At 70.2% G+C, this 93,907-nt stretch carries 53 protein-coding genes; 18 read left to right on the top strand and 35 right to left on the bottom strand.

Annotated features, from left to right (window positions below; genetic code table 11):
• Nucleotides 1-56 precede the first annotated feature (56 nt).
• From ABZ420_RS15160 to ABZ420_RS15145, 4 genes are read right to left on the bottom strand one after another with little or no spacing between them, the layout of a single operon-like run.
• Nucleotides 57-542 (bottom strand): MaoC family dehydratase, encoded by a 486-nt coding sequence (locus ABZ420_RS15160; protein ID WP_357122269.1) that lies wholly within the window; start codon nt 540-542, stop codon nt 57-59.
• On the bottom strand, nt 539-1,699 hold the full coding sequence (locus ABZ420_RS15155) for an acyl-CoA dehydrogenase family protein (RefSeq protein WP_357122266.1): 1,161 nt from the start codon (nt 1,697-1,699) through the stop codon (nt 539-541). The genes ABZ420_RS15160 and ABZ420_RS15155 overlap by 4 nt, the downstream gene beginning before the upstream one ends.
• Nucleotides 1,696-3,741 (bottom strand): biotin carboxylase N-terminal domain-containing protein, encoded by a 2,046-nt coding sequence (locus ABZ420_RS15150; RefSeq protein WP_357122263.1) that lies wholly within the window; start codon nt 3,739-3,741, stop codon nt 1,696-1,698. The genes ABZ420_RS15155 and ABZ420_RS15150 overlap by 4 nt, the downstream gene beginning before the upstream one ends.
• A gap of 5 nt (nt 3,742-3,746) precedes the next feature.
• A complete protein-coding gene (locus ABZ420_RS15145; RefSeq protein ID WP_357122260.1) occupies nt 3,747-5,345 on the bottom strand; it encodes a carboxyl transferase domain-containing protein in 1,599 nt (532 codons plus the stop codon).
• Between the two features lie 93 nt (nt 5,346-5,438).
• On the opposite strand from ABZ420_RS15145, the gene ABZ420_RS15140 reads away from it, so the two are divergent.
• On the top strand, nt 5,439-6,032 hold the full coding sequence (locus ABZ420_RS15140) for a TetR/AcrR family transcriptional regulator (RefSeq protein WP_357122257.1): 594 nt from the start codon (nt 5,439-5,441) through the stop codon (nt 6,030-6,032).
• An 8-nt stretch (nt 6,033-6,040) separates the two neighbouring features.
• Here the strand turns inward: ABZ420_RS15140 and ABZ420_RS15135 are convergent, their stop codons facing one another.
• Together ABZ420_RS15135 and ABZ420_RS15130 are read right to left on the bottom strand one after the other, a co-directional pair.
• Entirely contained in the window at nt 6,041-6,787 is a 747-nt protein-coding gene (locus ABZ420_RS15135) for a 3-hydroxybutyrate dehydrogenase (protein ID WP_357122254.1), read from the bottom strand.
• Nucleotides 6,784-8,169 (bottom strand): MFS transporter, encoded by a 1,386-nt coding sequence (locus ABZ420_RS15130; protein ID WP_357122251.1) that lies wholly within the window; start codon nt 8,167-8,169, stop codon nt 6,784-6,786. The genes ABZ420_RS15135 and ABZ420_RS15130 overlap by 4 nt, the downstream gene beginning before the upstream one ends.
• A 101-nt stretch (nt 8,170-8,270) precedes the next feature.
• Between ABZ420_RS15130 and ABZ420_RS15125 the strand changes: the two genes are divergently transcribed.
• Nucleotides 8,271-9,227: a LysR family transcriptional regulator gene (locus tag ABZ420_RS15125; protein ID WP_357122248.1), complete on the top strand. Its 957-nt coding sequence runs from the start codon at nt 8,271-8,273 to the stop codon at nt 9,225-9,227.
• Nucleotides 9,228-9,374: 147 nt separating this feature from the next.
• Here the strand turns inward: ABZ420_RS15125 and ABZ420_RS15120 are convergent, their stop codons facing one another.
• On the bottom strand, nt 9,375-10,139 hold the full coding sequence (locus ABZ420_RS15120) for a class I SAM-dependent methyltransferase (RefSeq protein WP_357122439.1): 765 nt from the start codon (nt 10,137-10,139) through the stop codon (nt 9,375-9,377).
• 133 nt (nt 10,140-10,272) lie between these two features.
• On the opposite strand from ABZ420_RS15120, the gene ABZ420_RS15115 reads away from it, so the two are divergent.
• A complete protein-coding gene (locus ABZ420_RS15115) occupies nt 10,273-10,875 on the top strand; it encodes a TetR/AcrR family transcriptional regulator (RefSeq protein ID WP_357122245.1) in 603 nt (200 codons plus the stop codon).
• A gap of 288 nt (nt 10,876-11,163) precedes the next feature.
• Here ABZ420_RS15115 and ABZ420_RS15110 read toward each other — a convergent pair whose 3' ends face one another.
• Together ABZ420_RS15110 and ABZ420_RS15105 are read right to left on the bottom strand one after the other, a co-directional pair.
• Nucleotides 11,164-11,751, bottom strand: a complete 588-nt coding sequence (locus ABZ420_RS15110; protein ID WP_357122242.1) for a hypothetical protein — start codon at nt 11,749-11,751, stop codon at nt 11,164-11,166.
• Between the two features lie 823 nt (nt 11,752-12,574).
• The gene (locus ABZ420_RS15105) at nt 12,575-13,891 is read right to left on the bottom strand and encodes a helix-turn-helix transcriptional regulator (RefSeq protein WP_357122239.1); all 1,317 of its coding nucleotides are present in this window, start codon (nt 13,889-13,891) and stop codon (nt 12,575-12,577) included.
• Between the two features lie 261 nt (nt 13,892-14,152).
• On the opposite strand from ABZ420_RS15105, the gene ABZ420_RS15100 reads away from it, so the two are divergent.
• The 3 genes from ABZ420_RS15100 (at nt 14,153) to ABZ420_RS15090 (ending at nt 16,220) form a co-directional block, all read left to right on the top strand.
• Nucleotides 14,153-14,500, top strand: a complete 348-nt coding sequence (locus ABZ420_RS15100; protein WP_357122236.1) for a hypothetical protein — start codon at nt 14,153-14,155, stop codon at nt 14,498-14,500.
• Nucleotides 14,501-14,880: 380 nt separating this feature from the next.
• Nucleotides 14,881-15,240 carry a hypothetical protein gene (locus tag ABZ420_RS15095; RefSeq protein ID WP_357122234.1) on the top strand — a complete coding sequence of 120 codons (360 nt, stop codon included), beginning with the start codon at nt 14,881-14,883 and terminating at the stop codon, nt 15,238-15,240.
• On the top strand, nt 15,237-16,220 hold the full coding sequence (locus ABZ420_RS15090) for a hypothetical protein (RefSeq protein WP_357122231.1): 984 nt from the start codon (nt 15,237-15,239) through the stop codon (nt 16,218-16,220). The genes ABZ420_RS15095 and ABZ420_RS15090 overlap by 4 nt, the downstream gene beginning before the upstream one ends.
• Nucleotides 16,221-16,296: 76 nt before the next feature.
• On the opposite strand, the gene ABZ420_RS15085 is transcribed toward ABZ420_RS15090, so the two are convergent.
• A complete protein-coding gene (locus tag ABZ420_RS15085) occupies nt 16,297-16,773 on the bottom strand; it encodes a hypothetical protein (protein ID WP_357122228.1) in 477 nt (158 codons plus the stop codon).
• A gap of 415 nt (nt 16,774-17,188) precedes the next feature.
• Between ABZ420_RS15085 and ABZ420_RS15080 the strand changes: the two genes are divergently transcribed.
• From ABZ420_RS15080 to ABZ420_RS15065, 4 genes are all read left to right on the top strand, one after another.
• Nucleotides 17,189-17,614, top strand: coding sequence for a PPOX class F420-dependent oxidoreductase (locus ABZ420_RS15080; RefSeq protein ID WP_040870050.1), 426 nt, complete (start codon nt 17,189-17,191; stop codon nt 17,612-17,614).
• A 46-nt stretch (nt 17,615-17,660) separates the two neighbouring features.
• Nucleotides 17,661-18,419 carry a precorrin-4 C(11)-methyltransferase gene (cobM, locus tag ABZ420_RS15075; RefSeq protein ID WP_357122225.1) on the top strand — a complete coding sequence of 253 codons (759 nt, stop codon included), beginning with the start codon at nt 17,661-17,663 and terminating at the stop codon, nt 18,417-18,419.
• Nucleotides 18,420-19,021: 602 nt separating this feature from the next.
• A complete protein-coding gene (locus ABZ420_RS15070) occupies nt 19,022-62,785 on the top strand; it encodes a non-ribosomal peptide synthase/polyketide synthase (protein ID WP_357122222.1) in 43,764 nt (14,587 codons plus the stop codon).
• Nucleotides 62,786-62,969: 184 nt separating this feature from the next.
• Nucleotides 62,970-63,569, top strand: coding sequence for a Uma2 family endonuclease (locus tag ABZ420_RS15065; protein WP_357122219.1), 600 nt, complete (start codon nt 62,970-62,972; stop codon nt 63,567-63,569).
• A gap of 143 nt (nt 63,570-63,712) precedes the next feature.
• Here the strand turns inward: ABZ420_RS15065 and ABZ420_RS15060 are convergent, their stop codons facing one another.
• Together ABZ420_RS15060 and ABZ420_RS15055 are read right to left on the bottom strand one after the other, a co-directional pair.
• On the bottom strand, nt 63,713-64,138 hold the full coding sequence (locus ABZ420_RS15060) for a DUF1772 domain-containing protein (protein ID WP_357122216.1): 426 nt from the start codon (nt 64,136-64,138) through the stop codon (nt 63,713-63,715).
• Nucleotides 64,135-64,692 (bottom strand): peroxiredoxin-like family protein, encoded by a 558-nt coding sequence (locus ABZ420_RS15055; protein WP_357122214.1) that lies wholly within the window; start codon nt 64,690-64,692, stop codon nt 64,135-64,137. Before ABZ420_RS15055 ends, ABZ420_RS15060 begins: the two co-directional genes overlap by 4 nt.
• Before the next feature lie 71 nt (nt 64,693-64,763).
• On the opposite strand from ABZ420_RS15055, the gene ABZ420_RS15050 reads away from it, so the two are divergent.
• Nucleotides 64,764-65,375 (top strand): TetR/AcrR family transcriptional regulator C-terminal domain-containing protein, encoded by a 612-nt coding sequence (locus ABZ420_RS15050; protein WP_357122212.1) that lies wholly within the window; start codon nt 64,764-64,766, stop codon nt 65,373-65,375.
• 15 nt (nt 65,376-65,390) lie between these two features.
• Here the strand turns inward: ABZ420_RS15050 and ABZ420_RS15045 are convergent, their stop codons facing one another.
• Nucleotides 65,391-66,527: a GDSL-type esterase/lipase family protein gene (locus tag ABZ420_RS15045; RefSeq protein WP_357122210.1), complete on the bottom strand. Its 1,137-nt coding sequence runs from the start codon at nt 66,525-66,527 to the stop codon at nt 65,391-65,393.
• Nucleotides 66,528-66,634: 107 nt separating this feature from the next.
• Here ABZ420_RS15045 and ABZ420_RS15040 point away from each other — a divergent pair, with 107 nt between their 5' ends.
• Nucleotides 66,635-67,108 carry a MarR family transcriptional regulator gene (locus ABZ420_RS15040; protein WP_357122209.1) on the top strand — a complete coding sequence of 158 codons (474 nt, stop codon included), beginning with the start codon at nt 66,635-66,637 and terminating at the stop codon, nt 67,106-67,108.
• A gap of 3 nt (nt 67,109-67,111) precedes the next feature.
• Here the strand turns inward: ABZ420_RS15040 and ABZ420_RS15035 are convergent, their stop codons facing one another.
• From ABZ420_RS15035 to ABZ420_RS15000, 8 genes are all read right to left on the bottom strand, one after another.
• Nucleotides 67,112-67,249, bottom strand: a complete 138-nt coding sequence (locus ABZ420_RS15035; RefSeq protein ID WP_357122206.1) for a hypothetical protein — start codon at nt 67,247-67,249, stop codon at nt 67,112-67,114.
• Nucleotides 67,246-68,022: an SDR family oxidoreductase gene (locus tag ABZ420_RS15030; RefSeq protein ID WP_357122203.1), complete on the bottom strand. Its 777-nt coding sequence runs from the start codon at nt 68,020-68,022 to the stop codon at nt 67,246-67,248. Before ABZ420_RS15030 ends, ABZ420_RS15035 begins: the two co-directional genes overlap by 4 nt.
• Nucleotides 68,023-68,117: 95 nt before the next feature.
• A complete protein-coding gene (locus tag ABZ420_RS15025; RefSeq protein ID WP_357122200.1) occupies nt 68,118-68,213 on the bottom strand; it encodes a CGNR zinc finger domain-containing protein in 96 nt (31 codons plus the stop codon).
• A 73-nt stretch (nt 68,214-68,286) separates the two neighbouring features.
• Nucleotides 68,287-69,237, bottom strand: a complete 951-nt coding sequence (locus ABZ420_RS15020; RefSeq protein ID WP_357122197.1) for a YafY family protein — start codon at nt 69,235-69,237, stop codon at nt 68,287-68,289.
• A 21-nt stretch (nt 69,238-69,258) separates the two neighbouring features.
• Entirely contained in the window at nt 69,259-71,271 is a 2,013-nt protein-coding gene (locus ABZ420_RS15015; protein ID WP_357122436.1) for a 5-oxoprolinase/urea amidolyase family protein, read from the bottom strand.
• A 56-nt stretch (nt 71,272-71,327) separates the two neighbouring features.
• A complete protein-coding gene (locus tag ABZ420_RS15010) occupies nt 71,328-71,942 on the bottom strand; it encodes an urea amidolyase associated protein UAAP2 (RefSeq protein ID WP_357122194.1) in 615 nt (204 codons plus the stop codon).
• On the bottom strand, nt 71,939-72,691 hold the full coding sequence (locus ABZ420_RS15005; protein WP_357122191.1) for a DUF1989 domain-containing protein: 753 nt from the start codon (nt 72,689-72,691) through the stop codon (nt 71,939-71,941). The genes ABZ420_RS15010 and ABZ420_RS15005 overlap by 4 nt, the downstream gene beginning before the upstream one ends.
• A gap of 84 nt (nt 72,692-72,775) precedes the next feature.
• A complete protein-coding gene (locus ABZ420_RS15000) occupies nt 72,776-74,311 on the bottom strand; it encodes an amino acid permease (RefSeq protein ID WP_357122188.1) in 1,536 nt (511 codons plus the stop codon).
• Between the two features lie 221 nt (nt 74,312-74,532).
• On the opposite strand from ABZ420_RS15000, the gene ABZ420_RS14995 reads away from it, so the two are divergent.
• Nucleotides 74,533-75,207: a helix-turn-helix domain-containing protein gene (locus ABZ420_RS14995; RefSeq protein WP_357122185.1), complete on the top strand. Its 675-nt coding sequence runs from the start codon at nt 74,533-74,535 to the stop codon at nt 75,205-75,207.
• Nucleotides 75,208-75,210: 3 nt separating this feature from the next.
• Here ABZ420_RS14995 and ABZ420_RS14990 read toward each other — a convergent pair whose 3' ends face one another.
• From ABZ420_RS14990 to ABZ420_RS14960, 7 genes are all read right to left on the bottom strand, one after another.
• Entirely contained in the window at nt 75,211-76,944 is a 1,734-nt protein-coding gene (locus ABZ420_RS14990) for a TerD family protein (protein ID WP_357122433.1), read from the bottom strand.
• Between the two features lie 266 nt (nt 76,945-77,210).
• A complete protein-coding gene (locus tag ABZ420_RS14985) occupies nt 77,211-77,741 on the bottom strand; it encodes a hypothetical protein (RefSeq protein ID WP_040869942.1) in 531 nt (176 codons plus the stop codon).
• A gap of 101 nt (nt 77,742-77,842) precedes the next feature.
• A complete protein-coding gene (locus tag ABZ420_RS14980; RefSeq protein ID WP_357122182.1) occupies nt 77,843-78,643 on the bottom strand; it encodes a family 1 encapsulin nanocompartment shell protein in 801 nt (266 codons plus the stop codon).
• Entirely contained in the window at nt 78,640-79,692 is a 1,053-nt protein-coding gene (locus ABZ420_RS14975) for a Dyp-type peroxidase (RefSeq protein ID WP_357122179.1), read from the bottom strand. The genes ABZ420_RS14980 and ABZ420_RS14975 overlap by 4 nt, the downstream gene beginning before the upstream one ends.
• A gap of 55 nt (nt 79,693-79,747) precedes the next feature.
• Nucleotides 79,748-80,074, bottom strand: coding sequence for a cupin domain-containing protein (locus tag ABZ420_RS14970; protein WP_040869925.1), 327 nt, complete (start codon nt 80,072-80,074; stop codon nt 79,748-79,750).
• 198 nt (nt 80,075-80,272) lie between these two features.
• Nucleotides 80,273-80,776: a dihydrofolate reductase gene (locus ABZ420_RS14965; RefSeq protein WP_357122176.1), complete on the bottom strand. Its 504-nt coding sequence runs from the start codon at nt 80,774-80,776 to the stop codon at nt 80,273-80,275.
• Entirely contained in the window at nt 80,773-81,600 is an 828-nt protein-coding gene (locus ABZ420_RS14960; protein ID WP_357122173.1) for a thymidylate synthase, read from the bottom strand. Before ABZ420_RS14960 ends, ABZ420_RS14965 begins: the two co-directional genes overlap by 4 nt.
• A gap of 108 nt (nt 81,601-81,708) precedes the next feature.
• On the opposite strand from ABZ420_RS14960, the gene cobF reads away from it, so the two are divergent.
• Together cobF and ABZ420_RS14950 are read left to right on the top strand one after the other, a co-directional pair.
• Nucleotides 81,709-82,452, top strand: coding sequence for a precorrin-6A synthase (deacetylating) (gene cobF / locus ABZ420_RS14955; RefSeq protein WP_357122170.1), 744 nt, complete (start codon nt 81,709-81,711; stop codon nt 82,450-82,452).
• 54 nt (nt 82,453-82,506) lie between these two features.
• Entirely contained in the window at nt 82,507-83,376 is an 870-nt protein-coding gene (locus ABZ420_RS14950) for a DNA-formamidopyrimidine glycosylase family protein (protein ID WP_063052939.1), read from the top strand.
• Between the two features lie 9 nt (nt 83,377-83,385).
• Here ABZ420_RS14950 and ABZ420_RS14945 read toward each other — a convergent pair whose 3' ends face one another.
• Genes ABZ420_RS14945 through ABZ420_RS14930 form a run of 4 tightly spaced genes read right to left on the bottom strand, consistent with a single transcriptional unit; the run spans nt 83,386 to nt 87,979 of the window.
• Nucleotides 83,386-84,894: a carboxylesterase/lipase family protein gene (locus ABZ420_RS14945; RefSeq protein WP_357122167.1), complete on the bottom strand. Its 1,509-nt coding sequence runs from the start codon at nt 84,892-84,894 to the stop codon at nt 83,386-83,388.
• 13 nt (nt 84,895-84,907) lie between these two features.
• Entirely contained in the window at nt 84,908-86,344 is a 1,437-nt protein-coding gene (locus ABZ420_RS14940; RefSeq protein WP_357122164.1) for an NAD(P)/FAD-dependent oxidoreductase, read from the bottom strand.
• Nucleotides 86,345-86,352: 8 nt separating this feature from the next.
• The gene (locus ABZ420_RS14935; RefSeq protein ID WP_063052940.1) at nt 86,353-86,598 is read right to left on the bottom strand and encodes a DUF2630 family protein; all 246 of its coding nucleotides are present in this window, start codon (nt 86,596-86,598) and stop codon (nt 86,353-86,355) included.
• A 10-nt stretch (nt 86,599-86,608) separates the two neighbouring features.
• Complete coding sequence (locus tag ABZ420_RS14930) at nt 86,609-87,979, bottom strand: PLP-dependent aminotransferase family protein (RefSeq protein ID WP_357122161.1); 1,371 nt, start codon at nt 87,977-87,979, stop codon at nt 86,609-86,611.
• A gap of 82 nt (nt 87,980-88,061) precedes the next feature.
• Here ABZ420_RS14930 and ABZ420_RS14925 point away from each other — a divergent pair, with 82 nt between their 5' ends.
• Nucleotides 88,062-88,736, top strand: a complete 675-nt coding sequence (locus ABZ420_RS14925; RefSeq protein WP_357122158.1) for a pyridoxamine 5'-phosphate oxidase family protein — start codon at nt 88,062-88,064, stop codon at nt 88,734-88,736.
• Nucleotides 88,737-88,971: 235 nt separating this feature from the next.
• Here ABZ420_RS14925 and ABZ420_RS14920 read toward each other — a convergent pair whose 3' ends face one another.
• The 3 genes from ABZ420_RS14920 to ABZ420_RS14910 form a co-directional block, all read right to left on the bottom strand.
• Nucleotides 88,972-89,691, bottom strand: coding sequence for an MspA family porin (locus tag ABZ420_RS14920; protein WP_357122155.1), 720 nt, complete (start codon nt 89,689-89,691; stop codon nt 88,972-88,974).
• A gap of 435 nt (nt 89,692-90,126) precedes the next feature.
• A complete protein-coding gene (locus ABZ420_RS14915) occupies nt 90,127-91,368 on the bottom strand; it encodes a hypothetical protein (protein WP_357122430.1) in 1,242 nt (413 codons plus the stop codon).
• 5 nt (nt 91,369-91,373) lie between these two features.
• Complete coding sequence (locus ABZ420_RS14910; protein WP_357122152.1) at nt 91,374-92,135, bottom strand: crotonase/enoyl-CoA hydratase family protein; 762 nt, start codon at nt 92,133-92,135, stop codon at nt 91,374-91,376.
• A 65-nt stretch (nt 92,136-92,200) separates the two neighbouring features.
• On the opposite strand from ABZ420_RS14910, the gene ABZ420_RS14905 reads away from it, so the two are divergent.
• Both ABZ420_RS14905 and ABZ420_RS14900 read left to right on the top strand, forming a co-directional pair.
• Nucleotides 92,201-92,851 (top strand): TetR family transcriptional regulator, encoded by a 651-nt coding sequence (locus ABZ420_RS14905; RefSeq protein WP_357122149.1) that lies wholly within the window; start codon nt 92,201-92,203, stop codon nt 92,849-92,851.
• Nucleotides 92,838-93,907 (top strand): acyl-CoA dehydrogenase family protein (locus ABZ420_RS14900; protein WP_357122146.1); only part of this gene is annotated, 1,070 nt, incomplete at its 3' end. The genes ABZ420_RS14905 and ABZ420_RS14900, both read left to right, overlap by 14 nt.

Here is a 93,907-nt window from a genome sequence, read left to right as displayed (position 1 = left end):
GGCGTGAGCGGGGGCCTGCGTGGTTACGCTGCGCTGCCGCCTCCGGCCCTGACCGCTCACGCCGAGCCCTCCGGGGCTTTGCGGACGAGCGTCTTGCGGACGGCCGTGGCGATGACGTCGCCGTGCTGGTTGCGCCCGGTGTGCGCGAAGGTCACGATGCCCTCGCCCGGACGGCTCTTGGACTCGCGCTTGTCGGTGACCACGGTCTCGGCGTACATGGTGTCGCCGTGGAACACCGGCTTGGGGAACGCGACCTCGGAGAAGCCGAGGTTGGCCACGATGGTGCCCTGGGTCAGTTGCGCCACCGACAGCCCGATCAAGGTGGACAGCGTGAACATCGAGTTCACCAGCCGCTGATTGAACGGCGGCAGTTGGTCGCTGAACGCCGCGTCCAGGTGCAACGCCTGGGTGTTCATGGTCAGCGTGGTGAACAGGACGTTGTCCGCCTCGGTGATGGTGCGGCCGGGGCGGTGCTCGTAGACGACCTCGGTGTCGAACTCCTCGAACCACAGGCCGCGTTGCACGATCGTGCGCCGGGTCACAGGCCCAGCTCCCGTCCGATCAGCATCAGCTGCACCTCCGTCGTCCCTTCGCCGATTTCCAGGATCTTGCTGTCGCGATAGTGCCGGGCCACCGCGTATTCGTTCATGAACCCGTAGCCGCCGAAGATCTGCGTCGCGTCGCGGGCGTTGTCCATGGCGGCCTCGCTGGCCACCAGCTTCGCGATGGACGCCTGCTTCTTGAACGGCTTGCCCGTCAGCATCAGCGCCGCCGCGTCGTAATAGGCGGTCCGGGCGGCGTGCGCCCGCGCTTCCATCCTGGCGATCTTGAACGCGATGGCCTGGTTACGCCCGATCACTTGGCCGAACGCCTCGCGCTCCTTGGCGTAGCGCACACTCTCGTCCACACAACCTTGCGCGGCCCCGACCGAGAGCGCGGCGATGGCGATGCGCCCCTCGTCGAGGATGCGCAGGAAGTTCGCGTAGCCGCGCCCGCGCTCGCCGAGCAGGTTCTCCTCGGGCACGCGCACGTCGGTGAAGCTCAGCGGATGGGTGTCGGAGGCGTTCCAGCCGACCTTGTTGTACGCGGGCTCGGCGACGAAACCGGGCGTGTCGGTGGGCACCAGGATGGTGGAGATCTCCTTCTTGCCGCCGGTATGCCCGGTCACCGCGGTCACCGTGACGAGCTTGGTGATGTCGGTGCCGGAGTTGGTGATGAACTGCTTGCTGCCGTTGATGATCCACTCGCCGCCGTCGGCGACCGCGGTGGTCCTGGTGCCGCCCGCGTCGCTGCCCGCGCCCGGTTCGGTGAGCCCGAACGCGGCCAGGTTGCGGCCGCTGGTCAGCTGCGGCAGCCATTCCAGCTTCTGCTTGTCGTTGCCGAAGCGGTAGATCGGCATCGCGCCGAGCGAGACCCCCGCCTCCAGCGTGATCGCGACGCTCTGGTCGACCTTGCCGAGTTCCTCCAGCGCCAGGCACAGCGCGAAGTAATCGCCGCCCATGCCGCCGTACTCCTCGGGGAACGGCAGGCCGAACAGGCCCATCTCGGCCATGCCCGCGACCACCTCGTACGGGAAGGTGTGGTTCGCGTCGTGCTCGGCCGCCACCGGAGCGACCACCGACCGCGCGAAGTCTCGCACGGTCAGCGCGAGATCCCGGTACTCCTCCGGCAGCGTGCCGGTGGACAGGAAGTCGGTCATGTGGGGATTCCTTCTCGTTCGGCGTGATTCGTTTCGGCCTGCGCGACGACGCGCGCGAGCACCTGGTCCAGGCGCACCTGCGCGCCCGGCTCGACCAGTAGTTCGACGGTTCCGGCGACCGGCGCGGTGAGCGAGTGCTCCATCTTCATCGCCTCCACGATGACCACCGGATCGCCCGCGGCGACCGCGGCGCCCGATGCGACCGGTACCGCGATCACCGAACCCGGCATGGGGGAGCGGATCTCGGCGTCGCCCACGTGTTCGTCGCCGCCGCGCACGTTGACCTCGGCCACCTCGCGCAGCGCCGCGATACCGGACGGTCCGGCCACCCACAGCAGGCCGTCCTGCTCTGCGACCCGGTAGGTGCGGCGCAGGCCGTCCAGCGTGAGGGTGAGCACTCCGGCGGAACGATCACCGGTGAATTCGGCTGTCAGCGACCGGGTTTCACCATTGTCACCGACTCGAACCGCGCCGTCGCCGGGCGTACCGAAGAGATGGACGTGCTCGACCCGCTCCCCGCCCGCGAGCCGGATCGGTGTGGGCGCGTCGGCTCCGATTCGCCAGCCGGACGGGATCTCCCAGGGATCGCGCGGCGTGGCGGGCCAGCGGCGCAGCCAATGCCGGGCAGCGGCGGCGGCGAACTCGTCGTCGCCGACGGAAGCGGGACGGAAGTCGGCCACCCGCCGGTCCAGCAGGCCGGTGTCCAGTCGTCCCTCGACCACGTCCGGATCGGCCAGCAGGAAGCGCAGGAACTCGATATTGCTGGTCACCCCGAGCAGCACGGTGTCGGCCAGCGCCCGATCGAGTTTCGCGAGCGCGGCGGTCCGGTCGGCGGCATGCGCGATGACCTTCGACAGCATCGGGTCGTAGTCGCTGCCGACGCGCGTGCCGATCCGCAGACCGGAATCGACCCGGACACCGGGGCCCTCCGGCTCGTCGAGGTCGAGCACCGTGCCGCCGGTCGGCAGGAACCCGCGTCCGGGATCCTCGGCGTACACCCTGGCCTCGATCGCGTGCCCGACCATGCGGATGTCGTCCTGCGCCACCGCCAGCTTCTGCCCGGCCGCCACCCGGACCTGGCATTCCACCAGGTCGACGCCGGTGACCAGTTCGGTGACCGGATGCTCCACCTGTAGGCGGGTGTTCATCTCCATGAAGAAGAACTCGTCGGGGCGGTCGGCGGAGACGATGAACTCCACGGTGCCCGCGCCCACGTAGTCCACGCTGCGCGCGGTGTTGCAGGCGGCGGCGCCGATCCTGGCCCTGGTGGCCGCGTCCAGCAGCGGCGAGGGCGCTTCCTCGATCACCTTCTGGTGGCGGCGCTGCAAACTGCATTCGCGCTCGCCCAGGTGCAGCACGTTGCCGAACTGGTCGGCGAGCACCTGCACTTCGATATGCCGCGGCCGGGTGACGAAACGCTCCAGGAACAGCGTGTCGTCACCGAACGCGGCGGCCGCCTCGCGCCGGGCGCTGCGCAGCGCCTCCGGCAGCCGGGCCGGATCGTCCACCCGGCGCATGCCCTTGCCTCCACCGCCCGCCGACGGCTTGACCAGGACGGGATAGCCGACTTCGGCGGCCGCGGCGATCAGGTCGTCGTCGGTCAGGCCGGGCGTGGCGATGCCGGGCACCACCGGGACGCCGAACGCGGCAACGGTGTTCTTCGCGGTGATCTTGTCGCCCATCACCTCGATGGCGCGGGCGGGTGGGCCGAGGAAGACGATGCCCGCCTCGGCCAGCGCCGCGGCGAAAGCGGCGTTCTCCGAGAGGAACCCGTAGCCGGGGTGAACCGCTTGCGCGCCTGCGCGCACGGCGGCGGCCACCACCCGGTCGATGGCGAGGTAGCTCTCCCTGGCGGGGGCCGGGCCGAGGCGCACCGCCGTGTCCGCTTCGCGGACGTGGCGGGCGTCGGCGTCGGCGTCGCTGTAGACGGCCACCGAGCGGATGCCCAGCGCGCGCAGCGTGCGGATCACCCGCACCGCGATCTCGCCGCGATTGGCGACGAGCACGGTGTCGAATCCGACGGGAACGGATTTGTTCAGCATCGCCATCACATCCGGAATACGCCGTAGGAAACGGGTTCGAGCGGGGCTTGCGCGCACACCGAGAGAGCGAGCCCGAGCACAGTCCTGGTGTCGGCGGGATCGATGACGCCGTCGTCCCACAACCGGGCGGTCGAGTAGTAGGGGTTGCCCTGGCTTTCGTACTGCTCCCGGATCGGGGCCTTGAACGCCTCCTCGTCCTCGGCCGACCAGGGCTGCCCGCTGCTGTCGAGCTGGTCACCGCGCACCGTCGACAACACCGACGCGGCCTGCTCGCCGCCCATCACCGAGATGCGGGCGTTCGGCCACATCCACAGGAACCGCGGCGAGTACGCGCGCCCGCACATCGAATAGTTGCCCGCGCCGTAGGAACCGCCGATGACGACGGTGAGCTTCGGCACGCGCGCGCAGGCCACCGCGGTGACCATCTTCGCGCCGTGCTTGGCGATGCCGCCCGCCTCGTAGTCGCGGCCGACCATAAAGCCGGTGATGTTCTGCAAGAACAACAGCGGGATGCTGCGCTTGTCGCACAGTTCGATGAAATGCGCGCCCTTCATGGCGGATTCGCTGAACAGCACGCCGTTGTTGGCGACGATGCCCACCGGATGCCCGTGGATGTGCGCGAACCCGGTGACCAGGGTTTTGCCGTAGCCGGCCTTGAACTCGTGGAAGCCGCTCTCGCCCTCCGGCGTCCCGTCGACCAGGCGGTAAATCACCTCACGCACGTCGTAGGGGGTGCGCAGATCCACCGGCACCACGTCGTAGAGCTCGGATTCCGGCGCGGCGGGCGCGATGACGGGCCGGACGTCCCACGGGACCGGCGTGCGTGGTCCGAGGGTGGCCACGATGCGGCGCACGATGCGCAGCGCGTCCTGGTCGTCCTCGGCCAAGTGGTCGGTGACGCCCGAGGTGCGCGAGTGCAACTCGCCGCCGCCGAGTTCCTCGGCCGTGACCACCTCACCGGTCGCGGCCTTCACCAGCGGCGGGCCGCCGAGGAAGATGGTGCCCTGGTTGCGCACGATCACGGCCTCGTCGCTCATCGCGGGCACATAGGCGCCACCGGCGGTGCACGAGCCGAGCACCGCGGCGATCTGCGGGATGCCCTTGGCGCTCATGGTCGCCTGGTTGTAGAAGATGCGCCCGAAATGCTCGCGGTCGGGGAATACTTCGTCCTGGTGCGGCAGGTAGGCGCCGCCGGAGTCGACCAGGTACACACACGGCAAGCGGTTCTGCGCCGCGATCTCCTGCGCGCGCAGATGCTTCTTCACCGTCATCGGGTAGTACGTGCCGCCCTTGACCGTCGCGTCGTTGGCCACGATCACGCATTCCCGGCCGGACACCCGTCCGATCCCGGTGATGATCCCGGCGCCGGGGGAGTCGTCGCCGTACATCCCGGTCGCGGCAAGCGGGGAGAGTTCGAGGAACGGGCTTCCCGGGTCCAGCAGTTGGTCCACCCGCTGCCGGGGCAGCAATTTGCCCCGCGCGATATGGCGCTCGCGCGCCTTCGCGGGCCCGCCCAGCGCCGCGGCATCCAGCCGGGCGCGCAGGTCGTCGACCAGCGCCGCGTGCGCGGCCCGGTTTCCGACGGCCTCTTCGGTAACGGTCATCACGCCATCCTGTCGTCCAGTTAGTCGACGATAACTGGAATTCAGGTTAGTGTTGATTAACCGAGATGTCCAGGTCGGTGGAGAGGAACGCGTGTGACCAGTGCCGAACCCGTCGCGCCCACCCGTCGCGAGCAACTGAAGGCGCAACGCAGGGCGCAATTGCTGGAAGCCGGAGCGCGGTTGATCGCCGATCGCGGCTTCCTCGGCATGCGCTTGGACGACCTCGGCGCCGCCGTTGGCATCAGCGGTCCCGCGGTCTACCGGCACTTCCCGAACAAAGAGGCGCTGCTGGTGGAGCTGCTGGTCGGGGTGAGTCAGCGCCTGCTCGACGGCGGCAAGGCGGTGGTGGCGGGCATGAACTCCGCCGAGCTGGCGCTCGCCGGACTGGTCGATCACCACTTGGACTTCGCGCTCGGCGAACCGGAGCTGATCCGCATCCAGGATCGCGACCTGGACAACGTGCCCGCGCCGGCCCGCAGGGAGATCCGCCGCACCCAGCGCCAGTACGTGGAGATCTGGGTGGGCGTGCTGCGCGAGTTGCATCCGGAGCTACCCGAGGAGACGGCGCGGGTGCAGGCCCACGCCGTCTTCGGCCTGATCAACTCCACCCCGCACAGCGCGGGCGAGGCGACCGCCGCGCGGGCCCGGCCGGTGCTGCGCGGGATGGCGCTGACCGCGCTGGGCTGAGCGCGCCCTCATCGCGCGCTCCACCCGCCGTCCATCGTGTAGGCCGCGCCGGTGACCATGCTCGCCTCCGGCGAGGCGAGCCAGCCCACCAGCGACGCGACCTCCTCCGGCTCGACGAGGCGTTTGATCGCGCTCTCGGTGAGCAGGATCTTCTCCACCACCTCCTGCTCGGGCACGCCGTGCGCCTTGGCCTGGTCGGCGATCTGCTTGTCCACCAGCGGTGTTCGCACATAGCCCGGGTTGACGCAGTTGCTGGTCACGCCGTGCGGGCCGCCCTCGAGGGCGGTGACCTTCGACAGCCCCTCCAGGCCGTGTTTGGCCGTCACGTAGGCCACCTTGTACTCGGAGGCGCGCAGGCCGTGCACCGAGGAGATATTGACGATCCGTCCCCAGCCCTGCCGGTACATGTGCGGCAGCGCCGCGCGCACCAGCAGGAACGGGGCCTCGACCATCAGGGTGAGCAGATCGCGGAACCGCTGCGGCGCGAAGTCCTCGATCGGGCTGACGTGCTGCACCCCGGCGTTGTTCACCAGGATGTCGGTGTCGAGTTCCAGCTCTTCCAGCGACGCGACGTCGAGCAGATCCACCGCCCACGACTTGCCGCCCAGTTCCCTGGCCACCGCCTTCGCGCCGACATCGTCGACGTCGGCCACCGTCACCGTCGCGCCGCGCGCAGCGAGCACGCGGGCGCAGGCCGCGCCGATGCCGCTGGCGCCGCCGGTGACCAGGGCGCTGCGCCCCGCCAAATCGCTCATCGCACGGTCACTTCGGTCCGCGCGCCGAGGGTCTCGGCGTCGGCGTGATCGATGCTTTCCAAGGTCAGCCCCTTCGTCTCTCGTGCGGCGAGCACGGCGATCGCGCTGACGGTTGCGGCGCCCGCCAGGTACCAGGCGATCGGCACCGCGGAGTGATAGGTGTTCAGCAGCCGGACGGCGATGATCGGCGCGAGCGAACCGGCCACGATCGAGGTCACCTGATAGCCGAGGGATACGCCGGAATAGCGCATCCGGGTGGGGAACATCTCGGCCATGATCGCGGGCTGCCCGGCGTACATGAAGGCGTGGAAGATCAGGCCGATGATGATGGCGGACATGATGACCGCGTTGTGGCCGCTGTCCATCATCGGGAAGGCGAAGAAGCCCCAGGTGCCCGCGGTCAGCGCGCCGACCAGGTAGACCGGTCGCCTGCCGAAGCGGTCGGACAGGTTGCCCACCAGCGGGATCGTCACGAAGTGCACGGCGTGCGCGGCGAGCAGCCACCACAGGATCACTTGGGTGTCGGCGTGCACCTCGACCTTGAGATAGGTGATCGTGAAGGTGACCACCAGGTAGTACATGACGTTCTCGCCGAAGCGCAGCCCCATCGCGGTGAGCACGCCGCGCGGGTAGCGGCGCAGTACCTCGACCACGCTCAGCGAGGTCGCCTCGATCTGCTCGGCCTCCCGCTGCGCCGCGACGAAGATGGGCGCGTCGGTGATCTTCGTGCGGATGTAGTAGCCGACCAGCACCACCACCGCGGACAGCCAGAACGCCACCCGCCAGCCCCAGCCGAGGAACGCCTCGTCCGACAGCGTGGAGGTCAGCACCAGCAGCACCACAGTCGCCAGCAAGTTGCCCGCGGGCACACCCGCCTGCGGCCAGCTCGCCCAGAATCCGCGGCTGCGGCTCGGGCTGTGTTCGGCGACCAGCAGCACCGCTCCGCCCCACTCACCGCCGACCGCGAAACCTTGGATGAAGCGCAGGGCGACCAGCAGCGCGGGCGCCCAATAGCCGATCTGTCCGAAGGTGGGCAGGCAGCCCATCAGGAAGGTCGCGCTGCCCACCAGCACCAGGCTGAATTGCAGCAGTTTCTTACGGCCGTATTTGTCGCCGAAGTGCCCGAAGACCACGCCGCCGAGCGGACGCGCCGCGAAGCCGACCGCGTAGGTCACGAACGCGGCCAGGATGGCGTCCAAGTCGCTGGTGTCCTTGGCGAAGAACACCTTGCTGAACACCAACGTGGCGGCGGTGCCGTAGAGGAAGAACTCGTACCACTCCACGATCGTGCCCGCCATCGACGCGGCCACTACGCGGCGCAAGCCGCTGGTCGTCGCGCCCGAATCCGCCGCCGCTGTCGTTGCGGCGCTGTGCTCCCTCATCGCACTTCTCCTTCGTGCCAGGGGCCACACTTCGTTCTCGATGTGACGGCTCCCACAATGCTTGGCTGCACCGAGTATTAGTGCAGACGAATCGCGCCGCAATGACCATTTGTGCAGTGCCTCTCTGCAAAGATGCAGATATGCGCCCGGCGTCGCCTGGTCGTCCCAGTGCCGACGACCTCCTCGTACTCCTGGCTGTGGGGCGGTCGGGCCGATTCGTCACGGCCGCCGAAGAACTCGGCATCAACCACACCACCATCTCCCGGCGCATCGCCGCGCTGGAGCAGACGCTCGGCGGCCGAGTTTTAACCAGGGTGACCGGTGGCTGGGAACTGACGGATCTCGGCAGGGCGGCCCTTGCCGCGGCCGAGGCGGTGGAGTCGGCGGTGAAATCGCTGGCCGCGGACGCCGGCGGCGACCGGGCGCTGGAGGGCGTGGTCCGGGTCTCGGCGACCGACGGCTTCAGCGCCTACATCGCCGCGCCCGCCGCCGCGGAGGTGCAGCGGCGGCATCCGAAGATCTCGGTCGAGATCGTGGCGACCACCCGGCGCGCGTCGCAGCAGCGTTCGGGCCTGGACTTGGAGATAGTCGTGGGGGAGCCGCAGGTGCACCGCGCCACCGCCACGCATCTGGCCGACTACTGCCTCGGCCTGTACGGCTCCCACGAATACCTGCGCGAACACGGCGCGCCCGCCACCATCGACGATCTGGCGCGGTATCCGCTGGTGTACTTCATCGATTCCATGCTGCAAGTCGACGATCTCGACCTGGCCTCCAGCTTCGTACCGGCGATGCGCGAATCGGTCACCTCCACCAACGTTTTCGTGCATGTGGAAGCCACCCGCGCCTCCGCCGGTCTGGGCCTGCTGCCCTGCTTCATGGCCGACCGTCACGCGGATCTGGTTCGCGTCCTCGCCGATTCGGTGACCGTCACGCTCGGCTACTGGCTCGTCGCCCGCACCGAAACCCTCCGCCGCCCGGAAGTGGCCGCCGTCGTCACGGCGATCCGCGCCATGGTGGCCGATCGGCGCGACACCCTGCTCGGCCGCCCGTGCTGAGACTCGCGGTGCGTAGTCGATCGGAAATGCTCGGCGTCGTCTCCCGCGTGCGCGGTTGGCGGCTACGCGGACGGGGCCGCCCACTGTGGTGCTCGCAATCCTTGGCCCGAGCCGCGAAGTAGCTTCGCGCGGGGCCGAACGCGGCCGTCAGCGAGTGCTTGCGCGTACGGCGGTCGCCGCCAGGGTGGTGTAGTCCATCGTGAAGGATCCGCCCAGAGAGTCGATGGCGGCGCCGACCGCGTCCAGTATCTCGGCCAGCGGATCATCACGCAGCCGGGTGAGGCTGCCTGTGGTGGGGAGCAACTCGAGCCACTGGTCGCGCGTATAGGACTGTTGCCAGTCGAACCGCCACTGCTCGGGATCTCCGAATTGTCCGGTCTCGCGGATCTGGTCGGCGAATTTCGCGTATCCCGCTTGGTAGAGCTCGAGGGGGCGACGGGCCGGTTGGCCGCTGAACGGGGAGTCCGGCGCGACCCGCCGGTAGGCGGCGGCGAACGGTTCCGCCACCTCGGCGGGTGGCTCGTACACGTGCCCGAAGATCGTCAGCCGTCCCCCTGGGCGCAGCACGGCTGCCGCCTTCGCGGCGCCGGTGACCGGGTCCACCCAATGCCACGACTGAGCGGCGACGACCGCATCGAACATCCGGTCGCCCGGCTGCCACGCCTCGAAGGTCGCCACCTCGACCCGTAGCCCGCGGGCTCGCGCGAAGTCGGCCATCCGCGCATCGGGTTCCACGCCGAGCACCGTGCATCCTGCCGCCTGGAATTGGCGACCGGCGATGCCGGTACCGCAACCCACGTCGAGCACGTCCGTCCCCGGAGTCTCGGCGAGGACTCGCGCCACCAATGCGTCGGGGTAGGCGGGCCGGGCCTGGTCGTAGCGCTGTGTGTCCACGCCGAACGACACGGCCATCTGCTGGAACTGTCCCGGCTGCGCTAGGGACGGTGCTGGTTGCTCCTGAGGCATTGTGGGCATATGCCCACCTTAGTGGGCGCATGCCCACTGAGCAATAATGCCGCTGGATAGACGCACGAAAGGAATGTGAGTGCCGACTGGGATGCACCTTCGCGACGCGCGGCAGCAACTGTTCGACGCCGCCGAGCGCGTGCTACTGCGCGACGGGCCGAACGGGCTGACCAGCCGGGCTGTCACCGACGAGGCGGGCTGCGCCAAAGGCGTTCTGCACCGGCACTTCACCGACTTCGACACATTCCTCACCGATCTTGTGCTCGATCGGGCCGCGCGGCTCGAAGCGCAGGCCGGTGCGCTACGCGCCTCCGCGGGCTCCGGCACGGTGGCCGCCAATCTGACCAGCGCTCTGACCATTCTGTTCGGCCCCGTTCCGCTGGCGATCATCCCGCTCATCACCTTCCGTGACGAACTGCGCGCCCGGCTGCGGCAAGCCAGGCCCGGCGGCGGCATGGCGATCCTCGCCGAGGCGACGACCGCGATCTCCACTTACCTGACCGACGAGCGCGAACGGGGCCGCATCGCAGCCGACGCGGACATCGACTCACTGACCCTCTCCCTGGTCGGTGGCGCCCACCTGTTGTTCACCGACCGCGAACCCGGCCCCCCGACTACATCGGCAGTCGAAAAGTTCGCCGCAGCAGTCATCTCCGACGCCGTGCAACGACGACCGGCCTGAGCCGACCCGCGTCGAGACAGCTGCCGATAAGCTCGCCGCGTTCACCTCGATTTCCGGTGCCGGGGTCGTCGGAGCCGAGAACCCGCTCAGAAAAGGACGACGGCATCAGCTTGGCCGGCGGCGTGAAGGATTCCGGCGGTCGGGGTCGCCGAGGCCATCCTGTACCCCGACACCCAGATGGGGCGCAAGATTCGGGCCAAGCAGGCCTAGCGCGTCCAAGCGCACCCAGACCGGCTGCGGCGGGTACGTTCACGAGACACCCTCGGCCGCGCGGCTTGCAAGAAGAAACTACGGCTGAGCTGGCCGGACTTCGCTTGCCTTGCGGTACTTTCCGTGTCCGCCTTCGCCGATGGACCATGTCACCGGCATGCCCGGGGTGATGAGTTGTTCGTCGCCTTTGTACTCCCACAGGCAGAACCACACGTCGCCGGAGTGGCTGGCAATGAGCCCGTCGGAATGGCGGGGCAGCCACCACCGGACGACACCGTCGAGGTCCGGATCGGGATCCTTCGCTGCCTCGACCTGCCCGAACGGTATCGAGCCGCCCTGTCCGCACCATCCGTCAAGGGTGGGCAGCAACGGCTGGTCCCCACCCGCAGGGTCGGCGGGCCAGATCTTCCCGCTGCGGGACAGGACGTCGTCGTGGATATGCCAGGCAAGCTCGCATGCCACACCGCTGGGCGTGAACTCGCCGGGGCTGGTGCCGACGAAGACGTTCAGTGCCGGGACGCTGAACTCGATCCACCAGGCCGGTGCAAAAGACATCCGGCGCCGATGCTCGGGGATCGTTTCATCGATGTGTACCTCGAAGCCGAGAGCCGACTCGATGTCGGCCGCCAGCAGGTCGGCGCCGGCTCTTGAAATCTCCTGATCCACGCCCTTATCTTCCCGCATAGGGGATGGTGCAACGGTTGATGGGGGTCACGTAGAGATTCTTGCCCGCGGCGTGTGAGGCGATCACCTGAATTTCGTCTCCTTCCTCGTAAACGTAACGTCCCCTCTGATACCGGGGGATCGTCATGTGGAAGTTGTCGTCTTTCATCTTCGAGTCCTGTTCGACGGGCTTGCCGTTGACCAGGATCTGGTAGTCGTATCTGCCGGGGATGTCGGAGATGTTGTTGAGGAACCTCGAAACGGTTCTGTCACAGGCTTAGACGGCAGCCCCCGCTGATCGGTTCCCGGTTTCGGAGAGATTTTCTCCGGCAATGCAGGCATCTGGATCGTCGCGCGTGACAACGTGACCCAGGAACTGGGTCGCACCGGCTCAAACCAACGCCACTCACGGCGTGAAACAGCGCCACTTTCCGCCGCGAGTCACATATTTGAGAGGTTTCCGCGTCTCGACCGGGTGTCTCGATACCAAGGTTCGAAGACCACCTCACCGGCCACAGTTGGACCTGACATCGGCGGTCGCGGAATCCGATCTCAAATGAGGTGTCGTAAAACGATCTTGGGCTCAAGGGGTGACTGCTGCAGAGTGTCTGCATTCGCGCAGCTTCCCGGCACCTGGGCACGTTCTCTGGCTTGTGGGCGTGCAACGACGACCGGCCTGAACCCGGCCCGCGTCGAGAACAGCTGCCGACGAGCTCGCCGCGCTCACCTCGATTTCAGGTGCTGGGTGGTCGGAGCCGAGAACCCGCTCAGAATCGGCACTGTGAGCTGCGGCGCTGGCCGAAACGGGCGGCGCGAGGCGTTCGGGTCATGCGATGCGGGTGAGGGTGTCGAATCGATGGCGGAAGTGTTCGGCGTCGTCGCTGCGTGTGTGGTTGGCGGCTGTGCGGACTGGGCGTAGTTCGGTCAGGAGGCGTGGTGAGTTGACCGGGCCTTCCAGGAGGGTGAGGGCGGTGTGGGCTTCGGTGATCGCGGAGGTGGTGTCGCCGAGGCCGGCGAGGGCGGCGGCGTAATAGGTGCGGTACGACGCTTCGTCGCGCGGGAAACAGCTCTCGTGGGCGACGCTGTCCCGACACAGCTCGGCCGCTCGCGCGTGGTGTCCGAGCATGCGGAGTCCGCGCGCCTCGTGGGCGCGCAGTTCGGCTTCGTTGACGTGCTCCAACCACGCCGGGTCGTCGGGGCTGTCGAGACCTCGGTCGGCTTCGCGCCAGACTCGCGCCATCGCGCGGTCGAATTCCCGTTCGTCACCGACGGCCGCGTACGCGGTTGCCTCCTCAGCGGCCTTCAGGGCGTTCATGCGAGCCGACGGTATGTTGCTGACGAGTTCGGTCGAGCGCCGGGCAAGGCGCACGGGCTCGGCGAACGAGGCTGGGGAGGAGGCGGCCAGATTCGCGAGGTCTCCGAGGGCGGCGGCCAACAAGGCGTTGTCGCCGCATTGTTCGGCCAGCAGAACCGATTCCGTCAGGTGCCGCCGAGCAATTCCCGGGTGATTACTGTCGCGAGCCAGCCAGGCAACGGTATTCGACAGCCACCCTGTGGCACTCAGCAATTCGGCACCTGTGCGGTGGCCGTACGACTTCGAGTCGAGTAACGGCCGCACGGAAGCGTATTGCCGCGATGCGTAGTCGAATGCTCCGCCGCCCCCGTGATGGTTGTCGTGCTCCCACAGCCGTTGCGTGAGCACACGGATATAAGTGACATGGCCGGTGCCGACTCGAATCGGTTCAGTCGCCCCGGTCGGCGGCATGGAGACGCCCGCCACCGCCGTAATCGTCGCTGCCAGGCCGAATTGTCTGCGGTCCACCTCATCGACTCCTTCGCCGCCCCTGTAGTCGATGGTCCCCGGATCGGGTGTCGCGAGCAAGAGCGGCAGCAGCGCGGAGCGGGGGATACCCAGTGCGTCGGCGGCGCGGACCAATTCGCGAATGTCGAAGATGGTTCCCACTTCGCCGCGTTCCACCCGGCCGGCGTGGGTGCGGTCCCAGTGCAGGAGGGCTCCGAAGTCGGCTTGGGATAGTCCCATTTCTTTGCGGACGAGGGCGAGGGCTTGTCCGGGCTGCCCTTCGGCGAGCAATTTGCGGAATCGCGGCGTTGTCCACACGCCGTCCATCTCGTGGTCGATCACTTTTCCGTCCCCCTGTTCCCGAAATCCGCTGTGATGAGCGAACTTTAAGCACGATTCCTAGGTGGGGAGGGGCAACGGCAGATATCGCACACTCGGCCTCGCGCGCTTGACAGCGTCGCGGTGCGCTTTCCGTTCCTCGAGGCTCTAGGGGCGCGCGCCGCCGGGGCGATGTCGTGTCGGAACGGCACTCCGGACGCGGTGAGCCGCGAACGGTGGCGAAAGCCCCCGGCGGCGGGCGCTCCCATCGAACGAGAGGTGAACATGAAGCCGAAAGTGGTCGGGTATCTGCGCCGCGACATCTCCGGGCGGCGCGCGCGCAGGCACGAAATGGAAATCCGGGCGCTGGCGAAGGCGTCGGGTTTCGATCTGGCGCGCACGCTGGTCGCCGGCCCGACCGCGCCCGCGTCGCTCGCGGCGCTGCTCACCGTGGTGCGTCGAGTCGGCGCGGTCGCGGTGCTCACTCCGGCGCTGAACCATGTGGAATTCCGTGCGGACGAGATCATGGCGGTGTGCGCGCTGATCACTCTCGAATCCCGGCACCTCCCGGCGCAGGGTCTCGGTCGGCGTCCGGCCGCGCCACCGCACCGTGGATTCCCGGGCCACGCGTGAGCGGAGGGGTCGACGCCATAGTCGCGACGAACTCCTCCGGCTCGGCAACCTGACTGCGCGCCGCGGGCTGCCTTGCTCGGCAGCATTGACGCACCGAAGATCGAATGACTGCTGGGCAATAGCGGGTCAGTAGCTTTGATGTCGCCGTGCTGTAGCTCGCTCATGTCGCACTCGACGACATGGCGCCCTCGCTGGAGTCGCTCATCACACCCGGGTGGAACCGGGGTGCATCTGGAAAGGGGGCGATCCACTCGCCGTGAATTCCTCCCCGTGCGGTAGTAGGTTGCTTCCATGAGACGTCAACTCCGCTCCCGAGGCGCCGCTCGGGTCGGAGGTTGTGCCGCTGCCGGGCGGCTTGTCGCAGGTGAAGATGAGGGTTCATGGCCGAGTGCACGCCGAGTTCGGTGGCGATCTACGACGTCGGTGATTCGCGACCACGCCGAGTAGCCGAATTCCGATTGGATACCGGTGGCGGCGTGACGCTCACCGTGACCGACCGCGACGGATGCTTGTTCGCCGAAAGGTTGTATGAGCGCGGTGTCAAGGTCTTCGACCCGCCCGCGCGGGTGATGCCGACCGAAGGCCCGCCTTTCCTGCGTGCGTTGCTCGAGGCGCCGCCGACGAGTTACTACCGCGTCGTAGACGAAAGCCCGGAGGACGCGGCGCGGCCTGGCCGCACACCGTGGTCCGCGAACCCGGCACCGGGTTCGGATGGCGCCTCGGCGCCGTCCGCGCGGTGAGAGACGTTGTCACCCCTCTACTTCGCAACATCACCCAACGCCTGACCAGAACCCTCGATCTGGGGGCGCGGACGGCAGCGGGAACCTATCGGCGCACAAGCAGCACGCTGGACCTCGGTGCTCGCGAGTTCCGGGATGCCGACGAGCGATCGTCGCATCTGCTGGAAGAAGCGCGCACCCGGACACAAGTGCACCCGGCGCAGGCGGCTCGGCAGCGAACGTGGGATTACCAGCCCGGTGCGGCCGAATCCGCTATGCGTGCCCGCAGGCTGACCACTGATGTCGGGTTCGACGACGAGATGAGTGCAGTCGTAGCGAAAAGCTCCACCACGGTACGGAGGATGCGTTCGGACGACGGCGAAGTGAACATCTACAAACCGATCCATGGTGAGCAGTACGACGCGGGATTGCCTTTCATTCATGCTCCCGGTGCGTTGACGAGTCGCGAGATCGCGGCATATCGAGTCGATGAACTACTCGGTTTCGGCAGGGTGCCACCGACCGCTCGGACGGACGGTGTGATCGGACCCGACGGCAGGGCCTCCGGGCCGGGCATGGTCCAGCAGTTCGTCGAGTCCAAGCCCGCGCGGGCGGTCGGCGACTACCCGAAAGTCCAGCAACAGCAGGTCGCGGTACTCGACTACGTGATCGGTGCGCTCGATCGCCATCCCGGCAACTATCGCACCGTCGAACGCGACGGGCAGCTCGAAGTGGTCGCGATCGATCACGGTCGATCGTTTCCCCTGTCTACTCGACCGCTGGAAATCAATATCGATTCCGACTTCGCCATGGCACAGAAGGGCGTGCGACTCGAGGGTGATGTGCTGCGCGGGGTTCAGGGCGTCGATATGGACCGCTTCCGGGCGGCGCTCGGCGACGCCGGTCTCCACGACAACGCCGTCAATGGCGCGGTGGCACGGCTGGAGAAGATACGAGAACTCGGCATGATCCCCGCCGATGCCAGGGTGCTGTCTCCCTGATCCGGGCACCGGCGGCGGAGTATCTCTCCGGAGCGCTCGGTCTCCTCGCCCATCCGGCGCGGGGACGCCGTACGGATCACCCGGCCTGTGGATGCGGACGCAAGTCGATCGTGTTGCTTGCCCGTGCCCACACCTCCTGCACGTCGAACTCGGGGGCCTGCCACGAGTCGGTTGCGACGCGGACCCGGCCGCGCCATTTCCGCATGATGTCGGTGTGCACCGGCCAGCGCACGAATCGACGCATGTCCTGCTCGGTTTTCCACACCGAGATCGAGCCGCCGCGCGCCTCCGACGGCCTACCCCACAGCCACAGGCCGACCGCGCCGTGCATCACGGGCCAGGTCCGGCCCAGCCGCATCCCGGTTTTGTAGATCTCCTGAACCTCCTCCTCGGAGGAGGCGAGGAAGTCGGTCACGCTGACGAACACCGGACCCGGAGTGTCGTGTCGCGGCCCGGCTTGCCAGGGCATCAGCACGGTCCCCGCGGAAAACGGCTGTTCGCCGGTGCCGCTGGACCGGTCGTCGGTTTGATGATCGGAAGAGTTAATAAGCATTTGCAGATGATATGCGGTTGCGTACGAAATTGCCAATGGGTTCGCCCCGATGGGCATCCGCGGTGGGAATGTCAGGTGCGGGGAGCCCGGTCGGTGCGCGAGTACCGCGTTCCGGTCGGAGCGGATTCGGTGGTGAGCCGTCCGTCGGCCATGCGATAGACCGCGCTCATCCGGGCGTGACACACGCTCAGAATGGAGTGGGATTGGGGGATTTGTGCGTGCTGGCCGAGCGTCAAAGTTTCGAGATGCGCTCGCGGATACCGGCTACCATTTGGACACTCGATGACGGACTACGCGCCTACAGCCCGCTGGACGGGACCGACTGACAGCGCGGCCTTGGGATGGCGCTGGGATGCGTGAGCGTTTCGGCGATTCGTCGCGTGCTCGGTAATCGGCCGCGACCTAGGGTGAGCGGATGGCCTCTCTCTCCGATCCCGCAGTGCGCGACTTCCTGTCCCATGGCACCCGTACCGGCAAGGTGGCGTTCGTGGCCGCCGACGGCAGTCCGATGGTGACGCCGGTGTGGTTCGTCATCGACGGGGACGAGCTGGTCTTCAACACCGGCAGGTCCACCGCGAAGGGCAAGGCGTTCGCCAGGGACGGGCGCGTCTCGGTGTGTGTGGACCTGGAGGAGCCGCCCTACGCGTCGGTCCAGTTGCGCGGCACGGTCACGCTCTCGGAAGACCCCGACGAACTGCTGCGCACCGCCACCGAGATCGGCGGCCGCTACATGGGGGCGGACCGCGCCGAGGAGTTCGGCAAGCGCAACGGCGTCCCCGGCGAACTCGTCGTCCGCCTGCGGCCCGACAAGGTGATCGCCCACTTCGACGCCACCGCCTGAGCGGCCGGACCCTGGGCGGTGTGCGGCGGTCAATACACTCGCGCGCATGACCGTGCACTTCATCGGGGCCGGGCCGGGCGCGGCCGATCTGCTGACGGTGCGCGCGGTCGAGTTGCTGCGCGCGTCGCCGGTGTGCCTGTACGCCGGGACCTATCTCGATCCCGGCGTGCTGGCGTACTGCGCGCCGGACGCCGAGCTGGTCGACACCCAGCACCTCGATCTCGACCAGATCATCGAGCGTCTGGTGCGCGCGGACCGTGCGGGTCAGGACGTGGCTCGTCTGTGCTCGGGTGACCCGTCGCTGTATTCGGCGCTGACCGAGCAGACCCGCAGGCTCGACGCGCACGGGGTGCCGTGGGATGTCACGCCGGGCGTGCCCGCCTATGCCGCCGCGGCGGCGGTGCTCGGCGCGGAGCTGACGGTGCCTGAACTGGTGCAGTCGGTGGTGCTGACCCGCACCCAGGCCCGCTCCACCGCGATGCCCGAGTCCGAAGCGCTGGCGAACTTCGCCGCGACCGGCGCCACGCTCGCGCTGCACTTGGCCATCACCCGCATCCGTCCGCTGGCCGTCGAACTGGCCGCCGACTACGGATCGGACTGCCCGGCCGCCGTCGTCTACCGCGCCAGCCAACCCGAGCAACTGGTATTGCGCGGCACCCTGGCCGACATCGCCGACCAGGTCGAGGCCGCCGGACTGCGGCAGGCAGCGGTGATCCTGGTGGGCCGCGCACTCACACCAACGGTCTCGTGCGCCGAATCCCACCTCTACGACCCGGCGCGGATCCGTGGTCCGCGGCGCGGATAGCCGACCGCAGCGAGAGCAATCAGGAAACCGGTCCTCGACGACTCCGATGACTATTGCGATGCCGTCCTGGATCTGCGTGCGTGGATGGGACCAGCCGGGTCCAGTGCAGTCACCGCCGTCTGACCACCGGGCCGACTCGCAGCATGCCGTCGGCAGTCGTGATCGCCGCGATGATCTTGGTCTCCCGGCGCTCCTTTCGGTGGCTGCGGTGCTCTGCCGCCACGGCGCGAAAGTGCCGGACTGGCGCATCGGTGACCCTCTGTGAGGACCGCGACATCCTTCTGGCAAACCCGTGCGGCGCGTTTGCCTGCGGTGATGTCCAACGGCTATCAGCGATGGTTGGTCGGGTGCCGGAGGCGACGGTAGATTGATCCGGTGATTCGCAAAGAAGGTCCCGGCGGAGCCGGTCGGTGGGTTCTGGGCACGGTCGAGCCCATGTAACGAGCCCGGCCCGTTGGACAGATAGTTCAAATGAACATTTTTTGCCTGATTTGATGTGAGAACTCAACCTGGAGACGCAGGCGCCACGCTCGGATAGGTGCGCGTCCCCTCCGGGTGTGGTCGGGGAGCGCTTGCGTGGTGTTCCGGAAGCGAGGTTACGGTTGGACCGGCTGGATTTCGGCGGAAACGGCGAAACTGGTGGCGAACGGGCACACGCTGGTTCCGGGGTAGAACCCGGCCTGTCCGGCGCCTTCCCGTTGTCACCTGCTCAGCTGGGCATCTGGTACGCGCAGCACGTGGACCCGCAGGTGCCGGTCAACATCGCGCAGTACGTCGACCTGCGCGGCGAGCTGGATGTCGAGCTGCTCAACCGGGCCAGCATCAATGCCTCGCATGAGCTCGGCTCCGGCTTCCTGCGCATCGTCGAGCGCGACGGCGAGCCGTTGCAGTTCGTCGACCACTCGATCGCCGATTACGACCGGGTCGAGTACGTCGACCTGCGCGACGAGGACGACCCGGAAGCCGCCGCGCTGGCCTGGATGCGCGCCGAGTACAGCCGCCCGCTGGACCTGACCACCGACCGTCTGATCAAGGCCGCCGCGCTGCGCCTGGCCGACGATCACTGGTACTGGTACTCCCGCTCGCACCACATCGCGCTAGACGGCTTCGGCGCCATGACGAACGTCAACCGGATCGCCGAGCTGTACACCGCCTACGCCACCGGCGCCGAACCCGCGCCGTCCAAGGCGACCGATCTGCCCACGCTCTACGAGCAGGAGATCGCCTACCGGGACAGCACCCGCTTCGCCTCCGACAAGGAGTACTGGGCCCAGCGCGTGGCCGGGCTGGAGGAAGGCACCAGCCTGACCGGCCGTTCCGCGCCGCCGGCCGCGATCAACGGGATCGCCAGCGCCGCGCTGTCGGACGAGCAGAACGTTCAGCTGGAAGCGGCGGTCGCGCGGCACGATTCGTCGCCCGCCGGCCTGCTGCTGGCCGGTTTCGCCGCGTACCTGGCGCAGTGGAACGGCGTCGAGGACGTCATCCTCAGCCTGCCGGTGACCGCGCGCACCACCGCCGCGATGCGCCGCTCCGGCGGTGTGTCGTCGAACATCGTGCCGCTGCGGCTGCACGTCGGCCACGGCACCACGGTGTCCGAGCTGCTCAAGCAGGTCCAGGTCGAGGTCTCCGGCGCGCTGCGCCACCAGCGCTACCGGCACGAGGACATCCGTCGCGACGCGGCCGGTGACGGCGTGGTGACCACCGAGTTCTTCGGGCCGTGGGTCAACATCATGCTGTTCCACGACGAGATCGCGCTCGGGTCGGTCGTGGGTCAGATGCACGTGCTGTCCACCGGCAGCATCGAGGATCTGGGCGTCAACTTCTACCAGTCGGTCGCGGGCACCCGCTCGCACATCGACTTCGAGACCAACCCCAACCTCTACACCGAGGACGAGGCGTGCCGTCACCACGGCCGCTTCCTCGAGTTCTTCGACCGCTTCCTCGCGGCGGGCGTGGACGAGCGGGTGTGGAGCCTGCCGGTCGCCACCGCGGGCGAACGCGAGCGGACGCTGCTGGAGTGGAACGACTCCGAGCAGGACGTCCCGGAGACCACGCTCGCGGCGCTGCTGGACGCGCAGATCCCGCTGACCCCGGACAACATCGCGCTCGACTTCGAGGGCGCGACGCTCACCTACGCGGAGTTCGACGCCCGGGTCAACCGGCTGGCCCGCTTCCTGATCGCCGACGGCGTCGGCCCGGAGTCGCTGGTCGCGCTGGGCATGCGCCGCTCGCTGGAGCTGGTGATCGGCATGCACGCGGTGCTGAAGGCCGGTGGCGCGTACGTGCCGATCGATCCGGATCACCCGGCCGAGCGCACCGCCTACATCCTCGACAGCGCCGCGCCGGTGTGCGTGCTGACGCACTCGGCCGACGAGCTGGAACTGCCCGAGTCGGTGCGCCGGGTGGAGATCGACACCCTGGACACCTCGGCGTACGCGCCGGACCCGGTCACCGACGCCGACCGGCTCGCGCCGCTGCGGCCGGACAACACCGCCTACGTCATCTACACCTCGGGTTCGACCGGTCGCCCCAAGGGCGTGGCGGTCACCCACCACGCGATCGTCAACCAGCAGCTGTGGATGCTCGACGAGTACCGGCTGACCGCGGCGGACGTGTACCTGCAGAAGACCGCTACCACGTTCGACGTATCGCTGTGGGGCTACTTCCTGCCGCTGCTGGTGGGCGCGAAGCTGGTCATCGCGTCGCCGGACGGGCATCGCGACCCGCTGTACGTGGCGGAGATGATCTCCCGGCACGGGGTCACCGTGACCGACTTCGTCCCGTCCATGCTCACCGTGTTCGTCGCGCACGCCACCCCGGCCCAATGCGCCACGCTGCGCGCGGTTTTCGTGATCGGCGAGGCGCTGCCGCCGGAGACCGCCGCGGGCTTCCGCGCGATCACCGACGCGGGCCTGCACAACCTGTACGGTCCCACCGAGGCCGCGGTCTCGGTGACCTACTGGGAGGCGACGGCCGCCGACACGGTGACCGTGCCGATCGGTATCCCGGAGTGGAACGTCCAGGTGTACGTGCTGGATTCGCGGCTGCGCCCGGCGGCGATCGGCGCGCCGGGTGAGCTGTACCTCGGCGGGCGCCAGCTCGCCCGCGGCTACCGCGGCCGTCCCGACCTGACGTCGGACCGCTTCGTCGCCAACCCGCTGGCGGGGGGCGGGTCCGGGGTCGAAGCCGGAGCGCGGATGTACCGCACCGGCGACCTGGTGCGCTGGAACGACGCGGGCACGCTGGAATACATCGGCCGCACCGACTTCCAGGTGAAGTTCCGCGGCCAGCGCATCGAGCTGGGCGAGATCGAGACCGATCTGCTCGCCCATCGCGCGGTCAGCCAGGCTGTGGTGCTGGTGGTGGACACCGCCACCGGTCAGCAGCTGGTGGCCTACGTCGTTCCCGCGCCCGGCCACACCGTGGAACCGGTGGAGCTGACCAGGTTCGCCGCCGAGAAGCTGCCCAGCTACATGGTGCCCGCGTCGATCATGGTGCTGGACGCCTTCCCGCTCAACACCAGCGGCAAGCTGGACCGCAAGGCCCTTCCGGAGCCGGTGTTCAGCGCCGACGCCGGTGATTTCCGTGCCCCGCGCACCCAGGCCGAGCAGATCGTGGCGGGCATCTTCGCCGACGTGCTCAGCCAGGAGCGCGTCGGCATCGACGACAACTTCTTCGAGCTGGGCGGCAACTCGCTGGTCGCCACCCAGGTGGTGGCGCGCATCGGCGCCGCGTTCGGCGCCCAGATCGGGGTGCGCGCGCTGTTCGAGAGCCCGACCGTCGCCGGTATCGCGGCGCGTGCGGAGAACGCCGCTCCCGTAGGCGAATCGCGTCCGCCGCTGGTGGCCCAGCAGCTCCCCGAGCGGGTGCCGCTGTCGCTGGCGCAGCAGCGCATGTGGTTCATCAACCAGTTCGACCCCACCGTGCCGACCTACAACCTGCCGTTCGTGGTGCGGTTGCGCGGCCAGGTGGACCTGGCGGCGTTGCAGTCGGCGCTGCTGGACGTGGTCGAGCGGCAGCAGTCGCTGCGCACGATCTTCCCCGAGTCCGGTGACGGCGGCTACCAGCAGGTGCTTCCGGTCGACCAGGTCGATCTCGGCATCGAGGTGCAGCCGATCGACGAGGCCGAATTGCACGGCGCGCTGGCCGAATTCGCCGCGCGCGGCTTCGACGTCTCGCGGGAACTGCCGATCCGGGTGCGGGTGTTCGCGGTCACCGGCGGGCGCGGAAACGGCGTCGCCGACTACGCGGTGGCGTTCGTCGTGCACCACATCGCCGCCGACGGCTTCTCCTTCGGCCCGCTGGCCCGCGACGTGGCCGCCGCCTACCTGTCCCGCACCGCGGGACAGGCGCCGAGCTGGGCGCCGCTGCCGGTGCAGTACCAGGACTTCAGCGTGTGGCAGCGCGAGTTGCTCGGCGCGGAGTCCGACCCCGCGTCCATGGCTGCGCGCGAGATCGCCTACTGGCGCAGGGCTCTCGCGGGCCTGCCGGATCAGCTCGACCTGCCCGCGGACCGCCCGCGCCCGCCGGTGCAGAGCTTCCACGGCAGCCGGGTGAGCTTCGACATCGACGTCGAGCTGCACCGGCGTCTGGTCGCGCTGGCCCGCGCCCAAGGCGTCAGCCTGTTCATGGTCATGCACGCCTCGCTGGCCGTGCTGCTGGCCCGGTTGTCCGGCACCAGCGACATCGCGATCGGCACCCCGGTCGCCGGACGTGGCGAGCAGGCCCTCGACGACCTGATCGGCATGTTCGTCAACACCCTCGTGCTGCGTTCGGAAGTCGACGGCAGCGAGCCGTTCGCCGAATTCCTCGGCCGCACCAGGGAAACCGACCTCGCCGCGTTCGCGTTCGCGGACGTGCCCTTCGAGCGCCTGGTCGAGGTGCTCAACCCGACCCGTTCGCAGGCGCGCCACCCGCTGTTCCAGGTGATGCTGTCGTTCCAGGAGATGTCGCACGCGACCCTGGAACTGCCCGGCCTCTCGGTCACCGCCGACGAGCTCGAGGTCGACATCGCCAAGTTCGACCTGCAGTGGACGGTCACCGAGGAGCGGGGCGCCGACGGCGAGCCCGCGGGCATGGGCGCGGTCATCTCCTTCGCCACCGACCTGTTCGACGCGCCGACCGTCGCCGAGTTCGGCCGCCGCTACCAGCGCGTGCTGGAAGCGGCCGTCGCCGCGCCGGGAACCGCTGTGCGCGACATCCAGATCCTCGACGACGCCGAGCGCGCCCGGGTGCTGACCGAGTGGAACCACACCGGTCACGACGTGCCCGCCACCACCGTGCTCGAGCTGTTCGAGGAGCAGGTGCGGGGCAGGCCCGACGACCCGGCCGTCGTGTTCGACGGCGGCTCGCGCGGCGCGGACGAATTCGGCCTGCCGATCGAGCTGACCTACGCCGAGTTCGCCACGCGGGTCAACCGCTTGGCGCGCAAGCTGATCGACGCGGGCGTCGGCCCGGAAACGCTGGTCGCCGTCGGTATCCGCCGGTCGGTGGACATGCTGGTGGCGATCTACGCCACGCTGACCGCGGGCGGCGGCTACGTGCCGATCGATCCCGATCACCCGGCCGAGCGCACCGAATACGTGCTCGAAAGCTCTTCGCCGGTGTGCGTGCTCACCACCACCGCCGACAACGTCAGCGCCGCGGGCATCCCGGCGCTGACGCTGGACACGCTGGACCTGAGCGAATTCGGCGACGGGCCTGTCACCGACGCCGAGCGCCGCGCGCCGCTGCGGGCCACCAACACCGCGTACGTGCTGTACACCTCCGGCTCCACCGGACGCCCCAAGGGTGTCGCGGTCAGTCACGCGTCGGTGGTCAACCAGATCGCCTGGATCACCGGCGAGTACCGGATCGGCCCCGCCGACGTGATCCTGCAGAAGACGCCGGTCACCTTCGACGTGTCGGTGTGGGAGCTGTTCGGCACGCTGGCCGTCGGCGCCCGCATGTTGATCGCCGCGCCCGATGGCCACCGCGACCCGATCTACCTCTCGGAGATCATCGGACGGCACCGGGTCACCATGACCTCGTTCGTGCCGTCCATGCTCTCGGTGTTCGCCGGGGCCGCGTCCACGGCCGAATGCGCTTCGCTGCGTGCGGTTCTCGTCGCCGGTGAGGCGCTGCCGCCCGCGACCGTCACCGCGTTCCGGCAGTTCTCCACCGCCTCGGTGCACAACCTGTACGGCCCCACCGAGTTCACCGTGCACGCCACCGCCTGGCACCTCAACGAGGTCGCGCCCACGTCGGTGCCGATCGGCCGCCCGGTGTGGAACGCGCAGACCTATGTGCTGGACGAGGGCCTCGCGCCCGTTCCGGTCGGTGTGCCCGGCGAGCTGTATCTCGGCGGCGTGCAGACCGCCCGCGGCTACCACGGCCGCCCCGACCTGTCCGCCGAACGCTTCGTCGCCGACCCGTTCGGCGCGCCCGGCTCCCGCCTGTACCGCACCGGCGACCTGGTGCGCTGGGTGCAGCCGCGCGATCCCGAGGTGGGCAGCGCGGGCGTGCTGGAGTACATCGGCCGCACCGACTTCCAGGTGAAATTCCGCGGCCAGCGCATCGAGCTCGGCGAGATCGAGACAGCGCTGCTGGACCATCCGGCCGTCAACCAGGCCGTCGTGCTGGTGATGGAGACCGTCGCGGGCGACCAGCTGGTCGCCTATGTGGTCAGCACCGGTGGCCCGGTCGACATCGACAACATCAAGAACGCCCTGCACCGCACGCTGCCCGCGTACATGGTGCCCTCGGCGATCGTGGTGCTCGAGGCGTTCCCGCTGAACGCCTCCGGCAAGCTGGACCGCAAGGCGCTGCCCGCCCCGGTGTTCGAGGTGCGCGAATTCCGCGCTCCGACCACGCCGATCGAGGAGATCGTCGCGCAGATCTTCGGTGAGGTGCTCGGCATCTCCCGCGTCGGCGTGGACGACGACTTCTTCGAGCTCGGCGGCAACTCGCTGATCGCCACCCAGGTCGCCTCCCGCCTCGGCATCGCGCTGGACACCAGGGTGCCCGTGCGCATGCTGTTCGAGGCGTCCACCGTCGCGGCGCTGGCCGCGCGGGTGGAGTCGCACGCCGGTGACGGCGCGCGCAAGGCGCTGGTCGCCAGGAACCGTCCGGAGCAGGTGCCGTTGTCGCTGGCACAGCAGCGCATGTGGTTCCTGAACCGGTTCGACACCTCCTCGGCGGTCAACAACATCCCGGTCGCAATCCGGCTGTCCGGTGATCTGGACATCGCCGCGTTGCAGGTGGCGGTCATCGACGTGATCGACCGGCACGAGTCGCTGCGAACGGTGTTCCCGGAGACGAAGTCCGGCCCGGTGCAGGTGGTGCTGGACGCCGCGCAGATCGTGCCGGACCTGACCCCGGTGCCGGTGACCGAGCACAATCTGATCGATCACCTGGTCGAGCTGGCCTCGATGGCGTTCGACGTGACCAACGAAGTGCCGTTGCACGCCCGGCTGTTCGAGATCAGCGAGACCGAGTACGTGCTCGGCATGGTGGTGCACCACATCTCGGCCGACGGCTGGTCGATGGGCCCGCTGGCCCGCGACGTCATGGTGGCCTACGCCGCCCGCACGTCGTGGGAGGCGCCGGCTTGGTCGGCGCTGCCGGTGCAGTACGCCGACTACGCGCTGTGGCAGCGCGAGGTGCTCGGTTCCGAGGACGACCCGAGTTCGCTGATCTCCAACCAGATCCGCTACTGGACGCGTGAACTGGCCGATTTGCCCGACGAATTGACGCTGCCTTCGGACCGGCCGCGCCCGGCCGTCGCCTCCTACCGCGGCGGCACCTACCCGTTCGTGATCTCCGGCGAGACCCAGCGCGCCCTGATCGAGCTGGGCCGCAGGCACAACGCGTCGTTGTTCATGGTGCTGCACAGCGCGCTTGCGGTGCTGCTGGCCCGGGCCAGCGGCACCGGCGACATCGCGATCGGCACCCCGGTCGCCGGTCGCGGCGAGGCCGCGCTGGACGACCTGATCGGCATGTTCGTCAACACCCTCGTGCTGCGCACCGAGGTGGACGGCGCGACGAGCTTCGCCGATCTGCTCGCCCACGCCCGCGAGACCGACCTGCATGCGTTCGCGCACGCCGACGTGCCGTTCGAGCGGCTGGTCGAGGTGCTCAACCCGGCCCGTTCGCAGGCGCGTCACCCGCTGTTCCAGGTGATGCTGACCTTCCAGAACACCCGGCAGGCCAATCTGGAGCTGCCCGGTCTCTCGGTCAACGGCATCGACTACGACGCTCGGCTGGCCAAGTTCGACCTGCAGCTGACCCTCTCGGAGACCCAGGACGAACAGGGCGACTCGGCAGGCATGTCGGCCGAGTTCTCCTACGCGCTCGACCTTTTCGACGAGCCGACTGTCGCGGCGTTCGCCCGCCGCCTGGACCGCATCCTCGCGGCAGTGACCGCCGACCCGGACGTGCCGATCGGCGACATCGATCTGCTCGCGTCCGAGGAACGCGCGCGGGTGCTGGTCGACTGGAACGACACCGGGCACCCGGTGGACCAGCACGCGACGCTGGTCTCGCTGTTCGACGCGCAGGCGGCGGCAACGCCCGACGCGATCGCGCTGGACTTCGAAGGCGAGCGGCTGACCTACCGCCAGTTCCAGGAACGGGCCAACCGCATCGCCCGGCAGCTGATCGGCGCGGGCGTCGGCCCGGAATCGCTGGTGGCGCTGGCACTGCGGCGTTCCACCGAACTGGTCGTCGCGATGTACGCGGTGGTGCAGACCGGTGCGGCCTACCTGCCGCTGGACCCGGATCAGCCCGCCGACCGGGTCAACTACATCATCGAGACCGCGCGTCCGCGGATGATCCTCTACCGCTCGGCGGACGGCTTCGGCCTGGACCCGCAGCCGGAGGTCACCGCGCTGTCGGTGGAGGGCATCGAGGGCGTGCCCGGTTTCGCCGCGACCAGCGGCGCGCCGATCACCGACGCCGAACGCACCCGCCCGCTGCGGCCGGAGAACACCGCGTACGTGATCTTCACCTCCGGTTCCACCGGTCGCCCGAAGGGTGTGGCGGTCAGCCATGCCGCGATCGTCAACCGGCTGCTGTGGATGCAGCACGAGTACCCGATCGGCCGCGAGGACGCGGTGCTGCAGAAGACGCCCGCCACCTTCGACGTGTCGGTGTGGGAGTTCTTCTGGCCGTTGCAGACCGGGGCCAGGCTGGTCGTCGCGAAGCCGGACGGGCATCGCGACCCGGTGTACCTGTCCCGGATCATCGCCGACGAGCAGATCACCACGGCGCATTTCGTGCCGTCGATGCTCTCGGTCTTCGTCTCCACGCTGGGCAACGAGAACGGCGACGGGCTGCCCGTGCCGCGGCTGCGGCAGGTCTTCGCCTCCGGTGAGGCGCTGCCCGCGCAGACCGCGCAGCGTTTGCGCGAGCTCACCGGCGCCCGGCTGCACAACCTGTACGGCCCGACCGAGGCCGCCGTCGACGTGACGTACCACGAGGCGACCGAAGCCGACACGGTGTCGGTGCCGATCGGACGCCCGGTGTGGAACACCCGCGCCTTCGTGCTCGACAGCCGCCTGCACCCGGTCGCGCCGGGTGTCGCGGGTGAGCTGTATCTCGCGGGTGAGCAGCTGGCGCTCGGCTACCTGGGTCGCTCCGACCTGACCGCCGACCGGTTCGTGGCCAACCCCTACGGCGCCCCCGGCGACCGGATGTACCGCACCGGCGACCTGGTGGCCTGGACGGACAAGGGTGAGCTGGATTACCTGGGCCGCACCGACTTCCAGGTGAAGCTGCGCGGCCTGCGCATCGAGCTGGGCGAGATCGAGGCCGCGCTGCTGGCGCAGCCCGGGATCGCGCAGTCGGTGGTCGTGCTGCGCTCCGACGCGCACGCCGGCGATCAGCTGGTCGGCTACCTGGTTTGCGAACCGTATGTGGCCGTCGACATCGACGAGGTGAAGGCCGCGCTCGCCACGGCACTGCCGGGCTACATGATCCCGGCCGCGCTGGTCGTGCTGGACGCCTTCCCGGTCAACGCCTCCGGCAAGCTGGATCGCAGGGCGCTGCCCGCCCCGGTGTTCGAGGCCAGGATCTTCCGCGCGCCGTCGACGCCGATCGAGGAGATCGTCGCGGAGATCTTCGCCGACCTGCTCGGCGTGCCGCGCGTCGGCGTGGACGACGACTTCTTCGAACTCGGCGGCAACTCGCTGGTGGCCACCCAGGTGGTCGCCCGCCTCAGCGCGGCGCTGAACACCGAGGTCGGCGTGCGCGTGCTGTTCGAGGCCCCGACCGTGGCCACGCTGGCCGCCCGGGTCGAGTCGCACGCCGGAACCGGTGCGCGCCAGGCGCTCACGGCACAGGTGCGTCCCGAGCACCCGCCGCTGTCGCTCGCGCAGCAGCGCATGTGGTTCCTCAACCGCTTCGACGCCGACTCCGCCGCGAACAACATCCCGGCCGCGGTGCGGCTGGAAGGCGCGCTGGATCTGGACGCGCTGCGCGGCGCGATCGCCGACGTGGTGGCGCGGCACGAATCGCTGCGCACGATCTATCCGTCGCGTGACGGCGTGGCCTACCAGCGGGTGCTGAACGCCGCCAGGGCCATCCCCGAGCTGGACGTGGTCGAGGTGGCCGAGGGGCAGTTGCTCGGCGTGCTCTACGAATTCGTCGAGCGCGGCTTCGACGTGACCAGCCAGGCGCCGGTGCGCCTGCGCGCCTACCGGCTCGGTCCGGACGACTACGTCCTGGTCGTCGTGGTGCACCACATCGCGGCCGACGGCTTCTCCATGCGGCCGCTGGTGCGCGACCTGATGACCGCCTACGTGGCGCGTACCTCCGCGGCCCAGCCGGGCTGGCCGCCGCTGGCGGTCCAGTACGTGGACTTCGCGTTGTGGCAGCGCGACACGCTGGGCTCCGAGGACGACCCGACGTCGCTGATCTCCGAGCAGCTCGACTACTGGCGCGATGCGCTGGCCGGTCTGCCCGACGAACTGCGCCTGGCCGGTCGTCCGCGGCCCGCCGTCGCCTCCTACGGCGCGGGCACCTACCGGTTCCGCGTGCCGGGCGATCTCATCGAGGACCTGAACCGGGTCGCGCAGACGCACGGCGGCACGCTGTTCATGGTGGTGCACAGCGCCTTCGCAGCGTTGCTCGCACGGTTGAGCGGCTCCGACGACATCGCCGTCGGCATCCCGGTCGCCGGTCGCGGTGAGCAGGCGCTCGACGATCTGGTCGGCATGTTCGTCAACACCCTCGTGCTGCGCGCTCAGGTGGACACCGCCGAGTCGTTCGCCGACCTGCTCGCCCGCGTCCGCGAGCGCGACCTGCAGGCGTTCGCGCACGCCGACGTGCCGTTCGAGCGGCTGGTCGAGGTGCTCAACCCGGCCCGCTCGCAGGCGCGCCACCCGCTGTTCCAGGTGATGCTGTCGTTCCAGAACCTCGGCCGCACCGCGCTGGAGCTGCCCGGGCTCACCGTCTCCGAGCTGGGCATCGACCAGCCGACGGCGAAGTTCGACCTCCAGCTCACGCTGAGCGAGGTCCCCGGCGGCGAGGCGGCGATGGACGCCGAACTCGTCTACGCCACCGATCTGTTCGACGGCGTGTTCGCCGGTGCCTTCGCCGAGCGTTTCGTGCGGGTGCTGCGCGGGGTCGCGGCCGAGCCGTCGGTCACCGTCGGCGACATCGATCTGCTGGACGACGCCGAGCGGTCCTTGGTGATCGAGCGGTGGAACGCCACCGAGTTCCCGGTCGACGCCGCGCTCACCTCGCCGGTCGGCGACGCCGCCGCGACGCTGGTCTCGCTGTTCGAGGCGCAGGTCGCGCGCACCCCGGACAGTCCTGCGGTCACGTTCGAGGGGACGAGTCTGTCCTACGCCGAGTTCGCCCGCCGGGTGCACCGGTTGGCGCGCTGGCTCAAGGTCAACGGCGTCGGGCCGGAATCGTATGTGGCCCTCGGCATGCGCCGCTCGATCGACCTGGTGGTCGGCATGTACGCGGTGAACGCCGCGGGCGGCGCGTACGTGCCGCTGGATCCGGACCATCCGGCCGAGCGCATCGACTACATCCTCGAGACCGCGCGCCCGGTGTGCGTGCTGACCTCCGGCTCCGACCTGGAGACCACCGTCTCCAGGCAGGTGCGCATCGATCAGCTCGACCTGTCGGAATTCGCCGACGGCCCGCTGACCGACGCCGACCGGCACAAGCCGCTGCGTCCGGCCAACACCGCGTACGTGATCTTCACCTCCGGCTCGACCGGCCGCCCGAAGGGTGTGGCGGTCTCGCACGCCGCGATCGTCAACCGCCTGGTGTGGATGCACGCCGAGTACGGGTTGGCGGCCTACGACGTGGTGTTACAGAAGACGCCCGCGACCTTCGACGTGTCGGTGTGGGAGTTCTTCTGGCCGTTGCAGGTCGGCGCCCGGTTGGTGGTGGCGAAGCCGGACGGCCATCGCGATCCCGCGTACCTGGCGCGGCTGATCGTCGACGAGCAGGTCACCACGGTGCACTTCGTGCCGTCGATGCTGTCGGTGTTCGTGGCCGAGGAACGCGCGGCCGAATGTGTCAGCCTGCGTAACGTCTTCGCCTCCGGTGAGGCGCTGCCCGCGGTGACCGCGCAGAGGTTGCGCGAGCTGACCGGCGCGCGGTTGCACAACCTGTACGGCCCGACCGAGGCCGCGGTCGATGTCACCTTCCACGAGGTGACCGAGGACGACACGGTGTCGGTGCCGATCGGCGCCCCGGTGTTCAACACCCAGGTGTACGTGCTGGATTCGCGGCTGCGTCCGGTCCCGGTCGGTGTCCCCGGTGAGCTGTACCTCGCGGGCGCGCAGCTGGCGCACGGCTATGTCGGCCGTCCCGACCTGACCACCGAGCGTTTCGTGGCCAACCCGTTCGGCTACGCCGAGCGGATGTACCGCACCGGCGACCTGGTGGCCTGGACCGAAGACGGTGAGCTGGAGTACTTGGGCCGCACCGACTTCCAGGTGAAGGTGCGCGGTCTGCGCATCGAGCTGGGCGAGATCGAGTCGGCGCTCACGGCGCTGGAGTCGGTGGCGCAGGCGGTGGTCGTGGTGCGCACCGATGAGCGGACCGGTGACCAGCTGGTCGCGTACCTGGTGACCGACCCGGACCGGGTGGTTGACGTCGAGTCGGTCAAGGCCGAACTCGGCACGCGGCTGCCCGGGTACATGGTGCCCGCGGCCTACGTGGTGCTCGACGAGTTCCCGCTGAACGCCTCCGGCAAGCTGGACCGCAAGGCGCTGCCGGATCCGGTCTTCGAGGCCAAGGTGTTCCGCGCGCCCGCCACGCCGGTGCAGGAGATCGTGGCCGAGACCTTCGCCGAGGTACTCGGCGTGGAGCGGGTCGGCCTGGACGACGACTTCTTCGAGCTTGGCGGCAACTCGCTGGTCGCCACGCAGGTGGCGGCGCGGCTCGGCGAGGCGCTGAACACCCGGGTTCCGGTGCGCGCGCTGTTCGAGGTGTCGACCGTGGTCGCGCTGGCGGCGAAGGTGGAATCGGCCGCCGGAGAGGGCGGCCGGACGCCGCTGGCCGCGCGGGAGCGCCCCGAGCTGGTGCCGCTCTCGCTCGCCCAGCAGCGGATGTGGTTCCTCAACCGGTTCGACAACCGCACCGCGGTGAACAACATCCCGGTCACGCTGCGGCTGACCGGTGAGCTGGACATCGCCGCGCTCGGCGCGGCCATCGGCGACGTGCTCGCGCGGCACGAGGCGCTGCGGACGATCTACCCCGAGGTGGAGGGCACCGGCTACCAGCGGGTCCTGCCGGTGAGCGAGGTCGCCTTCGACCTGGTCGCCGAACCCGTCGGGGCGGACGAGCTGCCCGCGCGGATCGTCGAGCTGGCGAGCGCCGGTTTCGACGTGACCGCCGAGATCGGGTTCCGCGCGAGCCTGCTCGCGCTGTCGGCGACCGACCACGTGGCGGTGCTGGTCATGCACCACATCAGCGCGGACGGCTTCTCGCTGCGGCCGCTGCTGCGCGATGTCGTGCTGGCCTACACCGAGCGCGCCCGCGGCGAGGTGCCGTCCTGGGCCCCGCTCGAGGTGCAGTACGCCGACTACGCGCTGTGGCAGCGTGAGGTGCTCGGCGCCGAGGACGACGCGGATTCCGTCGCGGCCCGGCAGATCGCCTACTGGACCGAACAGCTGCGTGACCTGCCCGACCAGATCGAACTGCCCGCCGACCGGCCGAGGCCGGAGAGCGCCTCCAATGCCGGTGGCACGCACGATTTCTCGGTCGACGCGCAGGTGCACGAAGCGCTGTCGGAGCTGGCGCGCGCCCGTGGCGTGACGCTGTTCATGGTGGTGCACGCGGCGCTGGCGGTGTGGGCGGGCCGGTTGTCGGGCGGCACCGATGTCGCGATCGGCACCCCGATCGCGGGCCGCGGCGAACGCGCGCTCGACGACGTCGTCGGCATGTTCGTCAACACGCTCGTGCTGCGCAGCGAAGTCGATCCGGGCGCTCGCTTCGACGAACTGCTCGACCAGGTGCGCCGCACCGATCTGGCCGCCTTCGCCAACGCCGATGTGCCGTTCGAGCGGCTGGTCGATGTGCTCAGCCCGGTGCGCTCGCAGGCGCACCACCCGCTGTTCCAGGTCGCGCTGACCTTCGAGGCCGCCTCGGCGGCCGATCTCGGCACCGTCGCGCTGCCCGGCGGCCTCGACGTCGCCGCCGTCGAGTTCGACCCGGGCACAGCGAAATTCGACGTGCAGCTCACCGTGGGCGAGTCCGTCGATGGCGGGCTGACGCTGTCGTGGAACTACGCCACCGAACTGTTCGACCCGGAGACGGTGGCCGCGTTCGCCGACCGCTTCGTGCGCATCCTGCGTGGTGTCGCCGAGGATCCGCGGGTCGCCATCGGCGATATCGATCTGCTCGGCGAGGGCGAGCGGCTGGACGTGTCGCAGCGCTGGGTGTCCTCCGGCGCCCAGAGCGTCGCGGGCGCGTTCGCCGATCCGCACATCACGCTGGTCGGTTTGTTCGACGCGGCCGTCGCCGCGCATCCGAACCGGATCGCGGCCCGCTTCGGCGTGGAGACGCTGACCTACGCCGAGCTGGACCGGCGCGCGAATGTGCTGGCGCGCAGGCTGATCAGCGACGGCGCGGGACCGGAGACCCTGGTCGCGGTGATCCTGCCGCGGTCGCTGGACCTCGTGGTCGCGCTGCTGGCCGTGGTGAAGACCGGCGCGGGTTACGTGCCGGTCGACCCGACCTACCCGGCCGAGCGCATCGCCTACGTGCTCGCCGATTCCCGGCCCACCAGCGTGGTGCTCGACTCCACGGTGCAGGTCGAGGTGCCCGCCGGGCTGCCCGCCGTCGTACTGGACGGGTTCGCGGTGGAGACCGGCAACATCGAGGACGCCGACGACGCGCCGATCACCGACGCCGACCGCAACGCGGCGCTCACCCCGGACAACGTCGCGTACGTGATCTACACCTCCGGCTCGACCGGCCGCCCGAAGGGCGTCGCGGTGGCGCACCGCAATGTGGTGCGTTTGTTCGCGAACACCGACCGCGACTTCGGTTTCGGGCCCGAGGACACCTGGACGCTGTTCCACAGCTACGCGTTCGACTTCTCGGTGTGGGAGCTGTGGGGTCCGCTGCTGTTCGGCGGCACCCTCGTGGTGGTCGACTACTACACCTCGCGCTCGCCGGAGCAGTTCCTGGAACTGCTGCGCGCCGAACGCGTCACGGTGCTCAACCAGACCCCGTCCGCGTTCTACCAGCTGGCCGAGGCCGACCGGAACGCCGCGCCCGACGCCGCGCCGCTGGCGCTGCGGTATGTGGTGTTCGGCGGCGAGGCGCTGGAACTGCGCAGGCTGTCGGACTGGGTGGCGCGCCACGGCGACGGCACCGGTGCGTCCGTTGCCGGGCCGCTGCTGGTCAACATGTACGGCATCACCGAGACCACGGTGCACGTGTCCTACCGCGCGCTGGACGCCGCGACCATCGCCGCCGCCTCCGGCAGCGTGGTCGGCCGCGCGATCGCAGGCCTGCGGGTGTACGTGCTCGACAACCGGCTGCGTCCGGTGCCGGTCGGCGTCGCGGGCGAGATGTACGTGGCGGGCCCGCAGCTGGCTCGCGGCTACCTCGGCCGTCCCGACCTGTCGGCCACCCGCTTCGTCGCCGACCCGATGGGCGACACGCCGGGCGGGCGACTGTACCGCTCCGGCGACCTGGCGCGCTGGAACCGGTTCGGTGAGCTGGAGTACCTGGGCCGCGCCGACGACCAGGTGAAGGTGCGCGGCTTCCGCATCGAGCTCGGCGAGATCGAATCGGCGATCCTGGCCCAGCCCGGTATCGCGCAGGCCGCGGTCATCGTGCGCGAGGACCAGCCCGGCGATCAGCGGATCGTCGCGTACGTGGTGTCCGAGCCCGGCGCCGAGCCCGTGCTCGACGCGGTGCGCGACGGCGCGGCCGAGCAGCTGCCCGCCTACATGGTGCCCTCGGCCGTGGTGCGGCTGGAGTGGATCCCGCTGACCGTCAACGGCAAGCTGGACCGCCGTGCGCTGCCCGCCCCGACGGCGACCTCGCGCGCCTTCCGCGCGCCGGTCACCCCGGTGCAGGAAACCGTGGCCGCGGTGTTCGCCGACGTGCTCGGCTTGGAGCGGGTCGGCGTGGACGACGACTTCTTCGATCTGGGCGGCAACTCGCTGATCGCGACCAGGGTGGTCGCGCGCATCGGCGCCGCGCTCGGCGCGACCGTCGCCGTGCGCACGCTGTTCGAGGCCTCCACCGTGGAAGCGCTTGCCGCGCGGGTGGAATCGCACGCCGACGGCGCCGCCAGGAAGCGGCTGGTCGCGCGCGAGCGCGCGGCAGGCGAACTGGTGCCGCTGTCGTTCGCGCAGCAGCGCATGTGGTTCCTGAACAAGTACGACACCGCCTCGGCGGCCTACAACTTGCCGATCGCCATCCGGCTCACCGGCGCGCTGGACGTCGACGCACTGCACCTGGCGGTCGCCGACGTGGTGCGCAGGCACGAATCGCTGCGGACCCGCTACCCCGAGCACGGCGGCACCCCGGTCCAGGTGATCGTGCCCGCCGAGGACATCGTCCTGGATCTGCACCCCGTGCCGGTGCGGCAGGAGCGGCTGATCGAGACGGTGACCGAGTTCGTCACCACCGGATTCGACGTGGCCGAAGAGGTTCCGCTGCGCACCCGGCTGTACGCGGCCGGGCCGGATGAGCACGTGCTCGTCGTGGTGGTGCACCACATCGCCGCCGACGGCTTCTCGATGGGCCCGCTGACCCGCGATGTGATGGCCGCCTACACCGCGCGCAGCACCGGCAGCGCACCCGGCTGGGCTCCGCTGGCGGTGCAGTACGCCGACTTCGCGGTGTGGCAGCGCGAGATCCTCGGTTCCGAGGAGGATCCGGACTCGCTGCTGGCGAAGCAGGTCGCGTACTGGCGGCGCGCGCTCGACGACGTCCCCGACGAGCTGGCCCTGCCGACCGACCGCCCGCGTCCGGCCGTCGCCTCGCACCGCGGCGCGACGCTGCACCGCGAGTTGTCCGGCGACCTGGTCGCCGCGCTGGAGGAGGTCGCGCGGCAGCGCGGCGCGTCGCTGTTCATGGTGATGCACGGTGCGCTGGCGGTGCTGCTGTCGCGCCTGTCCGGCAGCGACGACGTCGCCGTCGGCACCCCGATCGCGGGCCGCGGCGAGGCCGCGCTCGACGACCTGGTCGGCATGTTCGTCAACACCCTGGTGCTGCGGACCGGCATCGAGCCCGGCGAGTCGTTCGCCGACCTGCTCGGCCGCGTGCGCCGCACCGACCTGGACGCCTACGGCAACGCCGACGTGCCGTTCGAGCGGCTGGTGGAACTGCTCGCGCCGGAGCGCTCACAGGCCCGCAACCCGCTGTTCCAGGTGATGCTGGCGTTCCAGAACCTGGAGCGCACCACCCTGGAGCTGCCCGGTCTCTCGGTGTCCGCGCTGGACCTGGAAGAGAACGTCGCGCGCTTCGACCTGCAATTCACCCTCGCCGAGCGCGGTGACACCGGTTCCGGCGCCATGGCGTTGGCGCTGACCTACGCCACCGAGCTGTTCGACGAGGCGACCGCGGCGGCCATCGTGGACCGCTGGGAACGCGTGCTCGCGGCGGTGGCGGCCGACGCGTCGGTCCCCGTCGGCGCGATCGACGTGCTCGACGCCGCCGAGCGGGCCGACCTGGTCGCGCGCACCGGCGCGCCCGCCACGCCCGCGCGGACGCTGCCGGACCTGATCGCCGAGGCCGCCGCCATCGATCCCGAGGCGCCCGCCGTGGTGTTCCAGGGGAGAAGTGTGTCCTACGGCGAGCTGGACGCGCGGTCCAACCGCCTGGCCCGCTTGCTGATCGAACGTGGCATCGGCACCGAGGACCTGGTGGCGGTCGCCGTGCCGCGCTCGGACGAGTCGTACTTCGCCGAATGGGCGGTGTCCAAGTCCGGCGGCGCGTTCGTGCCGATCGACCCCACCTACCCGGCCGACCGCATCGCGCACATGGTCACCGATTCGGGCTCCCCGATCGGTCTCACCGTGGCGTCGGTACGCGCCGAGCTGCCCGAGTCGGTCGAATGGCTGGTGCTCGACGAACTGGATCTCGACGGATTCGACGACGCCGCGGTCACCGACGCCGACCGGGCGCGCCCGGTGCGGCCGGAGCACCCCGCGTACGTCATCTACACCTCCGGCTCCACCGGTGTGCCCAAGGGCGTCGTGGTCACCCACGCCGGTCTCGCCAACTTCCGCGACGAGCAGAACGCCCGCTACGACGTCGATTCCGACACGCGCGCACTGCATTTCGCCTCGCCCAGCTTCGACGCCTCGATCCTGGAATTCCTGCTCGCGATCGGCCGCGGCGGCGCCCTGGTGGTCTGCCCGCCCGGCGTCTACGGCGGCGAGGAGCTGTCCGAGCTGATCCGCGCCGAGCGGGTCACCCACGCGTTCATCACCCCGTCGGTGCTCGCCTCGCTGGATTCGGCCGCGCTGGCCGGCATGCGGGTGATCGTGGCCGGTGGTGAAGCCGTGCCCGCCGATCTGGTCGCCAAATGGGGTGGCGCGCCCGACGGTTCGGGCCGCCGCTTCCACAACGGCTACGGCCCGACCGAGACCACGATCATGACCAACATCAGCGACGCGCTCGCGCCGGGCGACCGGGTCACCATCGGTGGCCCGACCCGCGGCATGCAGTCGCTGATCCTGGACGCCCAGTTGCGGCCCGTTCCGGTGGGTGTCGCGGGTGAGCTGTATCTGTCGGGCGTCCAGCTGGCGCGTGGCTACCACGCGCGGCCGGGCCTGTCGGCGGAGCGGTTCGTCGCCAACCCGTCGGTGCCCGGCGCACGGATGTACCGCACCGGTGACGTGGTCCGCTGGACCCGCACCGGCGAGGTGGAATATGTCGGGCGCTCCGACTTCCAGGTGAAGGTGCGCGGTTTCCGCATCGAGCTCGGCGAGATCGACGCCGCGCTGGCCTCGCACCAGACCGTCGACTTCGCGGTCACCGTCGGCCACAGGAGCGCCGCGGGCGCGGTGTCGCTGGTGTCGTACGTCGTCGCCGCGCAGGGACACTCGATCGACGTGGCGGCGCTGACCGCGCACGTCGAGGATCGCCTGCCCGCCTACATGGTGCCCTCGTCGATCATGGTGATCGACCACGTGCCGCTCACCCCGGTGGGCAAACTGGACCGCAAGGCGCTGCCGGAACCGGTGTTCGCCACCGAGGTCGTGTTCCGCGCGGCCCGCACCCCGGTCGAGCAGACCATCGCCGAGGTGTTCGCCGAGGTGCTCGGCGTGGAGCGGGTCGGCGTGGACGACTCGTTCTTCGCGCTCGGCGGCGACAGCATCGTCTCCATCCAGCTGGTCTCGCGGGCCAAGGCGCGCGGCGTGGTGTTCACCCCGCGGCACGTCTTCGAGCAGCGCACCGTGGCCGGGCTGGCGTCCGTCGCCGAGACCACCGAGGCGGCCGAGGCGTCGGCCACCACCCTGGCCGAGCCGCCCGGCGGCGGCATCGGCGCCATGCCGTTGACGCCGGTGGTGCGGTTCATGGCGGAGCGGCGCGGCTCGTTCGGGCGGTTCAATCAGACGCTGGCGCTGGAACTGCCGGTCGGCATCGACCGGGCGGGCATCGCCGCGACCGTCGGCGCGGTCATCGATCGGCACGACATGCTGCGCGCGAGCCTGCGCCGCGACGGCGACGACTGGGTCGTCGAGACCGCCGCGCCCGGCACCGTCGAGGTGGACGCGCTGATCGACCGCACCGAGTTCGCCGCGAACGCCACCGATGCCGAGTTGTTCGCGATCGCCTCGGCCGCGCTGGACGAGTCGCTGGATCGCCTCGATCCCGCCGCGGGCGTGGTCATCCGGTTCGTGTGGCTGGAACCCGATTCCGCCGAACGCGCCGGACGCCTGATCGTCGTCGCGCACCACTTGGTGGTGGACGGTGTCTCCTGGCGCATCCTGGTGCCGGACTTCGTGACGGCATGGGGTCAGCGCACCGCGGGGCAGACGCCCGAGCTGGTCGCTCCGGCCACCTCGATGCGCGCATGGGCGCATGCGCTGGAACGCGAGGCCGCCGGCCCCGAGCGAGTGGCCGAGCTGGACTACTGGCGTTCGGTGGTCGCCGCGGCCGATCCGCTGCTGACCGAACGTCCGATGGACCCGGCCATCGACACTTCCGGCGTCATCGAGAAACTGCCGGTCGAGGTGTCCGCCGAGGTCACCAAGGCCCTGCTCACCACGGTTCCGGCGCTGTTCCACGGCAGCGTGAACGACGGTCTGCTCACCGCGCTGGCGCTGGCCACCGCGAAGTGGCGGGCGCGGCGGGTGGCTGCCAGGGGCGAGGACTCGCTGCTGATCCGCCTGGAGGGCCACGGCCGCGAGGAAGACGTGGTGGCGGGCGCCGATCTGTCGCGCACCGTCGGCTGGTTCACCGCGATCTACCCCGTCCGGTTCGACCTGGCCGGCATCGACGTCGACGCCGCGTTCACCGGCGGACCCGCGCTGGGCGCGGCCGTCAAGGCGGTCAAGGAGCAGTTGCTCTCGGTGCCGGACAAGGGCATCGGCTATGGCTTGCTGCGCTACCTGAACGCCGAGACCGCCGCCGAGTTGCCGCGCGAACTGCCCGGCCAGGTGAGCTTCAACTACCTCGGCCGGATCTCCGAGGGTGACGTGCCGGAGTCGCTGCGCGGCTTCGGCTGGATCCCCGCGCCGGAACTCGGCGCGCTGGGCGGAGCCTACGACGCGGACATGCCCGCGATGGCGCCGCTGGACGTCAACGCGATCGTGGTCGGCGACAAGCTGACCGCCAACATCGGCTACCCGGCGACCCTGCTGTCGGCCGCCGACGTGCGCGAGTTCGGCGAGCTGTGGACCGCCGCGCTGGAAGCGGTGGCGCGCCATGCCAATTCGGCGGGCGCGGGCGGGCACACTCCGTCGGACTTCGCGCTGGTACGAAGCACACAGCGCGACATCGACAGCTGGGAGCGGCGCTTCCCGGCGCTGGCCGACGTCTGGCCGCTGTCGGCGCTGCAGGCCGGTCTGCTGTTCCACGCCCGCCTCGCGGCGAGCTCGGTGGACGTGTACACCGCCCAGGCGGTGCTGACGCTCACCGGCCGGGTGGACGCCGCCCGGTTGCGCGCGGCCGCACAGGCTTTGGTGGACCGCTACGAGAACCTGCGCACCGCGTTCGTCAGCGACCACGACGGCAACCCGGTGCAGATCGTGCTGGACAGCGTCCGGGTGGCGTGGGCCGAGCACGACCGGATCGAATCGGGTTCGGCCGACGACCTGATCGAGGCCGACCGCATGCGGCGGTTCGACCTGGCCGCACCGCCGCTGATCCGCTTCACGCTGATCCAGGTCGCGCCCGACCGCTGGCAGTTCGTGGTGTCCAACCACCACATCCTGCTCGACGGCTGGTCGATGCCGCTGCTCATGCGGGATCTGCTGATGCTCTACGCCGTGCACGCGGATACCGCCGCGCTGCCCGCCGTGCGCTCCTACCGCCACTTCCTGGACTGGACCCGGCAGCAGGACCACGCGGCGTCGCTGGCCGCGTGGGCGCACGCGCTGCGCGGTGTCGGCGAGCCGACCCTGCTGGCGCGGCCGGACGCCGGTCGCGAGATCACCTCGCTGTCCGGCGAGTACTTCTTCGAGCTGGACGAGGCGACCACCGCGCGGCTGACCGCGCTGGCCGGCTCGCTCGGCGTCACCCCGAACACCGTGCTGCAGACGGCGTGGGGCATGCTCGTCGGCCGGATGACCAGCCGCGACGACGTGCTGTTCGGCACCACCGTCTCCGGGCGTCCCGCCCAGCTGTCCGGCGTGGAGGCGATGGTCGGTCTGTTCATCAACACCGTGCCGGTGCGGGTGCGCTTCGATTCGTCGGAGTCCGTGCGCGATCTGCTGGTCCGCACCCAGGGCGAGCAGGCCGACCTGCTCGACCACCACTATGTGGGCCTGGCCGACATCCAGGCGGTCGCGGGCATCGGCGGACTGTTCGACACGCTCGTGGTGTTCGAGTCCTACCCGGTGGACGCCGCGGGCCTACAGGCGCAGGCCGCGGACATCGACGGCATGGCCGTGGTCGGCCTGGACGCGGCCGACGCCACGCACTACCCGCTGACCCTGATCGCGCAGCTGGATTCGCGGCTGCGGGTGCGCGCGGGCTACCTGCGCGACCTGTTCGACGAGCAGACGGTGCGCCGCATCGCCGACCGCCTGATCCGGGTGCTCACCGCGATCACCGCCGCGCCCGACGCGGTGGTCGGCGACATCGAGCTGCTCGACACCGCCGAGCGCGAACTCGTGCTGCGCGGCTGGAACGACACCGAATTCGATGTGGCCGCGGCGTTGTCGGGTCGCTCCGCGAGCTCCACCGTCGACGCGACCCTGGTCTCGATGTTCTACGACCAGGTCGAACGCACCCCCGACGCGACCGCGATCACGTTCGAGGGGACAAGTCTGTCCTACGCCGAGTTCTCCTGGCGGGTGAATCAGCTGGCGCGCTGGCTGATCGCTCGCGGTGTCGGCGCGGAATCGTATGTGGCGCTTGGTATGCGGCGCTCGATCGATCTGGTGGTCGGCATGTACGCCGTCGCCGTGGCCGGTGGCTCGTACGTGCCGCTGGACCCGGATCACCCGGCCGAGCGCACCGAATACATCCTCGGCACGGCCGATCCGGTGTGCGTGCTGACCTCCGGCAGCGATCTGGACATCGACACCGCGCAGGTGCGCATCGATCTGCTCGACCTGAAGGGGCTGTCGGAGGCTCCGGTCACCGACGCGGATCGTCGTGCGCCGCTGCGTCCTTCGAACACCGCGTATGTCATCTTCACGTCGGGTTCGACGGGTCGTCCGAAGGGCGTCGCCGTCTCACACGCCGCGATCGTCAACCGCCTGGTGTGGATGCAGACCGCCTACCAGTTGACCGGCGCTGATGTGGTGTTGCAGAAGACGCCTGCGACGTTCGATGTGTCGGTGTGGGAGTTCTTCTGGCCGTTGCAGATCGGTGCGCGTTTGGTCGTGGCGAAGCCAGACGGCCACCGCGATCCGGCCTACCTGGCCGAGGTCATCAGCGCCGAGAAGGTGACCGTCACCCACTTCGTGCCGTCGATGTTGGCGGTGTTCGTGGCGGATGCTGCTGCCGCACGGTGTGATTCGTTGCGGTTGGTGTTCGCTTCGGGTGAGGCGTTGCCGCCCAAGCCTGCGCATCGTTTGCGTGAGTTGACCGGTGCGGCGTTGCACAACCTCTACGGTCCGACCGAGGCGGCGGTCGACGTCACTTTCCACGAGGTCGTGGATGCTGATACCGAGTCGGTGCCGATCGGTGCTCCGGTGTTCAACACGCAGGTGTTCGTGTTGGATGCGCGCCTGCGTCCGGTGCCGGTGGGTGTGGCGGGTGAGTTGTATCTCGCGGGTGTGCAGCTCGCGCGGGGTTATGTCGCGCGTCCGGACCTGACGAGTGACCGGTTCGTGGCCAACCCCTACGGGGAGCCCGGTGCGCGGATGTATCGCACGGGTGACTTGGTGGCGTGGACCGAGCACGGTGAACTGGAGTACTTGGGCCGCACCGATTTCCAGGTGAAGTTGCGTGGTCTGCGTATCGAACTCGGTGAGATCGAGCAGGCGCTGACCGGCCTGGAGGAGGTCGCGCAGTCGGTCGTGGTCGTGCGCTCCGATGCGCACGCCGGTGATCAGCTCGTCGCGTACGTCATCCCGGCGCCGGACGCCGCGCTGGACACCGACCTGGTCCGCGAGGACCTGGGACGGCAGTTGCCCGCGTACATGGTGCCGTCGGTCGTGATCGTGCTCGACGAGTTCCCGCTCAACGCCTCCGGCAAGCTGGACCGCAAGGCGTTGCCCGCGCCGGTGTTCGAGGCCGCGGTGTTCCGCGCCCCCACCACGCCGGTCGAGGAGATCGTCGCCGCGACCTTCGCCGACGTGCTCGGCTTGGAGCGGGTCGGCCTGGACGACGACTTCTTCGCCCTCGGCGGCAACTCGCTGTCGGCTACCCAGGTCGCCGCGCGGCTGTCGGCCGCGCTGGACACCGACCTCGGTGTGCGCGAACTGTTCGAGGCGTCCACCGTGGTCGCGCTGGCGGCGCGCGCGGAGACCAAGGCGGGCGTCGGCGGCCGTGCGCCGCTGGCGCCGCAGCAGCGACCGGAGCTCGTTCCGCTGTCGCTGGCTCAGCAGCGCATGTGGTTCCTCAACCGCTTCGACCCCGACTCGGCGGTGGACAACATCCCGGCCGCGGTACGGCTGTCCGGCCTGCTCGACCGGCAGGCGCTGCAGATCGCCGTCGCCGACGTGCTGGCCCGCCACGAGTCGCTGCGCACGTTCTACCCCGAGGTGGACGGCGCGGCGCATCAGCAGACCGTGGCCACCGCGAAGGTCATCCCCGACCTCACGCCGGTCGACGTCACCGAAGCCGAACTGCCCGAGCAGCTCGCGCGGCTGATCGGCACGGCCTTCGACGTCACCGCCGAGGTGCCGTTCCGCGCCCGGCTGTTCGAGATCAGCCCCACCGAGCACGTGCTCGCCTTGGTGGTGCACCACATCTCGGCCGACGGTTTCTCCATGGGCCCGCTGACCCGCGACGTGATGACCGCCTACGGCGCCCGCGTCGACGGCGGCGAGCCCGCCTGGCGTCCGCTGGAGGTGCAGTACGCCGACTTCGCGCTGTGGCAGCGCCAGGTGCTCGGCGCCGAGGACGACCCGAGTTCGGTGATCTCCGAGCAGATCTCGTTCTGGTCGGACACCCTGCGCGGGCTGCCCGAGCAGCTGGATCTGCCCGCCGACCGGCCGCGCCCCGCGATCGCCTCCGGTCGTGGCGCCACGCACGTCTTCGAGATCGACGCCCAGACCCACGCTCAGCTCACCGAACTGGCCCGTACCAGGGGCGCGACGCTGTTCATGGTCGCGCACACCGCGCTGGCCGTGCTGCTGTCGCGGTTGTCCGGCGAGGACGACATCGCGATCGGCACGCCGGTCGCCGGTCGTGGCGAGCGCGCGCTCGACGATTTGATCGGCATGTTCGTCAACACCCTGGTGCTGCGGACCCCGATCGAGTCCGGTGCGACGTTCACCGAGCTGCTGCGTTCGGTGCGCGCCACCGACATCGCCGCGTTCGGGCACGCCGACCTGCCGTTCGAGCGGCTGGTGGAGATCCTGAACCCGGCGCGTTCGCAGGCGCGCCACCCGCTGTTCCAGGTGATGCTGTCGTTCCAGAACATGGGCCAGAACAGCCTGGAGCTGCCCGGTCTGACGGTGAGCGGTGTCGACCTGCCGATCGACGTCGCCAAGTTCGACCTGCAATTGGTGCTGTCCGAACGCGACGCCGAAACCTCGAGCGGCAACGGCGCGGGCATCGCCGCCGAACTGATCTACGCCACCGACCTGTTCGACCCGGCCACCATGGCCGAGTTCGGCCGCCGCTTCGGCCGGTTGCTGAAGGCCGTCGCTGCCGAACCGGACCGGCCGATCGGCGACATTGCGCTGCTGGACGAGCAGGAGACCGCGCAGGCGCTGCGCGGCTGGAACGACACCGCCCGCGACCTCGGCCCGGCGACCACGCTGGTCGATGAGTTCGCCGCGCAGGCCGCGGCCACGCCGGACGCGGTCGCCGTGGTCGACCCGGCCACCGGAACGGTTCTGACCTACGCCGAATTCGCCGCCCGGGTGCGGCGGCTCGCACGCCGCCTCATCGAGGCGGGCGTCGGCCCGGAGACGCTGGTCGCCCTGGGCATGCGCCGCTCGGTGGACCTGGTCGTGGCCGCCTACGCGGTGCACGCCGCGGGCGGCGGCTATGTGCCGCTGGACCTGGACCAGCCCGCCGACCGCGTGCACTACGTGCTCGACTCGGCCGACCCGGTCTGCGTGCTGACCACCGCGCGCGACGCGTTCGACGGCGCGGGCCGCGCGACGCTGGACATCGACGAGCTGGACCTGTCCGGTTACCCGGACGCACCCGTCACCGACGCCGAGCGCATCGCGCCGCTGCGCCCGCAGCACCCGGCGTACGTGATCTTCACCTCGGGTTCGACCGGACGTCCGAAGGGCGTCGCTGTGCCGCATTCGGCGGTCGTCAACCAGATCCGCTGGATCACCGGCGAATACGGCATCGGCTCGGGCGACGTGGTGCTGTTCAAGACCCCCGCCACCTTCGACGTGTCGGTGTGGGAGCTGTTCGGCCCGTTGAGCACCGGCGGGCGCATCGTGGTGGCGAGCCCGGACGGGCACCGCGACCCGCAGTACCTCGCCGAGGTGATCGCGGCCGAGCGGGTCACCATGACCTCGTTCGTGCCGTCCATGCTGAGCGTCTTCGCGGGCGCCATCGACCCGGCCGACGCCGACGCGCTCGCCTCGCTGCGGACGCTGTTCGTCGCCGGTGAGGCGTTCACAGCCGACGCGGTCGTCGCCATCCGGCGGGTGAGCGACGCCGCGCTGTACAACCTGTACGGCCCCACCGAGTTCACGGTGCACGCCACCCACGCACCCGTAGCCGACGAGGTGGACGGCGCTGTGCCGATCGGCCTTCCGGTGTGGAACGCGCAGGCGTACGTGCTGGACGCGCGCCTGCACCCGGTGCCGCCGAACGTCGCGGGCGAGCTGTACCTCGCGGGTGATCAGCTGGCGCGCGGTTACTTCGGTCGCGCGGATCTGACCGCCGACCGGTTCGTGGCCGACCCGTACGGGGAGCCCGGCGCGCGGATGTACCGCACCGGCGACCTGGTCACCCGGGACGCCACCGGGGCCATCGAGTACCTGGGCCGCACCGACTTCCAGGTGAAGCTGCGCGGTCTGCGCATCGAGCTCGGCGAGATCGAGACCGCGCTGACCGCCCACGAATCGGTCGCGCAGTCGGTCGCGCTGGTGCGCTCCGACGCGCACACCGGCGACCAACTGGTGGGTTACGTGGTGCCCGCGAACGGCGCCACGGTGGATGTCGAGGCGTTGCGGGCGCATCTGTCCGCGCACCTGCCGTCGTACATGGTGCCCGCCGCGATCGTCGTGCTCGACGCCATGCCGCTGAACCCGAACGGCAAGCTGGATCGGCGCGCGCTGCCCGAGCCCGTCTTCGAGGCACGGGAATTCCGCGCACCGTCGACTCCGGTGGAGGAGATCGTCGCCGATGTCTTCGCCGAAGTGCTCGGCCTGGCGCAGGCCGCCGAACGCGCGGTCGGCCTGGACGACGACTTCTTCGACCTGGGCGGCAACTCGCTGATCGCCACCCAGGTGGTGGCCAGGCTCGGCGCCGCGCTGGACACCCGCATCCCGGTCCGCACTTTGTTCGAGGCGCCGACCGTGGCCGCGCTGGCGGCCCGGGTGGAGACCCACCAGGGCACCGGCCGCCGTCGCGAGCTCGTCGCGGGCCCGCGCCCGTCCAAGATCCCGCTGTCGCTGGCTCAGCAGCGCATGTGGTTCCTGAACCGTTTCGACAACCAGACCGCGGTGAACAACATCCCGCTCGCGGTCCGGCTCACCGGAACGCTGGACACCGAGGCGCTGCGCCAGGCCGTCGCCGACGTGGTCGACCGGCACGAGGTGCTGCGCACCGTCTACCCGGAGACCGCCGACGGCCAGGGCGTGCAGGTGGTGCTGCCCGCCGGGCACAACGCCATCGATCTCGCCCCGATCGAGGTGTCCGAGGCCGAGATCTCCGACCGGATCAGCGAACTGGTGCTGACCGGCTTCGACGTCACCGCCGAGGTCCCGGTGCGTGCCGCGCTGTTCCGCATCGCGGGCTCGATGGACGGCTCGCAGCCCGACACCCACGTGCTGGTGTTCGTGGTGCACCACATCTCCGGTGACGGCTGGTCGGTGCGTCCGCTGGCGCGCGACGTGATGGTGGCCTACTCCGCGCGTTCGCGCGGCGAGGCGCCCGCCTGGGCTCCGTTGCCGGTGCAGTACGCCGACTACGCGCTGTGGCAGCGCGAGACGCTGGGCGCCGAAGGCGATCCCGCGTCGCTGATCGCCCAGCAGGTCGCGTTCTGGTCCGACTCCCTGGCCGGACTGCCGGATCAGCTGGACCTGCCGTCGGACCGCTCGCGTCCCGCGGTGGCGTCCAACCGCGGTGGCGTGTACGAGTTCTCGCTCGACGCGCAGCTGTTGCGCGAGCTGAACGCGCTGGCCCGCGCGAACGGCGCCAGCCTGTTCATGGTGGTGCACGCGGCGTTCGCCGCCCTGCTGGCCCGGTTGTCCGGCAGCGACGACATCGCCATCGGCACCGCGGTCGCGGGCCGCGGTGAAGCGGTGCTCGACGACGCGATCGGCATGTTCGTCAACACTCTGGTGCTGCGCAGCGCGGTCGATCCCGCGAAACCGTTCACCGAACTGCTGGCGAGCACCAAGGACACCGACCTCGCGGCGTTCGCGCACGCGGACCTGCCGTTCGAGCGGCTGGTGGAGATCCTGAACCCGGCGCGTTCGCAGGCACGCCACCCGCTGTTCCAGGTGATGCTGTCGTTCCAGAACACCGGGGAGGCCACCTTCGAGCTGCCCGGCCTGGAAGTGGCCGGTGTTCCGCTGGACGTGGTGACCGCGAAGTTCGACCTGCACCTCAACCTGGCCGACCGGTTCGACGCCGGGGGCGCCGCCGACGGTATGACCGCCGAATTCGCGTACGCGACCGACATGTTCGACGCCGACACCATCGCCGGTGTCGCGTCGCGACTGGTGCGGATGCTGACCGCGATCGCCGCGGACGCGTCCGTGACCATCGGCGACGTCGAGCTGCTCGACAGCGTCGAGCGCACCGAAGTGCTGGAGCGGTGGAACGACACGGCGCATCCGGTGGACCCGGCGGCCACGCTGGTGTCGATGTTCGCCGCGCAGCTGGCGCGGACCCCGGACGCGCCCGCGGTGACGTTCGAGGGGACGACTCTGTCCTACGCCGAGTTCGCCGGCCGGGTGAACCGCTTGGCGCGGCACTTGATCTCGTCGGGTGTCGGCCCGGATTCGATGGTCGCGCTGGGCATGCGCCGCTCGATCGACCTGGTGGTCGGCATGTACGCGGTGAGCGTCGCCGGTGGCGCGTACGTGCCGCTGGACCCGGACCACCCGGCCGACCGCACCCGCTACGTGCTCGAGACCGCGCGGCCGGTGTGCGTGCTCACCACCTCGCGCGACGGTTTCGACGCGGGCACGACCCCGGCTGTCGAGATCGATGTCGTCTCGCTGGCCGGCTACTCCGACGAGCCGCTGACCGACGCCGATCGCCGCGCGCCGTTGCGTCCGTCGAACACCGCCTACGTGATCTTCACCTCCGGTTCGACCGGCCGCCCGAAGGGTGTGGCGGTCTCGCACGCCGCGATCGTCAACCGCCTGGTGTGGATGCAGGACGAGTACGGCCTGGACGACACCGACGTGGTGTTGCAGAAGACCCCGGCCACCTTCGACGTGTCGGTGTGGGAGTTCTTCTGGCCCTTGCAGGTCGGCGCCCGCCTCGTGGTGGCCAAGCCCGACGGTCATCGCGACCCGGCCTACCTCGTGCAGGTCATCACCGGCGAGCAGGTCACCACGGCGCACTTCGTGCCGTCCATGCTGTCGGTGTTCGTGGCAGAGGAACGCGCCGACGAATGCACCAGCCTGCGCAATGTCTTCGCCTCCGGTGAGGCGCTGCCCGCCGCCACCGCGCAGCGGATGCAGGAACTCACCGGCGCCCGGCTGCACAACCTGTACGGCCCGACCGAGGCCGCGGTCGATGTCACCTTCCACGAGGTGACCGAGGACGACACGGTGTCGGTGCCGATCGGCGCCCCGGTGTTCAACACCCAGGTGTACGTGCTGGATTCGCGGCTGCACCCGGTGCCGGTGGGCGTCGCGGGTGAGCTGTACCTCGCGGGCGTGCAACTGGCCCGCGGCTATGTCGCGCGTCCGGATCTGACCTCCGACCGGTTCGTGGCCGACCCGTTCGGCGACGGCGAGCGGATGTACCGCACCGGCGACCTGGTGACCTGGACGGACAAGGGCGAGCTGGAGTATCTGGGCCGCACCGACTTCCAGGTGAAGCTGCGCGGTCTGCGCATCGAACTCGGCGAGATCGAGTCGGCGCTCACGGCCTTGGAATCGATCGCCCAGGCCGTGGTCGTGGTGCGCTCGGACGATCGGCTCGGCGACCAGCTGGTCGCCTACGTCATCGCGACCGCCGGTCGTTCGGTGGACATCGAGGGCGTGCGCGCGGAACTCGGCGGCGAGCTGCCCGCCTACATGGTGCCCTCGGCGTTCGTCGTGCTGGATGAGTTCCCGCTGAACGCCTCCGGCAAGCTGGACCGCAAGGCGCTGCCCGCGCCGGTGTTCGAGGCCAAGGTGTTCCGGGCCCCGTCCACCCCGATCGAGGAGATCGTGGCGGGCACCTTCGGCGACGTGCTCGGCGTCGCGCGGGTCGGCCTGGACGACGACTTCTTCGAACTCGGCGGCAACTCGCTGCTGGCCACCCAGGTGACCGCGCGGCTGGGCGCCGCGCTGGACACCAAGCTCGCGGTACGCGACCTGTTCGAGGCGTCCACCGTGCAGGCGCTGGCCACCCGGGTGGAGCACAACGCCGGGTCCGGCCGGGACCGGCCGCGCCTGGAGGCGGGGGAGCGCCCGGCGCGCATCCCGCTGTCGCCCGCTCAGCAGCGGTACTGGTTCCTCAACCAGTTCGACACGGCCACCTCGGCGGTGGACAACATCCCGCTGGCCGTCCGGCTGTCCGGCACGCTCGACGTGGCCGCGCTCGAGCAGGCCATCGGCGACGTGTTCGCCCGCCACGAGGTGCTGCGCACCACCTACCCGCGCTCGGCGGACGGTCCGCACCAGGTGATCCGTCCGGCGGACCGGTCGGCGGCGGCGCTCACCCCGATCGACGTGGCCGAGGAGGATCTGCTCGGCGCGGTCATCGGCTTCGCGCTGACCACCTTCGACGTCACCGTCGAGGTGCCGTTGGCGGTGGCGCTGTTCCGGATCAGCGCGGGTGGGAGTAGGGCGGGATCGGACGCGGGCGGGAGCAGGGCGGGATCGGACACAGCCGAGCACGTGCTCGCGTTCACCGTGCACCACGTCGCGGCCGACGGTTCGTCGATGGGCCCGCTGGCCCGTGACGTGATGGCCGCCTACGTGGCCCGCGTGCAGGGCGAGGCGCCGCAGTGGCAGCCGCTTCCGGTGCAGTACGCCGACTACGCGCTGTGGCAGCGCGCGGTGCTCGGATCCGAGGACGATCCGGAATCGCTGGCCGCCCGTCAGGTGGCGTACTGGACCACGGCATTGGCCGACCTGCCCGATCAGCTGGAGCTGCCCGCCGACCGGCCGCGCCCGCCCGCGCAGTCGTTCCAGGGCAAGGCGATCCGCTTCGAGATCGACCCGCAGCGGCACGCCCGCCTGCACGAGTTGGCGCGCGCGCACAACGCGTCGCTGTTCATGGTGGTGCACGCGGCGCTGGCGGTGCTGCTGTCGCGGCTGTCGGGCACCGACGACATCGCCGTGGGCACCCCGATCGCCGGTCGTGGCGAACGCGAACTCGACGACCTGATCGGCATGTTCGTCAACACCCTGGTGTTCCGCACCAGGGTGCGGCCCGCCGAGCGTTTCGCCGATCTGCTCGGCGACGTGAAGGAACGCGACCTGGAGGCGTTCGCCAACGCCGACGTGCCGTTCGAGCGTCTCGTCGAGGTGCTCAACCCGGTGCGCTCCACCGCGCGCAACCCGCTGTTCCAGGTGGGCCTGTCGTTCCAGAACCTGGCCGAGACCACCTTCGAGCTGCCCGGGCTCACCGTGAGCGCGGTCAACTTCGACTCGCAGCTGGCCAAGACCGACCTGCACGTCACGCTCTACGACCGGTACGCCGACGACGGCACGCCCGCCGAGATCATCACCGAATTCGGTTACGCCACCGACCTGTTCGACGAGAACACGGTGCAGGGCTTCGCCGACCGGTTCCTGCGGGTGCTCGACGCCGTGCTGACCGACGCCACCGTGCGGGTTGGCGAGATCGATCTGCTCGCGTCCGAGGAGAGCGAACGCATCCTCACGGCCTGGAACGCCACCGAATACGATCTCGACGCTCTGCTCGCCGCGCGTTCCGCGGGCTCCACGCGCACCGCGACGCTGGTCTCGCTGCTGGACGCCACGGTGGCGGCGACGCCCGCGGCCGTGGCGCTGGTCGCAGACGAGCCGACCGGCCGCAGGGAGCTGACCTACGCCGGGCTGGACGCGCGGGTCAACCGCCTGGCCCGGTACCTGATCGGCCGCGGCGTCGGCCCGGAGGACCGCGTCGCGCTGGCGATCCGCCGCTCCACCGATCTCGTGGTCGCGATGTACGCGGTCGCGAAGGCCGGTGCCGCGTACGTGCCGATCGATCCGGACCAGCCTGCGGAGCGGACCGATTACATCCTCGGCACCGCCGCGCCGGTGTGCGTGCTGACCACCGGCCGGGACGGCTTCCACACCGCCGCGGCCGACGTCGTGCCGATCGACGCGCTCGACCTCACCGAGTACACGGCCGCTCCGGTGACCGCCGACGAGCGCACCGGTGCGCTGACCCCGGCGAACACCGCGTACGTGATCTTCACCTCGGGTTCGACCGGCCAGCCGAAGGGCGTCGCGGTCCCGCACGCCGCGATCGTCAACCAGTTGCAGTGGGAGACCTCCGTCTTCGAGCTGGGCGCCGAGGACGCGGTGCTGCTGAAGACGGCGGCGACCTTCGACCTCTCGGTCTGGGAGTTCTGGTCGGCCGCGGTTTCCGGTGGCCGCCTGGTGATCTCGGCCGCCGACGGGCACCGCGATCCGGCCTATCTGAACGAACTGATGCGCGCCACCGGCGTCACCACCCTGCATGTGGTGCCGTCCATGCTGGACGCGTTGCTCACCGAATCCGGTGGCCGCCTGTCGGACTCGCTGCGCCGGGTGCTGGCCATCGGTGAGGCGCTGCCCGCCGCCACCGCCCAGCGGTTGCGCAGGCACAACGCCGCCGAACTGCACAACCTCTACGGCCCGACCGAGGCGGCGGTGTCGATCACCAGCCACCTGGTCACCGATGCCGACGAGGCGTCGGTGTCGATCGGCGCGCCGGAGTGGAACAGCCGGGTCTACGTGCTCGACTCCCGCCTGCGGCCGGTGCCGGTGGGCGTCTCGGGTGAGCTGTATCTGGCCGGTGCGCAGCTGGCGCGCGGCTACTTCGGCCGTCCCGATCTGACCGCCGACCGGTTCGTCGCCGACCCGTTCGGGGCGTCGGGCGACCGGATGTATCGCACCGGCGACCTGGTGGCCTGGAACGCCACCGGCGAGCTGGACTACCGGGGCCGCACCGACTTCCAGGTGAAGATCCGCGGTTTCCGCATCGAACTCGGCGAAATCGAGGCCGCGCTGCTGCGGCAGGACGCGGTGAGCGCGGCGGCCGTCGTCGCGCACAACGATCCGAGCATCGGCGACCGGCTGGTCGCCTATGTGGTGCCCCGGACGGGCGCGCTCGACAAGCGCGCGCTGCAATCCGCGCTGTCGGCCGAGCTGCCGTCGTACATGGTGCCGTCGATGCTGATCGAGCTGGACGCGTTGCCGCTCAACGCCAACGGCAAACTGGACCGCAAGGCGCTGCCGCGGCCCACCTTCGAGAAGGCGGTGTTCCGCGCTCCGGTCACGCCGATCGAGCAGATCGTGGCGAACACCTTCGCCGAAGTGCTGCGGATCTCCGATCGCGACGGTGATTCCAAGCGGCTCGGCCTGGACGACGACTTCTTCGCCTGGGGCGGCAACTCGCTGCTGGCCACGCAGGTCGCCGCCCGGCTGGGCGAGGCGCTCAACACCCGGGTGCCGGTGCGCCTGCTGTTCGAGGCGTCCACCGTGGCCGCGCTGGCGGTGCGGGTGGAGCAGCACGCCGATATGGGCGGTCGCCGCGCGCTGACGGCGGGCCCGCGGCCGGAGCACATTCCGCTGTCGCTGGCGCAGCAGCGCATGTGGTTCCTCAACCGGTTCGACACCGCCTCGGCGGCCTACAACGTGCCGATCGCGGTGCGGCTGTCGGGCGCGCTGGACGTGGCCGCGCTGCGTGCCGCCATTGCGGACCTGGTGAGCCGCCACGAGATCCTGCGGACGGTCTACCCGCAGACCGAGGCGGGCCCGGTGCAGGTCATCCTGCCGCCCGCCCAGGCCGTGCCGCGCCTCGAGGTGCGGGTGGTCGCGCCGTCGCAGATCGAGTCCGCCGTGGTGGCGCTGACCTCGACGATCTTCGACGTCACCACCGAGGTGCCGATGAAGGTCGCGCTGTTCCAGATCGCCGGAGAGGGCACGCAGGCCGGGCCGGACGGGTCGGTGGACTACGTGCTGGCCATGGTGGTGCACCACATCTCCGGTGACGGCTCCTCGGTCGGCCCGCTGACCAGGGACCTGATGATCGCCTACGCCGCGCGCGCGGCGGGCGAGGCGCCGAACTGGGCGCCGCTGCAGGTCCAGTACGCGGACTACAGCATCTGGCAGCGTGAACTGCTCGGTGACGAGGACGATCCGGAATCGCTGGCCGCCAAGCAGGTCGCCTACTGGCGCCAGGCGCTGGCCGAGCTGCCCGATCAGCTGGACCTGCCCTCGGACCGGCCGCGTCCGGCGGTGCAGTCCTTCGCAGGCGGCAAGGTCGAGCTGCGGGTGGACGCGCAGACCCACCAGGCGCTCATCGAGCTGGCCCGTACGGAGGGCGCGACGCTGTTCATGGTCGTGCACACCGCGCTGGCCGTGCTGCTGGCCCGACTGTCGGGCACCGACGACATCGCGATCGGCACGCCGATGGCGGGCCGTGGCGAAGCCGCGCTCGACGACCTGATCGGCATGTTCGTCAACACCCTGGTGTTCCGCACCCGGGTCGAGGCGGGCGAGGCGTTCACCGACCTGCTGGCCCGTCAGCGCGAGACCGACATCCAGGCGTTCGCCAACGCCGACGTGCCGTTCGAGCGCCTGGTCGAGGTGCTCAACCCGGTGCGTTCGACCGCCCGGCACCCGCTGTTCCAGGTGGGTCTGTCGTTCCAGAACCTGGCGCAGTCCGCGCTGGAACTGCCCGGCCTGAGCGTGTCCGGTCTGGACATCGACACCGAGCTGTCCCAGTTCGACCTGCACCTCATCGCGACCGACCGCTACGACGACGCGGGTGCTCCCGAGGGCATCACCGGGTTCTTCACCTACGCGACCGACATGTTCGATCGCGCGACGGTGCAGGGCTTCGTGGACCGGTTCGCGCGCCTGCTCGGCGAGATCGTCGCCGCCCCGCGCACTCCGGTCGGCGACCTCGAACTGCTCGACATCACCGAGCGGACCCAGCTGCTCACCGCGCGCAACGCGACCGAGCAGACGGTGGACAACTCGGCCACGCTGGTGTCCCTGCTGGACGCCACGGTGGCGGCCGGCCCGAAGGAAGTCGCGCTCGTCACCGAGGACGGCGAGTCGATCACCTACGGCGCGCTCGACGCCAGGGTGAACCGCGTTGCGCGGCATCTGATCTCGTTGGGTGTGGGTCCGGAGTCGCGGGTTGCCCTGGCGTTGCGTCGGTCGGTGGATCTGATCGTGGCGATGTACGCGGTGGCGAAGGCCGGTGGTGCGTATGTGCCGGTGGATCCGGACCAGGCCGCGGAGCGCACCAGCTACATCCTCGAGACGGCGGCACCGGTGTGCGTGTTGTCGAACGCGGAGGCGGAGTTCGAGACCGATGTCGCGCCGGTGGTGCGGATCGACGAATTGGACCTGTCCGGTGTCGACGCCACCACGGTGACCGATGCCGATCGCGTACAGCCGTTGCGTCCGGAGAACACCGCGTACGTCATCTTCACCTCCGGGTCGACGGGCCGTCCGAAGGGTGTCGCCGTTCCGCACGGTGCGATCGCCAACCAATTGCAGTGGAAGAGTGTCGAGTTCGGTCTCGATGCGGCTGATGCGATTTTGTTGAAGACGGCGGCGACGTTCGACTTGTCGGTGTGGGAGTTCTGGTCGGCGGCGGTGTGTGGTGGCCGTCTGGTCATCGCCTCCCCGGATGGTCATCGTGATCCGGCGTATCTGAACGAGTTGATGGCGCGCGAGTGGGTCACCACGTTGCATGTGGTGCCGTCGATGCTGGACGCGCTGCTGACGGCCGGTATGCCGAACTCGCTGTGGCGGGTGCTGGCGATCGGTGAGGCTCTGCCGGGTTCGGTGGCGCAGCGGTTCCTGCGGGAGAACCCGCGCACGGAACTGTTCAACCTCTACGGTCCGACCGAGGCGGCGGTGTCCATCACCAGCCACCGCGTCACCCTCGCCGACGAGACCTCCGTGTCGATCGGTGCGCCCGAATGGAACAGCCGGGTCTACGTCCTCGACGGCCGCTTGCGGCCCGTGCCGGACGGCGTCTCCGGTGAGTTGTACCTCGCTGGCGCGCAGTTGGCGCGTGGTTATTTCGGTCGTGCGGATTTGACGGCGGATCGGTTCGTGGCGAATCCGTTCGAGTCGGGTGCTCGGATGTATCGCACGGGTGACCTGGTCGCCTGGAACGGTCGCGGTGAGCTCGAGTACCGGGGTCGTACGGACTTCCAGGTGAAGATCCGTGGTTTCCGTATCGAGTTGGGTGAGATCGAGGCCGCGCTGCTCGCCCTGCCGGAGGTCGCCCAGACGGCGGTGATCGCGAAGTCCGATCCGAAGACCGGTGACCGTTTGGTGGCCTACCTCGTGGGCGGCGATGCCGAAGCCGGTATTGATGTGGCGCGGGTGAAGTCCGAGCTCACCGCCGGGTTGCCGTCGTACATGGTGCCATCGGCGTTCGTGGTCATGGACGCTTTGCCGTTGAACGTCAACGGCAAGTTGGATCGTAAGGCGTTGCCGGAGCCGGAGTTCGAGGTTCAGGCCTTCCGTGCGCCGTCGACTCCGATCGAGGAGATCGTGGCGTCGGTGTATGCCGAGGTGCTCGGTGTCGAGCGTGTCGGTGCGGATGACGATTTCTTCGCACTGGGCGGTAACTCTTTGCTGGCGACGCAGGTCGCGGCGCGTATCGGCGCGGCGTTGGACGCCCGCGTCCCGGTGCGTGTGCTGTTCGAGGCCTCCACCGTGGCCGGACTCGCCGCCAAGGCCGAGCAGCACGCGGGCGCCGGTGGCCGTCGCGAGCTGGTGGCCGGGCCGCGTCCGGAGCGGATTCCGCTGTCGCTGGCACAGCAGCGCATGTGGTTCCTCAACCAGTTCGACACCGCCTCGGCGGTGAACAACATCCCGGTGGCCGTGCGGCTCACCGGCGAACTGGACGTCGAAGCGCTGCAACTGGCGGTCGGGGATGTGGTGAGCAGGCACGAGACGCTGCGCACCGTCTACCCCGAACAGGACGGCACCGCGCATCAGGTGATCGTGCCCGCCGAACGGGCCGTGCCGAACCTGACGCCGGAAGCGGTCTCGCCCGGGGACATCCGGCACCGGATCATCGAGGTGATCTCCGCCGGATTCGACGTGACCACCGAGGTTCCGTTGCGGGCCAAGCTGTTCCGCGTGACGGACGCGGAATCCGAGACGTCGTACGTGCTCGTGTTCGTCGCGCACCACATCAGCGCGGACGGCTGGTCGATGGGCCCGCTGACCCGCGACGTGATGCTGGCCTACGCGGCCCGCTCGGCCGGGGTGGAACCGGGCTGGGCGCCGCTGCCGGTGCAGTACGCCGACTTCAGCCTGTGGCAGCGCGACGTGCTCGGCTCCGAGACCGACCCCGAGAGCCTGATCTCGCAGCAGGCCGAATACTGGCGCACCGCGCTGGCCGGGCTGCCCGACGAGCTCAACCTGCCCGCCGACCGGCCGCGTCCGACGACGCAGTCGTTCGCCGGTGGACGCGTGGTGTTCCCGATCTCCGGCGAGCTGCACCGCATGCTCACCGAGATCGCCAGACAGCAGAACGCGACGCTGTTCATGGTCGTGCACGCCGCGCTCGCGCTGTTCCTCGCGCGGATGTCCGGAACCGACGACATCGCCGTCGGCACGCCCATCGCGGGCCGTGGCGAAGCCGAGCTCGACGACGTGATCGGCATGTTCGTCAACACCCTGGTGCTGCGCTCGCACGTGGACGGCGATCTCACCTTCGACCAGTTCCTGACCCGCACCAAGGACGCCGATCTCCAGGCGTTCGCGCACGCGGACCTGCCCTTCGAGCGGCTGGTGGAACTGCTCAACCCCGAGCGCTCCACCGCCCGGCACCCGCTGTTCCAGGTGGCGCTGTCGTTCGAGAACCTGCCCGAGAGCAGCTTCGAGCTGCCCGGACTGCACGTGGGCGCGGTCGATTTCGACGTCGACACCGCCAAGTTCGACCTGTCGCTGACCATCCGCGAGGCAGGGGAGAACCCCGACGACGCGGGCATGTACGCGGAGTTCTCCTTCGCGCGCGACCTGTTCGACGACGAGACGGTGCGGGTGTTCGCCGAGCGCTTCACCAGGCTGCTCACCGCGATCACCACCGATCGCGAGACCCCGATCGGTGATCTGCCGCTGCTGGACACGGCCGAGTTCCACCTGCTCACGCACGTGCACGGCGAGGACGTCATGGCCACCGGCCTGCTGCCGGACCTGCTGCAGTACGGCGCGCGGCTGGACCCGGAGCAGATCGCGGTGCGCTACCAGGGCCGCTCGATCACCTACCGCGAACTGGACGAGTACTCCTCGCGCCTGGCGCGGGTGCTCATCTCGCGCGGTGTGGGACCGGAGCGCATCGTGGCGCTGTCGTTCCCGCGCTCCTACGAGATGGTCGCCGCGTTCTGGGCGGTGGCGAAGGCCGGCGGCGCGCACGTGCCGGTGGACCCGACCTACCCCGAAGACCGCATGCGGCACATGGTCAACGACTCCGGCGCCGTCATCGGCATCACCGCGAGCGAGTACGTCGACCGGCTGCCGCGCGACGTGGAGTGGCTGCGGATCGACGACCCGGCTCTCGGTGAGCTGATCGAGAACCAGTCCGCCGAGCAGGTCACCGACGCAGACCGGATCTCCTCGCTGGCCATGCGCCACCCGGCGTACGTCATCTACACCTCCGGTTCGACCGGTATGCCCAAGGGCGTCACCGTGACCCACGCGGGCATGGGCGGACTGGTCGGCGTCGCGGCGGATCTGTACCAGCTGGAATCGCACCACCGGTTCCTGCACATCTGCTCGCCGAGCTTCGACCCGTCGGTGCTCGAATGGCTGTGCGCCGCCTACACCGGCGCGACGCTGGTGGTCGTGCCCTCGACCGTCATCGGCGGCCCCGATCTGGCGGAGCTGCTGCGCACCGAGCGGGTGAGCCACACGATCATCACCCCGGCGGTGCTCGGCACGGTCGATCCGGAAGGCATGGAGGCGCTCGAGGTGGCCTCCGTCGGCGGTGACGTCACCACGCCGGAACTGCTGGCCAAGTGGTGGCCGGGCCGCAAGTACTTCAACGCCTACGGCCCGACCGAGACGACGATCATCTCGTCCTACGCCCAGCTCACCCCGGGCAGGCACATCACCATCGGCCGTCCGGTGCGCGGTATGTCCGCACTGGTGCTGGACAACCGGCTCAACCCGGTGCCCCCAGGCGTCGCGGGCGAGCTGTACCTGGCCGGTGGCGCGCTGGCGCGCGGCTACCACAACCGCCCCGACCTCACCGCGGAACGGTTCGTCGCCAACCCGTGGAGCGACGAGGGCGCGCGGATGTACCGCACCGGTGACGTGGTGCGCTGGTTCGCCGAACCCGGTGAGCGGGCGGGCAACGCCGCGCTGCCGTCGGTGCGCTGGGAGCTGGACTACGTGGGCCGCTCGGACTTCCAGGTGAAGATCCGCGGCTTCCGCATCGAGCTCGGCGAGATCGACACCGTGCTGGCGAGCAACGAGGACGTCGAGTACGCGATCACGATCGGCCGCAAGACCGAGGCGGGCGCGACGATTCTGGTGTCCTACGTGCTGGCCGCGCCCGGTCGCGAGATCGATACGGCCCGGTTGAGCGAGTACGCCTCGCGCATCCTGCCGCCGCACATGGTGCCGACGGCGATCGTGGTGATCGACGAGATCCCGCTGACCCCGGTCGGCAAGCTGGACCGCAAGGCGCTGCCCGAGCCGGAGCTGGCCCCGCGCGAATTCCGGGCGCCCGCCAGCGAGGTCGAGGCCGTCATCGCCGAGGTGTTCGCCGAGGTGCTCGGCGTCGAGCAGATCGGCTTGGACGACTCGTTCTTCGCTCTGGGCGGCGACAGCATCCTGTCCATCCAGCTGGTCTCCCGGGCCAAGGCGCGCGGTGTGCAGTTCACCCCGCGTGACGTGTTCGAGCGGCGCAGCGTGGCCTCGCTGGCCGAGATCGCCGCGCTCGGCGCGGGCGCCGAGCAGGTGAAGCTGGAGGAGCTGCCCGGCGGTGGTGTCGGCGAGATCCCGCTGACCCCGATCATGCGGCAGATCCTCGCGAGCGGCTCGTCGTACCAGCGGTTCTCGCAGACCATGGCGCTGCGGCTGCCCGACGGCATCGACCGGGAGACCCTGGTCGCCACCATCGCGGCGGTGTTCGACCACCACGACGTGCTCCGGTCTCGGCTGCGCCGGACCGGCACGGACTGGACGTTCGAGGCGCTGCCGCACGGCGCGGTGGACGTCGACGCCCTGGTGCGCCGCGTGGACCTGGCGGCCGACACCGACGAGGCCGAGCTGGCCCGGGTCGCCACCGAGGCGCTCGACGGGGCGATGGGCGGGCTCGATCCGGCGAATGCCGCGATGGCGCAGTTCGTCTGGTTCGCCTTCGAAGGGGAGCGGCGCGATGTGCTGCTCATCGTCGCGCACCACTTCGTGGTCGACGGCGTGTCCTGGCGCATCCTCATCCCGGATCTGGCGGTCGCCTGGTCGCAGCTGGTCGCCGGTCAGCCGGTGACGCTGCCCGCCAACGGCACCTCGATGCGGCGCTGGGCGCACAGCCTGGTGCAGGCAGCGAGCTCGCCGGAGCGGGTCGCGGAGCTGCCGTTCTGGCAGCAGGTCTCGGCCACCCCGGACCCGCTGCTGGGCGAGCGTCCGTTCGACCCGGCGGTGGACACGTTCGCCACCGTCGAGCGGGTCGAGGTCACCGTGCCCGCCGAGGTCACCGACGCGGTGCTCACCGCGATCCCGGGCCTGTACCGGGGCGGTGTGAACGACGGGCTGCTCTCGGCGCTCGCCATGGCCGTCGCCCGCTGGCGCAGCGACGGTTCGGACGCGGCGCTGATCAAGCTCGAAGGCCACGGTCGTGAAGAGGACGTCGTGCCGGGCGCGGACCTGTCGCGCACCGTCGGCTGGTTCACCTCGGCCTACCCGGTCCGGCTCGATCTGGCCGGCGCCGACCTCACCGACGCGTTCGCCGGTGGCGCCGCGCTCGGCGAGATCGTGAAGTCGATCAAGGAGCAGTTGCTCGCGGTGCCCGACAAGGGCCTCGGCTACGGCCTGCTGCGGCAGCTGAATCCGGAGACCGCGGCGGGTCTGGGATCGTCCGGGCAGATCAGCTTCAACTACCTGGGCCGGATGTCGGCCGGGGAGATCCCCGAGCAGCTCGCCGAGATCGGCTGGGTGCCGGTGGCCGACCTGGGTCAGCTGGATGTCGACATGGACCTCGACATGCCGGCCAACGCGACGATCGATATCAACGCGATCGTCACCGACTCCGACGAGGGGCCCAGCCTGGGCGCGTCGTTCGCCTTCCCGACCGGCCTGCTGCCCCGGGAACGGGTGCAGGAGTTCGCGCAGTTGTGGGTCGAGGCGCTCACCGCGCTGGCCACGCACGCGCGCCGGCCGGACGCGGGTGGCTACACGCCGTCGGACATGCCGCTGGTGCGGGTGGGTCAGCAGGACATCGAGCAGTGGGAACGGACCTACCCGGCGCTGACCGAGGTGTGGCCGCTCTCGCCGCTGCAGTCGGGTCTGCTGTTCCACGCGATGATGACCCAGTCCACCGTGGACGTGTACACCATGCAGGCCGTGGTGGACCTGGGCGGCGCGCTGGACGTGGCACGGCTGCGGGCGGCGGCTCAGGGCATCGTCGACCGGTACCCGAACCTGCGCACCGCGTTCGTCACCGACAACGACGGACAGGCCGTGCAGGTGGTGCTGGACCGGGTCGAGGCGCCGTGGCGCGAAGTGGATCTCACCGATCTGCCCGCCGACGAGCGGACCGCGGAGCTGCGCAGGCAGGTCGCGGCCGAGCAGGCGACGCACTTCGACATGGCCGTCCCGCCGCTGATCCGGTTCACGCTGCTGCGCAGCGACTCCGCGCAATGGCACCTGGCCATCACCACCCACCACATCCTGCTGGACGGCTGGTCGATGCCGCTGCTGATGCGGGACCTGCTGGTGCTGTACGCGGTGCGCGGCGACCAGACCGCGTTGCCGCGGGTGGCCTCCTACCGCAACTTCCTCGGCTGGCTGGCCGGGCGTGACCGGGACGCCTCGCTGCGCGCCTGGTCGGCGGCGCTGGAGGGCGTCAACGAACCCACCCAGCTCGCTCCGCAGCCGCGTGCGGCGGAGAACTACGAGATCGGCAAGGTGGTCACCGAACTCGACGCCGACCGCACCCGCCGAATCACCAAGCACGCCGCCGAACTCGGCGTCACGGTGAACACGCTGGTGCAGGCCGCCTGGGGCATTCTGCTCGGACGTCTCACCGGACGCGGCGACGTGGTGTTCGGCGCGACGGTGTCCGGCCGCCCTGCCGATCTGCCCGGTGTCGAGTCGATGGTGGGTCTGTTCATCAACACGCTGCCGGTGCGGCTGCGCATCGACGACCGCCAGAGCATCGGCGAACTGCTGGCCCGGCTACAGGGGGACCAGGCCGGTCTGCTCGAGCACCACTACGTGGGCCTCACCGACATCCAGCGGGTGGCGGGCACCGGGTCGCTGTTCGACACACTGCTGGTGTTCGAGTCGTATCCGATGGACAAGGAGGCGATCTCGGCCGCCAGCTCGATCGACGGCATGTCGGTGACCGGTGTCGGCGTCAACGACGCCACGCACTACCCGATGACGCTGCTGGTGATCGCGGAGTCCACCATCGAGCTGACGCTGAAGTACCTGGGCAGCCGGTTCACCGCCGAAGAGGTCGAGACCCTCGCCGAGCGGCTGGTGCGGGTGCTGGAGGCGCTGCTCGGCGATCCGGACGCGCTGGTCGGCGACATCGACATCCTCGACGAAGGCGAACGGGCGCGGCTGCTGGCCGAATCCGGCATCACCGCGACGGCGTCCACGCCGGAGCCGGTCGGCCGGGTCGGGGCGCGCACGGTGGCCAAGGTGCTCGCCGAGGTCGTGGAAGAGGACCCCGAAGCGCCCGCGCTGCTGGCCGGTGACGACGAGGTCGCCTACCACGTGCTGGATCGGCGCTCCTCCCAGTTGGCCCGGGTGCTCATCGATCGCGGTGCGGGACCGGGCGACGTCGTCGCGGTGACGCTGCCGCGTTCGGTGGACGCGGTGGTCGCCGCCTGGGCGGTCCAGAAGGCCGGTGCGGCATGCCTGTTCGCGGGCGATCTCACCGCCGAGCAGCTCACCGCGGCGGGCGCCGGATTCGGACTCACCGCGGAACCGATGGCCGACAGCGACATCCGCTGGGTAGCGCTCGCCGACGCCCAGGTGCGCCAGGACATCGCCGAGGCGGCCGCGCATCCGGTCTCCTACGCCGACCGGGTCCGCCCGCTCGGCGAGGAACACCCGGCCTTCGTCGTCGCCACGGCGGACGGGGCGGTCTCGATCACCCAGTCCGACGCGCTCGACGAAGCCGAACGGTTGCGCGAGGAACACGAGATCGACTTCGAGTCGACCACGTACACCACCGCCGCCTCCGGCCGCCCCGCTGTCCTGGAGTTCCTGACCTCCGCCACCGCGGGCGCCCTGTCCGTCGTCCCGACCGGCGACCTCGAAACCGACCTCACCGACGGCGAGGTCACCCACTGGTTCGCGGGCCCGGACGAATCGACCGACGCGGCCGGTGACGAGATCACCGTCGTGATCGCGGAGTAGAACGCGCCGTTCAGCTTCTCGACGGAAGCAGTGGCCCCCTCCCGGAATTGAGAGGGGGCCACTGCGCTAAGCGGAAGATCTGTACCGCGGGAATCGCCGAGCCAGGACAGTTTCCCGGTCCCTGGAGTGATCATCAGTCGAGTCCGTGGTCCGGGTTCCGGTCCGGACTGCAATGATGTCCGCTATGAGCGCTCCCGACGAGCAAAAGGTGCTGCGTGTGACGGCCGAGCAGTTCGCCGAAGGGGCGACCGCTGAGCTCGGTGACATCGAGATCGTCGACGGGCGCGTGGTTCGGCTGATGGCCCAGAGCCCCGTGCACAGTCGGGTGGTCCGGCGGCTGGCCGGGATGCTGGAGGCGGCCCGGCGCGACGGCGGCCCGTGCATGATCGTGGACTCCGACGTTGCCGCACGATTCGCTGACGCCGAATCCGCGGCGGCGGATAGGCGGTTGAACATCCGCTATCCCGACATCTGGATCCGGGACTGCGAACCCTACGACGTCAACACCGTGCGTGAACACATTTTGCTGGTGGTCGAGGTCACTTCCGAATCGACTATCGATGCCGATATCAACGACAAACGAATCCAATACGCGGCCGCAGGTATTCCTCGGTACCTGATCGTCCGGCTGGACCAAAAGGAAGAACGTATCGAAGAGATCGAGGAATACCGTCTCGACTGGTCCGGCCGCCGCTATCTCGCCCACACGGTCCATCGACGTGTATTGCTACTCGACGACCCGGTCGAAGCGACCATCCCATTCGATGTACTCGAACAGCCCTGACGACCCGTCCCTTCGGTCGTGAGTGGCACATGGCCGCGGCGAAGTGCGAGAAGCCCTTCCACCATGCGCCGCTCGCCGCGGTCAGTGAATTGTCGGAGAGGGCCGTGGTGGGAGCACGGTGGTCAGGACGACGAGGAGGAAAGCTAGTAGCGCGCAGGCCGTGCGGGTGAAGTGGAATGCTTCCCAGCGGCCGAGGATTTCGGCGTAGTCGGCGGGCGGGCCGGTGACGGCCATACCTTGATCTTCTGGTTGATCGGGACGTTGCCGAGGCGGGTGATGAGGAAGGCCGCGAACGCGAGCACGCTCGCGCCGCCTGCGAGCAGGCGTGCGCGACCGGTGGAGCGGGCGGCGAGTACCAGGGTGCTCAGGATGGTCAGGCCCATCAGCGATTGCATGACGACGCCGTTCACGCTCATCAGGGTGGTGTGGAAGGTGAAGCGCACATCCAAAGGGACTCGGCGGAACGCGTACACGACATTGACGGCCCCGTAACCGAACGCTCCGGCGAGCAGTCCAGCGGGAATCAACGCGAACACCCGGGCAAGCAACGGTCTTTCGGCAATCCTCACGCGTGACGCTCCGCCGGGACGAGCGCCAGCAGTTCGTCCACCGACCATTGGTCGTAGACGTGCGTGCCGTGCTTCGCGGCGAGCACGCGACCGTCGGGTGAGATCAGGAAATCGGCGGGCAGGCCGAGACTGCCGCCCTCCGGTGTGGTGGGCGGGGCGACCTGCCTGCGGCGCAGTGTCGCGTAAGCGTCGTGGGCGACGCCGCGCAGGATGGCGGGCCAGCCGCGCGGGTCGAGCAGCGCGCGGGGTGAGGTCTCGACGCCGAATTCGCGGTAGAGCTCGCGGTCCGGGTCGGCGATCACGTCGAGCGGCAATTCGGCGGTGTACTTGCGCAGTTCCTCCGCGCCGGAATGGAAGACGACCACTTCGCGGATGCCGGCGGCCGCGATCTCGTCCCGGCGGTTGACGATCGAACGCAGGTGCAGGTTGCACACCGGGCATCCGGCGAAGCGGCGGAACTGAAGGTGGATCAGGTCATCGGGATCCGGTATCCCGACTCGAGCACCGGAGATGGTGACCAGGGTGCGACCGGAGACGGTGGTCGGCAGCGACATGAGGGCTCCTCTCGTAGGTGTACTTCGTACGCCTACGACCAGTATGCGCGTAGCTTGTACGCTGTCAATCCGTGCCCCGTCCTCGCTCGCTGACCACCGCCGATCTCGCGGCGGCGGCCCTCGCCGTGCTCGATCGCGACGGGCTGTCCGCACTGACCATGCGCGCGGTGGCCCGGGAACTGGGCATGGCCACCATGGCCCTGTACCGCTATGTGCGCGACCGCGATGCGCTCGAGGTGCTGGTGGCCGACCACGTCTTCGCGTCGATCGACACGTCGCTCCCCGCCGGAAGCGGCTGGAAAGAGCGGGTGACGGTGCTACTCGAACATATCCGTGACGGGTTCTCGGCCCATCCGGCCGCCGTGCCGATCGTGCTGCGGCATCGGCAGTCGTCGGTGGAATCGCTGCGCGTGATGGAAGCGATGCTGGCGGTGCTCACCGAGGGCGGATTCACCGGACGCGCCCGCGTCATCGCCCAGCGCACGCTGGTCGCCTTCCTGATCGGCTACCTCCAGAACAAGCACTACGCGCCGCTGCCGGGGCAGGGGACGATCGTGATGGCCGAACTCCCCGCCGCGGACTATCCGCATCTGGCGCAGACCGCGGGCCAGGCCAAGGGCATGTCGGCCGACGACGAATTCCGAGGCGGCGTCGAGATCGTGCTGCGCGGCCTGGAGCCTTAGCGGGGGTGCGCCGCCTCAGCCGAAAAGGGCTGCCAAGTCCACGGTTTCGGCCATCGCCCGCGCCCCGGCGTCATTGAGGTGCATGCCGTCGCCGCTGTCGAATTCGGGGCGGATGAAGTCGGGCCGTGCCGGATCCTCGACCGCGCGCGCCACGTCGAACACCGAATCGAAGACATCGGTGCCGCGCAGCCATTCGTTCACGCGCCTGCGGGCCGGCTGCGCCTCGGCCACGTGCAGGCCTTCGTAGACGACGCCTGCGTAGGGGCCGATCGTGGCGGCGTGGACGGTGAGCCCCGCCGCGTGCGCACGCCGCGCCAGGGCGGTGAAGCCCGCGATCAGTTCGTCCGCGGTCGCGGGGGGTTGCCCGGTCATGCCGCCGAGACCGAGGTCGTTGATGCCGAAGTTGATCAGCACGCTGGTCACGCCGGGCACGCCGAGCGCGTCGCGGTCGAAGCGCGCCAGGCCCGCCTCGCCCACCCGGTCGAGCAGCAGCCGGTTTCCGGCGATGCCCTGGTTGACCACCCAACCTCGGTTCAGGCGCGTGTTGAGGACGTCCACCGATCGGCGATCGGCGCCCGGTGTGGTGCCGACGCCTTCGAACCAGGAATCGCCGAACGCCACGGCCACCGGCGTTTCCGCGGGCGCGAGCACGTCGACGCCGACCACGTAGAACCGTCCGGGAAACTCCTCGGCGGTCGCGAGCGCACTCTCGGAGACGGCGTTGCCGTCCGCGATGTAGGCGGTCTCCCCTGGTTGGTGCGAGAAGGTCGCCAGGCCGGTGGGCCCGGGCAGGTACAGGCTCAATGCCAGATCCGTGCCCGCCGAGACGGCGAGGTCCACCGGATCGCTGAACACTTCGCCGCCCGCCGGCACCACTACTTGCTCGGCGCCGCCGAACCGCAGCGCGGTGTCGGTCTCGGCGACGATCTCGCTGCCCGTCTTGCGCAGGGCGACTCGCGCCGCGCCGATCGTCAGCGGCGTCTTCCCGTAACGGTTGGTCAACCCGACCCGCACCCGCGCTCCGCCGCCCGCCAGGTGCAGTACTTGGCGCACCGTCTGGTCGGTGAACGCGTACGAGTCCGCGAACTTGATCGGCTCGTCCGGGTCGATCACGGCGGCGCGGAATCCGGCGATCCAAGCGGTGGACGACATGGGAACCTCCACTAGTTGCTGTGAGGAATATTGCGTATGCATATTTCTACAGATACCTATTCCTCGCGTCAACTATCCGCGAAGAAACCATCGGGTAGGTTTCGCCTATGGACGTGAACGAGCTGTTCGACGACCCGCGCCTGACAGCGATGGGTCTGCTGTTCGAGGCGCACAGCGGCGTGGTCGGCAAGCTGGAGCAGGTATGGAACGCGCACGGCTTGTCCGGACTGGATCTGAACGCCTTGATGCGGCTGAGCCGTTCGCCGGGGCGCAGGCTGCGCATGTCGGAACTGGCGGTGCAGACCGCGCTGTCCACCAGTGGTGTCACCCGGCTTGTCGATCGCCTGGCGCGCGGCGAGCTGGTGGAGCGGGAGCTGGATCCGGGGGATCGGCGCAGTGCGTACGCGGTGCTGACCGAGGCGGGCGCGGCGCGGCTGGCACAGGTGCTGCCGGACTATCTCGCCGCCGTCGACCGCTGGTTCGTCGGGTTGCTGACACCCGCGCAGCTGGCGGCGTTATCCGAGGCGCTGCGCGTCATCCGGGACGTCTCGAATCCCGAGGCCACGTTCCGGATGGACTGAGCATCACCGCGCGTTCGCGGCGAGCAGCCGTTCGAGGCCGTCCAGGATCAGTTCCGCGCCGAAGCCGAAATCGGCTATGCCGGAGTGCTTTCCGTCGATCACCAACTGGGCGAGTGCGAAGTGATCCAGCGGCCGGGTCACCCGGCCAGGACCGCGTCCCGGCGCTCGGTGAGGTAGTCCGACCAGGTCAGCTCGCCGACGTCGGCGCCATCGGTGACCAGGTTCTCGCCCGCGCGATAAACCCGGCCCGCTTTACCCGGCAACGGGATGGTCAGCAGCGCACGCCGCTTGCCGAGCACCGCCAGGTAGTCGCGGACCAGCTCGCGCATACCGAGTACTTCGGGTCCGACCAGATCCGGCACCCGGCCGGCGGGCGCGCCGACCGTCAGCTCCGCCAGCCGGGCCGCCACCTCACGCACGTGCACCGGCTGGAGGCGCACCCCGCCCAGGACCGGCAGCACCGGCGATTTCAGCATCGTGTCCACCAGTTGGGGCACGAAATCGTGGAACTGAGCGGCGCGCAGAGTGGTCCACGGGATACCCGACTCGGCGACAGCCTGTTCGGCGGCGAACTTCGCGCGGAAGTAGGTCAGCGGAAGCAGTTCGGCGGCGGTCACCGAGATGTAGACGATGTGCCCGACGCCCGCGGCGGCAGCGGCCCGCAACAGGTTCGCGGTGGCCACCTCGTCGCTCTTGGCGTCGCCCGCCAGGTGCAGGATGGTGTCGACGCCAGCCACCGCGGCCTCGATGCCCCTGTCGCGCAGCAGATCTCCGGTGACGAAGCGCACGCCGCCGTCCGGGCGATGATCGGTGCGGCTCAGCACGCGCACGTCGGCGCCGCGCTCGCGCAGCAGCGGCAGCACCTCGCGGCCCAGGGTTCCGGTGCCGCCGGTGACCAGGATCTTCGCGGTCATGACTGTCTCCGATCTCGTCCGTGCCGATGGGGCGTTCCCATCGCTTCACCGAGACGACGACGCGCGGGCGCGAATTGTGACACCGGTGGCCCGGATCACCCCCCCTGGCGGTCGCGGCGGACTTTGCTGAGGTTGCCGCAGCGGTCCATCGAGCACCAGCGGCGGCGGCCGCCCGAATTCGCCGCGATCACCGTCGCGCAGGTCGCGGGCTTCGCGGTGCCAGGCGCGGTCTGCGAGATCGAAGCCGTCCCGGCCTGAACCGCGTCAGCCGGCCGCCGCGCCGAGGCGGGCGGCGAGTTCGCGCAGGTGGGTGACGAGTTCCGGCGGTTCGTGCACCCGGAAGGGAAAGCCGAAGCCCGCGACGTAGATCGCGAGTTCGTCCAGCGAATCGGACCCGGTGCGGAGCACGCAGCTTTCGGCGTCCACCGCCTCGATCACTCCCACCGTCGGGGCGATTCGCTCGGCGGCCACTTCCGCCGCGACCCGCAGGGTGATGCGGGCGGCGTAGCGGTACGGCGCGGTCGTGACGCCACGGGAGAGGTAACCGGTCAGGTCGGCGTCGGGCGCCTCGCGCGGGATGAAGCGGGGGCCGGTCGGAATGCGGGGGAGCAGGCGGTCCACGCGGTAGGTGCGCCAATCCGCGCGATCGACGTCCCAGCCGACGAGATACCACCGCCTGCCCGTGTGGACCAGGCGATGCGGCTCGGTGGCGCGCACGGACGTGGCGCCGTCGTGGGTGCGGTAGTCGAAGCGCAGGCGGTGGTTGTCGCGGATGGCGGCCGCGACGGCGGTGAGAACATCCGGGTCGACCGTCGGGCCGCCCGCGGGCACGGTGACCGTCGCCGCTTGGAGCATGCTCACGCGGTAGCGCAGCCGTGCGGGCAGCACCTGCTCGAGCTTGGCGAGGGCGCGCAGCGAACTGTCCTCGATGCCCGCGATGGTGCCGCCCGCCGCGGTGCGCAGGCCGAGTGCCACGGCCACCGCCTCGTCGTCGTCCAGCAGCAGCGGCGGCAGCTTCGCGCCCGCGCCGAGCCGGTAACCCGCCACCCCGGGCGTCGCGTCCACCGGGTAGCCCAGTGTGCGGAGCTTGTCGATATCCCGGCGGACGGTGCGCACGTCCACGTCGAGTCGTTCGGCCAGTTCGGCGCCGGTCCAGTCGCGGGGGGATTGCAGCAGCGACAGCAGACGCAGCAGGCGGGCCGACGTTTCCAACATGGGGAGAAGTCTGCCCCACAGCTAGGGCAGCTTCTGTCCTGAATCCGTCAACTCTCCCGTCGAGCGCCAGGAGGTCCGTTCGGCGGTGAAGGCTTCCGCCTGCTTCGCGCGGAATTCCTCGATGGACGCTGCGTTCCCGGCCAGGAACGCCCGGTAGTCCGCGAGACGGAACTCGCCGTCCTCGGCGCGCACCCGCGCATTGCCCGCGGCGAAATCGGCGCGCAGATCGAGGAGTTCTTCCGCTTCGACCGGATACCAGCGAATGCGATCGAAATAGTGCAACAGCCAGGGAGTTTCGTCTCCTGACGCGGTGCGGTCCGCGCCAGGGGAAACCGCGGGCGCCGCGCCGGACCGGTGATTCCACACCTGCGTGGTGCGTCCGACGAACTGATAGCCGCCCGGCCCCTCCATTCCGTAGACGCACAGGTAGGCGCCGCCGATGCCGACCGCGTTCTCCGGCGTCCAGGTACGGGCGGGATTGTATTTCGTGGTGATCAGCCGGTGCCGGGGATCGGTGGGTGTGGCGACCGGTGCGCCGAGGTAGACGTCGCCGAGGCCGAGCACCAGGTACTCGGCCCCGAACACGGTGTCGTAGACGTCGGAGACGGAAGCAAGGCCGTTCATGCGGCGAATGAACTCGATGTTCCACGGACACCAGGGCGCGTCGGAGCGCACGCCGTGCATGTAGCGGGTGATCGCCTCGCGCGTGGACGGATCGTCCCAGGACAGCGGCAGATGGACGACCCGGCTCGGCACGACCAGCTGGTCGGCGGCGGGCAGGCGCGCTTCTGTCTCGGCGAGCAGGCCGAGCAGCGCGGGCACGGACAGGACGTGTGGATCGACCCGGATCTGCAACGAGCGGATGCCGGGGGTCAACTCGGTCACGCCGCGCACCCCGGCGGCGAGCAGGTGCTGGTGCAGGGCGTGCACGCGGGCGCGCAGGCCGAGATCCAAGGCCATGGCGCCGTATTCGACGAGCACGCCGTCGTCACCCGCGCGGCGGTAGGTCACCGCGGTCTCGTCGTCGACCTCGGCGCGGCGCAACACCCCGTCGTCGCCGTCGCCGCCCGCCGACAGCACGGTGGGCCACGCGGCCCGGCGCGCGCGCCCGAGTTCACGGATGGGGGCGGCGTGGTCACCGCGCACCGGCACGAACCGCACGCTGTCGCCGGGCGACAGCTGACCCAGCTTCCAGCGGTCGGCCGCCACGACGGTGACCGGGCAGACGAAACCGCCGAGACTCGGACCGTCCGGACCCAACAGGATGGGAGTGTCGCCCGTGAAGTCCAGCGCGCCGACCGAATACGGGGTGTCGTGGATGTTCGACGGATGCAGTCCCGCCTCGCCGCCGTCGGTGCGGGCCCATTCCGGCTTCGGCCCGAGCAGCCGGACGCCGGTGCGGTCGGAGTTGAAGTGCACTTCGTAGTCGGTGCCGACGACGGTCTCGAAGTCCGTACGGGTGAAGAACTCCGGCGCACCGTGCGGGCCCTCGGTGACCGCGAGTTCCCAGCGCCGGGTGAGCACGGGTTGTTCGTCCATCGCCACGCCCGCCGTGACCCGGCCGTGGTGCGCGCCCAGTGGCAGCGAGTCACCGGCGCGCAACGCGCCGCCGGTGCCGCCGCCGAAGCGGCCGAGCGTGAACGTGGCCGCGCTGCCGAGGTATTCGGGCACGTCGATGCCTCCCGCGATCAGCACGTAGCAGCGCATGCCCGGCCCACGCACCGCGCCGACGTCCAGTACGCCGCCCGCGGGCACCCGTACCGTCCGCCACTGCGGCACGGCGACGCCGTCCACGGTCACCTCCGCCGGGGCGCCGGTGACGCAGACCCAGGCCGGTGCGCCGAACCGCAGCGCGGGGCCGCCGAGGGTGCATTCCAGTCCGGCGGTGCCCTCGTCGTTACCGAGTGCTCGGTTCCCCAGCCGGAAGGACAGATCGTCCATCGGCCCCGACGGCGGCACGCCGACGTGCCAGTACCCGATCCGGCCCGGCCAGTCCTGCACGGTGGTGAGCATGCCGGGGCGAACCACGTCCATGCCGGGTCGCGGCGTCTCTGCCTGCGCCGACCCGGCCACCGGTAGCTCGGTGAGGGTCATCGCGACACCACCATGCGCACCGGAGTCGGGTCGAACCCGTTGCAGGGGTTGTTGATCTGCGGGCAATTCGACACCAGCACCAGCGTGTCGATCTCGGCGCGCAGCGTGACCCGCTTGCCCGGCGCGGACAGTCCGTCCACGATGCCCAGCGTGCCGTCCGCCTCGACCGGAACGTTCATGAACCAGTTGATGTTCGACACCAGGTCGCGTTTGCCCAGCCCCCAGCGCAAGGCCTCGGTGAGGAAGTTCTCCACGCAAGCGTGCTGGTGGCGGGTGTGCCTGCCGTAGCGCAGCGTGTTCGATTCCTGTGAGCAGGCGCCCGCGATGGTGTCGTGGTTGCCGACGTCGTCGGCCACGACGGTCATCAGCGTGGTGCCCGCGTCGGTGCGCAGTGCGCTGCCGGTGGTGAGGAAGATATTGCGCTGGGCGGCGACCGTGGCCTGCGCGCTGTAGCGGTCGGCGTGATCGGCCGCCGAGTACAGCAAGCAGTCCACCGCCTGGTTGCCGTGCAGATCGATGATCTCCAGGTGCTCGCCCGCGTGGACCACGGCCGACCACGGCGCGCGGGCGGGGACGGTCTCGTCGAGCACGATGACGCGGGCCGTGGTCATGCGGTTGCCTCCAGGGTCAGGCCGGCCGTCCAGGCTTGTTCGGTGTTCTGCACCGCCCGTCGGTATTCCGGGTCGTCGTTGACGGGTGTGGCGAGGTCTTCCGGCGCGGCCCAGGCGACGAAGTCGAGGTCCGTCGCGGGCCGGTCGTCCAGCGGGTGCGCGGAGTTGGCCACCAGCACGGTGACCGGCAGGTGCGTGAGCAGATCGACGGAGGAGCCCGCGCCCGCACTGCCGGTGGCGGTGAGCGCGCCGTCGTGCTCCACCCGCACGCCGCGGAAGAACGTGACCGTCGGCCCGATGTCGCGGGGCGCCAGCCCGTGTTTGGCGCCCGCGAGTCGCAGCAGATGGCGCGCTTCCGCGGTCGGCCCGCAGAGTGCGTCGTGGTGGCCGGAGGTGTCGTCGAGCACGGTCGCCAGCACGCGGCCCTGGTCCGACAGCAGCGGGTGACCGCCGCCCAGATACGCCTGCCACGGCACCTTGACCGTGTCGGCGACGTTCAGGCGCTCCCACGGCGCGTCGGTGCGCACCAGCAGCAGGTGCGCGCAGGCCGCGCCGTCCGGATCGGACAGGCGCACGCGGGTGCCACGCCCGAGGGCGATGTTCGTGTAGCCGCCCGGCGGAATTCGCTGCGCGAAGGTGAGTTCGTCGGCGGAGACGCCCGCGGGCAGCGCGGGCTTCGCGATCGTCGCCGCCGCGGCCTGCGCCCGTGCGTGCGCTCGCGCGCCGGAGGTGTCCGCAGTGGTTGTCACGATGAATTCCTCTCGGAGATCGGTTGTTCGAAACGGCGACCGGGTTGCGGCGGTGCCCGGCAGTGCACCGCCGCATCGGGGCGTTCAGGCCGGTTGCGGCGCGGGCTCGGCGCTCGCGAGACCGCGCGACCAACCGACCACGAAGCGATGCGTCAACACGCCGACGGCGAGCACCAGCAGCACGAAAAGCGGTGCGGCCCAGAGCATCCACCAGCCGCCGCCGTCCGGGGCGTAGACCTCCGCGCGAGGCCAGGCGAGATTCACGACCATCGCGATGCCCCAGACCACCGCGAGCGCGTTGATCGGAATACCGAACCGGCCCAGGCCGAACAGTCGAGCGTCGGTACCCGCGTCGGGCAGCCCGGTCCACCGGCGGATCAGCAACGGCACCGTCACCAGCAGGTAGGCCAGATACAGCGTGACGATGCAGACGCTCGCCAGCGTCGCGAAGATCGCGGCGTTGCCGAGATTGAGCGCCAGCAGGCCGATGCCGAGCGCGCCGATCACGACGGCGGGCAGCACCGGCGTGCCGTACCGCGGGTGCACCGCGGCGAGCTTCGTGGCGAACGGCAGCTTCCCGTCCCGCGCCATGGAGAACATCAGCCGCGAGCCCGCGGTCTGAATCGCCAGGGTGCACACGGTGATCGCGACCGCCACGCAGCCCAGCAGCACCTTGCCCGCCGGGCTGTCCAGCTTGGCGGTGAGCACATAGGCAAGGCCCTCGGAGGACAGCGCGCCGTCGGACAGGCTCGGTGCGGCCATCAGCGCGCCCAGCAGCATCAGCCCGCCGCCCAGCGCCGAGACCGACAGCGCGGTAAGGATGGTGCGCGGCGCGACCCGGCGCGGGTTCTTGGTCTCCTCGGAGAGCTCTCCCGCGGAATCGAACCCGACCATGACATAAGCCGCCATGAGCCCGGACACCAGGAAGGCAGCCCAGTAGGGACCCGGCGCGGCTTGATCGGTGTGCAGCACCACACCCGGTCCGCGCTCGGCGGTGGTGAAGAACAGCGCGATGATCGCGAGGACGCCGACGATCTCGACGGTGACGCCGATCGAATTGATCCGGGCCATCAGGTCGATGCCGAGAACGTTGATCAGCGTGGTCACCACGAGCAGGATGCTGCCCAGCAGTACGGCATTGGTCGCGCCGGACGGCGAGGTGAGCGCGGTGTCGGTGCCGACGAGCTGGAATCCGCTCCAGATCGATGGCAGCACCACCTGTAGGGCGATCGCCGCCGCCGCGGCGGTGACGATCTGCGCGATGATCATCATCCAGCCCGCGAACCAGCCGACGAGTTCGCCGCCGAGCCGTCGGGACCATTGGTAGATACACCCCGAGATCGGGTAGCGCGCGGCCAGTTCGGCGAAGTTGAGCGCGACGAGGAACTGTCCGGCGAACACGATCGGCCAGGTCCAGAAGAAGGCGGCTCCGCCGAACGAATAGCCGAAGCCGAAGAACTGGAAGATCGTAGTCAGGATCGAGACGAAGGAGAAACCTGCCGCGAACGAGGCGTAGCGCCCGAGTTTGCGGTGCAGGACGGGCTGGTAGCCGAACCGGGCGAGGTCGGCGCCGTCACCGGTGAGATCGGGGGGTGGGGGCGGGGCGAGCGTGGTGGCCATGGGCGGTCCTTCGGCGAGCGGCCAATAACTATCAGACGACAGTTTTGCGGCCGCGATCGCGCTTTCGGTGACCTGTGTGTATCGCTTCGGCGACCCCCGGTAACTTCTGGGTTGCCGTTATTTCTATCAAGTGACAGAAAACGCACCGGGCGCTGTTCCCGGCTCGTGCGTACCCCGGCCCGCACCGGAGCGTCCCCGCGCCGACCTGCCAGAATGGGCCGGTGGCAAACCTCGGTCCCGGACGTCCGCGCGTCGAACAGCGGCGCCGACGCGGATCGACGCCGCGCGCCGAGATCCTCGACGCCGCAGGCGAACTGTTCACCACCAACGGTTATGCCAACACCTCCACCCGCGCGATCGCCGACGCGGTCGGCATCCGCCAGGCTTCGCTGTACCACCATTTCGCGGCCAAGGACGACATCCTCGACGCGTTGCTCGCCGCAACCGTCGCGGCGCCGATCGAATTGGCCGAGCGGCTGCGCGCGGCGCCAGAGCCGGTGCCGGTCCGGCTGTACGCGCTGGCGCTGTTCGATGTGCGGCAACTGTGCGCCTCGCGCTGGAACCTGGGTGCGCTGTACCTGCTTCCGGAGTTGCGCACCGAGCGCTTCGCCGCGTTCCGCCTGCGCCGCGACGAATTGCGCGGCCACTATGAGGCTTTCGCCGGTCAGGTGCTGTCCGAGTGCGCTGCGCCGAGCGCGCCGGGCACCGAGTCGCTGCCGTTCCGGTTGGTGGAGACGGTGATCGGCATGCGCTCCGACGAGGGCGCCGCGCCCAGGTACGCGGAGCGGACCATCCCGGGGGCGGTGCTGCGCACACTCGGCTGGTCCGGCGATCTCGACGCGATACGGGCCAAGGCGGTCGTGCTGCTGGACCGGCTCGCGGCGCCCGCTGACTGATTCTCAGGACTTCCCGGTGCCCCGCACCCAGTCCAGTCCCCAGGCGTACGCCTTGTCGACCTCGGTCACACCCCAGCGCGGACGGTTCGGCGGCGGCGGAACGAAGCGGCCCTCCCTGCGCACCACCAGCTCCGTGCCGGTGTTCTCGATGAGCGCCAGCACCACGTCCCGGGAGCCGTCCGTGCAACCATCGACGCTCAACTCGATCGGCGGCGCGGCCGCCGGGTACAGCGTCGCGGTAGCCCCGATACCGCGGAAGTCGGCCGCGCCGTCGTAAAGGGTGGCGAAGAGCAGGATTCGACGGAACTCGGCTCCGCGACCGAGATCGATCTCCAGGTTCTCCCCGGCCGCGCTCGCCCCGGACCGGTCGTCCGCGTCCAACCGGATGAACGGCGGCCGCTCCAGCGACCCCGAATCGCCGACCGAACGGATGTCGCCCTTGCGCCCATCGACCAGTTCCCAGAAGCAGCACAGATCCAGATCCACCGCGCCGCTCGCGCCCTGCGGCGAGGCCCAATTCAGGTTGACCCGCATGATGCCCGCGGTCGCGCCGTGCGCGGTCAGCGACACAGAGGGAAAGTCCTTCGTCAGCGAGAGCTTGCCGAAAGACTGTCCCCCTGAGGCCCATGCAGGAGCGCTGTGCCCCGACTGCCCGGCTGGTGCCGGGGCGTACCGGCCCGGTGGGTAGTGCCCGGGCGGCGACGTATGGCGTCCCGAGGCCGGATACCGGTTGAAATGAGTTGCTGCGGTCGGGTTCCGGCCGTAGGGCGGGTACCCGTCCGGCGGTGGCGTCGGGTCGCCCGGCGACGTGTAGTCGCTCGGCTGTGTGGGGTACCGCAGAGGTGCAGGCTGGTCGGAGGGAGCCGGGTGCCCACCCGGCGTGATGTGCTGACCGGGCGGCGGTGCGGTAGGGCTTCGCCAGGTCGACGCGCCGGAATGACCGGCTTCGAAGGGCATCGGCGCGGAAGGCGGCTCGGCGAATCGGCTGAGTCCGGCCGCCCCCGGGTCCGGCACGACCGGTTCACTCGGTCGCGGCACCGAGGGCGGAGTCGACGGGTTCGGCGCGGGCGGCGTGACCTGATTCGGTTCGGTAGAGCCGGATCCGGGCGGATGCGCCACGAGCCGACCAGGCTCCGGCGGTACCGCCCCGGACGGTGGCGGTGGCGGCGTGAACTCGTGTGACGGCGCGGATGGCGGTGGCGGAGGCGTGTATTCGTGCGGCGGGGCGGGCGCCTCGTCCACGGAGATCCCGTAGTCGGCGGCGAGTCCGGCCAGACCGGAGATGTACCCCTGGCCCACCGCGCGGAACTTCCAGCCCCCGTCGCGCCGGTACAGCTCACCGAGTACCACCGCGGTCTCGCTCGTCGCGCCGATGCTGTCGAAGCGGGCCAGCTCCGCTTCGCTGTCCGCGTCCACGACCCGCACGAACAGTCCCTCGAGCTGCCCGACGGCGTCGCCGTCGGTAGATGCCGCGATCACGATGCCGTCGACCTGCGGCTCGACCCGCGCCAAGTCCGCGGCCAGCACGTCCAGCACGATCGATCCCGACCGCTTGCCCTCGTGGCGTACGGCCCCGGAAGGGTGCGTGGGCTGGTTGTAGAAGACGAAATCGCGGTCGGATCGCACCTTTCCGGATACCACGAGCAGTGCGGAGGCGTCGGCGTCCGCCCCGGCCGCCCAGCCCACTTCGATCCGGACGGCGGAACTCGGCACGGGCACGTTGGCGCCCTTCGGCATGGACACGCCTGTCAACGTAACCGAAACCCGCGCACGGCGTCCCGCATCGGCGCGCTCCGCTGCTCGGCCGTCGCGCTCGAGCTGGTTGGTCGGCCGTACTGCGTCCGCGTCTGCACTGGGCTATCGCTTCTCCGGGTCGGCGGTACGGCGTCCGCGTCTGCGCTGTGCCATCGCATCTCCCGTCCGCTCGGGATCCCGCAACCGCGGGCTCGGCGATCGGGCGTCGGCGGTTCGGCCGCACCGCACGCGCGCTCGGCCGTCGCGTCTCAATGGGTCGGCGGCGCGATCTGCCAGTGCTCCTGGAGCGCGCCCGCGATCTGCGGGAGCACGGTCACCGGAATGCGCTTGCGCCGCAGAATCGCCCTGATCTCCGTGACCTGATCGCGTTTGCGCAGGTCGTAAGCGCCCGCGACGGGGCGGACCACCGGAGGGATGGACAGCAGCACCAGCTCGCCGTGCGGCTCGTCGCCACCGGACAGATCCAACGCCAGCGACCAGCGGGAGCGCTCGTCGAGGGTGAAGCGCCCGGCCACCACCCGGTCCCACGAGATGCTGGAGACCGTCCACGGCTTGCGCCGGTAGATGGCGTGGTCGGTGAGCACGATGGCGTCCCTGGTGAACAACGCGGCCAGCACCGCGATACCGACGACGGCTCCGGCCAGCAGTCCGGTGAACACTCGGTTCACCCCGAACGCGGCGACGAACGAGCCGCAGATCGTGACGGTCGCCAGGATGCCGAACACGCTGTAGAGCGCGGCGCGCTGGGTCGGGACCACACCTGCCCGCACCGTTGTCATCTCACCTACCTGCCTCGGGCGCATTTCCGGCTCACGCTACCGCGTCGCGCACCGGCGCACACCTGGCGGTTTCCCAGATGTGGCCGATGCGCGGGCGGTGCTCAGACGGTGAGCGGGACCGCGGCCTCCGCGGTGTACACCAGGAACGTCAGGCTCTGCTGGAAGTACAGCTGGACCGAGGTGCTGTCGTGCGACAAGTAGCCGACGGACAGGTCCTGCCCGACGCGCAGATCGAAATCGCCGCCGCGGGTGGTGAGCACGATCGCGCCGTCGATGGCGGGCGCCCAGATGATCTCGCCTTCCGGGATCAGGCGCTCGATGTGCGTGCGGATCATGTGGCCGTGATCGGAGGTCTCGCTCACCGCCGTGAACAACTCGGCGCTGAGCAGCACCGAGTACGGTCCGTCGACGCCCGCCAGCCGCAGCGCGCTCAAGGCTTGCGCGATCGCCTCGGGGACCAGCCGGGTGTCGCTGGGCAGCGTGATCGGCTCGTTGGACGCACTCGCGCGGATGCCGGTGATGTGCGCGGCCGGATATCCTTCGAAGATCGCCCGGTCCTCGGCGAACGCGATCTTCTTCGCGGCGTCCTTCACCGGATCCAGGTCGGCGTCCTGGGCGCCGCGCTCCACGTTGTCGAGTTCCTCGCGCGACAGCGTGAACGGCACGCGCAGTTCGACCAGCGGCGCGACCACCCGCTGGCGGGCGAACACTCCGGAGCCGGGTGAGTCGATCGGTGTGGTGTGCCCGGTGCCCACCGCGGAGTAGTCGATGCCGTGCGGGCCGGAAAGGTCGACGACGCGACGGCCCGCGATGTGCCGCTTGAAGGTACGCGTCGCCTCCTCCTCGATGGCCGCCCACGCCTCGGCGGTGATCGGCGCTAGTTCGCGATGGAGGTTGTTCATGACCGGGTGCTCCTTTTCAACGAGCCGATACCGAGGGCGCCGTCGCCCGAGGGCACGGCGGTGCCGGACAGTTCTGCCGAACCGGCTGTGTCCACCGGCGCCGCGGTTTCCGCCGTCTCCCGTGGCGCCGGTGGCAGATCGTCGAGGAAATCGACGGTGGGTGCGAAGAACGAGGTGCCGGTGAGGGCGACGGAGAAATCCAGGATGCGGTCGTAGGCGGCCTCGCCGGTGCCGAGGAACATGCGGGTGAGCATGTGCTCGGTGACGCTCGGCGTGGCCGCGTACGCGATGTAGTAGGTGCCGAATACCCCCTCGCGCACGCTGCCGAAGGGCATGTTGCCGCGCAGGATCTGGCGTTCGGTGCCGTCCGGATCGATCAGCGTGTTCATCTCGACGTGCGAGTCGGCCGGCTTGATCTCGTCGGGGAGTTCGAAGTCGTCCAGCTTGGTGCGGCCGATCACGCGCTCCTGCTCTTCGACCGACAGCGCGCGCCAGTCGGCCAGCGGGTGGGTGTACTTCTGCACGATCACGTAGCTGCCGCCGGCGAATCGCGGGTCCTCGTCGCCCACCAGCGCGGCCGCGGTGGCCGCGCGGCCCTCCGGGTTCTCGGTGCCGTCCACGAAACCGAGCAGGTCACGCTGCTCGAAATAGCGGAAGCCGACGGTCTCGTCCACGATCGTGCCCGCGCCCGCCAGCCGGTCGCCGATGGCCATGGCCAGTTCGAAACAGGCGTCCTGCACTTCGGACTTGATGTGGAACAGCAGGTCGCCCGGTGTCGCGGGCGCGGTGTGCCGTGCGCCGACGTAGCCGGGGAACGGATGCAGCTCAGCGGGTTTCGGCCCGGCGAAGAGGCGGTCCCACGCGTCGGAGCCGATCGACGTGACGCAGGTCAGGTTCGCGCCCGGCAGGCGGAAGCCCACCGAGCGGCGCAAGCCGGTGATGTCGGCGAGCAGGTCGCGGACCGCCGCTTCGCCGCCCTCGTCGATCGTGGCGACCAGGAAGATCGCGGACGGCGTGAGCGGTTCGAGGATCGGCTGCGGCTCACCCATGATCGACACCCTAATGCCCGGCCGGTCCGGCCACGGTGCGGACCCGCACGGGTGGCTACATCGCTACGGTCAGCAGGAACGCGACGTCATCGATCGCCTTGACGCTGTGGCGCGCCTTGGGCACCACGATCAGATCGCCTTCCGAGCCTTTCCATTCGTTGGCGCCGCTGAGCAGAACCAGGGTGCCGCTGAGCACCAGCAAGGTGGCTTCGCCCGTATTGTCGTGCTCGGCCAAGCTGTGCCCGGCCTTCAGGCCGACCACCGTCTGCCGCAGGGAATGCGTATGGCCGCCATAGAGTGTCTGGGAACTGCGCCCGCTCGTGGCGATGGTCGCCAGCTTCAGTTGCTGGCGCGCTACCGCAGTCAGCGATTTCTTTTCCATGGACCGCCTTTCGCAGATCACCACAGCCGATGCCGGGCTGGTGGCAACGGCTCGAGGCGTTCGGCCGGACGCGCGTCCGGCCGCCGCATATCGAGGAGTATGCCCGAGTCGGCCGCGGAGCGGGCCGGGTTTCACCGGCCCCGGTCCTGACGTCGGCGTTCAGGGCCGCACGCGGCGTGGCGTCCGCCGGGTTCTCCGCTAGGCGGGCCGCCGTGTGTAGTGCCGGATGCGGAAGCGCAGCCCGGTGGCCGAGGTGCGCCATGGCTCCGGGACGTCGGGCCGCCACTCCGGTCCGATGGACGGCGCGAAAGCGTCGCCCTCGACCGTGGTGTCGATCTCCGTGACGCGCAGGTCGGTCGCGAACTCCAACGCGGCGCGGTAGATCTCACCGCCGCCCGCGACCCACACCGCGTCCGGGGCGCAGGCGGCCAGCGCCTCGGGCACCGACGACATGCGCTCGGCGCCTTCGGCCGACCAGTCGGGCTGCCTGGTCACCACGATGTTGCGCCGACCGGCCAGCGGCCGGAACCGCGGTGGCAGCGAGTCCCAGGTCCGGCGGCCCATCACCACGGGATGCCCCCAGGTCACGTCCTTGAAGTGCGCCATGTCCTCGGGCAGCCGCCAGGGAATGGTGTTGCGGAACCCGATCACCCCGTCCAGGGTCTGCGCCCAGATGAGCCCGATCGTGCGGCTTTCGCTCACACCGCCACCGGGGCCTTGATGGCCGGATGAGGGTCGTAGCCGACTACTTCCACGTCCTCGTAGCGGTAGTCGAACAGCGTCGGGGCGGGATGCAGCCGCAGCGTGGGGAACGGGCGCGGGTCACGGCTGAGCTGCTCGGTGACCTGGTCGAGGTGGTTGTCGTAGATGTGGCAGTCCCCGCCGGTCCAGATGAAGTCACCGGGAGCCAGCTCGGTCTGCTGGGCGACCATGTGGGTGAGCAGCGCGTAGCTGGCGATGTTGAACGGCACGCCGAGGAACAGGTCGGCGCTGCGCTGGTAGAGCTGGCAGGACAGTTTGCCGTCGGCCACGTGGAACTGGAAGAACGCGTGGCAGGGCGCCAGCGCCATCTTGCCCAGGTCGGCGACGTTCCACGCCGAGACGATGATGCGCCGGGAGTCCGGGTCGGTGCGCAGGGTTTGCAGCACCTGGGCGATCTGGTCGATGTGGGTGCCGTCGGGGGTCGGCCACGACCGCCACTGCACGCCGTAGACCGGGCCGAGCTCGCCGTCGGCGTCGGCCCATTCGTCCCAGATGGAGACGCCGTGGTCGCGCAGCCAGCCGACATTGGAGTCGCCGCGCAGGAACCACAGCAACTCGTAGACGATCGACTTCAGGTGCACCTTCTTCGTGGTGACCAGCGGGAAGCCCGCCGCGAGGTCGTAGCGCAACTGGTGGCCGAAGATGCTGCGCGTTCCGGTGCCGGTGCGGTCGGCCTTCTTCGAGCCGGACGCCAGTACCAGCCGCAGCAGGTCCTCGTACTGGGTGTCGGGGGCGGAAGCCGGATCGAGCGCGTCGTGAGCCACGTTCGGCAACTCTAGTCTTCGCCGTCGCGCGTGCGGCGAGCCGATCGGGCGCGTCCTCGGCCGCGCCTGGCGACCGGGGTTCTCCGCCCGCCTGGCAAGCTCGAGCCCATGCGCAAGCTCTACGTGATCGGCATCGGTGCCGGCGATCCCGACCAGGTCACCGTGCAGGCGATCAAGGCGATGCGGCAGGTCGAGACGTTCTTCGTGATCGGTAAGGGCGAGGCGAAGCGGGAACTGGTCGACGTGCGGACGGCGATCCTGCACGCGCACACCGACCGGACCTACCGGATCGTCCCGATCGCCGACCCGCCGCGCGACCGGACGCCCGCCGACTACCTGGACGTGGTCGACGACTGGCACGATCGCCGGTCGGCGCTGCTGGAATCGGCGTTCGCCGCGTCCGACGGCGTCGGCGGCATCCTGGTCTGGGGTGATCCCGCGCTGTACGACAGCACGCTGCGGATGGTCGAGCGGGTGCTCGCCCGCGGCGTGGTGCGCTTCGACTACGAGGTGATTCCCGGTATCACCAGCGCGCAGGCGCTCGCCGCGCGGCATCGTGTCGTGCTGCACGGCATCGGCGAACCGGTGCGCATCACCACCGGCCGCCGCCTGCGCGAGGAGGGCCTCGGCGCCGAGAACGCGCTGGTGATGCTGGACGGCGACTGCTCGTTCACCGCGATTCCGGACGCGGACGTGCACATCTGGTGGGGCGCCTACCTCGGTATGCCGGACGAGACCCTGATCGAGGGACCGCTGCCCGCGGTGCGGGACGAGATCGTCCGCCGCCGCGCCGAGCTGCGCGAGCGCAAGGGCTGGATCATGGACATCTACCTGCTGCGTCGTGGCGGGTGAGCCGCCCGCGCGAGAACCGGCGGATTGTCGGTGGGGCTCGGTAGTCTGGACCGCGTGCCAGAGCTACCGGAAGTGGAGGCGTTGGCTCAGTTCCTCCGGGAGCATGCGGTCGGCGCCGTGATCGGCCGCGTCGACGTGGCCGCCCTCAGCGCCGTCAAGACATTCGAGCCGCCGATCACCGCGCTGTCCGGTCGCGACGTCACCGGCGCGGGGCGCTGGGGCAAATTCCTCGGGATGGAGTGTGACGGGCTGTGGCTCGTCACGCACCTGTCGCGCGGTGGATGGCTGCGGTGGATCGACGAACCGAGCCCGACGCCGCCCAAGCCGGGCGGCAAGAGTCCGCTGGCGCTGCGGGTACATTTCTTCACCCCCGAAGGAGCGACGCCCGCCTTCGACCTGACCGAAGCGGGCACGAAGAAGCGGCTCGCGGCGTACGTCGTGGCGGACCCGAAGGCGGTGCCCGGCATCGCCCGGCTCGGCCCCGACGCGCTGGAGGTGACCGAGGCCCAGTTCGCCGACATCCTGCACGGCACCTCGCAGCGGATCAAGACCGCGATCGTGGACCAGGCGCTGCTGGCCGGCGTCGGCAACGCCTACTCCGACGAGATCCTGCACGCCGCGCGGATCTCGCCCTTCGCGAACACGAAGACCCTGCCCGCCGACAAGGTGGCCGAGCTCTACACCGCCATGCGCGCGGTGCTCACCGACGCGGTGCGGCGCTCGGTCGGCCAGGACGCCGCCCGCCTCAAAGGCGAGAAGCGTTCCGGCATGCGGGTGCACGCCAGGACCGGGCAGCCATGCCCGGTCTGCGGCGACACCGTCCGCGAGGTCTCCTACGCCGAGCGGTCCTTCCAGTACTGCCCCACCTGCCAGACCGGCGGCAAGATCCTCGCGGACCGGCGGATGTCGCGCCTGCTGAAGTAGCGGCCCTGCTCAGGTCAGCGTGGGGACCCGCACGCCCTGCCAAGCGAGTCGTTTCGCCCGGTCCGGGTCGTGTTCCACACGCGTGGGGTAGTCGATGATCAACGTGGACCTGCGGGCCTCCGTGTACGCGGGCCAGGACGGCAGCGGAGCTCCGGTGCGGGCGAAAGCCAGCCAGTTGTCCTGGAACTGATCGGTGACCGCCCGCAGTCCGCGCCGCCCGCCCGCGGCGGTGAAGGCCCGGCCGACCGGAGTGTCGCCGATGCCGAAGACCGCGATGAGGTCGGTCGCGTGTGTGGCGCCGAGCCCGGCCAGGTGCAGGGCGCGCGGGGCGAAGTCGTAGCGGTAGGCATAGGTCGGCGCGTGCCTGCTGTGCCCTTCCATGACGGTCAGCGAAGGACGCCAGAAGGTGTAGTCGCCGCCCGCCTGGATCGCGGCTTTCGGCTGGGGATATCCGGGATACGCCGTAGCGATCCGGGATTCGGCCTCGTCGTCGCGCCCGAGGGCGGTGCGCAGCCGGTCGGCGGTGGTGGGCAGTTCGTCGGCGAACCGCGCGAAGAGCGTGCCCTCGTCCCGGTTCGTGCCGATGATCAGCGGCACCTGGTGCGCGGAGCCCTCGGCGATCGCGTCGACCGGGGACAGCGGCAGGAACTCGCCGTCCACCACCGGACACACCGGAAAGGCGCCCGGTTGTTCCCGCACCACCGCACCGATGGTGCGATCGACGGCGCGGCGGATGTCGTTGGCGCTCGCGGTGCGCAGCATGGTGTGCGCGGTGTCCGGCGTGGCGCCCAGCGCGGCGACACAGCGGCGCGCGAAGCCGCGGGACTCCTCGGGAGTGATCGCCCAGTCGGCGGGCGGGCTCTGCGAAATGGCCCGATGGAACAATCCCTTGGCCGCCGGGGTGGCCAGCAGACCGAGCACGGCGTGCGCGCCGGCCGATTCGCCGAAGATCGTCACGTTGCCGGGGTCGCCGCCGAAGGCCGCGATGTTGGTGCGCACCCACTCCAGCGCGGCGAGCTGATCACGCAATCCGAGGTTCGAGTCGAAGGGATGCTCCGCGGTGCCGAATTCGCTGAAGTCGACATAACCGAACGCGCCCAACCGGTAGTTCAGCGAGACCACCACCACGTCGCCGCGCAGCGCCAGCCGCGCGCCGGAATACAGCCCGAGTGCGGAGGTCCCGATGAGGTAGCCGCCGCCGTGGATGAAGACCAGCACCGGACGCGGGCTCGACGCCCGCGTCGCGGGCGCGGTGACATTCAGTGTCAGCGCGTCCTCACTGGTCACCTGGTAGGCGCGCGGCCCGATCCGCGCCCCGGAACGGTGCTGCATCGCCGCGGAGGTGAATTCCGTCGCCGCCCGGACGCCGGACCACGGTTCGACCGGCTGCGGAGCGCGAAATCGCAGGTCCCCGATCGGAGGAGCCGCGTAGGGAATGGACCGCCAGCGCAGTACGCGGCGGCCCCGGCGGCCGCGGACGATTCCGTCGGCGGTCGCGATATCCGTTGTTGCCACCATCTGCAAATGGTAGCTACGGGCGCCGCGCCTCCAACAGGCGCAACCAGAACTCGCTCACCGCGGGGAAGGCGGGCACGGCGTGCCAGAGGGTGGACAGCGGCACCCGGCCGACCACCGCGATCGTCGCCGCGTGCAGTTGTTCGCCCACCTCGGGGCCGACGAAGGTGGCCCCGAGCAGCGTGTCGGTGGCGCCGTCGATCACCAGCTTGGCGTGACCGGCGTAGTCGTCGCGCGACAGCGCCGATCCGGCCACCGCGATGTCCAGTTCGACGGTCTCGACCGCGTGCCCGGCGTCGCGGGCCGCGGCTTCGGTCAAGCCGACGGAGGCGACCTCCGGCGCGGTGAACACCACCTGCGGCACCTTGCCGTGATCGGAGCTCGCGACGAATCGCGGGTCGTCCAGCGGCCTGCCCTCCGCTCGTGCCGCGATCACGTCGCCGCACACCCGACCCTGGTATTTGCCCATATGCGTGAGCGCGGCGCGGTGGTTGAGGTCGCCCACCACATACAGCCACTCGCCGTCGACCTCGCGGGCGGTGAGATGGTCGTCCACCGCGACGTATCCATCGGGCAGCCCCACCGCATCCAGGCCCAGGCCCTCGGTGGCGGGTGCGCGTCCGGCAGCAACCACGATCTCGTCCACCTCGAGCGCCGACTCTCCTTCGGGACCGCGCAACCGGACCGTGGCAGGACCGCCGTGGATCCACCCTTCACCGGTGTCCTTCGAGGCCGGGCGCTCGACCGCGGCGGGAGAGGTGCCGAACCGCACCCGCACCCCGGCCTCGGACAGCGCCCCCGCGACCAGATCGCGCGCGAACGGCTCGGCCGCGGCCAGCAGCGCCGAGCCGCGCACCAGCAGGGTGACCTCGGCGCCGAGCGCGGCCAGCCAGGTGGCCGCCTCGGCGGCCACCACGCCACCGCCGACGACGGCGACCCGGCGCGGCACCTCGTGCAAGTTGGTGACATCGCGGGAGGTCCACGGCAGCGCGGCGCGCAGGCCGGGCACGTCGGGGACGTTCGCGGTGGTGCCGGTGGCCAGCACCACGGCATGCCGGGCGCGCAACTGCCGCCCGGCGACCTCGACCGTGCGCGCGCCGGTCAGGCGGCCGGTGCCGCGCACGACGTCGATGCGGTTGCTCCGGGCCCAGTCGACCTGGGTGGAATCGTCATGGTCGTGCACGAAGGCGTCGCGCCGCCGCAGCACCGCCTCGACGTCCAGGCCGGTGGCCGAGACGCCCGGCATCGCTCGCGCGGCCGCCAGGACATGGCCCGGCCGCAACAGCGCTTTACTCGGGACGCAGGCCCAGTAGGAGCATTCGCCGCCGACGAGTTCCCGCTCCACGATGGCGGCCGTGCGGTCGCTGCCCGCGACGGCGTAGGCGGCGGCGTTCTCACCCGCGGGCCCGCCACCGATCACGATGACGTCGTAGTCGGTCGCTGTGCTCGACATCGCCGCGCCTACTGCAGGTAGCCTTCGACCTGCGAGACCGTATTGGGCCGGACCCCGTCGGGAGACTCGCCCTGCTCGATCCGCGCCCGGCGATGGCGGAGCAGGTCCCAGGCCTGATCGAGCATCACTTCGAGTTCGGCCAAGCGCTGGCGCTCGGTCTTCGGGTCCAATTCGCCGCGAGTGGCCTGCGAGCGCAGCTGGTGCTCCTGGTCGACCAGTTCCTTGATACGCCCCAAGATGTCCTGTTCGCTCATGCGGACCATGCTACGGCCGGGTGAGGCATTCCGCGGCGATCGGTACGGCCGCGGCGAGCTGGGGCAAGGGCAGCGCCGTGTAACCGAGCGCGACGCCGAAGTGATCACGGCGGGCACCGAGATGATACCTGGACAGACCGTCGAGCGCGACGCCGCGCGCCTGCCCCTCGGCGATCACGCGCCGCTCGGCCTCGGCCGACTCCACCGGCACGACGACGTGTGAGCCCGCGTCGTCGCCGAGCACGCCGACGCCGCGGCGGCGCAACGCGGTCACCACCAGCGCCCGGCGCGGTGGCAGCGCGCGGCGCAGCCTGCGCAGGTGCCTGGCCAGATCGCCGTGCGCGGCGAAGGCGACCAGTACGCGCTGCCCCGCCGGGCTCGGACCGGTGCCGGTGCGCTCCCGGTGGGCGAGCACCGCCCCGGCGATCTCCGGAGTGGCGAGCAGCCAGCCGACACCGAGGCTGGGGGACAGGATCTTGCTCGTCGTGCCCAAGTGGACGACCACGTCGGGAGCCATGGTCGCCAGCAGCGGCAGCGGCGCGGTGTCGTAACGCAATTCGCCGTCGTAATCGTCTTCGATGACGAGGATCCCGGCCGCGCGCGCGTGCTCGACGAGCTCGACCCGCCGCGCCGCGGGCATCCGCGCACCGAGCGGAAATTGGTGCGCGGGAGTGCAATACACCGCCTTGATCCGGGCGGGCAGCAGGTCGACGCGCAAGCCGTGCGCGTCCACGGGGACCGGGACGACCTCGAGGCCTGCCGCCGCGAAGGCCCCCGCGGCGCGCTGATAGCCCGGATCCTCCATGGCGACGGCATCGCCCGGTCGCAGCAGCGCCGCGGCCAATTCGCTCACGGCGGAGCTGGTCCCGGCGGTGGCGAGCAGTACGGTGTCGCTGCCCGCGCCGATCCCGCGGTGGCGCAGCAGATGCTCGGTGACCGCCGTGCGGAACTCCGGCTCGCCCGCGCGGTCCTTGCGCACGAGCGGGTCGTGATCCGCGGCGGCGCGCCAGGCCCGTCGCCACGCGGCCGGGTCGATGGCGTCGACGCACGGCGCTCCCGGGGCGAGATCGAACAGCCGCGGCGCGGCGTCCGGGTCGTGGACGGAATCGGTGCGCGCGGGCGCGGCGGCCGGTGCGGTCGTCAGGTAGGTGCCGGAGCCGCGCCTGCCGCTGATCCAGCCTTCGGCATGCAATTGGTCGTAGGCGGCGGCGACCACGGTCCGGCTGACGCCGAGCCGCCCGGCCAGCGCGCGGGTGGACGGCAGCCGATCGCCGCCGCGCAGCGGTCCGCCGGTCGCGGCGCGGCGCAGTTGTTCGGCGATCTGCACCGACAGCGGCTGCGCCAGGTCGCGGTCGAGATCGAGGGGAAGGTCCTCCAGCACCGTTCTGCTCCTCGAAGTGGACTGCTGAAAATCATTCGAATTGGCACTTCAATGATGCCATTCGCGGCCCGATGCTGAGTCCATGACCGAAACAGCCGCCCCGCGCACGCCGCTCTCGCCCACGCCGCGCAGCACGCCGACCCGGTTGACCGACCGCGCCAGGACCGATCGCGCCGACTTGGACGCGGTGCTCGACGCCGGGCTGATCTGCCACCTCGGCGTGCTGCTCGGCGGCACGCCGGTCGTGCTGCCGACCGCCTACGGCCGCGACGGCGACACGCTCTACCTGCACGGCTCGACCGGCGCGGGAAACATGCGCGCCGCCGTCGCCGGCGACATCTCGGTAGCGGTGACCCTGGTCGACGGCGTGGTCTACGCGCGTTCGGCCATGCATTTCTCGATGAACTACCGTTCCGCGGTCGTGCTCGGACGGGCTCGCGAGGTGACCGATCACGACGAGCGCCTGCACGGGCTGCGCGTGATCGTCGAACACGCGGCGCCCGGCGCGTGGTCTCGCGTGCGGCCGCCGAGCAAGAAGGAACTCGCCGCCACGAAAGTGCTCGCCTTAGACCTCACCGAGGCCTCGGTGAAAATCCGTGCCGGCGGCCCGAAGGACGACCCGTCGGACATCGACAACGGGGGCGTGTGGGCAGGTGTACTCCCGCTGCGCCAGACCTGGGACACCCCGGTCGACTCCGCGGACCTCGACCCCGGCGTTCGGGTTCCCTCGGATGTCCTGGAGCGCGCGGCCGGCTGATCCGGCGCGTAGCTCGCACGACCACTCGCGTTTTCGCATCCGTCACAAGCGAACGCGGGAAGACCTCGCCTGCGCCGGAATCCGAGCGGATCGCCGGGCACGCGGCGCGTTCGACACAGTCGACGGTGACCATCGGCCGCGCACCCGGGCGAGTGCCGCCATGCCGACGCAGTGGATAGCGGACACGCAGATCGACTGGGACTGCGCTGCTGGGCGGATCGGTGTGGTGCGCCGGTCAGAACCAGAACGCCGCGCCGTAACCTGTCGTTTGCGCTGTTGCCTTTTTCGAATCGGCCCGTACGGTGACAAACGGCATGGCCGAGGCCGGTGAAAGGCAGCCGCTGATATTCAACGGGGTATTGGTATGTGCGAAGGTGTAAGGGAATTCGGACTCCCCGTCGATTTCCGCCGCGCCGATCACCGCCGCCGTGACCGAACCGGGGGCCAGATTCACCGCGAGTTCGACGGCGACTCCCGCCTCGATGTCGAAGCTGGGCTGGATGCCGACGGCGGCGCCGACGCTCACGCTCGGCGGCGCCATCAGTTGCAGAGAGGGCATCATCATCTTCTGATCGGGCATGTTCATCTCAACGGAGGGCGCATCCCAGGTGAGGGAGCCCTCCAGGCCGAAGGAGGGCGCGATCCCGAAGTCGACAGCGACGCTCGGCGAGATACCGATCGAGATGCCGTTGGAGATGTCGACCGCGCAGCCCACCAGATATCCGACGACGATTTCCCCCTCGCGCAGCGCCGAGGGGCCGTCGAGAAATACCGAGAAGTCTCCTGACACCTTCACCGCGTGCACGAACGGAACTCCCGGCGCGATATCACCGCCTACGGGCCCGACATGGTTGGCGTTCGCCGACGCGATCAGATGCAGGCCACCGGCATTGATCTCTCCTGGCGCGGCGCCCGCCACGGAATCGGAAACAGCGAAAGCGCCGGTGGCGGCCACAACCACCGCTACGATCGCGGCGAGAGTACGCGAATGCTTTCGGTTCATCATGCTCCAGTCGAGTATCGATGGAATCGGAACTTCATGCGCGAAAAGGACTGCCCGGCAAATGGGTCGTCGCGGCCCCCGGTCGGCCTACGCCGCAGACTTTATCGGGCGGTGTGGCCGACGGCGGTGATCACACCGACACGGCGAGTCGGCCGACCCGACCGATCGCGGTCGTCGTCGGCATTCGCGGGAACCGCCGGTGACCGGCGAGCGAAACCATCCGATTTCATACCAGGTCGCCGGAACTCGCCGGTGTTCGCCGAAATATCGCGCGTGTCGTCGAATTCGCCGAGGAGACCCGCGAGCCGGGTGCGCCCGTGGATATGCCTGCGGCTCGGCGGCCGCGCCCGCGCGATGACCGCGGCTCGGCACGTCGGCCCGCGGGAATCACCACGCGTCGGCGTGCAAGCCCGCGCGGTTCGCCGCGCGCAGCGCCAGCTCACGCAGCGCGCCGGCCGACGCGATCCGCGCCGGGTCCAGGCCGACCAGGCTCAGCACATAGTCGTCGCCGATTCGGCAGAGGTAGCCCGAGAGGCGGGTGCGGGGCAGTCGCGCGGCGGCCAGGCCGGGATGGATGGCGCGGGCAGCGACGCCGGTGCAGCGGTGCGGGCCGAGTCGGAGCAGCGAGCCGGGGAGCGTTCCGATGTTGGAGCACAGGATGTCCCGTTCGCCCGCGCCCTCGGACAGTGCGTAGGCCCAGCGGTCCGGAATCACCTGGAGGAGTTCTTCGGGCATGCCGCTCGGTGCGGACATGCGGTGGGCGTAGGCGGAACGGGCCAGTGCGCGGATCGTCGCGGGGGTGTCGGCGCGGGTGATCGCGATGCGCGTCATGGCGAGGTCGTTGTCGACCCGGAGTTCGTCGCGGGTGTCGACGGGCAGGCTGGCTTCGATCGTGTCGCCGGGAAATCCGCTGTCCCGGAGCACGGTCGCGACGAGGTGGATGAACAGACTGTTCGCCGTGCCGCCGTCGCGCGCCGCCACGCGGTCCCACTCGGCGGCCGGACATTGCAGGATCGCGCTGTGCGTCGCGTTGCCCGCCCGGCGCGGCTGCTCGTCCCGGCGCGGCACGGCGGGTTGCCGCGGTACCCCGTGCCGCAGCGCAGCCGCGGTGCCGCGCAGGACGATCGACCACTGGCGCCGGGCGTCGGCCCAATCCGATTCCCGCGCGGACAGATCCGCCGGACGCACCCGAGCGCCGCCCAGCGCGTCGTCCACCGCGAGCACCAGCGCGCGCCCGTCGGCCAGTGCGTGCGAACAGGTGAGAGAGACGACCGAACCGCCGTCGTCCAGAGTCGCGGTCGAAAGCCGCCATCCGGGGCCATATTCCGGATCGAGGCCGCCGCCCTGCGTGTCCGCCCAGTCGAGCAGTCGCGCGACCGGGAGAACGTCCTCGGCGCGGTCGATCGGGTACGCGCGCACGTTCGGGCGCCATGCTCGGCGAGCGCCCGGCACGCGCGAGCCGATCACCCTGCGGCCCAACGGTCCCGAGCGCAGGGCCGCGTGCACCCGTTCCAGCAGCGCCGGGTCCACTCGGTCGGCCGTCCGCCACAGCCCTTGCAGCGCGATCGGCGTGCCGAGCCCGCGGTGGCTACGCAGGAAGATCTCGTCGACGACGCTCAGGCGGCCCATCGGGCTCAAGCGCGAGCGCCGTGCCGGCCCGCGCCCGACGCGAACCGCGCTGCCCCGTCCAAGGCGCCGCCGGCCAGTGCCGTCAGGCCGTGGCGGAACTCGTTGCGCAGGGCCGACTCCTCGGTCATCCCCTCCTGCTCGAGCAGCGACATCCGGTCCGAGCGCAGGCAGGTCTGCGGCAGCGCGGCCAGTTCCGCGGCCAAGGCCTCCGCTGCGCGGCGGGCTTCGCCGGTGGGCACCACCCGGTTGACCAATCCGATCCGCAGCGCCTCGTCGGCGTCGACCGCGCGTCCGGTGAGCACCAGATCCATGGCGCGGCCCGCGCCCACGATCCGCGGCAAACGGACGGTGCCGCCGTCGATCAGCGGGACGCCCCAGCGGCGGCAGAAGACGCCGAAGGTGCTGTCCTGCTCGGCGACCCGCAGGTCGCACCACAGAGCGAGTTCCAGGCCACCGGCCACCGCGAAGCCGGAGACCGCAGCGATCACCGGCTTGGACAGTCGCATCCGGGTCGGGCCCATCGGACCGTCACCGTCCTCGGCGGCGCGGTTGGAGCGCTCGGTGCCGAGCGCCTTGAGGTCGGCGCCCGCGCAGAACGTGCCGCCGTCGCCCCACAGCACCGCTACCGCCGCCTCGGGGTCGGCGTCGAATTCCCGGAAGGCGTCGGCCAGCGCCGCGGCGGTCGGCCCGTCCACCGCGTTGCGCGCTTCGGGCCGGTGCAGGATCACGGTGGTCACGGGGCCGTTGCGTTCGACGAGTACGGTCACGCGCTCGACCATACGCCGTAAAAGCACCCTTGCGTGAAGAAATGAATCCGTGCTTCACTTCTTGGGTGGCCTACCGCAGAACCCCCGCCGTGCAGGCCCGCCTGGACGCCCAGGCGGGGCTGATCGTGCACGCCGCCACCAAGGTGCTCTCCCGTGGCGGCTATGCCGCGCTGTCCATGGCGGCGGTCGCTGCCGAGGCGGGCGTGGCCACCGGCACCGTTTACAAGAACTTCGACGGCAAGTCCGCCTTGGTGCGGGCGGTGTTCCGGAAAGTGGTCGCCCGCGAGGTCGCCGCCGTGGCCGAGGCGGGTGCGCGCGGAACGGCCGTCGAGCGGGTGAGCGCGGCGGTGGAGACCTTCGCGGGCCGCGCGCTGAAGAACCCGAACCTGGCCTACGTGCTGCTCGCCGAGCCGGTCGACGCCGCCGTGGACAGCGAACGCCTGCGCTTCCGGCGCGCCTTCGCCGAGACCTTCGAATCGGCGGTGGCCGAAGGTATCTCGCGAGGTGAACTGCCCCCGCAGGACCCGAGGATCAGCGCGGCCGCGTTGGTCGGCGCGATCGGCGAGGTGCTGGTGGGCCCGCTCGCCGACGCGCCGCACGGCGAATCCGTCGTTCCCGAACTCACCGCTTTCGCGATCCGCGCGCTCGGCGTGCGCGACGACCCGGGCGCGCTCGCCGCCCGGCTGGAATCAGGAGTGTCAGATGCAGACGCATGAAGTCTTCAACCAGGTGCCCGACATCGTGCCCTTCGACGCCTCGCGCAATCCGGCGCTGCTCGAGGGCCTGCACCGGGAAGGCGCGGGCTGGGCCGAAGCGGAGGTGCGGGAACTGGGCGCGCTCGCGGGTGGGGCGCAGGCGCAGGAGTGGGGCAGGCTGGCCAACGAATACCCGCCGGTGCTGCGCACCCACGACCGCTACGGCAACCGCGTCGACGAGGTCGAGTTCCACCCGCACTGGCACGACCTGATGCGCGTCGCCGTCGAGCACGGTCTGCACGGCGCGCCGTGGCTGGACGACCGCCCGGGCGCGCACACGGCGCGTGCGGCGAAGTTCTACACCTGGGGCGTCGCCGACGCGGGCCACATGTGCCCGATCTCCATGACCTACGCGGTGGTCCCCGCCTTGCGGCACAACCCGGAACTCTCGGCGCGATTCGAACCGCTGCTCGGCTCCCGCGTCTACGACTTCGGGCTGCGTGAACCGTCCGCCAAGGCCGGGCTCATCGCGGGCATGTCGATGACCGAGAAGCAGGGCGGCTCGGACGTCCGCGCCAACACCACCACCGCGACCCCGCAGCCGGACGGCACCTACCGGATCGTCGGGCACAAATGGTTCACCTCCGCGCCGATGTCGGACATGTTCCTCACCCTGGCGCAGGCTCCCGGCGGCCTGTCCTGCTTCCTGCTGCCCCGGGTGCTGCCGGACGGCGCCCGCAACCCCATCCGCATCCAGCGGCTCAAGGACAAGCTGGGCAACAAGTCCAACGCCTCGTCGGAGATCGAATACGAGAACGCCGTCGGCCTGCTGGTCGGCGCGGAGGGCGCGGGCGTCAAGACCATCATCGAGATGGTGAACATGACCAGGCTGGACTGCGTGATCGGCTCGGCCACCGGCATGCGCGCGGGCGCCGTCTACGCGGTGCACCACGCCAGGCACCGCAAGGCGTTCGGGGCCGCGCTGATCGACCAGCCCGCGATGCGCAATGTGCTGGCCGATCTGGTGATCGAGTCCGATGCCGCGACCACCGTGATGATGCGGCTGGCCGGGGCCAC

The sequence above is a fragment of the Nocardia sp. NPDC005745 genome (genome assembly GCF_040630775.1).
Lineage (GTDB): Bacteria > Actinomycetota > Actinomycetes > Mycobacteriales > Mycobacteriaceae > Nocardia.
This window is presented reverse-complemented; position numbering and strand designations above follow the sequence as displayed.

Coding starts and splice junctions, on each gene's coding strand:
- ABZ420_RS15155 (WP_357122266.1), bottom strand. CDS start 1,699: ATGACCGACTTCCTGTCCACCGGCACGCTGCCGGAGGAGTACCGGGAT.
- ABZ420_RS15150 (WP_357122263.1), bottom strand. CDS start 3,741: ATGCTGAACAAATCCGTTCCCGTCGGATTCGACACCGTGCTCGTCGCC.
- ABZ420_RS15145 (WP_357122260.1), bottom strand. CDS start 5,345: ATGACCGTTACCGAAGAGGCCGTCGGAAACCGGGCCGCGCACGCGGCG.
- ABZ420_RS15135 (WP_357122254.1), bottom strand. CDS start 6,787: ATGAGCGATTTGGCGGGGCGCAGCGCCCTGGTCACCGGCGGCGCCAGC.
- ABZ420_RS15130 (WP_357122251.1), bottom strand. CDS start 8,169: ATGAGGGAGCACAGCGCCGCAACGACAGCGGCGGCGGATTCGGGCGCG.
- ABZ420_RS15125 (WP_357122248.1), top strand. CDS start 8,271: ATGACCATTTGTGCAGTGCCTCTCTGCAAAGATGCAGATATGCGCCCG.
- ABZ420_RS15120 (WP_357122439.1), bottom strand. CDS start 10,139: ATGGCCGTGTCGTTCGGCGTGGACACACAGCGCTACGACCAGGCCCGG.
- ABZ420_RS15100 (WP_357122236.1), top strand. CDS start 14,153: ATGAAGCCGAAAGTGGTCGGGTATCTGCGCCGCGACATCTCCGGGCGG.
- ABZ420_RS15095 (WP_357122234.1), top strand. CDS start 14,881: ATGGCCGAGTGCACGCCGAGTTCGGTGGCGATCTACGACGTCGGTGAT.
- ABZ420_RS15085 (WP_357122228.1), bottom strand. CDS start 16,773: ATGCTTATTAACTCTTCCGATCATCAAACCGACGACCGGTCCAGCGGC.
- ABZ420_RS15080 (WP_040870050.1), top strand. CDS start 17,189: ATGGCCTCTCTCTCCGATCCCGCAGTGCGCGACTTCCTGTCCCATGGC.
- cobM (WP_357122225.1), top strand. CDS start 17,661: ATGACCGTGCACTTCATCGGGGCCGGGCCGGGCGCGGCCGATCTGCTG.
- ABZ420_RS15065 (WP_357122219.1), top strand. CDS start 62,970: ATGAGCGCTCCCGACGAGCAAAAGGTGCTGCGTGTGACGGCCGAGCAG.
- ABZ420_RS15055 (WP_357122214.1), bottom strand. CDS start 64,692: ATGTCGCTGCCGACCACCGTCTCCGGTCGCACCCTGGTCACCATCTCC.
- ABZ420_RS15045 (WP_357122210.1), bottom strand. CDS start 66,527: ATGTCGTCCACCGCTTGGATCGCCGGATTCCGCGCCGCCGTGATCGAC.
- ABZ420_RS15040 (WP_357122209.1), top strand. CDS start 66,635: ATGGACGTGAACGAGCTGTTCGACGACCCGCGCCTGACAGCGATGGGT.
- ABZ420_RS15030 (WP_357122203.1), bottom strand. CDS start 68,022: ATGACCGCGAAGATCCTGGTCACCGGCGGCACCGGAACCCTGGGCCGC.
- ABZ420_RS15020 (WP_357122197.1), bottom strand. CDS start 69,237: ATGTTGGAAACGTCGGCCCGCCTGCTGCGTCTGCTGTCGCTGCTGCAA.
- ABZ420_RS15015 (WP_357122436.1), bottom strand. CDS start 71,271: ATGGACGTGGTTCGCCCCGGCATGCTCACCACCGTGCAGGACTGGCCG.
- ABZ420_RS15010 (WP_357122194.1), bottom strand. CDS start 71,942: ATGACCACGGCCCGCGTCATCGTGCTCGACGAGACCGTCCCCGCCCGC.
- ABZ420_RS15000 (WP_357122188.1), bottom strand. CDS start 74,311: ATGGCCACCACGCTCGCCCCGCCCCCACCCCCCGATCTCACCGGTGAC.
- ABZ420_RS14990 (WP_357122433.1), bottom strand. CDS start 76,944: ATGCCGAAGGGCGCCAACGTGCCCGTGCCGAGTTCCGCCGTCCGGATC.
- ABZ420_RS14985 (WP_040869942.1), bottom strand. CDS start 77,741: ATGACAACGGTGCGGGCAGGTGTGGTCCCGACCCAGCGCGCCGCGCTC.
- ABZ420_RS14980 (WP_357122182.1), bottom strand. CDS start 78,643: ATGAACAACCTCCATCGCGAACTAGCGCCGATCACCGCCGAGGCGTGG.
- ABZ420_RS14975 (WP_357122179.1), bottom strand. CDS start 79,692: ATGGGTGAGCCGCAGCCGATCCTCGAACCGCTCACGCCGTCCGCGATC.
- ABZ420_RS14970 (WP_040869925.1), bottom strand. CDS start 80,074: ATGGAAAAGAAATCGCTGACTGCGGTAGCGCGCCAGCAACTGAAGCTG.
- cobF (WP_357122170.1), top strand. CDS start 81,709: ATGCGCAAGCTCTACGTGATCGGCATCGGTGCCGGCGATCCCGACCAG.
- ABZ420_RS14945 (WP_357122167.1), bottom strand. CDS start 84,894: ATGGTGGCAACAACGGATATCGCGACCGCCGACGGAATCGTCCGCGGC.
- ABZ420_RS14940 (WP_357122164.1), bottom strand. CDS start 86,344: ATGTCGAGCACAGCGACCGACTACGACGTCATCGTGATCGGTGGCGGG.
- ABZ420_RS14935 (WP_063052940.1), bottom strand. CDS start 86,598: ATGAGCGAACAGGACATCTTGGGGCGTATCAAGGAACTGGTCGACCAG.
- ABZ420_RS14925 (WP_357122158.1), top strand. CDS start 88,062: ATGACCGAAACAGCCGCCCCGCGCACGCCGCTCTCGCCCACGCCGCGC.
- ABZ420_RS14915 (WP_357122430.1), bottom strand. CDS start 91,368: ATGGGCCGCCTGAGCGTCGTCGACGAGATCTTCCTGCGTAGCCACCGC.